This is a genomic window from Elongatibacter sediminis (assembly GCF_037892215.1).
In the GTDB taxonomy this organism is placed as follows: Bacteria; Pseudomonadota; Gammaproteobacteria; order Xanthomonadales; family SZUA-36; genus Elongatibacter; species Elongatibacter sediminis.
The window spans coordinates 117,752-230,422 of the sequence record NZ_JAZHOG010000009.1; the positions used below are offsets into that span (position 1 = coordinate 117,752).

109 protein-coding genes and 1 pseudogene (1 of these 110 running past the window's edge) are annotated in these 112,671 nt (G+C 64.0%); 55 read left to right on the top strand and 55 right to left on the bottom strand.

Annotated elements, in window-relative coordinates:
- The first annotated feature begins 258 nt into the window (after window positions 1-258).
- Window positions 259-1,782: a M20/M25/M40 family metallo-hydrolase gene (locus V3330_RS13795; protein WP_354696019.1), complete on the top strand. Its 1,524-nt coding sequence runs from the start codon at window positions 259-261 to the stop codon at window positions 1,780-1,782.
- A gap of 686 nt (window positions 1,783-2,468) precedes the next feature.
- On the opposite strand, the gene V3330_RS13800 is transcribed toward V3330_RS13795, so the two are convergent.
- Complete coding sequence (locus tag V3330_RS13800) at window positions 2,469-3,737, bottom strand: aminotransferase class V-fold PLP-dependent enzyme (protein ID WP_354696020.1); 1,269 nt, start codon at window positions 3,735-3,737, stop codon at window positions 2,469-2,471.
- An 8-nt stretch (window positions 3,738-3,745) separates the two neighbouring features.
- Complete coding sequence (locus V3330_RS13805; protein WP_354696021.1) at window positions 3,746-5,230, bottom strand: NAD-dependent succinate-semialdehyde dehydrogenase; 1,485 nt, start codon at window positions 5,228-5,230, stop codon at window positions 3,746-3,748.
- Between the two features lie 219 nt (window positions 5,231-5,449).
- Here V3330_RS13805 and V3330_RS13810 point away from each other — a divergent pair, with 219 nt between their 5' ends.
- The 5 genes from V3330_RS13810 to V3330_RS13830 all read left to right on the top strand — a co-directional run bounded on the left by V3330_RS13810 (window position 5,450) and on the right by V3330_RS13830 (window position 12,497).
- Entirely contained in the window at window positions 5,450-7,192 is a 1,743-nt protein-coding gene (locus tag V3330_RS13810) for an aminotransferase class V-fold PLP-dependent enzyme (RefSeq protein WP_354696022.1), read from the top strand.
- Window positions 7,193-7,222: 30 nt separating this feature from the next.
- Window positions 7,223-7,489: a sulfurtransferase TusA family protein gene (locus V3330_RS13815; protein WP_354696023.1), complete on the top strand. Its 267-nt coding sequence runs from the start codon at window positions 7,223-7,225 to the stop codon at window positions 7,487-7,489.
- A gap of 107 nt (window positions 7,490-7,596) precedes the next feature.
- Window positions 7,597-7,995 (top strand): rhodanese-like domain-containing protein, encoded by a 399-nt coding sequence (locus V3330_RS13820; protein WP_354696024.1) that lies wholly within the window; start codon window positions 7,597-7,599, stop codon window positions 7,993-7,995.
- A 23-nt stretch (window positions 7,996-8,018) separates the two neighbouring features.
- Window positions 8,019-11,432 carry an efflux RND transporter permease subunit gene (locus V3330_RS13825; RefSeq protein WP_354696025.1) on the top strand — a complete coding sequence of 1,138 codons (3,414 nt, stop codon included), beginning with the start codon at window positions 8,019-8,021 and terminating at the stop codon, window positions 11,430-11,432.
- A 3-nt stretch (window positions 11,433-11,435) separates the two neighbouring features.
- Complete coding sequence (locus tag V3330_RS13830; protein WP_354696026.1) at window positions 11,436-12,497, top strand: efflux RND transporter periplasmic adaptor subunit; 1,062 nt, start codon at window positions 11,436-11,438, stop codon at window positions 12,495-12,497.
- Between the two features lie 25 nt (window positions 12,498-12,522).
- Here the strand turns inward: V3330_RS13830 and V3330_RS13835 are convergent, their stop codons facing one another.
- Window positions 12,523-13,413 (bottom strand): MBL fold metallo-hydrolase, encoded by an 891-nt coding sequence (locus V3330_RS13835; RefSeq protein WP_354696027.1) that lies wholly within the window; start codon window positions 13,411-13,413, stop codon window positions 12,523-12,525.
- A gap of 120 nt (window positions 13,414-13,533) precedes the next feature.
- Here V3330_RS13835 and V3330_RS13840 point away from each other — a divergent pair, with 120 nt between their 5' ends.
- The gene (locus V3330_RS13840; RefSeq protein ID WP_354696028.1) at window positions 13,534-13,860 is read left to right on the top strand and encodes a metalloregulator ArsR/SmtB family transcription factor; all 327 of its coding nucleotides are present in this window, start codon (window positions 13,534-13,536) and stop codon (window positions 13,858-13,860) included.
- Here the strand turns inward: V3330_RS13840 and V3330_RS13845 are convergent.
- The 5 genes from V3330_RS13845 to rpmH form a co-directional block, all read right to left on the bottom strand.
- A complete protein-coding gene (locus V3330_RS13845; protein WP_354696029.1) occupies window positions 13,848-14,612 on the bottom strand; it encodes a hypothetical protein in 765 nt (254 codons plus the stop codon). The genes V3330_RS13840 and V3330_RS13845 overlap by 13 nt on opposite strands.
- A 4-nt stretch (window positions 14,613-14,616) precedes the next feature.
- Window positions 14,617-16,038, bottom strand: a complete 1,422-nt coding sequence (gene mnmE, locus V3330_RS13850; RefSeq protein ID WP_354696030.1) for a tRNA uridine-5-carboxymethylaminomethyl(34) synthesis GTPase MnmE — start codon at window positions 16,036-16,038, stop codon at window positions 14,617-14,619.
- 93 nt (window positions 16,039-16,131) lie between these two features.
- Window positions 16,132-17,868 (bottom strand): membrane protein insertase YidC, encoded by a 1,737-nt coding sequence (gene yidC, locus V3330_RS13855; protein ID WP_354696031.1) that lies wholly within the window; start codon window positions 17,866-17,868, stop codon window positions 16,132-16,134.
- Window positions 17,869-17,893: 25 nt separating this feature from the next.
- A complete protein-coding gene (gene rnpA, locus V3330_RS13860; RefSeq protein WP_354696032.1) occupies window positions 17,894-18,247 on the bottom strand; it encodes a ribonuclease P protein component in 354 nt (117 codons plus the stop codon).
- An 81-nt stretch (window positions 18,248-18,328) separates the two neighbouring features.
- Complete coding sequence (gene rpmH / locus V3330_RS13865) at window positions 18,329-18,463, bottom strand: 50S ribosomal protein L34 (protein ID WP_354696033.1); 135 nt, start codon at window positions 18,461-18,463, stop codon at window positions 18,329-18,331.
- Window positions 18,464-18,747: 284 nt separating this feature from the next.
- On the opposite strand from rpmH, the gene dnaA reads away from it, so the two are divergent.
- The 4 genes from dnaA (at window position 18,748) to gyrB (ending at window position 25,055) form a co-directional block, all read left to right on the top strand.
- Window positions 18,748-20,061, top strand: coding sequence for a chromosomal replication initiator protein DnaA (gene dnaA, locus V3330_RS13870; RefSeq protein ID WP_354696034.1), 1,314 nt, complete (start codon window positions 18,748-18,750; stop codon window positions 20,059-20,061).
- 281 nt (window positions 20,062-20,342) lie between these two features.
- Window positions 20,343-21,446, top strand: coding sequence for a DNA polymerase III subunit beta (gene dnaN, locus V3330_RS13875; protein WP_354696035.1), 1,104 nt, complete (start codon window positions 20,343-20,345; stop codon window positions 21,444-21,446).
- A gap of 26 nt (window positions 21,447-21,472) precedes the next feature.
- Window positions 21,473-22,531 carry a DNA replication/repair protein RecF gene (gene recF, locus V3330_RS13880; protein WP_354696036.1) on the top strand — a complete coding sequence of 353 codons (1,059 nt, stop codon included), beginning with the start codon at window positions 21,473-21,475 and terminating at the stop codon, window positions 22,529-22,531.
- 121 nt (window positions 22,532-22,652) lie between these two features.
- Entirely contained in the window at window positions 22,653-25,055 is a 2,403-nt protein-coding gene (gene gyrB, locus V3330_RS13885) for a DNA topoisomerase (ATP-hydrolyzing) subunit B (protein WP_354696037.1), read from the top strand.
- A 25-nt stretch (window positions 25,056-25,080) separates the two neighbouring features.
- On the opposite strand, the gene V3330_RS13890 is transcribed toward gyrB, so the two are convergent.
- The 3 genes from V3330_RS13890 to glyQ are packed head-to-tail and all read right to left on the bottom strand — an operon-like array spanning window position 25,081 to window position 28,546.
- Window positions 25,081-25,563: a hypothetical protein gene (locus V3330_RS13890; RefSeq protein ID WP_354696038.1), complete on the bottom strand. Its 483-nt coding sequence runs from the start codon at window positions 25,561-25,563 to the stop codon at window positions 25,081-25,083.
- A 3-nt stretch (window positions 25,564-25,566) separates the two neighbouring features.
- Window positions 25,567-27,660: a glycine--tRNA ligase subunit beta gene (gene glyS, locus V3330_RS13895; RefSeq protein ID WP_354696039.1), complete on the bottom strand. Its 2,094-nt coding sequence runs from the start codon at window positions 27,658-27,660 to the stop codon at window positions 25,567-25,569.
- Window positions 27,653-28,546: a glycine--tRNA ligase subunit alpha gene (gene glyQ, locus V3330_RS13900; protein WP_354696040.1), complete on the bottom strand. Its 894-nt coding sequence runs from the start codon at window positions 28,544-28,546 to the stop codon at window positions 27,653-27,655. The genes glyS and glyQ overlap by 8 nt, the downstream gene beginning before the upstream one ends.
- A 183-nt stretch (window positions 28,547-28,729) precedes the next feature.
- Here glyQ and cmoA point away from each other — a divergent pair, with 183 nt between their 5' ends.
- Window positions 28,730-29,458 (top strand): carboxy-S-adenosyl-L-methionine synthase CmoA, encoded by a 729-nt coding sequence (cmoA, locus tag V3330_RS13905; RefSeq protein ID WP_354696041.1) that lies wholly within the window; start codon window positions 28,730-28,732, stop codon window positions 29,456-29,458.
- Window positions 29,459-29,468: 10 nt separating this feature from the next.
- Entirely contained in the window at window positions 29,469-30,452 is a 984-nt protein-coding gene (gene cmoB, locus V3330_RS13910) for a tRNA 5-methoxyuridine(34)/uridine 5-oxyacetic acid(34) synthase CmoB (RefSeq protein ID WP_354696042.1), read from the top strand.
- 46 nt (window positions 30,453-30,498) lie between these two features.
- Here cmoB and V3330_RS13915 read toward each other — a convergent pair whose 3' ends face one another.
- Window positions 30,499-30,933: a hypothetical protein gene (locus V3330_RS13915; RefSeq protein ID WP_354696043.1), complete on the bottom strand. Its 435-nt coding sequence runs from the start codon at window positions 30,931-30,933 to the stop codon at window positions 30,499-30,501.
- Window positions 30,934-31,162: 229 nt separating this feature from the next.
- Between V3330_RS13915 and V3330_RS13920 the strand changes: the two genes are divergently transcribed.
- Window positions 31,163-32,587 (top strand): ATP-binding protein, encoded by a 1,425-nt coding sequence (locus tag V3330_RS13920; protein WP_354696044.1) that lies wholly within the window; start codon window positions 31,163-31,165, stop codon window positions 32,585-32,587.
- Window positions 32,588-32,590: 3 nt separating this feature from the next.
- Window positions 32,591-33,286, top strand: a complete 696-nt coding sequence (locus tag V3330_RS13925; protein ID WP_354696045.1) for a response regulator — start codon at window positions 32,591-32,593, stop codon at window positions 33,284-33,286.
- A 34-nt stretch (window positions 33,287-33,320) separates the two neighbouring features.
- Here V3330_RS13925 and V3330_RS13930 read toward each other — a convergent pair whose 3' ends face one another.
- The 3 genes from V3330_RS13930 to V3330_RS13940 form a co-directional block, all read right to left on the bottom strand.
- Window positions 33,321-34,043, bottom strand: coding sequence for a hypothetical protein (locus V3330_RS13930; RefSeq protein ID WP_354696046.1), 723 nt, complete (start codon window positions 34,041-34,043; stop codon window positions 33,321-33,323).
- Between the two features lie 4 nt (window positions 34,044-34,047).
- The gene (locus V3330_RS13935) at window positions 34,048-34,461 is read right to left on the bottom strand and encodes an MAPEG family protein (RefSeq protein WP_354696047.1); all 414 of its coding nucleotides are present in this window, start codon (window positions 34,459-34,461) and stop codon (window positions 34,048-34,050) included.
- 76 nt (window positions 34,462-34,537) lie between these two features.
- Window positions 34,538-35,083, bottom strand: coding sequence for a hypothetical protein (locus V3330_RS13940; RefSeq protein ID WP_354696048.1), 546 nt, complete (start codon window positions 35,081-35,083; stop codon window positions 34,538-34,540).
- Window positions 35,084-35,261: 178 nt separating this feature from the next.
- Between V3330_RS13940 and V3330_RS13945 the strand changes: the two genes are divergently transcribed.
- Window positions 35,262-35,579 carry a DUF2845 domain-containing protein gene (locus tag V3330_RS13945; RefSeq protein ID WP_354696049.1) on the top strand — a complete coding sequence of 106 codons (318 nt, stop codon included), beginning with the start codon at window positions 35,262-35,264 and terminating at the stop codon, window positions 35,577-35,579.
- A 64-nt stretch (window positions 35,580-35,643) separates the two neighbouring features.
- On the opposite strand, the gene V3330_RS13950 is transcribed toward V3330_RS13945, so the two are convergent.
- From V3330_RS13950 to V3330_RS13970, 5 genes are all read right to left on the bottom strand, one after another.
- On the bottom strand, window positions 35,644-36,216 hold the full coding sequence (locus V3330_RS13950) for an N-acetylmuramoyl-L-alanine amidase (RefSeq protein WP_354696050.1): 573 nt from the start codon (window positions 36,214-36,216) through the stop codon (window positions 35,644-35,646).
- Window positions 36,217-36,224: 8 nt separating this feature from the next.
- Window positions 36,225-36,491: a hypothetical protein gene (locus tag V3330_RS13955; RefSeq protein WP_354696051.1), complete on the bottom strand. Its 267-nt coding sequence runs from the start codon at window positions 36,489-36,491 to the stop codon at window positions 36,225-36,227.
- Window positions 36,492-36,585: 94 nt separating this feature from the next.
- Window positions 36,586-37,596, bottom strand: a complete 1,011-nt coding sequence (locus V3330_RS13960) for a DUF2333 family protein (protein ID WP_354696052.1) — start codon at window positions 37,594-37,596, stop codon at window positions 36,586-36,588.
- A gap of 118 nt (window positions 37,597-37,714) precedes the next feature.
- The gene (locus V3330_RS13965) at window positions 37,715-38,419 is read right to left on the bottom strand and encodes a DUF3379 family protein (RefSeq protein WP_354696053.1); all 705 of its coding nucleotides are present in this window, start codon (window positions 38,417-38,419) and stop codon (window positions 37,715-37,717) included.
- Window positions 38,406-38,933, bottom strand: coding sequence for a sigma-70 family RNA polymerase sigma factor (locus V3330_RS13970; protein WP_354696054.1), 528 nt, complete (start codon window positions 38,931-38,933; stop codon window positions 38,406-38,408). Before V3330_RS13970 ends, V3330_RS13965 begins: the two co-directional genes overlap by 14 nt.
- Window positions 38,934-39,300: 367 nt before the next feature.
- Between V3330_RS13970 and V3330_RS13975 the strand changes: the two genes are divergently transcribed.
- A complete protein-coding gene (locus tag V3330_RS13975) occupies window positions 39,301-39,954 on the top strand; it encodes a protein-L-isoaspartate O-methyltransferase family protein (protein ID WP_354696055.1) in 654 nt (217 codons plus the stop codon).
- 75 nt (window positions 39,955-40,029) lie between these two features.
- The gene (locus tag V3330_RS13980) at window positions 40,030-41,391 is read left to right on the top strand and encodes a TolC family outer membrane protein (RefSeq protein WP_354696056.1); all 1,362 of its coding nucleotides are present in this window, start codon (window positions 40,030-40,032) and stop codon (window positions 41,389-41,391) included.
- A gap of 25 nt (window positions 41,392-41,416) precedes the next feature.
- Here V3330_RS13980 and waaA read toward each other — a convergent pair whose 3' ends face one another.
- On the bottom strand, window positions 41,417-42,682 hold the full coding sequence (gene waaA / locus V3330_RS13985) for a lipid IV(A) 3-deoxy-D-manno-octulosonic acid transferase (RefSeq protein WP_354696057.1): 1,266 nt from the start codon (window positions 42,680-42,682) through the stop codon (window positions 41,417-41,419).
- Window positions 42,683-42,768: 86 nt separating this feature from the next.
- Here waaA and V3330_RS13990 point away from each other — a divergent pair, with 86 nt between their 5' ends.
- Window positions 42,769-43,683, top strand: coding sequence for an LpxL/LpxP family acyltransferase (locus V3330_RS13990; RefSeq protein ID WP_354696128.1), 915 nt, complete (start codon window positions 42,769-42,771; stop codon window positions 43,681-43,683).
- A 140-nt stretch (window positions 43,684-43,823) separates the two neighbouring features.
- Here V3330_RS13990 and V3330_RS13995 read toward each other — a convergent pair whose 3' ends face one another.
- From V3330_RS13995 to V3330_RS14010, 4 genes are read right to left on the bottom strand one after another with little or no spacing between them, the layout of a single operon-like run.
- Entirely contained in the window at window positions 43,824-44,609 is a 786-nt protein-coding gene (locus V3330_RS13995) for a glycosyltransferase family 2 protein (protein ID WP_354696058.1), read from the bottom strand.
- On the bottom strand, window positions 44,606-45,877 hold the full coding sequence (locus V3330_RS14000) for an O-antigen ligase family protein (protein ID WP_354696059.1): 1,272 nt from the start codon (window positions 45,875-45,877) through the stop codon (window positions 44,606-44,608). Before V3330_RS14000 ends, V3330_RS13995 begins: the two co-directional genes overlap by 4 nt.
- Window positions 45,874-46,998, bottom strand: a complete 1,125-nt coding sequence (locus tag V3330_RS14005) for a glycosyltransferase (RefSeq protein ID WP_354696060.1) — start codon at window positions 46,996-46,998, stop codon at window positions 45,874-45,876. Before V3330_RS14005 ends, V3330_RS14000 begins: the two co-directional genes overlap by 4 nt.
- Window positions 46,999-47,027: 29 nt before the next feature.
- Window positions 47,028-47,204 carry a zinc-finger domain-containing protein gene (locus tag V3330_RS14010; RefSeq protein WP_435791831.1) on the bottom strand — a complete coding sequence of 59 codons (177 nt, stop codon included), beginning with the start codon at window positions 47,202-47,204 and terminating at the stop codon, window positions 47,028-47,030.
- 116 nt (window positions 47,205-47,320) lie between these two features.
- Between V3330_RS14010 and V3330_RS14015 the strand changes: the two genes are divergently transcribed.
- Entirely contained in the window at window positions 47,321-48,340 is a 1,020-nt protein-coding gene (locus tag V3330_RS14015; protein WP_354696062.1) for a mitochondrial fission ELM1 family protein, read from the top strand.
- Here the strand turns inward: V3330_RS14015 and glnE are convergent.
- Complete coding sequence (glnE, locus tag V3330_RS14020) at window positions 48,296-51,139, bottom strand: bifunctional [glutamate--ammonia ligase]-adenylyl-L-tyrosine phosphorylase/[glutamate--ammonia-ligase] adenylyltransferase (RefSeq protein ID WP_354696063.1); 2,844 nt, start codon at window positions 51,137-51,139, stop codon at window positions 48,296-48,298. The genes V3330_RS14015 and glnE overlap by 45 nt on opposite strands.
- A gap of 116 nt (window positions 51,140-51,255) precedes the next feature.
- Here glnE and V3330_RS14025 point away from each other — a divergent pair, with 116 nt between their 5' ends.
- The gene (locus V3330_RS14025) at window positions 51,256-53,328 is read left to right on the top strand and encodes a M1 family metallopeptidase (protein ID WP_354696064.1); all 2,073 of its coding nucleotides are present in this window, start codon (window positions 51,256-51,258) and stop codon (window positions 53,326-53,328) included.
- A 64-nt stretch (window positions 53,329-53,392) separates the two neighbouring features.
- Window positions 53,393-53,554, top strand: a complete 162-nt coding sequence (locus V3330_RS14030; RefSeq protein ID WP_354696065.1) for a hypothetical protein — start codon at window positions 53,393-53,395, stop codon at window positions 53,552-53,554.
- Between the two features lie 69 nt (window positions 53,555-53,623).
- Here V3330_RS14030 and V3330_RS14035 read toward each other — a convergent pair whose 3' ends face one another.
- From V3330_RS14035 to V3330_RS14050, 4 genes are all read right to left on the bottom strand, one after another.
- A complete protein-coding gene (locus V3330_RS14035; protein ID WP_354696066.1) occupies window positions 53,624-54,439 on the bottom strand; it encodes a hypothetical protein in 816 nt (271 codons plus the stop codon).
- A 197-nt stretch (window positions 54,440-54,636) separates the two neighbouring features.
- Window positions 54,637-57,153: a TonB-dependent receptor gene (locus V3330_RS14040; RefSeq protein WP_354696067.1), complete on the bottom strand. Its 2,517-nt coding sequence runs from the start codon at window positions 57,151-57,153 to the stop codon at window positions 54,637-54,639.
- Between the two features lie 142 nt (window positions 57,154-57,295).
- Complete coding sequence (locus V3330_RS14045) at window positions 57,296-58,327, bottom strand: FecR domain-containing protein (RefSeq protein WP_354696068.1); 1,032 nt, start codon at window positions 58,325-58,327, stop codon at window positions 57,296-57,298.
- Window positions 58,324-58,950 carry an RNA polymerase sigma factor gene (locus V3330_RS14050; RefSeq protein ID WP_354696069.1) on the bottom strand — a complete coding sequence of 209 codons (627 nt, stop codon included), beginning with the start codon at window positions 58,948-58,950 and terminating at the stop codon, window positions 58,324-58,326. The genes V3330_RS14045 and V3330_RS14050 overlap by 4 nt, the downstream gene beginning before the upstream one ends.
- Window positions 58,951-59,102: 152 nt before the next feature.
- On the opposite strand from V3330_RS14050, the gene V3330_RS14055 reads away from it, so the two are divergent.
- Window positions 59,103-59,672 carry a peroxiredoxin gene (locus tag V3330_RS14055; RefSeq protein ID WP_354696070.1) on the top strand — a complete coding sequence of 190 codons (570 nt, stop codon included), beginning with the start codon at window positions 59,103-59,105 and terminating at the stop codon, window positions 59,670-59,672.
- A gap of 141 nt (window positions 59,673-59,813) precedes the next feature.
- On the opposite strand, the gene V3330_RS14060 is transcribed toward V3330_RS14055, so the two are convergent.
- Window positions 59,814-62,840, bottom strand: coding sequence for a choice-of-anchor P family protein (locus V3330_RS14060; protein ID WP_354696071.1), 3,027 nt, complete (start codon window positions 62,838-62,840; stop codon window positions 59,814-59,816).
- Window positions 62,841-63,479: 639 nt separating this feature from the next.
- Between V3330_RS14060 and V3330_RS14065 the strand changes: the two genes are divergently transcribed.
- The gene (locus V3330_RS14065) at window positions 63,480-64,493 is read left to right on the top strand and encodes a hypothetical protein (RefSeq protein ID WP_354696072.1); all 1,014 of its coding nucleotides are present in this window, start codon (window positions 63,480-63,482) and stop codon (window positions 64,491-64,493) included.
- 274 nt (window positions 64,494-64,767) lie between these two features.
- On the opposite strand, the gene V3330_RS14070 is transcribed toward V3330_RS14065, so the two are convergent.
- Both V3330_RS14070 and V3330_RS14075 read right to left on the bottom strand, forming a co-directional pair.
- Complete coding sequence (locus tag V3330_RS14070) at window positions 64,768-66,705, bottom strand: vWA domain-containing protein (protein ID WP_354696073.1); 1,938 nt, start codon at window positions 66,703-66,705, stop codon at window positions 64,768-64,770.
- Window positions 66,706-66,818: 113 nt separating this feature from the next.
- The gene (locus V3330_RS14075) at window positions 66,819-66,962 is read right to left on the bottom strand and encodes a hypothetical protein (RefSeq protein WP_354696074.1); all 144 of its coding nucleotides are present in this window, start codon (window positions 66,960-66,962) and stop codon (window positions 66,819-66,821) included.
- Window positions 66,963-67,070: 108 nt separating this feature from the next.
- Here V3330_RS14075 and V3330_RS14080 point away from each other — a divergent pair, with 108 nt between their 5' ends.
- A complete protein-coding gene (locus V3330_RS14080) occupies window positions 67,071-69,287 on the top strand; it encodes a S9 family peptidase (protein ID WP_354696075.1) in 2,217 nt (738 codons plus the stop codon).
- 510 nt (window positions 69,288-69,797) lie between these two features.
- Here V3330_RS14080 and groL read toward each other — a convergent pair.
- Together groL and groES are read right to left on the bottom strand one after the other, a co-directional pair.
- The gene (gene groL / locus V3330_RS14085; RefSeq protein ID WP_354696076.1) at window positions 69,798-71,441 is read right to left on the bottom strand and encodes a chaperonin GroEL; all 1,644 of its coding nucleotides are present in this window, start codon (window positions 71,439-71,441) and stop codon (window positions 69,798-69,800) included.
- 63 nt (window positions 71,442-71,504) lie between these two features.
- Entirely contained in the window at window positions 71,505-71,795 is a 291-nt protein-coding gene (groES, locus tag V3330_RS14090) for a co-chaperone GroES (RefSeq protein WP_354696077.1), read from the bottom strand.
- 256 nt (window positions 71,796-72,051) lie between these two features.
- Between groES and V3330_RS14095 the strand changes: the two genes are divergently transcribed.
- The 3 genes from V3330_RS14095 to V3330_RS14105 are packed head-to-tail and all read left to right on the top strand — an operon-like array spanning window position 72,052 to window position 73,696.
- Window positions 72,052-72,540, top strand: coding sequence for a GFO_1088 family ECF-type sigma factor (locus V3330_RS14095; protein WP_354696078.1), 489 nt, complete (start codon window positions 72,052-72,054; stop codon window positions 72,538-72,540).
- Window positions 72,537-73,088 (top strand): hypothetical protein, encoded by a 552-nt coding sequence (locus tag V3330_RS14100; protein ID WP_354696079.1) that lies wholly within the window; start codon window positions 72,537-72,539, stop codon window positions 73,086-73,088. Before V3330_RS14095 ends, V3330_RS14100 begins: the two co-directional genes overlap by 4 nt.
- Entirely contained in the window at window positions 73,085-73,696 is a 612-nt protein-coding gene (locus tag V3330_RS14105) for a DUF4252 domain-containing protein (protein WP_354696080.1), read from the top strand. The genes V3330_RS14100 and V3330_RS14105 overlap by 4 nt, the downstream gene beginning before the upstream one ends.
- 82 nt (window positions 73,697-73,778) lie before the next feature.
- Here the strand turns inward: V3330_RS14105 and V3330_RS14110 are convergent, their stop codons facing one another.
- Window positions 73,779-74,060, bottom strand: a complete 282-nt coding sequence (locus V3330_RS14110) for a nickel-binding protein (RefSeq protein ID WP_354696081.1) — start codon at window positions 74,058-74,060, stop codon at window positions 73,779-73,781.
- A 128-nt stretch (window positions 74,061-74,188) separates the two neighbouring features.
- Here V3330_RS14110 and V3330_RS14115 point away from each other — a divergent pair, with 128 nt between their 5' ends.
- The 3 genes from V3330_RS14115 (at window position 74,189) to V3330_RS14125 (ending at window position 76,148) form a co-directional block, all read left to right on the top strand.
- Window positions 74,189-74,620, top strand: coding sequence for a DUF192 domain-containing protein (locus V3330_RS14115; RefSeq protein ID WP_354696082.1), 432 nt, complete (start codon window positions 74,189-74,191; stop codon window positions 74,618-74,620).
- Between the two features lie 345 nt (window positions 74,621-74,965).
- Entirely contained in the window at window positions 74,966-75,298 is a 333-nt protein-coding gene (locus tag V3330_RS14120; RefSeq protein ID WP_354696083.1) for a YegP family protein, read from the top strand.
- Between the two features lie 88 nt (window positions 75,299-75,386).
- Window positions 75,387-76,148: a metallophosphoesterase gene (locus tag V3330_RS14125; RefSeq protein ID WP_354696084.1), complete on the top strand. Its 762-nt coding sequence runs from the start codon at window positions 75,387-75,389 to the stop codon at window positions 76,146-76,148.
- A 12-nt stretch (window positions 76,149-76,160) separates the two neighbouring features.
- Here V3330_RS14125 and V3330_RS14130 read toward each other — a convergent pair whose 3' ends face one another.
- From V3330_RS14130 to V3330_RS14140, 3 genes are read right to left on the bottom strand one after another with little or no spacing between them, the layout of a single operon-like run.
- Window positions 76,161-76,355 (bottom strand): PspC domain-containing protein, encoded by a 195-nt coding sequence (locus V3330_RS14130; protein WP_354696085.1) that lies wholly within the window; start codon window positions 76,353-76,355, stop codon window positions 76,161-76,163.
- A 33-nt stretch (window positions 76,356-76,388) separates the two neighbouring features.
- Window positions 76,389-76,541 (bottom strand): rubredoxin, encoded by a 153-nt coding sequence (locus V3330_RS14135; protein WP_354696129.1) that lies wholly within the window; start codon window positions 76,539-76,541, stop codon window positions 76,389-76,391.
- A 23-nt stretch (window positions 76,542-76,564) separates the two neighbouring features.
- Window positions 76,565-76,729, bottom strand: a complete 165-nt coding sequence (locus V3330_RS14140; protein ID WP_354696086.1) for a hypothetical protein — start codon at window positions 76,727-76,729, stop codon at window positions 76,565-76,567.
- Here V3330_RS14140 and hemL point away from each other — a divergent pair.
- On the top strand, window positions 76,728-78,032 hold the full coding sequence (gene hemL / locus V3330_RS14145) for a glutamate-1-semialdehyde 2,1-aminomutase (RefSeq protein WP_354696087.1): 1,305 nt from the start codon (window positions 76,728-76,730) through the stop codon (window positions 78,030-78,032). The genes V3330_RS14140 and hemL overlap by 2 nt on opposite strands.
- A 538-nt stretch (window positions 78,033-78,570) precedes the next feature.
- On the opposite strand, the gene V3330_RS14150 is transcribed toward hemL, so the two are convergent.
- Window positions 78,571-79,428, bottom strand: coding sequence for an SDR family oxidoreductase (locus V3330_RS14150; protein WP_354696088.1), 858 nt, complete (start codon window positions 79,426-79,428; stop codon window positions 78,571-78,573).
- Window positions 79,429-79,492: 64 nt separating this feature from the next.
- Window positions 79,493-81,376: an LTA synthase family protein gene (locus tag V3330_RS14155; RefSeq protein WP_354696089.1), complete on the bottom strand. Its 1,884-nt coding sequence runs from the start codon at window positions 81,374-81,376 to the stop codon at window positions 79,493-79,495.
- Between the two features lie 110 nt (window positions 81,377-81,486).
- On the opposite strand from V3330_RS14155, the gene V3330_RS14160 reads away from it, so the two are divergent.
- Window positions 81,487-83,475, top strand: a complete 1,989-nt coding sequence (locus tag V3330_RS14160; protein WP_354696090.1) for a VTT domain-containing protein — start codon at window positions 81,487-81,489, stop codon at window positions 83,473-83,475.
- A 37-nt stretch (window positions 83,476-83,512) separates the two neighbouring features.
- Here the strand turns inward: V3330_RS14160 and V3330_RS14165 are convergent, their stop codons facing one another.
- From V3330_RS14165 to V3330_RS14180, 4 genes are read right to left on the bottom strand one after another with little or no spacing between them, the layout of a single operon-like run.
- Window positions 83,513-84,097, bottom strand: a complete 585-nt coding sequence (locus tag V3330_RS14165) for an LON peptidase substrate-binding domain-containing protein (protein WP_354696091.1) — start codon at window positions 84,095-84,097, stop codon at window positions 83,513-83,515.
- On the bottom strand, window positions 84,094-85,461 hold the full coding sequence (gene mpl, locus V3330_RS14170) for a UDP-N-acetylmuramate:L-alanyl-gamma-D-glutamyl-meso-diaminopimelate ligase (RefSeq protein WP_354696092.1): 1,368 nt from the start codon (window positions 85,459-85,461) through the stop codon (window positions 84,094-84,096). Before mpl ends, V3330_RS14165 begins: the two co-directional genes overlap by 4 nt.
- A gap of 7 nt (window positions 85,462-85,468) precedes the next feature.
- Complete coding sequence (locus V3330_RS14175) at window positions 85,469-85,978, bottom strand: hypothetical protein (RefSeq protein WP_354696093.1); 510 nt, start codon at window positions 85,976-85,978, stop codon at window positions 85,469-85,471.
- Window positions 85,979-86,015: 37 nt separating this feature from the next.
- Window positions 86,016-86,606, bottom strand: coding sequence for an adenylate kinase (locus V3330_RS14180; RefSeq protein ID WP_354696094.1), 591 nt, complete (start codon window positions 86,604-86,606; stop codon window positions 86,016-86,018).
- Window positions 86,607-86,702: 96 nt separating this feature from the next.
- Between V3330_RS14180 and V3330_RS14185 the strand changes: the two genes are divergently transcribed.
- Window positions 86,703-87,962 carry a 6-phosphofructokinase gene (locus V3330_RS14185; RefSeq protein WP_354696095.1) on the top strand — a complete coding sequence of 420 codons (1,260 nt, stop codon included), beginning with the start codon at window positions 86,703-86,705 and terminating at the stop codon, window positions 87,960-87,962.
- 222 nt (window positions 87,963-88,184) lie between these two features.
- Window positions 88,185-90,200, top strand: coding sequence for a sodium-translocating pyrophosphatase (locus tag V3330_RS14190; RefSeq protein ID WP_354696096.1), 2,016 nt, complete (start codon window positions 88,185-88,187; stop codon window positions 90,198-90,200).
- Window positions 90,201-90,259: 59 nt separating this feature from the next.
- Here V3330_RS14190 and V3330_RS14195 read toward each other — a convergent pair whose 3' ends face one another.
- Window positions 90,260-90,679, bottom strand: coding sequence for a hypothetical protein (locus V3330_RS14195; RefSeq protein ID WP_354696097.1), 420 nt, complete (start codon window positions 90,677-90,679; stop codon window positions 90,260-90,262).
- 112 nt (window positions 90,680-90,791) lie between these two features.
- Between V3330_RS14195 and cutA the strand changes: the two genes are divergently transcribed.
- From cutA to V3330_RS14210, 3 genes are read left to right on the top strand one after another with little or no spacing between them, the layout of a single operon-like run.
- The gene (gene cutA / locus V3330_RS14200) at window positions 90,792-91,145 is read left to right on the top strand and encodes a divalent-cation tolerance protein CutA (RefSeq protein ID WP_354696098.1); all 354 of its coding nucleotides are present in this window, start codon (window positions 90,792-90,794) and stop codon (window positions 91,143-91,145) included.
- Window positions 91,146-91,197: 52 nt separating this feature from the next.
- Window positions 91,198-93,588 (top strand): protein-disulfide reductase DsbD, encoded by a 2,391-nt coding sequence (locus V3330_RS14205; RefSeq protein ID WP_354696099.1) that lies wholly within the window; start codon window positions 91,198-91,200, stop codon window positions 93,586-93,588.
- A gap of 48 nt (window positions 93,589-93,636) precedes the next feature.
- Window positions 93,637-94,233, top strand: coding sequence for a TlpA family protein disulfide reductase (locus V3330_RS14210; RefSeq protein WP_354696100.1), 597 nt, complete (start codon window positions 93,637-93,639; stop codon window positions 94,231-94,233).
- Window positions 94,234-94,264: 31 nt separating this feature from the next.
- Here the strand turns inward: V3330_RS14210 and V3330_RS14215 are convergent, their stop codons facing one another.
- Window positions 94,265-94,888 (bottom strand): sterol desaturase family protein, encoded by a 624-nt coding sequence (locus V3330_RS14215; RefSeq protein WP_354696101.1) that lies wholly within the window; start codon window positions 94,886-94,888, stop codon window positions 94,265-94,267.
- A 182-nt stretch (window positions 94,889-95,070) separates the two neighbouring features.
- On the opposite strand from V3330_RS14215, the gene aroQ reads away from it, so the two are divergent.
- The 13 genes and pseudogenes from aroQ (at window position 95,071) to V3330_RS14280 (ending at window position 103,504) form a co-directional block, all read left to right on the top strand.
- Window positions 95,071-95,511 carry a type II 3-dehydroquinate dehydratase gene (gene aroQ / locus V3330_RS14220; protein ID WP_354696102.1) on the top strand — a complete coding sequence of 147 codons (441 nt, stop codon included), beginning with the start codon at window positions 95,071-95,073 and terminating at the stop codon, window positions 95,509-95,511.
- A gap of 46 nt (window positions 95,512-95,557) precedes the next feature.
- Window positions 95,558-96,034: an acetyl-CoA carboxylase biotin carboxyl carrier protein gene (accB, locus tag V3330_RS14225; protein ID WP_354696103.1), complete on the top strand. Its 477-nt coding sequence runs from the start codon at window positions 95,558-95,560 to the stop codon at window positions 96,032-96,034.
- 7 nt (window positions 96,035-96,041) lie between these two features.
- Entirely contained in the window at window positions 96,042-97,400 is a 1,359-nt protein-coding gene (accC, locus tag V3330_RS14230) for an acetyl-CoA carboxylase biotin carboxylase subunit (protein WP_354696104.1), read from the top strand.
- A gap of 21 nt (window positions 97,401-97,421) precedes the next feature.
- Window positions 97,422-98,324, top strand: a complete 903-nt coding sequence (gene prmA / locus V3330_RS14235) for a 50S ribosomal protein L11 methyltransferase (protein WP_354696105.1) — start codon at window positions 97,422-97,424, stop codon at window positions 98,322-98,324.
- Entirely contained in the window at window positions 98,321-98,884 is a 564-nt protein-coding gene (locus V3330_RS14240) for a class I SAM-dependent methyltransferase (protein ID WP_354696106.1), read from the top strand. Before prmA ends, V3330_RS14240 begins: the two co-directional genes overlap by 4 nt.
- Before the next feature lie 96 nt (window positions 98,885-98,980).
- Window positions 98,981-99,244 (top strand): hypothetical protein, encoded by a 264-nt coding sequence (locus V3330_RS14245; protein ID WP_354696107.1) that lies wholly within the window; start codon window positions 98,981-98,983, stop codon window positions 99,242-99,244.
- Window positions 99,241-99,846, top strand: coding sequence for an RHS repeat domain-containing protein (locus V3330_RS14250; RefSeq protein ID WP_354696108.1), 606 nt, complete (start codon window positions 99,241-99,243; stop codon window positions 99,844-99,846). The genes V3330_RS14245 and V3330_RS14250 overlap by 4 nt, the downstream gene beginning before the upstream one ends.
- A gap of 212 nt (window positions 99,847-100,058) precedes the next feature.
- A protein-coding gene (locus tag V3330_RS14255; RefSeq protein WP_354696109.1) for an IS5 family transposase occupies window positions 100,059-100,801 on the top strand; the annotation gives its coding sequence in 2 pieces (ribosomal slippage) (window positions 100,059-100,374 and window positions 100,374-100,801; 744 coding nt in all).
- Between the two features lie 277 nt (window positions 100,802-101,078).
- A complete protein-coding gene (locus V3330_RS14260) occupies window positions 101,079-101,318 on the top strand; it encodes a hypothetical protein (RefSeq protein ID WP_354696110.1) in 240 nt (79 codons plus the stop codon).
- 64 nt (window positions 101,319-101,382) lie between these two features.
- Window positions 101,383-102,150 (top strand): hypothetical protein, encoded by a 768-nt coding sequence (locus tag V3330_RS14265; RefSeq protein ID WP_354696111.1) that lies wholly within the window; start codon window positions 101,383-101,385, stop codon window positions 102,148-102,150.
- A gap of 134 nt (window positions 102,151-102,284) precedes the next feature.
- Window positions 102,285-102,566, top strand: a pseudogene (locus tag V3330_RS14270) (transposase); the annotation flags it as partial.
- 391 nt (window positions 102,567-102,957) lie between these two features.
- Window positions 102,958-103,203, top strand: coding sequence for a type II toxin-antitoxin system ParD family antitoxin (locus V3330_RS14275; RefSeq protein ID WP_354696112.1), 246 nt, complete (start codon window positions 102,958-102,960; stop codon window positions 103,201-103,203).
- A complete protein-coding gene (locus V3330_RS14280; RefSeq protein WP_354696113.1) occupies window positions 103,196-103,504 on the top strand; it encodes a type II toxin-antitoxin system RelE/ParE family toxin in 309 nt (102 codons plus the stop codon). The genes V3330_RS14275 and V3330_RS14280 overlap by 8 nt, the downstream gene beginning before the upstream one ends.
- 144 nt (window positions 103,505-103,648) lie before the next feature.
- Here V3330_RS14280 and V3330_RS14285 read toward each other — a convergent pair whose 3' ends face one another.
- From V3330_RS14285 to ppa, 3 genes are read right to left on the bottom strand one after another with little or no spacing between them, the layout of a single operon-like run.
- A complete protein-coding gene (locus tag V3330_RS14285) occupies window positions 103,649-104,452 on the bottom strand; it encodes a polysaccharide deacetylase family protein (protein WP_354696114.1) in 804 nt (267 codons plus the stop codon).
- Between the two features lie 32 nt (window positions 104,453-104,484).
- On the bottom strand, window positions 104,485-105,408 hold the full coding sequence (locus tag V3330_RS14290; RefSeq protein WP_354696115.1) for a class I SAM-dependent methyltransferase: 924 nt from the start codon (window positions 105,406-105,408) through the stop codon (window positions 104,485-104,487).
- 13 nt (window positions 105,409-105,421) lie between these two features.
- Complete coding sequence (gene ppa, locus V3330_RS14295; RefSeq protein ID WP_354696116.1) at window positions 105,422-105,970, bottom strand: inorganic diphosphatase; 549 nt, start codon at window positions 105,968-105,970, stop codon at window positions 105,422-105,424.
- 160 nt (window positions 105,971-106,130) lie between these two features.
- Between ppa and V3330_RS14300 the strand changes: the two genes are divergently transcribed.
- On the top strand, window positions 106,131-106,790 hold the full coding sequence (locus tag V3330_RS14300; protein ID WP_354696117.1) for a thymidine kinase: 660 nt from the start codon (window positions 106,131-106,133) through the stop codon (window positions 106,788-106,790).
- A gap of 67 nt (window positions 106,791-106,857) precedes the next feature.
- Complete coding sequence (locus V3330_RS14305; protein ID WP_354696118.1) at window positions 106,858-107,061, top strand: hypothetical protein; 204 nt, start codon at window positions 106,858-106,860, stop codon at window positions 107,059-107,061.
- A 63-nt stretch (window positions 107,062-107,124) separates the two neighbouring features.
- Here the strand turns inward: V3330_RS14305 and V3330_RS14310 are convergent, their stop codons facing one another.
- From V3330_RS14310 to radC, 5 genes are all read right to left on the bottom strand, one after another.
- On the bottom strand, window positions 107,125-108,258 hold the full coding sequence (locus tag V3330_RS14310; RefSeq protein ID WP_354696119.1) for a trans-sulfuration enzyme family protein: 1,134 nt from the start codon (window positions 108,256-108,258) through the stop codon (window positions 107,125-107,127).
- Window positions 108,259-108,318: 60 nt separating this feature from the next.
- Window positions 108,319-109,131 carry a bifunctional DNA-formamidopyrimidine glycosylase/DNA-(apurinic or apyrimidinic site) lyase gene (mutM, locus tag V3330_RS14315; protein WP_354696120.1) on the bottom strand — a complete coding sequence of 271 codons (813 nt, stop codon included), beginning with the start codon at window positions 109,129-109,131 and terminating at the stop codon, window positions 108,319-108,321.
- A 79-nt stretch (window positions 109,132-109,210) separates the two neighbouring features.
- The gene (gene rpmG, locus V3330_RS14320; protein ID WP_354696121.1) at window positions 109,211-109,378 is read right to left on the bottom strand and encodes a 50S ribosomal protein L33; all 168 of its coding nucleotides are present in this window, start codon (window positions 109,376-109,378) and stop codon (window positions 109,211-109,213) included.
- A gap of 10 nt (window positions 109,379-109,388) precedes the next feature.
- Entirely contained in the window at window positions 109,389-109,625 is a 237-nt protein-coding gene (rpmB, locus tag V3330_RS14325; protein ID WP_354696122.1) for a 50S ribosomal protein L28, read from the bottom strand.
- A gap of 88 nt (window positions 109,626-109,713) precedes the next feature.
- Window positions 109,714-110,385: a RadC family protein gene (gene radC, locus V3330_RS14330; protein WP_354696123.1), complete on the bottom strand. Its 672-nt coding sequence runs from the start codon at window positions 110,383-110,385 to the stop codon at window positions 109,714-109,716.
- Window positions 110,386-110,564: 179 nt separating this feature from the next.
- On the opposite strand from radC, the gene dut reads away from it, so the two are divergent.
- Together dut and V3330_RS14340 are read left to right on the top strand one after the other, a co-directional pair.
- A complete protein-coding gene (gene dut, locus V3330_RS14335) occupies window positions 110,565-111,020 on the top strand; it encodes a dUTP diphosphatase (RefSeq protein WP_354696124.1) in 456 nt (151 codons plus the stop codon).
- A gap of 58 nt (window positions 111,021-111,078) precedes the next feature.
- Window positions 111,079-112,671 carry the 5' portion of a phosphomannomutase/phosphoglucomutase gene (locus tag V3330_RS14340; RefSeq protein WP_354696125.1) on the top strand. Its footprint extends 900 nt past the window's final position, so 1,593 of the gene's 2,493 nt are visible here — the first part of the coding sequence; it begins with the start codon at window positions 111,079-111,081; its stop codon lies off the right edge, out of view.

Consider the following 112,671-nt stretch of genomic DNA (forward strand, 5'->3'; position numbering starts at 1 on the left):
CACCACCTTGTGGTAGTAATCCGGATGCGACGTATCCGTGCGTTTCATTTCCTGAGCTGGCCCTGCCGCGCGTCGCGCAAACCGTAAATTCGCCGCAAGGATAACCTTTTTATCACGCATTTGTAACCGTTTGAGTGCTCAAATTATCCCGAGAGCGCAGTTTTTTCGGGTCAGCGCCCCACGCAGGGGACTGCCGGGCGGTTACGGGCCGGTACAATGAGCCCTCTGAGACCATTGCCATCGACAGGAGTCCCCGCCATGCGCCTCGCCCGCAATCTGCCGTTCATCCTTGCCCTGCTGCTGACCTCCGCAGCGACGCCCACCGCGGCCAGCGAAGACGCGGTCACCATCGCCCGGGAGTGGCGCAAGTCGCATGAACAGGCCATTGTCCAGGATTTCGTCACCCTGCTGTCGATCCCCAATGTCGCCAGTGACACCCCAAACATCCGCCGTAACGCCGAGCACATTCTGAGCCTGTTGCCGTCACGCGGATTCGAGGCCCGCCTGTTGGAAGCGGACGGCGGACCGCCAGCGGTCTTCGCCGAACGGACGACCCCCGGCGCGGAGACCACACTGCTCATTTACGCCCATTACGACGGCCAGCCGGTAAATGCGGCGGATTGGGCCTCCGACCCGTGGACGCCGGTGCTGCGCGACGGCCCGGTGGAGCTGGGCGGTGAGCCCGTGCCGCTGGAAGCGCCCTTCGATCCCGAGGCCCGCCTGTTCGCGCGCTCGGCGGGTGACGACAAGGCCCCGGTCATCGCGCTGCTCACCGCCCTGGACGCACTCGATGCGGCGGGCACGCCGCTGTCGGTAAACCTCAAAATACTGTTCGACGGCGAAGAGGAGGCAGGCTCGCCCCATCTGCCGGCCATCCTGGAGCGCCACCGTGATCTCGTCGCCGCGGACCTGTGGCTGTTCTGCGACGGCCCTATGCACCAGAGCCGGCGCCCGCAGATCAATTACGGCGTGCGCGGCGCGTGGGGCTTCGGGCTCACGGTCTACGGCGCCAATCGCCCGCTGCACAGCGGCCACTACGGCAACTGGGCGCCCAATCCCATCATGCGTCTGATCGAACTCATCTCGTCGATGCGCGATGGCGAAGGCAATATTCTGGTCGCCGGCTACGGCGATGAGGTCGTACAGCCCTCCCTGAGCGAACTCGAAGCCGTCAACGCCGCGCCCCCGGTGGACGAGGGCCTGGTGCGCGAACTGGGCATCGGAGCACCCGAAACCGATGATCGCGTCGAACTGGCCATCATGCGGCCGGCCATGAACCTGCGCGGCATCCGCTCCGGCGATGTGGGCGAGGCCGCGCGCAACAGCATCCAGACCGAAGCCACCGCTTCCATCGGTTTGCGGCTGGTACCGAACCAGACACCGCAATACCTGCGCGAGGTGATCGAACGGCACATCCGCGGGCAGGGCTATCACATCGTGTATACGCCACCGACAGCCGCCGAGCGGGCGGAGCACGACCGCATCGCGCTGCTGGACTGGACCGAGGCCGGCTATCCGGCCTACCGGGCACCGATGGATCTGCCGATTGCACAACGAGTCGCGGCCATCGTCGACGCGGTGGCGGACGGTCAACTGGTGCACCTGCCCACGATGGGCGGCAGCCTGCCGCTCAAACTGGTGTACGAAGCGGTGGAGACGCCGATCCTGATTCTGCCGATCGCCAACCACGACAATAATCAGCACGGCGCCAACGAGAATCTGCGCCTGCAGAATCTCTGGGACGCCATCGAGGTCTATGCGGCGGTGATCACGGAACTCTGACACCGGGCTCTTTGGTTTGATCGCTGTTTGGGTAGTATTTCAGTCCTGACATTGATGCTGCAATGGGGGCTGCCGCGGCTAGTGAAGGTGTTCATCACTCGGAAGTCCGCGGCCCCGGTTCTGGCGAACCGGGGCTTCCCTCGCCACTGAGCGGTCTTGACGGGGTCGGCCGTACAGGCCATCCCTGGCCTGGACGGCCTCAATTGGGCTTCCTGCCCAATTGACCCCTGACCACTCAGTGACTCGGCGCTCCCACTCGCGATGAACACCTTCACTAGCCCCAGCAGCCTTTGATTGCTGAATTGGTCCGACGTGCTTTTCTTACCTTTTGCTCCTGCCAGCCCTGCTGGCTTGTCCAGACCAATATGCCCAAGCTGGACTCCTTCACCTGAGCGCCCCCCTTAAACCCGGTACTGCACAGGGGACGGGTGGGTGCATGCTGTTCGGGCGTGAGTGGGAGCGCCGAGTGGAGCAACCGCCCGGGGACGATTGGGCGGGAGGCCCAATCGAGCCCATCCGGGCCAGGGAGGGCCCGTATGGGCGGCCCCGATCAGGCGGTTGCGGAGCGAGGGAAGTTTCGGTTCGAAAGAACCGGAACCGCGGACTTCCGAACGACCGGGCGGTGTGCACTCGCCCGTCCCCGGTAATCCAGGTGAGCGTTGCGCTCTTAATGAGTGCGGAACCGCTCAGGCAGTGACAAGTTCATCCAGGGCGGAGATCAGGCGGGAAACCTCGTCCTCTGAGGTGTAATGCACCAGCGAGGCGCGCACCGCACCGTCCTTCGGATCGATGCCCAGCGCCTCGACCAGCCGGTACGCGTAGAAATCCCCCACGCCCACCCCAAGTCCGCGGTCGGCCAGCGCCTGCCCCAGCCAGGAAGAGGGCATGCCCTCGACCGTGAAGGAAACGGTGGGCGCCCGTTCCCGGGCGTCGGCACGGCCAATGAGACGAATTCGCTCATGGCTGGCCACGTAATCGAGCAGGGGCTGAACACGTTCGATCTCCCGGGCGCGCAATCGATTGCGGATGTCAATGGCCTGCTCGGCTGGCTCGGCTGATTCGCCGCCATGATGCCGGTAGAGCGCTTCGAAGTAATCGATCACCCCGTTGACCGCGGCAATCTGCGCATGGTCCGGGCCGGCCGGAGTGAACCGCGCGGTGGGGTTTTTGGCGTTGAAGAAATGGCCCTGGTTGGGGAGTTCGGCATTGAGATCACCGGCCAGGTACATCACCCCCAGGTGCGGGCCGTAAACCTTGTACAGGGAGAACAGGTAGACGTCGGCGCCGAGTGCCCGCAGATCGGGCAGGCCGTGCGGGGCGTAGGAGACGCCGTCGACGATGGCCATCGCCCCGGCCTGCTGGATCCGCCGCACCCAGTCACGCGCCGGATTGATGGTGGCCACCAGATTGGAGCAATGAGTAAAGGCGACGGCGCGGGTGCGGTCGGTCAGGACGGCCTCGAGACCCGCCAGGTCGAGTTCGCCGGTTTGTGGATCGACGGACCATTCACGTACCACGAAACCCTCGTCCTCCAGGCACCGCCAGGCGCCGATGTTGGCTTCGTGGTCCTGGTTGGTCACGACAATCTCGTCACCCGCCCGGAAATGCCGCCGCAACGCCTGCGCGAGCACATAGACGTTCTGCGTGGTCGACGGGCCGAAATGCACCTCATCGGAATCGACATTCATCCAGGCGGCCAGGCGCTGGCGTGCCGCGTCCATCTCCTCGCCGGCGGTGCGCGACGGCGCGAAGGCGTAGTAGGGCTGCACCTTGGTCTGGCGGTAATAGCGATTGAGCCGATCGATCACCGGTGCGCAGGCGTAGGAACCACCGGCGTTCTCGAAGTGGGCGAAATTCGCCAGGCTGTCCTCGGAGAACGCCGGAAAGCCAGCGCGCACGAACTCGTCATCGAGTGGCCACGCGGCGGTCCCGGCTGGCACGGTCTGGCTGCTCACGGGAGCGATCAGGCCTTCAGGCCGGCCAGGGTGACGTATTTGATTTCGACGTACTCGTCGATGCCGTATTTGGAGCCTTCGCGGCCCATGCCGGATTCCTTGACTCCGCCGAACGGCGCCACCTCGGTCGACAGAATGCCGTCGTTGATGCAGACCATGCCGTATTCCAACTCCTCGGCGACGCGCCAGACCCGGCCGAGGTCGCGGGCGTAGAAGTAGGCCGCCAGGCCGTATTCGGTCGCGTTGGCCAGTTCGACCGCCTCGTCCTCGGAGCCGAACTTGAACACCGGCGCGATCGGCCCGAAGATTTCCTCGCGGGCGAATTCCATGTCTGCGGTGGCGTCACGAACCACGGTAGGCTCGAAGAACAGGCCACCCAGTTCGTGGCGGCCACCACCCTCGGTGACCGTGCCGCCCTTGTCCAGTGCGTCCTTGAGCAGATCCTCGACCTTGTCGATCGCGCTGGGCGAAATCATCGGGCCCACGTTTACGCCTTCCTCCTCTCCGCGACCGATCTTCAGGTCGGCCACGGCCCGGGAGAATTTCTCGACGAATTCGTCGTACACGCCGTCCTGCACGTAAATCCGATTGGCGCACACGCAGGTCTGGCCGGCGTTGCGGTACTTGGAAATGATGGCGCCCTTGACTGCTTCGTCGATGTCGGCGTCATCGAACACGATGAACGGCGCATTGCCGCCCAGCTCCATCGAGACTTTCTTGACGGTGCTTGCGCACTGCTGGATCAGGGTCTTGCCGACCGCGGTCGAGCCGGTGAAGGAAAACTTGCGTACCAGCGGGCTCTCGGTCAGTTCCTTGCCCACATCGCGTGACCGGGTGGTCGTGACGATGTTGAACACACCCGCCGGAACACCGGCGCGACCGGCCAGTTCGGCCAGCGCCAACGCCGAAAGCGGCGTTTCCGAGGCCGGCTTGATCACCACCGGGCAGCCTGCCGCCATGGCCGGGGCCGCCTTGCGGGTAATCATGGCATTGGGGAAATTCCACGGCGTGACCGCCGCCACTACGCCAACCGACTGCTTGATCACGAGGATGCGCCGGTCGGGCAGGTGAGTTGGAATGACATCGCCGTAAATGCGCTTGCCTTCCTCGGCGAACCATTCGATGAACGAAGCGCCGTACAGGACTTCGCCAGCCGACTCGGCCAGGGGCTTGCCCTGTTCGGCCGTCATCAGGCGGGCCAGATCGTCCTTGTGCTCGACGATCAGGTCGAACCAGCGGCGCAGAATCGCGGCACGATCCTTGGCGGTGCGTTCCCGCCAGCCTTTCCAGGCGGCATTGGCGGCGTCGATCGCACGGCGGGTTTCGGCCACGCCCACATCCGCCACCTTGGCCAACAGGCCATCATCCGCCGGGTTGGTCACCTCGAATTCCGCACCGTCGTCGGCACCGATCCATTCACCGTTGACGTAGGCCTGGGTGCGCAGCAGGTCGGGGTCGTCGAGCTTCACAGAGGTCTTGATCCGGTCCAGCATGATGTATTCCTGTATTGGTTGGTCGGGTTGGTTCGCTTATGGCAAAACTGGCTGCGGCCCAGGTAAAAGTCAATAGCCGGGGCGGGCGAACATTTCTAATAACTCCCATGTGTCTGGTTCATCTTGGACCGACCCGGTAGCCGGGACGGCGTTACAATGGGGTCGAAGCGCCGCGGGCGCGGCAGCGTTCCGCGGCACGCACAAGCACACGGAAATCGGATGAGCAAGAAACTGAACCTGGATTTCGACACGTTGCGGGCGCAGATCGTCGGCTGCGACGCGCCCATCAGCACGCCCTTCGGCAAACGGCTGATGGTCTACGCCGACTACACGGCCTCCGGCCGGTGCCTGGGTTTCGTCGAACGCTACCTGCAGCAATTGCAGCGCATTTACGCTAACTCACACACCGAGGACGACATTTCCGGGCGGTCCATGACCCACCTGCTCGAAGAGTCTGAACAGTCCATCAAGCGCTCGGTGAATGCCGGCGACAGCGGCCGCATCGTGCCGGTCGGTTCCGGCGCCACCGGGGCCATCGACAAATTTCAGCAAATCGTCGGTGTGATGCTTCCGCCAGCCACCCGGCAGAATCTTTGTCACCTGATGGACGAAGCCATCGGCAGCGAGCGGCGCGAGGCTTTCGAGGCCTTCGTTGCGGAACACCAGCCGGTGGTTTTCGTCGGCCCCTACGAACACCATTCCAACGAGGTGTCCTGGCGCCAGGGCCTGTCCACCGTGGTCGAGGCGCCGCTGGCCGATGACGGCGGCATCGACATCGCGGCGCTGGAGGAGCTGTTGCGTGACCCCCGTTACCAGGGCCGGATGCGTATCGGTTCCTTCTCCGCGGCCTCCAACGTGACCGGGATGATATCGCCGGTGCACGAGATCGCGGCGCTGTTGCATCGACACGACGCTGTCGCCTGCTTTGATTACGCGGCCAGCGCACCGTACGTGAAAATCGACATGAATCCACCGCAGGACCAGTATGACGGCGATGCCTCACTGGACGCGGTGTTCATCTCGCCGCACAAGTTCCTCGGCGGACCGGGCTCCTCCGGCATACTCGTTTTCAATGAGCGGCTGTACCGCTCCGACCTGCCGCCGACGGTGGGCGCGGGCGGCACGGTCGATTACGTGGGCCCCACCAGCCAGGACTTCATTCGCGACATCGAAGAACGCGAGAAGGCCGGTACGCCCGGCGTGTTGCAGATCCTCAAGGCGGGGCTGGCGTTTCAGATCAAGGACGCGATGGGCGTGGAAGCCATCGAGCAGCGCGAGTACGCGCTGATCGGGCGCCTGTTTCAACGCTGGCAGGATCACCCGCAGATCGAGATCCTCGGCAACCCCGACCCGGATCGGCGCATCGGCATCATTTCCTTCAACCTGCGCGATCATGCCGGCAAGTACCTGCATCCGAAGTTCGTGACCACCCTGCTCAACGATCTGTTCGGCATTCAGTCGCGCGCCGGCTGTTCCTGCGCCGGCCCTTATGGGCACCGGCTGCTCGGCATCGACAACGACACCTCCGAGCGCTACCGCAAGTGGATCCGGCAGGGCTATTCGGGGATCAAACCCGGCTGGTGCCGCATCAGCCTGCACTACACCATGGACGACAACGAGGTCGAGTTCATCACCGAAGCGATCGAGTTCGTCGCCGAACGGGGACATCTGTTTCTGCCCCTGTACCATTTCGACCTGGCGACCGGCGCCTGGACCCATAAAGAGGGTGAGGTGGTCCTTGAGCCGTTTTCGCTGGATGCCGCGCTGGATTGCTGCGGCCCGACACCAACCTCGCTGGACGCGGCCGAACGGGCGATGCGCTACGCGGATTACATGCTCGAAGCCCAGCGCATTGCCGCGAGCCTGGCGCGTGACGCTGAAGGGCCGGAACTGAAGCTGGATGAAGAACTCGAGCAGTTGCGCTTCTTTTCCATTCCCAGCGCCTGTTCCCGGGAGTCGTGAGCGGTTGCGGACGTCCTCGGCAATGAGCCCTTGCCACCACGCGTCGTGAATACCAGCGGGACGAGGCCTGCGCCCGACCGGCGCCTGGACGCCCGCGATCTCGACTGCCCGCAGCCGGTGATCGAGACGCGCAAGGCCATGCGTGATCTCCAGGCCGGGCAGGTGCTGGAGGTGCTTAGCACCGATCCGGCCTCGGAACTGGATTTCGAGGCCTATTGCCGCATGGCGGGGCACGCCTTGATCGAATTCGAGGAGCGGGACGGAGTTTTTCGCTTCCTGCTGCGTCACTCAGGATGAGGGTGTCTCCCCGCCAAACGCGTAATATGCGCCGGCCCTGTTATATTAGAAGAAATTACATTAGAATTTATTTATCTAGCACTGCATCCGATACCGGAGCCCATACCATGATCCCAAGCAACCCGACGCCGGCCCCTGTTTCCTCCCGCCTGTGCCTGCTTTTGATTCTCACCCTGTTGACCGTCACGGCTTGCGCGATCAACAACCCGCCGCCGGAACGCGGTACGTGGATCGATGTGCGCACCGCGGCCGAGTACGATGACGGACATGTCTCTTTCGCGCACCATATTCCGCATCAGGACATCCTGGCCGGCGTTCGCGAGCTCGGACTGGCCCGGGACGAACCCATTCTCGTTTACTGCGGCAGCGGCCGCCGGGCCGGTCTCGCACGCGATACGCTGCTTGCGGCCGGATACACGGACGTCGAGAATCTCGGTGGCATCGATGATGCACTGGAGCGCGCCGGTGAGGACACCGCGCAAGCCGGTGAATCCGCCGGCGACTGAAGCCGGGCGGCATCGGCACAGCCATGGCTGATCCGGCACCGGCCAACCGCGCGGACGAGAATTTCTTCGACCGCCTTGTCGCCTACGCGCTGCGTGGCGGCACACCCCTGACGATTTTCATCATCGCGCTGCTGGCCGGCGCCGCGGCCCTGTATCTGACGCCGCGCGAGGAAGAACCGCAGATCGTCGTGCCCATGGTCGACGTACTGGTTACGGCACCCGGGCTCAGCGCCGATCAGGTGGAACGCCAGGTTTCCGTTCCGATAGAAAAGCTGCTGACCCAGATTCCCGGGGTCGAGCACATCTATTCCACCAGCCTGACCGGGCGTTCCTCGGTCACCTTGCGCTTCCACGTCGGCGAGGATCGCGAAAAATCCATACTCAATACCTACACGAAACTCTATTCCAATCAGGACGAAGTCCCCGAGGTGGTGACGGATTGGGTGGTGCAACCGGTCGAGGTGGACGATGTGCCGATCCTGCTGCTGGCGCTGTGGAGCGAGGACGCGGAACGTTACGATGCGTACGAACTGCGCCGGCTGGCCGATGAGCTTTCGACATCGCTGAAGCAGATCGACCAGAGCAGCGAGGTCCGGGTCACGGGAGGACGGCCGCGCACGGTGCGCATTCTGCTCGACCCGGAGAGCATGGCCGCGCGCAAGACGACCGCGCTGGAAGTCGCCCAGGCGCTGCAGTTGTCCAACCAGCTCCTCAGCGCCGGCGACTGGACCTTCGGTGACCAGTCACTGGTACTCGAGTCCGGCGATTTCATTCGCGGTGTCGAGGAGCTGCGGAACCTGGTCGTCAACGTGATTGACGGCACGCCGGTCATCCTGCGCGATATCGCAACCGTGGTGGACGGGCCGGCGGAAGTGGATCAGTACACCTGGATCGATTTCGCCGAGGATGCGGCCGAGGGCGGGACCGATGCCGGACGCCCACGCAGCCGACTGCCGATGGTGGCCATCAGCATTGCCAAGCATCGCGGCAGCAATGCGGTACGGGTGGCCCGCGATGTGCACCGGCACCTGGACGGGTTGCGGCGTGAGGTGCTGCCGCCGGAGATTCATATCGAGGTGCTGCGCGATTACGGCGACACCGCCAACGAAAAGGTCAACAACCTAGCCGCCAGCCTCGGCTTCGCCATCATCACCGTGGTGGTATTCATCGGTGTTTTCCTCGGTCTGCGACCGGCCCTGGTGGTGGGCCTGGCCGTTCCCATCTGTTATGGCGTCACCCTCGCCCTGGACCTGGCCTTCGGTTACACCATCAACCGGGTCACCCTGTTCGCGCTGATTCTGTCACTGGGCCTGCTGGTCGACGACCCGATCACCGGCGTCGACAACATCGAACGCTTTCTGCACCGTGCCGGCGGCAGCCTCAAGCGGCGCATCGTCGACGCGGTGGCCGAAATCCGCACGCCACTGCTGATGTCCACCCTGACCATTGTGCTGGCCTTCGTCCCGCTGGCTTTCATCACCGGCATGATGGGTCCTTACATGGCGCCGATGGCGTTCAACGTACCGGTCAGCGTGGGCGTCTCCACGGCAGTGGCCTTCCTGGTCACCCCCTGGCTGGCCAGTCGGCTGTTGCGAGTCGACTCGAGGACCGGCGGCGATGCCGCGGCGGCCCACGCCGGGCCCGATCCCACTCGAATGAAGGTCTACCGCGCCGTGGTCGGCCCGCTGCTGGAACGGCGGGCGCGGGCGCGCTGGGTATTGTGGGGCGTGCTGGCGTTGTTCCTGGCGGCAGCCGTGCTGCCCGCCCTGCGCCTGGTGCCCTTGAAGCTGTTGCCGTATGACAACAAGAACGAGGTGCAGATCGTCATCGACATGCCGGAGAGCAGCAGCCTGGAGCGCACCGCGGCCCTGGCCGGGCAGGTGGCCGATCGCGCCCTGAAGCTGCCGGAAGTACAGGCGGCGGCCGCTTTCGTCGGCCTCGCCTCACCAATGGACTTCAATGGCATGGTGCGGCGCTACTACCAGCGCACCGGTGCGCATGTCGCCGACCTGCGTTTGAAGCTGATCGACAAGGCCGACCGCGAACACCAGTCACACGCGGTGGTGCTGCGCCTGCGCGAGCTGCTGGAGCCGCTGAACCGCGACGGAGCCTCGATCAAGGTGGTCGAGGTGCCGCCCGGCCCGCCGGTGCTCAGCACCCTGGTGGCCGAAGTGTACGGCGGGGATCTGGTGCCCTATGAACGCCAGCGCGCGGCGGCGGCAGAAGTGATGGATCGTTTGCGCGCCGAGCCGCTGGTGGTCGAGGTGGACTCGACGGTGGAGCATCCGCGGGAGCGCCGCCGTTTCGTCACCGACAAGGAGAAAGCTGCCTTGTCCGGTATTGCCACCGAGGACATCAACCAGACCCTGTCGATGGCGAATGCGGGACTGGTCGTCAGTTACCTGCAACTGCCGCACGAGGCCGCCCCCCTGCCGATCGAGCTGCGCCTGCCGGTCGCCGATCGGGCCGATCCGGGTGATTTTCTGCGTTTGAGCATCAAGGGACGGGCCGGCATCGTGCAGGAAAGCACCGACGCCGGACTGGACAGCGGACCGCAGCCGCTGGTGCCGCTGGGCGAGCTGGGGCGTTTCGAAAGCCTGCCCGCCGACCAGGCCATCCACCGCAAGGATCTGCGGCGGGTGGTTTACGTCACCGCCGAGTTGAACGGCCGCACGCCGGGTGAGGTGATCACCGATCTGCAGGCGGATTTCGTCGACGGGGCGGAACCGGCAGCAGAGGAATCCGGCGGCCAGCGGGCCTGGGACCAGCGCAGCTATCTGCGGCCGGGCGGCGGGCTCGACTGGACGGTGCCTGAGGGTACCCGCGTGTCATGGTCCGGCGAGGGTGAGTGGCGCATCACCATCCGGGTGTTCCGTGACATGGGCCTGGCTTTCCTGTTCGCGTTGAGCGCGATCCTCGTGGTGCTGCGCCTGCAGACCGGATCCACCGCGCTGGCCCTGATCATCATGTCTTCCATTCCGCTGACCATCATCGGCATCATGCCGGGCTTCTGGCTGATGAACGGCTTTGGCGAGCGGGTGGTGGCCAATGCACCCGACCCGGTACTGTTCACGGCCACCGCGATGATCGGCATGATCGCTCTGGCCGGCATCGTCGTGCGCAATTCGCTGATCCTGGTGGAATTCATCACCCAGGCCCGGAGTGGCGGTCTGCCCTTGCGCGAGGCGCTGCTGCAGGCCGGATCGGTGCGCATGCGACCGGTACTCCTGACCGCGGGCACCACCCTGCTGGGCAACCTGATCATTACCCTGGATCCGGTGTTCAGCGGGCTGGCGCTGGCCATTATTTTCGGCATCGTGGCCTCCACGGCATTTACCCTGCTGGTGGTCCCCGTGGTCTATCTGCTGGTGTTCGAGGCGACCGACGACGCCGAATCACCCGCGAGTGTCACCGCACCTGGAGATTCGAGGGTCTGAACCATGCGTACACGAACCATCCGAATAGTGCTCCCGATTGCCGCCGTGGCCGCCTTGCTGCTGGTGGTCGCATGGATGGCGGGAGTTTTCCGCGACAAGGTGGAGCCCGGCTCCGGGTCCGCGACCACCGGCGCGCCGCCGGCCGGCTCGATTGAAGTGAGCGAGGTGGAAACGGCCCTGACCGAACCGGTGCCGGCGACCATCAGCGCGCGCCAGGCCACGACGATATCCTCGCGCATCATCGCCCGCATCACGCGCATTCACGTGCGCGCCGGTGACACCGTGGAAGAAGGCCAGTTGCTGCTCGAACTGGAGCGTTCCGACCTGGAATCGCGCTTGTCGCAGGCCGAGGAGCGGGTCCGATCGGTGTCCGCCCGCCTCACCGAGGCCCGTCTCAGCCTGGAACGGGCGGAAAGTCTGCAGGCACAGGGCCTGGTTTCCCGTGCCGCGCTGGACGAGGCCCGTGCCACCCACGACAGCCTCAATGCGGAACTCGCCACCGCCCGGCGCACCGTCGATGAGGCGCAGGTGGCCATCAGCTATACCCGAATCCGCTCACCCATCGACGGCCGCGTCATCGATCGTTTCGCGGAACCCGGAGATACCGCGTCACCGGGTACCCGCCTGCTGTCCCTGTACAATCCCTTGTCACTGCGCATCGAGGCGGCGGTTCGCGAGAGCCTCGCGCTGCCACTCGTCCTCGGCCAGGAAATCGAAGTGGAAATCCCCGCGCTGCAGCAGCGGCTCACCTCGCGCATCGAAGAACTCGTTCCCGCAGCCGACCCCGGATCGCGCAGTTTTCTGGTCAAGGCGCAGTTGCCATACCGGGACGACCTGCTGCCGGGCATGTACGCCCGGCTGATGATTCCCGCCGGCACGGTCCAGCGTATTCTGGTGCCGGCCGACTTCGCCGTCGCCTACGGGCAATTGAACATGGTCTGGGTGTGGACGGACGGTGCGGCGGAGCGGCGCTTCGTGCGCCTGGGCCAGGCCGACGGTAGCGGCCGGGTGGAGGTGCAGTCCGGACTGCGGCCGGGCGAAGTGCTGGCGCCGCCGCCGAATTGATCCCGGGCGAGTCCGGCGCAGTAGGCTAGTCCGCCTCGGGGCCGGTGCCCGCGACGAGCTCCGCCAGGCTGCGGTTGAATGGCGTGCGCAGGTAAGCGGTGCCGTTGGGGCCGGGTGGAGGCGGCGCGCCGGCGCGAATGTTCACCTGCACCGACGGCAGGATCAGGCGTGGCAGGTCGAGACCGGCATCCCGCTCGTTGCGCATGGCCACGTAATCGTCGCGGTGGGTATCCGCGGAAATGTGGATGTTGGACCGGCGTGATTCCGCGACCGTCACCCTGCATTGCGGTTGATGGCCTTCACCGGGATAGTCATGGCACAGGAACAGCCGGGTGTCGTCGGGCAGGGCGTGCAGGCGGACGATGGAATCGTAGAGTGTTCCGGCGTCGCCACCGGGAAAATCACAGCGCGCGGTGCCGTAATTCGGAGCGAACAGGGTGTCGCCGACAAAGGCGGCATCGGCGACCCGGTAAGTGACACTGTCGCTGGTGTGGCCGGGCGTTTCCATGACGGCTATCTCTTGACTACCCAGCCGGATGACATCGCCTTCGTCGACCAGGCGGTCGAACTGGCGCCCGTCGGTGCTCAGGTCGGTGAAGTCGAAGACCCGTTGAAAGGTTCGCTGCACCGCGCGGATACCGCGGCCGATGACCACCCGGGCACCATGCTTGCGGCGAACGTAATCGGCGGCCGTCAGGTGGTCGGCATGCGCGTGGGTTTCCAGCACCCATTGAATCCGTGCGCCGCGCTCATCCGCGGCATTGAGAATGGCGTCAACGAACGACGTGTCGGTCAAGCCGGACACGGGGTCGAATTCCAGTACCGGATCGACCAGCGCGGCGGCATGTTCGCCGGGGTCCACGAGCAGGTAACTCCAGGTGCCGGTTTGCGGTTCGTAGAAGGGCAGGATATCCATTCGGTCTTGTTTCCCGGGTCGACAACCCCATCGGTCACAGGCCCCATCGTGAGGATCTGTCAGCCCATCGAGGTATTTAAGATGATTGTAATTTAGCGGACCTGGAAATAAAATTCACCCATGAAAGCCGCCGCTCCCGCACCCCTCGCCGACCTCGATTTCGAGACCATGCAGCGGCATGCCTCCGAGGCGGTTTCCCTGCTCAAGGGACTGGCCAATGAAAGCCGCCTGATGATCATGTGCGTGCTGAGCGAAGGCGAGCAGTCGGTCGGCGAGCTCAACCAACGCATCCACCTCAGCCAGTCCGCCCTGTCGCAGCACCTGGGTGTTCTGCGCGAACAGGGTCTGGTGCAGACCCGCCGCGAAAGCCAGACCATCCACTACCGCCTGGCCAACACCCCGGCCCTGGGCATCGTTCGGGAACTGCACCGAATCTACTGCCGCTGACCCCGTTGCGGCCGGTCCGGTTCTGATCGTCCCGGCCTCGTCGGCGACAAGCGGCCGTCCAGGCGATATCCGGTGCGGCGCATCATCTGGCCCAGCACCAGGAAACCGAGCGACAACGCCAGCGCAAAGCCCCATTCGATGCTGTTTTCGATGCGATCCATGCGGGCTGGATCGGTGACCAGCAGTCGCTTGGCGACCGAGGCCAGTCCCCCCAGCCACTGCAAAGTGACCAGCGCCAGCAACCCGGCCACGGCGGAGCCCGGAAGGGGTGATTGAGGCAGTTTGCGCAGCGGCCACAGCGCGTGGACCAGCAGCAACTGGGCCAGGGCCGTCAGGCCGAAGTAGACCGTCACCCCATAGCGGCGCAACCAGCCGTACCACGGACCTTCGGTACCAAGCCAACCCACGTACAGCACCAGGAACAGAGCGCCGATGAAACCGGTCCAACCCACGCGGCGTGCCGCCGCACCGGCCGCGCCGTTCAACTGGCGCAACCAGTGACTCGTCAGCAGCCAGGTCAGCGCCAGCAGCGCCGCGAGCGGCAACATCATCGCCCGGAACAGCGCCAGCCCGGGACCGGAGCGAACCGCCCGGCTGACCGAAACGCACCCGTCCCAGTACGGGAAGCAGCGGTATTCGGCGGCCAACGGCTCCGCGCCGGCGAACCAGTTGAGGACGTAAGCGAGGTGGGCGGCGAGTATCGGCAGCAGTCCGCAGAGAAAGGCCAGGATGTGTGGCCGCCACGCCTTCACGGCTTCACTTGCCGATACAGAAACTGGCGAAGATCGCTCCCAGCAGATCATCGGGCATCATCTCGCCGGTAAGTTCGCCCAGCGCCTGCTGGGCCAGCCGCAATTCCTCGGCCAGCAATTCGGCGGCACCTTCATCGACCAGCCGGGCCCGGCCCTGGGCGACATGCCGTTCGGCCCGCCGCAGGGCATCCACATGGCGCTGGCGGGCGGAGAACCCCCCTTCGGTCTGCTCCCCCGCACCGACGGACTCGCGAATGGCGGCCTTCAGCGAATCCAGGCCGGCGCCGGTTCGGGCCGAAACCACCGTGGCGGGCACGGCGGTCGCCGGCACGGTCTGGTCGCGCGTCATGCGGTCGGACTTGTTGAAAACCACCCGGGCGCGTTCCAGGTCGGGAAACTCGTCCAGCAGCGCCAGCTGCGGGTCGGGTGCCTCGGTAAGATCCACGACCAGCAGGGCCAGGTCGGCGCCGGCCAGAACCGCGCGGGCGCGCCGCACCCCTTCCGCTTCGACCCGGTCGCCGGTTTCACGCAGTCCCGCGGTATCCGCCAGGTGCACCGGAATGCCGTCGAGGTCGATCCATTCGCGCAGAACATCCCGGGTGGTGCCGGGAATTTCGGTGACGATGGCCCGGTCGGCGCCGGCCAGGGCATTGAGCAGGCTGGACTTGCCGGCGTTGGGCTGCCCCACGATGGCCAGTTCGATGCCGTCCCGCAGGATTCGGCCCTGCCGGGCTTCCGCCAACAGTGCGTGGATGGCTCCGGCGGTTGCTTCGAGACGCTCCACCACGTCGCTGTCTGCCAGGAAGTCGATTTCCTCGTCCGGAAAATCAATGGAGGCCTCGACGAACACGCGCAGAGCGGTCAATCGTTCCTGTACCTCGTCAACCCGCTGCGAGAACACGCCCGACAGCGACCGCTGCGCCGCGCGGGCCGCGGCCTCGGTTCCGGACGCCACCAGGTCCGCGATGGCCTCGGCCTGCACCAGGTCGAGCTTGTCGTTCAGGTAGGCCCGTTCGGAGAACTCGCCGGGCCGCGCGGGACGGGCGCCGAGCTCAACCAATCGCCGCATCATTCCCGCCAGCACCACGGGTCCCCCGTGCCCCTGGAGTTCGAGCACGTCTTCACCGGTAAAGGAATGCGGGGCGGGGAAGTACAACGCGAGGCCGGTGTCGATGGGCGTCCCGCCGGCATCGGCAAAGCTCGTGTACACGGCATGGCGCGGCGCCGGCAGGCGGCCGCAAACGGCCCGTGCGATGGCGGCGGTGGCGGGACCGCTGACCCGAACCACGCCGATGCCGCCCATGCCCGGCGGAGTGGCGACGGCGCAGATGGTTTCACGGTCGGCTGGCTCCGGCGACGGTGCGGCCGGCTGTCGAGCGGGCTGGTCACCAGGTTGACCGGGGGAATTGAAGCCGTTTGCGCTCATGCCATCAGCTTACTGGAACGCCCGCGGCCGAAGCCAACGCCGCGAATATCCAGCACCGCGAACTCCGGTGTCAGGCGTGTGCTTGCGCGGTTCTCAGTTGTCCGCGGCGGCGATTTTGCGCGTGATGTAGAGCTGTTGGGCCAGCGACAATCCGGCGTTGGTCGCCCAGTACAGCACCAGGCCGGCCGGGAAGAACGCGAACATCACCGCGAACACGACAGGCATCAGATTCATCATCTTGCGCTGGAGCGGGTCCATGCCGGCCATCGGCGTCAGGCGCTGGGTCGCGATCATGAAGCCCGCATTCAGTGCCGGCAGGATGAAGTAGGGATCACGCACGGACAGGTTCTGGATCCAACCCACGAACGGCGCCTGGCGCAACTCGACCGATTCCAGCAAAACCCAGTACAGCGCGATGAAGATCGGAATCTGCACCAGTATCGGCAGACAGCCACCAAGCGGGTTCACTTTCTCCTTCTTGTACAGCTCCATCATGGCCTGGCTCATGCGCTGGCGGTCATCGCCGTAGCGCTCTTTGAGCTGCTCGATGCGCGGCTGCAGTTTGCGCATGCGCGCCATGGAACGGTACTGGGCTTCGGTCAGCTTGAAGAACGCCGCCTTGATCAACACGGTCAGCAGCACGATGGCCCAGCCCCAGTTGCCGACCAGCGCGTGGATGTGCGACAGCAGCCAGAACAGCGGCTTGGAAAACACCGTGAAAATGCCGTAGTTGACCGTGTGTTCCAGCCCCGGGGCGACTTCCTCGAGTTCTTCCTGCAGCTTGGGCCCGAGATAGAGCCGGCTGACGAATTCTCCGCGTGCGCCGGGCTGGATGGTTTGCGCCGGTGCGACCGCGCGCGCGAGGTAGCGCGGCCAGCCGTCGGGCGCGATCTCCTGGGTCGAGTAGGCCACCGTAACATCGGCTGGCGGAATCCAGGCGGCGAAGAAATAATGCTGGATCATCGACAGCCAGCCGCCACTGAAGGTCTTGTTGAAAGGGTCGTCGGCGACGTCGTCGAACGCGACTTTTTCGAATTTGTCCTCGGGACTGTAGAACGCGATCCCGGTAAAGGAATAGGTGCCCGGATTGGTGTACGTACGCTCGGTGTCCTCGTCGGTGATCGAACGCTGCAACTGGTCGTATCGGCTGCCCGTCCACGGCGTGGCTGACTGGTTCTCCACCTGGTCGTGCACGGCCAGTTCGTACGCGCCGCGGCGCAGCACGAAGGTTCGTGTCACCCGGATCCCGTCGCCGGAAGTCCAGCTCAGGGGTATGCGCAGTTCGTCGGCACCGTCGGCCAGCACGTATTCCCGTTGCTCGGCCTGGTAGGTCGTCGTGTGGTTGGGTGCGGGTCTTTCGGACAACAGTCCCGATTGCGCAATGAACAGGTGGGGTCCCGCGCGCCGCAACAGCTGCACCTTGTTTTCCGGCTGTTCCAGGGTCACCGGGTAGTTCAGTAACTGCGCGCTGACCACGGAACCGCCGACCAGGTCGATCTCCATGGCCAGCACATCGGTACGCACGGTCACCACCGGGCTGGGTGACGTTCCGCTGGCGGGTCTCGATGCCGACATTCCGTCAGCCGTCTGGCTGGCCGCTTCATCGCCGGGAACCACCGGAGCGGCGTCCGGCGGCGGCAGGTCGGATGCGCCCCCGGGAACGGAAGGCAGACCGTCGGCCGAGACCGTGGCGCTACCCGTGGCCGCCGGTGCTTCCGGGGCGGCCTGTTGCGCGCCGAACTGCGGTCCGTAATCTTTCTGCCACTCTACCCACAGCATGCCACCGAGAACCAGCAGTCCAATGAGTAATACGGGTCGGAGATTTGCCATGTTCAGGGCCTGTTAACGCTTGCGGTTAGCCGAGTCGGCGGTCGATTCGCGCCCAGTGGCGCTCCAGGTGTTCGCGCAAAATCTGATTCGATATGGTGACCGCCGCGCGGCGGGGCAAGACCACGAAGTCGGCCGGCTGAGGGTCCGGTCCGGTCGTATAGTGCCGGCGGAAACTCTCCCGGATGATGCGCTTGAGCCGATTACGCTGGACCGCCCGGGGATCGACCTTGCGGGACACCGCCAGACCGAGCCGGGAGCACGAACTCTCATTGACGCGCGCGAGCACCTTGAAGCACCCGTCCGCCGAAACCACCGGCCGGCGGAATACCTGACTGAACTGGCTGGCTGAAGTCAGCCGGGACCGGCGGGGCAGGGTCATGCGGGTTGCCGTCCCTCACGCAGGGCGATCGTATCAGGCGCTTGCCGCTGCGTGCTTTGACTTACCGGACTTACCGGATCGTCAGGCACTCAGCCGCTTGCGGCCTTTGGCGCGGCGTGCGGCGATGATGGCGCGACCGCTGCGGGTTGCCATGCGGGCGCGAAATCCGTGACGCCGGGCCCGTTTGAGTCGGCTGGGTTGAAAGGTACGTTTCATGTCGGCTTGTCCTCTGGTTCCTTCTTGCCTTCCAAGGCGCCGCCCGGAAAAGTCGTTCCGGCCACAGCGCCCGTCCCGGCGTGCGCAACAGCGCTTCGCAAGACGTTCGGCACAAGAGGCGAATTGTAACTGCCCGCGCGGTCTGCGACAAGTTCAGCGGGTACACCGGGCCACCGTCTGGCGAAGTTATCCACAGCGCGCTAGACTTGTCGCCCCCCGGCGTGTTTGTGGTACCTGTTGACCCATGCAATCGACCGAACCGACCTGCTGTTTCGCCTGAACCGATGGCGCAGAATCATTGGCAAACCTGCATGGCGCACCTGGAGCGCGAGCTCCCCGCCGAAGACTTCAATACCTGGATCCGGCCCCTGCAACCCCGTTCATCGAAGGGGCAGACCGTTCTGTTCGCACCCAATGGCTATGTCCGTGACTACATCGCCCTGAATCACCTCGAACGAATCCGCGACATTTTCGAGCATCTGGGTGCTTCACGCGACTCCGTGGCGGTGGAGGTGTTGAGCAGCCGCGATCCCGACACCCGGAAAACCGGCGGGCCCGTGCCGCCTCGCCGGGCGTTCGATACCGGTCTCGACAGCCGCTATCGCTTCGACAACTTCGTCCAGGGCAAATCCAACGAGCTGGGTTACGCCGCCGCGCAACAGGTGGCGCAGAAGCCCGGCCTGGCTTACAACCCGCTGCTGCTCTACGGCGGCACCGGCCTGGGCAAGACCCACCTGCTGCACGCCGCCGGCAACCTGATTCACGAGCACAACCCCGAAGCCAAGGTGTTGTACCTGCACTCGGAGCGCTTCGTCAGCGAGATGATCCAGGCCCTGCGCCGCAACAGCATCGAGGATTTCAAACAACACTACCGCTCGGCGGCCGCGTTGTTGATCGACGATATCCAGTTTTTCGCCGGCAAGGATCGCACCCAGGAAGAATTCTTCCATACCTTCAACGCGTTGCTCGACAGTCAGCAGCAGATCATCCTGACCTGTGACCGCTACCCCAAGGAAGTCGACGGGCTGGAAGCCCGGCTGCGTTCACGCTTCGGCTGGGGTTTGACGGTATCCATCGAGCCGCCGGATTTCGAGACGCGGGTGGCCATCCTGCTGAACAAGGCCCAGGAGCGGGGCGTGGCGCTCGACGAGGCAGTGGCCTCGCTGATCGCCCGGCGCATCCGGTCCAATGTGCGCGACCTGGAAGGCGCGTTAAACACTTTGTGCGCCAACGCCCGCTTCACCGGCAGGCCGATCAACGAATCGTTTGCCCAGGAAGTGCTGCGCGACCTGCTGCTGGTGCACGATCGCCTGATCACCATCGAGAATACGCAGAAAACCGTGGCGGAATACTACAACCTGCGGGTCGCGGACCTGTTGTCGCCGCGCAAAACGCGGAACATCGCGCGGCCGCGCCAGATGGCAATGGCTTTGAGCAAGGAACTGACCGAGCACAGCCTGCCGGAAATTGGCGAGGCCTTCGGCGGCCGCGACCATACCACGGTCTTGCACGCATGTCGTAGAATTGAGGAACTGTGCTCCACGGACGGAAGAATTCGTGAAGACAAGGCCAAGCTGGTTCGCCTGCTGACCGCATGAGCCGGCCCGCCATTCGAGGGTGAACATCAGTCCGGGCGAAGCCGGGGACAAATGGGTGATATAAGTCTGTAAGAGCTGTGGATAACTCGGGTATGAAATTCGTTCACCGATTCATCCACAGGTGATCCACAGGATGGCGGACTGGTTACGGACAGGGTTTATAATTATATAATCCATTGAAAAATAAGAGCTTTTAGGGATTTCTCGAGTTATCCACTGCGCTTATTACTACTACTGTTTTATAGATCTAAAACCTTAATAATCACAGACGGGAATCGTCCATGAAATTCAGCATCAAGCGAGAAACCTTCCTGCATCCCCTGAGCCAGGTGATCGGTGTGGTCGAGCGCCGGCAAACGCTGCCTGTGCTGGCCAACTTCCTGATCCAGGCGAAGTCGGAAGGTCAACTGGCTGTGACCGGAACGGATATGGAGGTCGAACTGATTGCGAACGGTGAAGCCGAAGTCGCCCAGGAAGGCGAGGTCACGGTTCCCGCGCGGAAGTTGCTGGATATTGTCCGCATGCTGCCGGATGGGGTGGCCATCAATGTTTCGCTCGACGGTGACAAGTTGATGCTGTCGTCCGGGCGCAGCCGCTTCACGCTGGCCACCTTGCCGGCGACGGAGTTCCCGGCGACCGACCAGGTGGAAAGCCTGGAATCGGTCGAGTTGGAGGAGAAGGCACTCAAACGGCTGTTGGACAAAACTTCGTTCGCGATGGCTAACCAGGACGTTCGGTATTACCTCAATGGTTTGCTGTTTGAATTCAAGGACGGTCAGTTGCGAACGGTCGCCACGGACGGGCATCGGCTGGCGGTCTGCGACCTCGATGGCAAAGTCGAAGTGAGTCAGGATCGGCAGATGATCGTGCCCCGCAAGGGGGTACTGGAATTGGCCCGGATGCTGACCGATACCAGCGACCCGGTCAGTCTCGGGCTGGGCAAGAATCATGTCCGCCTGGTCAAAGCGGGGCTGGTGTTGACATCCAAGCTGATCGACGGTCGTTTTCCGGACTATCAGGCGGTGGTTCCGGTGGGTACCGAGCGCAATATGACGGTTGATCGTGGAGATCTGATTCACGCCCTGCAGCGAGCGTCGATTCTGTCCAACGAAAAATACAAGGGTGTGCGTCTGGAAGCGGGTGGGGATGTGATCAAAATCATCGCCCACAATCCCCAGCACGAAGAAGCGGAAGAGGTACTGGAAGCGGAACTGGATTTCGAGCAGATGGCGGTGGGCTTCAATGTGACCTATCTGCTGGACGCGTTGAATGCCCTGGAGTCGGAACGGGTCGCGCTGGACATGCGTGATGCCAACAGTTCCTGTCTGATCACAGCGCTGGGTGAAAGCCTGGATCGGCATGTGGTCATGCCGCTGAAATTGTAGGCGCCAGCGGTCGGGTTTCATTCTAGTTGCATATCACTCACCTGCGGATCACCAATTTCCGCAATATCGCGGATGCGGATATTGAACCGCATCCGCGTGTCAATGTATTTCACGGTGCGAACGGAGCGGGAAAGACCAGCGTCCTGGAAGCCGTTTTTATGGTTTCACGGGGAAAGTCTTTTCGAACGGTTCGGTCCGAGGAACTGATCGGCCCTGAATCGGGGGTTTTTCGAATTTTTTTGGGGCTTGACCGGGACGGGGAATCACACCGACTGGGGCTGGAGCGGGACGGACGGCAGTGGAAAGCCCGCCGCGACGGTCAGGATGTGACGGTTCTGAGCGAGTTGTCGCGTGGCTTTCCGGTGGTACTCATGGAGCCGAACAGCCACGAACTGGTTTCCGGCTCTCCCGACGCGCGGCGCCGGTTTCTGGATTGGGGTGTGTTCCACGTGGAACCCGAGTACCTGGAATGGTGGCGCCGGTATGCGCGGGCGCTCAAACAACGCAATGCGGCACTGCGGGGGAACGATGAACGCCTGCTGGACGGCCTGGACGAATTGGTGGCTGCCGCGGGATCGGCCCTGAGTGAAATGCGCGCGCGGTATGTGGGTCGCCTCGATGCGCTGGTGGGTGATTCTCTGCAAGACGATCGGGCGGCTCTGACGGACATTGCCTTGAGCTATGAGGCCGGATGGCGTGAGGATTCCCTGCTGGAGGCGCTGCGCAGGACACGCCAGCGGGACCGGGAGCAGGGCAGCACCAGCCAGGGTCCGCATCGTGCCGAGGTGGCCATCCTGCGTGACGGTCAACGGGTGCGGACGGTATTGTCCCGCGGCGAACAGAAGGCCCTGGCGGCGGCCCTGTTGCTCAGCCAGGCTCGCTTGCTGGCGGAAGAGGGACAGGCACCGGTCATTCTGCTGGATGACCTGGCCTCGGAGTTCGATGGTCCGCATCTGGAGAACGTGCTGGAAACCGCGGTGCGCTACGCGCCCCAGGTCTGGGTCACCGGGGTCGAACCGCTGGCCGTGGCACATCCGCATACGGTGTTCCACGTGGAACACGGTGCCCTCCGGAAAATGGTATAATTCCGGCTGGTTCGAAACCTCGCTTCCACACCCGTACGACCGGCATTGGCCTGACTCGGCGAAGTCCCGGCCCGCCTGCCTGAAAACAGCCACGGAGCGCCCTCCAGGGGCCAGAAGACATATGACCCGATCCGACTACGATTCCAGGAATATCAAGGTTTTAAAAGGCCTTGACGCCGTCCGTAAACGGCCCGGCATGTACATCGGCGATACCGATGACGGCACCGGTTTGCATCACATGGTGTTTGAGGTGGTCGACAATTCCATCGACGAAGCTCTGGCCGGACATTGCGATCACATCTGGGTCACCATTCATGCTGACGATGCGATCAGCGTGGAAGATAACGGACGCGGCATTCCGGTCGACATCCACGAGGAAGAGGGTCGCTCGGCTGCCGAAGTCATCATGACGGTGCTTCACGCCGGCGGTAAGTTCGACGACAACTCCTACAAAGTCTCTGGTGGTCTGCACGGCGTGGGTGTGTCAGTGGTCAACGCCCTGTCCGAAGAACTTCAGTTACGCATCCGGCGTGAAGGCAGTGTGTGGCGTCAGACTTATCATCTGGGTGTTCCCGAGGCACCGCTGACGGAAACCGGCACCAGCGACATGACCGGGACCAAGATCTGGTTTCGTCCCAGCACCTCGATTTTCAGCAATACCGTATTTCACTACGAAATACTGGCCAAACGCCTGCGTGAGCTCAGTTTCCTGAATTCCGGCGTGCGCATCGAGTTGACCGACGAGCGCAGCGGAAAATCCGATATTTTCGAATACAAGGGCGGAATACGTTCGTTCGTCGAGCATCTGGCCCGCAACAAAAACCCGCTGCACCCCACGGTGATGCATTTCCAGGCCGAAAACAACGGCATCACCGTGGAAGTTTCCATGCAATGGACCGATGCCTACCAGGAAACGGTGTTCTGCTTCACCAACAACATTCCGCAGAAGGACGGTGGCGCCCACCTCGCGGGGTTCCGGGCCGGATTGACCCGAACCATCAATCACTACATCGAAGACAGTGGCGCAGCCAAGAAAGACAAGGTGTCGACGTCGGGTGACGACACGCGGGAAGGCCTGATTGCGGTGCTGTCGGTGAAGGTCCCCGATCCGAAATTCTCCTCGCAGACCAAGGACAAACTGGTGTCTTCCGAGGTGAAACCGGTGGTGGAATCGGTCGTTTCCACCAGCCTCAAGGATTTTCTGCTCGAGAATCCGGCCGAAGCCAAGACCATTACAGCCAAGGTCGTTGAAGCGGCACGCGCGCGCGAAGCGGCGCGCAAAGCCCGTGAGATGACGCGCCGGAAAGGCGTACTGGACGTGGCGGGGCTGCCTGGAAAGCTGGCGGACTGCCAGGAGAAGGATCCCGCGCAATCGGAGATCTTCCTGGTCGAGGGTGATTCCGCCGGAGGTTCCGCCAAGCAGGGCCGGAATCGCAAGTACCAGGCCATCCTGCCGCTGAAAGGCAAGATTCTCAATGTCGAAAAAGCCCGTTTCGACAAGATGCTGTCCTCAGCCGAGGTCGGAACCCTGATCACGGCGCTGGGTTGTGGTATCGGCCGGGACGAGTTCGACCCGGACAAGCTTCGCTACCACCGCATCATCATCATGACGGACGCCGATGTGGATGGCTCGCACATCCGCACCCTGTTGCTGACGTTCTTCTATCGCCAAATGCCTGAATTGATCGAGCGTGGCCACATCTATATCGGCCAGCCGCCGTTGTACAAGATCAAACAGGGCAAGCAGGAGCATTATCTCAAGGACGATGGTGAGCTCAACGATTACCTGTTGGCCCGGGCTCTGGATGGTGCCGCGCTGTACTTCGAGCCGGAAACACCCCCCTTGCAGGGTGAAGCGCTGGAACAACTGCTGCGCGATTTCATGGCCGTTAATCAGGCCAATACCCGTCTGGCGCAACGTTACGATCCCAATTTCCTGGAACAAATCATTGATTCTGAAAGGTTTTCTCCGGAATGGGCCGCGGACAAGCTGACCGATTGGGCGCAGGGACTGACCGACCGGTTGAACTCACAGAGTCCGGCCAGCGTGCGCTATGAAATCCGGGTTATTGGCGGCGAGGAAGGTTGTGACCTGCAGATCGACAAGCACACCCACGGTGTCACGAAGTCACAGCGGGTACCGCGGGAGTTTTTCCTGGGACCGGAATACCGGCTGATCGGACGCCTGGCTGACGTGCTCTACGGCCTGATCCAGGATGGCGCCCGCATCGTCCGTGGCAACGCCGAGCACGACATTGCGCGATTCCGCCAGGCTTACGAGTGGCTGATGGCGGAAAGCCGCAAGGGCCGCACCATCCAGCGCTTCAAGGGCCTGGGTGAAATGAATCCGGATCAGCTTTGGGAAACCACGGTGAACCCCGAAACGCGCCGTCTGTTGCAGGTCACCATTGAAGACGCTGTCGCGGCTGATCAGATTTTCACCACCCTGATGGGTGATGAAGTGGAGCCGCGGCGCAATTTCATCGAAGAGAATGCGCTCGACGTCGCCAATCTCGACGTCTGAGCCGGCACCCGGCACTCACCCGGGCTCATGAATCCCGGGTCGGGTTGTCCGGTTCTTCACCAAATCCCGCCAGCGCTTCCAGCAGCCGGAGATCGCGGCTCAGTTGAATGCCGTTGATACCCATTTCGATGGCGGTCTGCATGTATTTCCGCTTGGAACTCAATAACGTACAGTTGCCTGGACTGGCACCGTAGCGTTCCAGCATGTCGTTCAGGGCATCTTGCCGGTTGCGCTTCTGGGTCAGCAGGGACCGGCGCACGTAGTACACCCCGTCGAGCTTACCGCCCACATCCAGGAGCCGTTTTCGGATACTGTCCGGCCCCAGCAGTGCATCGTCCGGGCTGCCGTGTTCCCCGCTCCACTTTTCCGGTTGCGGGGCCGTCGCCAGCAGGTGGAACCCCTGGCGGGTCAGCCCGGCCAGACGGCGAAACAGCGGTTCGGCCTCACCGCGTTCCACATCCCGAAGGATGTCGTCGCGGCTGATCAGCAAGAGGCGAACGGCGGGCATGGATCAACCCAGGACCGAGAGGTCGGCAATGCGATCGAACTGTCCTTTGAGGCGGGCCAGTAACGCCAGCCGGTTGCGCCGCAGAGCAGGGTCTTCGTCCATGACCATGACGGCATCGAAGAAGTGATCCACAACGGGTCGCAGAAGCGCCAACTGGCCCAGTGCGGCCCCGTAATCGCGGCCTTCGAGGAGGGGGTCAACGGCTTGCTCGGCCAGCACGATTTGCTCGTAGAGTTCCTTTTCCTCCGCTAACATGAGGATATCTTCGTCTATCTTGCCATTATCTTCTGAATCGGACTTTTTCAGGATGTTGCTGATCCGCTTGTTGGCGGCTGCCAGGCTTTGCGCTGCGTCCTCGTCCATGAACCGGGCCAGTGCCTCGAGGCGGGCCTCGAGATCGCCGAGGGTGGTCCAGTTCGAGGCCAGTACCGCCTGGATGCGCTCGGCCGGGTGTCCGGCATCGCGGAAATGCTGCCGGGCCCGTTCAATGATGAAGTCGCGCACGTCGGCCAGAAGCCCGGGCGCAACCTCGACGCCCTGTGCGCTGATGCCGTTCGCGGCCAGCGCCAGCAGGCGATCGAGCGCCAGTGGCATGCGGGCCTCGAGAAGAATCCGAACCAGTCCCAGGGCGCTGCGCCGCAGGGCGAAGGGGTCCTTGTTGCCGGTCGGTCGCAGGCCGGCGGCGAAAATGGCGACCAGGGTGTCAGCCCGATCGGCCAGGGCGACAACCCGACCGGTCGCCGACGAAGGGATGCGATCGCCGGCGAAACGCGGGAGGTAGTGATCGGCGATGGCATCGGCGACGGCCTGCGGCTCGCCGGCCAGTAGCGCGTAGTGGCGTCCCATGATGCCCTGGAGCTCCGGAAACTCGCCGACCATCTGCGACATGAGGTCGCACTTGGCGAGCCTGGCGCCGCGTTCGGCGGCTGCCGCATCCACGTCTAATTTTCCCGCTAAAATCTTGGAAATTTCACTAATACGCCTCGATTTGTCGCCAATAGTGCCTATTTTCTTCTGAAATACGACTTTGTCGAGCGCCGGCGCCAGGGCGTCGAGTGGGTGTTTGGAGTCCTGCTCCAGGAAGAAGCGCGCATCGGCCAGCCGGGGCCGAATCACCCGCTCGAATCCCGCCCGGACTTCTGCCGGCTCGGTCGATTCCAGGTTGGCGATGGCCACGAAACGGTGGGTGACGGCGTCGGGATTTTCCGCGTCGGCCACCGGAAAGAACTTCTGATGGTCCTGCATGCTGGCGACCAGGGCGGCGTGCGGCACGGCCAGAAAGTCGGCGTCGAAGGTACAGGCGATGGCGACCGGCCACTCGACCAGGTTGCAGACCTCGTCCAGCAGCGCCGGTTCGATGCGCGTGGCAGGGTCGGCGGCGAGCAGTTGATCGCGGATGCGTTCACGGCGTTCGTCCGGGTCGGCCAGCACTCGGGCGTCGCGCAGGGTGTCGAGATACGCGCCAGCCTCGGGAACCGGGTGCGGACCGGGTGCATGAATGCGGTGGCCACGGGTGCGGGCACCGGCTACCTGGCCGAGCAGTTGGCCGGGAACGACGCTCGAGCCGTGCAGGACCACCAGCCAGTGAACGGGCCGCACGAAGCTGAAATCGTGGTCGCCCCAGCGCATCGGCCGCGGGACGGGCAGGCGGCGCAGCGCTTGCTCCAGAACCGGATAAAGCACTTCGGCCAGCGGCTTGCCGGCCTGGTGCGTGCGCGCCACCAGCCAGGCACCCTTGTCGGTCTCGAGCCGTTCGAGATCGCTTACCGCCACACCGGCCGAGCGGGCGAAACCTTCGGCGGCCGCGGTGGGCCTGCCGTCGTCGTCGAAGGCCGCGGTGACTGCCGGACCGCGTTTTTCGAGGTCCTGGTCGGGCTGTGCGGCAGATACCGAGCCCAGCAGCACGGCAAGGCGCCGAGGCGAGGCGTACGCGTGACTGGACGGACGATCGAAGGTGATGCGTTCATTCGCCAACCCCTCGCAGACCCCGCTGAACAGAGCGTCCTTCAGCGCGTCGAGCGCGCCGGGCGGAAGTTCTTCGCAACCGATTTCGATCAGCAGGTCCGCGCTCGCGGTGGCGCTTGTGGATTCAGGCACCGGCGGCCTCCTTCAGCGCCGGAAAGCCCAGGGACTCACGGCTGGCGTAGTAGGCTTCGGCGACCTGACGGGCGAGATCACGCACCCGCAGGATGTAGCGCTGACGCTCGGTTACCGAAATGGCGCGCCGGGCGTCGAGCAGATTGAAGGTGTGCGAAGCCTTGAGCACCTGCTCGTAGGCCGGCAGGGGCAGGTTGAGCTCCACCAGCTTGCGGGCCTCGCTCTCACAGGTGTCGAACCAGCCGAACAGGGACGGAACATCGGCGTGCTCGAAGTTGTAGTGGGACTGTTCCACCTCGTTCTGCAGGAACACCTCGCCGTAGGTGACCACCCGGCCGCCCGCATCGGTCCAGACCAGGTCGTAGACGCTGTCAACGCCCTGGAGATACATCGCGAGGCGTTCGGTGCCGTAGGTGATCTCCCCCAGAACCGGGCGGCATTCGAGCCCGCCGGCCTGCTGAAAGTAGGTGAACTGGGTCACTTCCATGCCATTCAGCCAGACTTCCCAGCCGAGGCCCCAGGCCCCGAGCGTGGGCGACTCCCAATTGTCCTCGACGAAGCGGATGTCGTGGATCGAGGGGTCGATGCCCACGGCCGACAGGGAACCCAGATAGAGCTCCTGGATGTTGTCCGGTGACGGTTTGAGCGCCACCTGGTACTGGTAGTAGTGCTGCAGGCGGTTGGGGTTCTCGCCGTAGCGGCCGTCGGTGGGCCGGCGGCAGGGCTGCACGTAGGCCGCGCTCCACGGTTCGGGACCGATCGAACGCAGAAACGTCGCGGGGTGAAAGGTACCCGCTCCGACCTCGGTGTCGAGCGGCTGCACCAGCACGCAACCCTGGCTGGACCAGTAGGCGTCCAGCTGCTTGATGAACTCCTGAAACGTCATGGGGATCCACAGCTTCGTGAAGCCGCCTAGTATAGACAATGGCCTGCGCCGACAGAAGGTGCGAACACGATCGGGTACCATGGCGCCCATGCGCGCCGCAGCACTCCGAATTTCAGCTTTCATTCCGTCCACCCGCCGGTTTCCGCGGACCGGCCGGGTCGAACCGAACCGGCGGTGCCGGGCATGAGCGATCGCGATCGCCTGTTCGACGGCCCGGGGGCTCCAGCCGGCGACTTCGTCTTCGATGACCGGGTCGTGCGGGTGTTTCCCGACATGATCGAACGCTCCGTGCCCGGCTACGGTTTGATGCTTCAGTTGACGGCCCTGCTGGCTCACCGGCACGCGGCCGCGGGCAGCCGGGTTTACGACCTGGGCTGTTCACTGGGCGGCGCGACCCGTGCGATGCGGGCGGCGGTGGGGGATCGCGACGTTCATTTTGTGGCGGCCGACAGCTCCGCCGACATGGTGGCGCGCTGCCGCAGCCTGCTGGACGAAGATGGCGGCAGCAGCCCGGTCGACGTGGTGCAGGGCGACATCTGCGATCTGCCCGTCGAGGATGCCTCCATGAGTGTGCTGAACTACACCCTGCAGTTCCTGGAGCCGGGTCTCAGGGCCGGCTTGCTCGCCCGCATCGCCTCCGGCACCCGTGCCGGGGGAATCCTGTTGCTGACTGAAAAAATCCGTTTCGACGATTCCGGGGAACACCGGCAGCAGGTGGAATGGCACCATGATTTCAAACGCGCCCGCGGCTATTCCGAGCTGGAAATCGCGCGCAAGCGGGATGCGTTGGAGCGGGTGTTGCGGCCGGATACCGGCTCCCGGCACATCGAACGCCTGCTGGAGAACGGCTGGTCCCGGGCGTACCGGTGTTTCCAGGCCTTCAATTTCGCCGCTTACGTTGCTTTCCGCTGAAACCAGACCGGTGGCCGCATTCGCCGACGCCCTGGCCCATCTGCGGCGGGAAGGTGATGGTGACGCCTGGGTGAACGAGTTAGCCGATCGGGCGCAGGCAGCATGGGCCGGATGCCGCCACGGCGATCGCGCCCGCTGGGTGCAGGCGTTGGCAGCGCTGCCGGAGACCGAACCGGCGGCCGCGCCGGATCGACCGGCGCCGCGACTGGGCACGCCCGTGGCCGATCCACAGGCGCTGCGCGGCACTCTGATGGAGCTGCATCCGTGGCGGAAGGGTCCGCTGGAACTCGGTGGTGTGCCGGTCGACTGCGAGTGGCGCTCGGACTGGAAATGGGACCGGGTCCGTGCCCACGTCGATCTGACGGACAGCCGGGTGCTGGATATCGGCTGCGGCAACGGCTACTTCGGTTGGCGCATGCTGGGCGCCGGGGCGAGGCAGGTGGTTGGCATCGATCCGACCTGGGTATACGTCATGCAGTGGCTGGCCTGCCGGCATTTCGCGGGTGTGCTCCCGAATTATGTTCTGCCACTGAAAGTGGAGGACCTTCCGTCCGGACAGGCGGGCTTCGATGCGGTGTTCTCCATGGGCGTGTTGTACCACCGGCGAGATCCGGCGGAGCATCTGCGGCGGCTGCGGGCCTTGTTGCGGCCGGGTGGCAGGCTCGTACTGGAAACCCTGGTATTGCCCGGTGATCAGCCGGATGGACTGCTGGTTCCTGAAGGCCGGTATGCGCGGATGCGCAACGTGTGGGCGGTCCCGGGGGTCGGGCGGCTGGCCCGGTGGGTCGCGGAGGCGGGCTTCGCCGACGTGGACGTGGCGGATGTGACCGCTACCACGCCCGCTGAGCAGCGCTCGACGGAATGGATGCGCTTCCAGTCCCTTTCCGATGCGCTGGAGAAGCCGCCTCAAACAGGCCGGCCCGGGGTCGGGCCGGTGCGGACCGTGGAGGGGCATCCGGGTCCGATTCGGGCGCTGGTAACGGCCTGGCGTTAAGGACCCGGCCCCGCAGGGCCGGGTGAGTGGGTTGAAAAGGTTCCGGTCAGTCCTCGCATTCCAGCCAGGGCGGTCCCGGTCGGCCGCGGCGTTCGGCCCGTTTCTCGGCCCGTTTCTCGGCGCGTTCCGCGCGGCGTTCCAGGTGTTCCTCCATCTGGGCGATCTGCTCGGCGTTGAGCACCGAACGGATTTCCTCCGCGGTCTGGGCGCGCAGTGCGCAGATGTCCGGCTTGAACGATTCTTCCATGTTGGCGCGGAGCTCTTCTCGTTCGATCTCGGCGTGCTGCAGGATCACGAGCAGCTCGGCGGACTGAGCATCGTCGAGATCCAGGGCCTCGCTCATGCGGGCGACCTGTTGTTCGGCACTGGGCGGAAAGCCGCGGTGACCGTCGCCATGCGGCCGCGCGGAGGCCGTTCCAGCGGCCACCAGGGCCAGGGTGAACAGGCACAGGGTCAGTGAAAGTCGGGTCAATCGTGTCATCATCCATCTCCTTGCTGGTAAGCATCAAACCGTGCGGTGGTGGACATTGCCGCCACCGGTTGCAACTGCCTCTCGCCGGTATCCGCGGATGCGGTGTTTGGCGGGAAGTCGGGAGCTATTCTGGGTTCGTGATGCGGAGGGAATGTGTAGAAAATCGGAAGATTGGGCCAATCACGGCAAAGCTCCTTGATCGCGGCGCCTGCGGACGTGCACGATAGCGCCGACAATCATGAAAACCCTGCGCGCCAAAATCCTGCTGGCCTTGTTCGTCAGCACCGTACTCGCCCTCATCGCCAGCAGCGTGCTGTCGCGCGTGGCGCTGCAGCGTGGATTCCTGCATTTTCTCGAGCAACAGGAATCCCGGCAATTGGAGTTGCTGGCGCCGGAGCTGGCTCGCCTGTACCGGCAACAGGGCGACTGGGGCTCACTGCGGCGGGATCCGCGACGCTGGATGCGCCTGCTGGCGCGACAGCGCCCGGAGGGCGTCATGCCGCCGGAACGCGGGGAACCCGAAACCGGAGACCGGCCCTTTCCGCCGCCGGCGCGCGCAGCGTCTCCTGACACCGTGCGTCACCTGTGGCGGCGCCTGTTCGTGCTCGATGCCCAGAGTCAATGGGTGGCGGGTGCGCGGTATGGCGATCTGGAGGAGGCCCGCACGGCCCCGATCACCGTTGATGGCCAAACCGTCGGTTGGGTCGGTTTTCGGCCCACCGGACGGGTCATGACCCCTGAGGGCCGGCAGTTCCTGGATTTTCAACGCCGCGCCCTGCTGGCGTCCCTGGCCGTCGCGCTGTTGCTGGCCACCGGACTGGGTTTCTGGCTGGCGCGCAACCTCGCACGGCCGGTCGGACGGGTGGGTGAGTCGGTCAGTGCTCTGACCGACGGAGATTTCGCCGCTCGCACCGGGGTGCGGCGCAAGGATGAAATCGGGGCTCTGGCACGTGATGTCGACCGGCTGGCGGAAACCCTGGAACGCAATCGCACGGCTCGCCGGCGGTGGACTGCGGACGTCGCCCACGAATTGCGCACGCCGGTGGCCATTCTGCGTGGCGAGCTCGATGCCATGCGGGACGGTGTGCGCACCCCCGATCCGGCCGGTCTGGAGTCATTGCACGAGGAAGTCGCGCACCTGGGCCGGCTGGTGGAGGATTTGCAGACGCTGGCGCTGGCCGATGCCGGCGCCCTGGAATTCCGCTTTCAATCCACCGATGTCGCGGGGCTGTTGCGGCAGGTTCTGGACAGCTTCGAGGAGCGGTTGCGGGCGGCTGGTTTGACCCTGGAATCCTGTGTTCCCGACCGGTTGGAGGCGCGCTGTGACCGGCAGCGCCTGCGGCAGGTGCTGCAAAACCTCCTGGAGAATGCCTGCCGTTACACCGGCGTCGGCGGGATCGTCCGCGTGCGGTTGATCCAGCAGGAGGATGGATATTCGCTGGAAGTGGAGGACTCGCCGCCGGGACTCAGCCCATCCCAACGCGAACAGCTTTTCAATCGGTTTTACCGGGCCGAGCCCAGCCGTGGTCGGTCGGGTGGTGGAAGCGGCCTCGGGCTGGCGATCTGCCGCGAGATCGTGGCCGCCCACGGTGGGTCGATCGAGACCGATGACAGCGAATTGGGCGGATTGCTGATCCGCGTTCAGTTACCCCTGGAGGCCTGAGGCATGACTTCAGCCGATACGAACCCGATGATTCTGGTGGTCGAAGACGAGCCGAAGATCGCCCGTTTGCTCGTGGACTACCTGCAGTCGCTGGGCGGCTACCGCAGCCATGTGATCGACCGCGGTGACGAGGTGCTGGCGTGGCAGGAGGCCCATCGGGCCGACCTGATTCTGCTCGACCTGATGCTGCCCGGAATGGACGGCATCGAGGTCTGCAAGGCGCTGCGTGCCGACAGCGACGTGCCCATCATCATGGTGACGGCGCGGGTCGAGGAAATCGACCGTCTGCTGGGCCTGGAACTCGGTGCGGATGATTACATTTGCAAGCCGTTTTCACCCCGCGAAGTGGTGGCGCGGGTGCGAGCGGTGCTGCGGCGCCACCGAATGCCGGCGGCCGCCATGCCGGAAGGCCTGGAAATCGACGTGGACCGCTTCGAAGCGCGGCTGAACGGGGTCCGCCTGCAGCTCACCCCGGTTGAATTCGCACTGTTGCGTACCCTGTCCGATCAGCCGGGCCGGGTTTTCTCGCGCGATCAACTGATGGATGCCATGTACAGCGATTACCGGGTGGTATCGGATCGCGCGGTGGACACCCACGTCAAGAATCTGCGCCGAAAACTGGCCGAAGCAGCACCCGGGGGGGAAGTGATCGAATCGGTTTACGGAGTCGGCTACCGGATGCATTTGCCGGAAGCTTGAATCGCACGGCCGATCGGGCTTGCCGTCGTACGGCTCAAGCGCCCATTTGCGCCGGAACCACATCGAACCAGGTGCTGGCGGCCCAGGCCAGCGGTTTGCCCGTGGCCGAGTAGAGCGCCGATCCGCAGTGGTGTTTGCGGCCGTCGTCGCCGATGGTCCAGCCGACGATTATGTAGTCCTCACCAGAATGAAGTGTCCCGTCGATGTGTACGGCGAATTCGCCCAGCACCGCAACCCGGTCGCCGCCGCTAATCCAGGCCCAACCCCCGGGGCAATCCAGGGCCGCCCAGACGAAGGGCGCAAGCACCTGTCCGTGGTCATCGCACAGCGATGCGTCAGGCACCCAGGTGCAGGCGACCCGTCCGTCGTCCCCCGGTCCGGGAAAAATGCGCAGGCCGTCGCCGACCGCCCGGTCGGGACCGCAGACGAAACACGTTCCAAACGCATGTCGCGACAGGCCCGGGTAGTGACGGCTGCGGGACACCGCTTCCTCGAACTCCGGGGCGGCTGGCGGTGTCAGGTCGAGGGTGTGTGGCTGGGCTCGGGCGATGAGGTCGGGGCCGTCCATGAGCGTGACGCCGTCCGCGTCGGTATGCACCACCAGATCACGCTCGAGCGGGGGGGGTCGCAGTAGCCGGACCCGGCAGTCGCCCGTGACGAAGGCGGCCAGGCTGCCACTGACGTAACCGCCGTTGCCCGACTGTGGCGGGCCGCAAAAGCGCGACGCGATGTGCAGGATGGCCGCCTCGCCGCTCATGGCTTCAACGGGTCACCAGACCCGCCAGCAGCACGACCCACAACAGGGTCAGAACCATGACGCTGAAGGCGAAAACACGGAACCGCCACAACACGACGTTGGAGCCGAGATGGATGACGGTGTGCACGATACGCAAAGCCGCGTAGGTCCAGGCCAGCCCCAGAATCACCCCGCCTGTGAGACCGGTGACGTAGGCGATCAGGCAGGCGATGTAGAACAGCACCGGCATTTCCATCAGGTTGATCAGGTGGCGGGAAACGATTCGCACCGCGGGCGGTTCACCCTCCCCCTGGTAGGCCTGGTAATACTCGACCTTGACTTCACGCCGGCTCACCGCCCGCCAGCGCAGGAAACCGAGGCGCATGGCGACGGCGAGGGTGAGCAGAGCAAGCACGAAGATCGGATAAAGCACGTTCATTGCAGGGCTCCTGAGAACTCAAGCGGTGATGTCGGCACGCGACGGTCAGCGGGCCGCCTGGCGCGGCGAGCAGCGCTCATGCCGGTGTTTCCCCGGCTGAGAACAGGCGCATCTCGTCGAGTCCGGAGTCGGCCGAATGGCGCGCGACCTTGTCACGGAAGGCCGGCGGGCCGAAACCGAAACGCTTGAGGCCGGTGTAACGGCCGTCGGTGCGGATTCGTTCATAGAATACCAGCGGCCGGCGGTGCTGGCGCGCGTAGTCCTTCAGCCAGGTGAGGGTGCGGTCCGGGATGGTAGGGCCGACGGGCACGGCGGAGATGACGTACTCATCGTCCCAGCGCATCGACAGCAGCACGATGGCGCCGCATGAATCGGGGCGCATCCAGTCCGGCAGGGGACTGTCGTCGACCAGCCAGGAACAGATGAACGTGCGGCACGGAACCTGCGGCCGCTCGCTATAGATACCGCAACCTTCGGGTTTGCTGTGCGGGCAGGGGTGTCCGGCCCGCATGTGGTGGCCCAGGACGTCGGCGCTCAGCCAGCCCTGGCAGCAGGCCGTGCAGGGCAGGCACTGTCGCCCGCGGGCCCGCGGAGCGTCTTGTGTTGAGTTCGGGCGTTTCATGCGCACACACTTTACCGCCCGTTACCGGTTCCGTCAGCGCCCGCGGTGATTTCCCACGCAAATCCGGGGTGATTTCCGCTTTCCGCCGGTCCGCGTGCCGGCCACCATGGACGTCATGCGTGGATTCGTGAAAAAGCCGGGGATGAGGCGCGCGCCGGGCTCGCTCGTCGGAAGACTGATGGCCAGGCCGAGTTCCGTGTTTCTGACGGTGTTACTGGTGATGGCGGCCCCGCCGCTTTCCTGGTCGGACAGCTTCCGTTGTGGCCGCAAGGTGGTGCGCGACGGTGACAGCGCAGCCGACGTACTGTCGCGTTGCGGCGAACCGGGGAGACGCGAAAGCGGCCAGGCTTCGATCTGGCTGCCGCAGGGCCGCAAGCAGGTCCGGGTCGAGCGCTGGTATTACCTCAATGGTCCGCGGCGGCTGGAACGCATCGTCCTGCTGTATCGGGGGCGGGTCGTGGGCGTCGAGTCGGGCCGCCGCGGCGGGGGCTCCTGACCGGCAGGCGTGCCTGAACCCGCTTCGGGACGGGTTACCGGGTGGTTCGGGTTCGGGCTCAGTCTCAATCCCGGTCCGGTGACAGGCGCTGCAGGGGCACGGCGTCGAGCAGCCGCGCCCATGGGAACCGTGGCCCGGGGTCGCGTTTGCGACGAACCGTCTGGTGTGGATCGTTCGATGCCGGTACCCGTTCGGTATCCAGGTCTTCGTGGCCGGCGACCCGGGTCAGACCGGGGAATTGTTCGCACAGGTACCGCGCCAGTTCGATCAGGGCGTTGATCTGCGCGTCGGGATAGGGTTCGTCCGGGTTCTGTTGATCGGTGTGCAGCCATTCCGGAAAGCGCCCCCGATTGACCAGTTCGATGCCGATACTGCGCGCATTGAATCCGCGCACGTGATGAGCCACCCGGTCGGGGTCTACCCAGGCTTCGATGCGCCCGTCGCGATCGATGTAAAAGTGCCCGGCGTTACCCGTCTGGCTCTCCGGATAGTGAATGGTTTCGCCGTAGCTTCGGGCGGTTACCAGATCGGGCAGTTCGGTGCAGTGGATGACGAGCAGGTCGACCGCGGCTGCTCGCCGCCGTTCCAGCCGATGCTGATAAGGCAGCGGCCGGCGATACAGCGGGGGCGCAGGCATGGTGCCCGTCAATCCGCCGACGCGGCGTCTTTTTCGTCGTCCACGGGGCAGGGCCCGGGGGAGTCGCCGTGATTGAGGTGCACGAAACTGTCGGCATTGGAAACCGCCAGGGTTTTCGATTCCTTGTGGCACACGATCTGCTGACCGGCGCGGCGATCGTCGATGCCGTCACCGGCGCAGCCGGACAGAATCAGAAGCGCCAGGGCAGCGATGGCAGCGGAAATTACCGGGTGGAACGCCGGGCGGAAGGCGGCGGTTGGTACTGCGCGGGTCATCGAGGGTCCTCGTTCATTCATGGAGGGCAGACTATAACGCCCGGCGCCGGGGATTTCGCGGCCGACGCCCAGAGCCCCCGGCCTGCGCTGGCGGTTATCCGTCCTGCAGCAGGTTGCGCAGGTCGATGATGGCCGCGTTGGCGCGTGCGATGTAATTGGCCGTGACCAGCGAATGATTGGCGAAAAATCCGAATTTGTCGCCGTTCAGAACCATGGGCGCGTGCAACGGGGCGAGGGCGGACTCGAGTTCACGGATGATCTGGCGAAAGCTGATCAGCGCATTTTTCTTGCGCAGTACCTCGTCGAAATCGTGTTCCATGGCATGCAGGAACATCACCAGCGCCCAGGCGGTGCCGCGAGTCTCGTAGAACACGTCGTCGATTTGGGTCCAGGGCGTTTTCACCCGCACCGCTGCTGCGCCTTCGGTGGACTGCCGGGCACCCGTGTCGCCGGCGAGATCCGTGTTCAGGCGTACCTGGCCGACACTGGCGGACAGGCGTTGCGACAGGGAACCCAGCCGTTTTTCAACCACCGCGAGCCAGTCGGTCAGGTTATCGGCCCGGGCATAGAACTGCGCTTGCGCCTCGGTGGTCGAGGACAGGCGGGTCAGGTAGCTCTCCAGTGCGGCCATGGCTTTGCGGTACCGGCCCTCGGTGTCTGGCGGCACCCAGCGGCCATTGTCATAGTGCATCAGCGGATCTGCTTCGGCCAGATCCGGATCCTCGGTGGACTGGGTCTGCGAGCGACTGAGGTCATTGCGCAACGCGCGGGCGAGGTCGCGTGACTGGGTGAGTACGCCGAACTCCCAGTTGGGAACGTTATCGAGAAACACCCATGGCGGCATGATGTCGTTGGAAACATAACCGCCGCGCTTGTTCAGCAGGACTTCGATCACGTCGATCAGGGTGGCGGTGGTCGTGTAGCCCACCACCCGCGCATGACCGTGAGCCTGGGCATGTTCGGTGCTGCGTTTGAGTGGATCGAACAGCGGAGGTTCGTGGTTCAGCCAGAACATGGCGATGCCGCACAGAACCAGAAGCGCCGACGGGATGGCGACCAGCAGAGTGCGCGTGGTACGGGCATTGGGACGGGTCAGGGCAATCATGATCCTGAAAAGATAGCAGATTGCACCGCACCCATGCGGCCACCCCGCCGCTTATGCGGACCCGCCAGGCGGGGCGAATCGCCTTGGAACCTTTCCGGGCCGCGGCCCGGGGTGTTCGTCAGGACCCCAATTCGGCCGGCACGATGGACTGCTGGACGAATGCATCCATCCCCGCCAACAGTCCGGATTGTGGTGCGATGATGGCGGCCGAGCCCCGATCCAGTGCGATCAGTTCGGCGTGCATGCCATTGAACGCGAAATGCTCACCGCCACTCACCGCTGTTTCCGGCATGACGATCACCGTCACCGGCCCGTTCTCGGTGTGCACCATGAAATGCACCCCGACGCCTTCCGGGGTCGGGCACAGCATCATGTAGCCGACCTTGCCGGCCGCTTCCGCATCCATGGTCAGATCGAACGAGGCCAGCAGTTCCTGCACGTTGTCGGCCACCTGACCTTCGCCGCGCTGCAAGACGATCGAGCCGTCGTGGTTGAAATGGTTGGCCACGTATTCCTCGATGGGCACGGGGCCGGTATCCACCCGCCACACCGCGATGGCGGCGAGTGCGGCCAGCAACACGCTGGCGGCCAGGGCGAAGTAGCGCAGCGGAGGATGCTCCCTGCGCTGTGGAGTCTGCTTGATTTCGTCGATCAGGCCGGCCGGTACCGGCAGGTCGAGTGCGCGTTTGAGTTGCGCTTCGAGCCGGTCGGATTCGGCCGCGGCCTCGGCGAATTCAGGCGACGACTCGCGGGCACGCAGGAACTCGGGGTCCCTGTTGCCGGGTTCAGCACCCAGCAGTCGCTTGAATTCAGAAAAGTTCATGGACATTACCCGTTACCCCGTCTCTCTGTAAACGCTGCGTCAATTGCTCGCGTGCGCGGAAAAGCTGTGTCATCACCGCGCTCTTGGTGATGCCGAGCTCGTCGGCAATTTCCTTGCAGCTATACCCCATTACCACCTGCAGCAGCAGGGGTTCGCGGTACTTTGGCGCCAGTTTTTGTATGCTGCGCCGCAAAATCTGTATTTCGACCCGGTCATCCGGTTCCGGCTCCGTGTCTTCGGGAACCTCGACCTGGTCCACGTCGGTGAATTTCGGCACCTTGCGCTCGAAGGTCCGTGCGTACTCGCGGCGCAGGATGGTAATCAACCAACTCTTGGCCGCGCCCGGATCCTTCAGTTTGTCCAACGCCTTCCAGGCGCGAAGGTAGGTTTCCTGAACCAGATCCTTGGCCAGTGCGTCGTTACCGCAAATCCACATCGCGTAGCGGTAAAGGTCCGTACCATACGCCTCAGCCAACTCGTTGAAACGCGCATGACGATTGGCTTCACTGCTCATGACCGGTATTCCGGCAGGTATCTTGCAGTCAATTTGAAATACATCCTTCCTCGGCCTTTCGACTCCGGCCGGACTGATCCTGTTTCGGTAGTCACGTCAGTATTTGCCTGTATCGCGAGCTCATGCATCAGCCCTATGTGCGGATTGCCGGCCGTCGGGACAAGCCCCGGTTGGGAGCATGATAGCGGCGCAGCGCCATATGCACCAATGTGCCGAGGCATAACCCGGTTCTGCGGAGTCGTGTGACTTATGGCACTTAAGCCACGGTGATACAGCCTGCACTCTTGCTGGCTGCACCCTCAGCGCTTAACCTTAACCGTTTGTATCAGGCGCCCTGAGCGCCCAGCCGGAGACAGGAACGGTGAATATGGATTTTGAACGCGCCCGCTTCAACATGGTCGAACAGCAGGTGCGAACCTGGGAGGTGCTCGACACCCGGGTTTTGGACGTGCTCGAAGCCGTGCATCGTGAGGATTTCGTGCCGGTCCGCTACCGCAAGCTGGCGTTTGCGGACCTGTCGATTCCGCTTCCGCACGACCAGTGCATGATGCGGCCGAATGTCGAGGGGCGCATGCTGCAGGCGCTGGAAGTGGATGCCGACGAGACGGTGCTGGAAATCGGCACGGGCAGCGGATTCATCACGGCCTGCCTCGCCCGCCTGGCGCGAGCCGTATGCAGTGTCGAACTTTACGACGACCTGCATGAAGAGGCTGCGGCCCGCCTGCGCGACAAGCACATCGACAACGTGGAGTTGTTCGTCGGGGATGCGCTGGCCGGGTGGCAGCCGGAACAGGCTCATGACCTGGTCGTCGTGACCGGTTCGGTCCCGGACGTGCCCGACGTGTTTCGAGGTTGGGTCAATCCGGGAGGGCGAATGTTCATCGTGACCGGATCCTCGCCGGCCATGGAAGCCAGGCTGTTGACGCGGGTGGGGGTCAGTGAATGGCAGGACGAAAGCCTGTTCGAAACCGATTTGCCGCGGCTGGTCAATGCGGAACCTCCGCCGGCATTCGAGTTCTGACTGACCGCAACGACCCGGACGATCGACCGGTGAAACGCAAAAAACCAGGGCGCAGTAAGCCATTAGGAGTGGGAAATGTCTGAGAATACCAAGCGGGGCTGGTTGGCCCTGGCCTGTGCGCTGACGACCGTTTCGGCCGCAGGGCCTGTCGGCGCCGTAGACCTGGTCGGCGTGCACGACCTGGCATTGAAGAACGATCCGCGCCTGCGGGCGGCCGAATACCGCCGCGAGGCTGCCGGTGAGAGCAAGAAACAGGCCTGGGCGAATCTGTTGCCCGACCTGAGCGCCACCGGAACGATGACGCGGGGTGACTCGAAAACCAGCATCAGCGGCATTGAAGTATCCGATACCGACACCGACACCGAGAGTTATTCCATTACCCTGCGCCAGAGCCTTTACCGGCAGGCAAACTACGAGAGCCTGGACATCGCGCGCGCCCAGATCGACCAGGCCGAAGCCGTCTACCAGCTCGAATTCCAGGATTTCCTGCTGCGGGTGGCGGATAGCTACTTTACCGTGCTGACCCTGATCGACGGCGTCATTTTCGCCGAAGCCGAGGAAAAGGCGTTCCAGCGCCAGTTCGAGCAGGCCGAACAGCGCTTCGAGGTCGGTCTCACCGCGGTTACCGACGTTCACGAAGCCAAAGCCAGCTACGACAACGCCCGGGCGCGGGCGATCGTTTCCCGCAACAACCTGGCGGATGCCAAGGAAGCGCTGCGCGAGTTGACCGGTCAATACTTCGAGGAATACGACGTGTTGCAGGAGACCCTGCCGTTGGTCGAGCCGGACCCGGCCGATGCGAATGGCTGGGTGGAAATGGCGCTGCGCAGCAACCCGCTGGTGCTCTCCGCGCTGGCCGGTGTGGACATCGCCGATGCCACCATGCGGCTGGAGCGGTCCGGGCATTACCCGACCCTGGACCTGGTCGCCAGTTACCAGGATTTCACCAACAACGAGTTCCTGATCCGGGATGACTTCCAGCAACCCATCGGCACGACTTCGCTGGGCGTGGAGGATACGCAGATTCAACTCGTTCTGAGTGTGCCGCTGTACCAGGGCGGCCGGGTCAGCTCGCGGACCCGCCAGTCGCGCTACCTGCTCGATGCGACCAGCGAGGACCTGGACGAAACGCAGCGCGCCGCGGTTCGTCTCACGCGGAATGCCTATCGTGGCGTGCTCGCCGGCATCCAGCAGGTTCAGGCCTTCGGCCAGGCCGTGGTGTCCGCCGAGAGCGCGCTGCAGGCGACCCAGGCGGGTTTCGAGGTGGGTACCCGCACCATCGTGGACGTGTTGATCGCCGAACAGCGCTATTACCAGGCGCAACGGGACAACTCGGTGGCGCGTCACGCCTACATCGTCGACCACCTGCGCCTGAAGAATTCAGCCGGTCTGTTGTCGTCCGAGGATCTGCGGGTGGTCAACGAGTTGCTGGACTAAAGCTCGCGGCGCGGCGCCTTGCGCTTCAGCGTTCCAGCAGTTCGGAGGCGATATCCAGGGTGCGCGCAAGGGTACCCTGGCGCCGGTGAACCAGCGCCATTCCGGCTTCCCCCATCTGCGCCCGCAGCGCCGCATCGCCGAGCAGCCGGATCGAGGCCTCCGCGAGTTCACCGGCATCGGCGACTCGCCGGGCACCCCCGCTGCTGATCAGTTGTTCGGTGATTTCCTCGAAATTGAACGTGTGCGGTCCCACCAGTACCGGTTTTCCCATCGCGGCCGGTTCGAGCACGTTATGCCCCCCCACGGGTTCGAAGCTGCCACCGACGAAGGCCACGTCGCAGGCCGCGTAGTAACGCATCAGTTCGCCCATGGCGTCCACCACGAAACACTGGGTTGACGGGTCGATGTCGGAACCCTCGCTGAGCTGACGGGTTTCCAGTCCGGCATGGCGAGCGGCCTGGGTGGCCCGGCCGAAGCGCTCGTTGTGGCGCGGTACCAGAACCAGCAATGCGCGTGGCAGGGATTCGAGCACCTGCCGAAAGGCCTCGAGTACCGGACTTTCGTCGTGCTCGTGGGTGCTGCCGGCCAGCAATACGGGCCGCTCGAGGCCCCAGCGCTCGCGAACCGACTGTCCCTGGGCCTCCAGGCCCGCCGGCAGATTCATGTCGAATTTCAGGTTGCCGATCACTTCCACGGTGTGCGGGTCGGCGCCGATGTCGGCCAGCCGCGCGGCGTCCTGGTCGCTTTGCGCGGCAATCAGCGCCACCTGGGCCAGGGCCGCCCGGGTCACAGGTCGGATGCGCCGGTACCCCTTGACCGAGGTCGCCGAAATACGGGCGTTGGCGATCAGAACGGGCACGTCGCGGGCCGCCGCCGAAATGAACAGGTTGGGCCAGATCTCGGTTTCCATGATCACGATGAGCCGGGGCCGTACATGATCCAGAAAGCGCCGGACAGCCCCCGGCAGATCCAGTGGCGCATAGGCGTGATGCACCCGGTCCCCGAACAGGGAACGGACGCGGTCCGAGCCGGTCGGGGTGAAACAGGTGACCGTCATGGAGCGATCGGGAAAGCGTTCCGCCAGAGCGCGGATCAACGGGGCGGCGGCGTTGACTTCGCCGACCGAAACGGCGTGCACCACGATGCCGCCGGGCGACACCGGCATGGGAAAGAAACCGAATCGTTCCCGCCAGCGGCGCAGATAATCCCGGTTGCGCACGCCGCGGATGACGAAGTGCAACAGGACGAAAGGCGTCAGAAGGTAGACGGCAAGAGAGTAGAGCGCGCGCACGTTTCGGGTCCGTTGGGCCCTGGGAATCCGCGAATGCGCGAAAGTATACCACCCGCCCGGGGCGTATCCGTACAATACGCCGGATGATGACCGAGGCCGGCAAGCGCCCATCTTTCAGGCCCGGGAACTGGCCCGGATGGCTGGCCGTGGGACTGATCGGACTGGTCGGACGTCTGCCGCGGCGGCTCGCCCTGGTCCTGTCCCGGCCGCTGGCGGGGCTCATCCACTTCGGCATGAAGCGCCGGCGTGGCATTGCCGAACGCAATATCCGGCGCTGTTATCCGGACTGGTCCCCGGCGCAGCGCGAGACACTGGTGCGGGAGAATTTCAGGGCCCTGGCACGGGCCGTCTTCGAAATCGCCTGGTCCTGGACGTGGTCCGATCGGCGCTTTGCCGGGCTCGGCCGGGTTGAAGGTGGCGGCGCGGTGGCGACGATACTGGAACAGGGGCGCGGTGTGCTGATGGTGACCGCGCACCTGTCGTGCCTGGAAATCGGCGGACGTCTGCTGGCGCGGGAGTTGCCCGCCGCCGGCATCTACCGGCCGCTGCGCAGCGAGGTTCTGGAGTGGTTCCAGAATCGCTCCCGCCTGGCCTACGGCAAGGCCATGATCAGCAAGCGCTCCATGCGCGACGCGATCCGCTACCTGCGTCGTGGCGGACTGGTGTGGTACGCGCCGGACCAGGATTTCGGGCCCGAGCAGAGTGTCTTTGCACCGTTTTTCGGCATTCCGACGGCGACCCTGGTGGCGACCCACAGGCTGGCCCGCCTGACCGGCTGTGCCGTGGTGCCGATGTTTCCGGCGTATGATGAACGCAGCCGGACCTACACGGTGCGCATTCTTCCGGAGCTGGACGGGTTCGCCGACCAGAGCCCGGAGGCGGCGCTGGGCCGACTCAATGCGATCATGGAGGCCCATGTCCGCACGGTACCGGAGCAATACTGGTGGATTCACCGCCGCTTCAAAAGCCGGCCGGCCGGTGAGGCCCCGTTTTACGAATGACCCGCGATCGGGGCGATCGGCCATGGCAGGCGTCGAGGCCGCGCGATAGGAGTGAGGGGATGGACAATCTGATCAGAAACCTGCTCCGCATCCTGTTTCTGGTGACGGTGGTGCTGATGACCATCGCGGTGCTGCGGTCGTCATTCTGAGCCGGATTTCGGGGTCCGCCGCTTTCCCTCGAGCCGGCGGGCGTGGCGCAGAAATGCGTGCGTCGCGGCCAATCGTGCGGCGATATAGCCGGCCCAGCCGTTCAGAAACTGCCGTCGCCACACGTATTCCCGCAGAAAGGCCACGGGCGGCGCCAGAATCATGCGCAGTCCTTCCAGCCACGCCGGTCCGGCCCGCCAATGCGCCGCGCCCGAGGTGTAGACGTCGATGCGTCGCAACTGGCCGCCGATGTCCGCGTGGCCGTGATGTCGCAGCCGGCCGCGCAACAGGCGGGTCGGCCGATCGGTACGGGGGGCGGCATGCACCGGGTGGTCGCTCATCCGCACCGTGCGGCGATCGAACAGGCGCAGGTGGTCGGTGAGCCGGGTGCCCGCCCGCGGCCAGCGCCAGTACAGCCATTCCTCCCGGCGCAGCCGGCAGGGCGGGAGCTCCGTTGCGGCCTGCAGCAAAGTGTTGATCTCCGCCGCCAGTTCATCGGACAAGGCCTCGTCGGCATCGAGCAACAGCACCTGATCATGCCGGGCGAGCCCGATGGCCCGCTGTTTCTGCGGGCCGAAGCCGCGAAAGGCTTCGCGAACCACGCGGGCGCCCAGGGATTCGGCCAGCGAATCGGTGCCGTCGGTGCTGAGCGAGTCCAGCACCAGCACCTCGTCGGCGAACGGAACGCTCCTCACGCACCGCTCCAGCGTCGCCCGGTTGTCGCGGGTCGTGATCACCAGCGACAGCGGCAGGCGCGGGGATGCGGCTTCAGGGTTCACCGGCCGGCCGTGGCGGAGGCTCCCGGCAGCACGCTGGGCCGGATCGTCGCGGCCCACAACCCGACCAGGAACCAGATCAGCGAGGACGTATAGGTGCCGTAAATCGCAAAATGTGAGTTGAGCGGAAACAGCACGAGCACCAGGGCCAGGACCGCCGGGAAGGCGTCCTGCCGCCGTGCCGGAGGGGCACGCAACCAGGACCGGGCCGCGATGATCGCGCCCAGCAACAGGCCGATCAGGCCGATCGTACCGGTATCGGCCATCACTTCCAGCACCACGTTGTGGGCATGGGTCGCGCCCGACACGCCACCGGACTTTTGAATGTGGATGTCGTCCTCATCGGCGTAGATCATGTAGGCGACCGGGAAGGCCCGCACGCCGACTCCGTTGACGGGATGATTGCGGTACATGCGCCACGCGGTGGTGAAAATGGGCAGGCGTTCGGACGAGGCGTAGTCAATGGCCTCGCCGGTGCCTTCGGCGACCGCCCGGGTCAGCTCGAGGCGTTCCTGGAACAAGGGCGAGGCGAGGTAGCTCAGGGTCAGGATGAGAACGGCCAGGGCCGGCACCGTCAGCATGGTCCGGCGCAATTCCCGGTTTTCGCGCTGAAACATCAGCAGCACGTAGGTGACCAGCACGATGGCCATGCTCAGCCACCCCGAGCGCATGCCGGAAATCATCACCGCACCCAAAATCAGCGTGAAGGACAGGGACCAGGCCCAGGCCGGCCATTCGCGGCGCGCGTATTCAAGCAGCAGCGGCGACAGCATGGCCAGGGTCGGACCGTAGAACTGGTACTTGTCCACGAACAGGGCATTGAGCCGGTCGGGATGCATGGTGATGCCGAACAGGTCATTGCCGAACAGCAACTGCACGAAGCCGTCGAGCGCCCAGAACACCAGCAGGAAGGCGGTCCAGCGCAGCACCCTCCAGCGCGCCGACGGGGCATGCAGCAGCACGGCCATGGACAGGGCCGCCGCCGGAAAGCGCAGGGCCGCCAGGCTCTGGCTCCAGCTCTTGCCGGGATTCATGGAGTCGGTCGCGGAAGCCAGCATCGGTAGCCAGAAGCAGGCGAACAGGGCGAGGACCAAGGGCGCGGCCCGGCGCAGATTCCGGCGATGATCCGCCGAGCGGGCCACGAAGGGCAGTGACAGCGCGAACAACGACAGCGGAATCTCGGACAGGCGGCCAAAAGGCAGCAAGGCGATAAAGGCGACCGCGGCCCAGCTTGGCCACTCGGTGCTCAATCGGCGCAGCAGAAGTTTCATCGTGGGGCCTCATCGTTCGGATCGGGGCGCAGGGCACGGTAAACCGCGCAGGTGCGCCGCATGGATTCATCCAGTCCGAAGGCGTCGCTGGGCGGAACCGGGGGCGGATCGCGCAGGAAGGCGCGCGTGCGGTCGAGCAGGGCCGCGGGATCGTCCGGGGGCACGGCGCCCTCGGGAAACATGCCGGCCAGCACTTCCTGTACTCCGCCATGATCCCAGCCAATCACGCGCACGCCCAGGTGCAGGGCCTCGGGGACGGTACGTCCAAAGGCTTCCGGCGGGTCGCTGCACAGGCTGTAGACGATTTCGCTGGCGGCCAGCCAGTCGCGCATGTCCAGGCGCGCGCCGGTGAAGGTGACCCGGTCCAGAACGCCCAGCCGCCCGGCCAGGCCTTCGAGCTCACTGCGGTAGCGCGAGCCCGGGCGGGCCTTGCCGACGACCACGCCGTGGATGTCCGGAAATTCGCCGGCCAGGGCGGCTACGAGCTCGATGAAATCGGCGTGGCCCTTGTAGCGCGACAGGCGGCCCGGCAGACAGATGATGCGTTTGCCTTCCAGTTCCGGAAACTCGCCCAGGGTTTGTGCCCACCAGACCGCGTCTGGACGGTGACCGTATGGAAACTGCGCGGCGCTGGTGCCGCCGTGGACGGTGATGACATCGGCGGCCCGTGCCATCGGGTAGTTGCGCAGGGTGTACTCCCGGATGTGGTCGGAGACCGCGATCACCCGGTCGCCGCGTGCCATCACCGCGCTGTAGCGGTTCACGGAGTAATGGCCGTGCATGCTGGTGACGAAGGCCGGTCGCCGCTCCGGGCTCAACCGGCGCAGGGCCAGCAGGCAGATCCAGGCGGGCAGGCGGGAGTGAACGTGCAGCACATCGGGCTGTTCGGCGTTCAGCCATTCCGCCAGTCGCCGCACATAGGCCAGGGTAGCCAGCCGCTTGCGGCCGATGGGCCAGTCGAGGTGCGCGGCCCCGGCGGCCGACACGCGCGGCGCCAGCGGGCCGTTCGCGGCAATCACCGTGACCCGGTGACCCGTGGCCGCCAGATACTCCGTGAGCTCGGTTGCGACCAGTTCGGATCCACCCAGATTCAGCGAAACCAGGGCCTGGACGACATGCATGGCGAAGGATCAGCGGTGCGCGGGCGGAATCAGTCGATCAGCTCGTAGCGGGCACTGCAGTAGGGGCAGATCGCCGATCCGGTCTTCTCGATCGGCAGGTATACCCGGGGGTGGGCATTCCACAGTTTCTGGTCGGGCATCGGGCAGGACAACGGCAGGTCCTCGCGGCTCACCCGGTAGATTTTCTCGGTGTTGGCGGCCTCCAGTGAGGGGTCCGCGGCATCCGTGGCATGTGTCACAATGTTTTCTCCCGTCGTCCGGCCAGGCAGGATTTCGCCCATGCGGTCTGTAACCGCCTATTTTACGGCACACCACGCCGCCCATGTCAGGAAATTCTGAGGGCGATTCCGGGGCACGGCTGCTGTTGCTGGACGACGGCAGGCCGGGCCACTGGCGGCAGGTGAGTGCCCTGGCGGCCCAGCTCGACTTGAGCGCCCGCCGCATCGAGCTGCGGCTGCTGCCTCCGTGGCGGTGGTTGGCGCCTCGGCGATTGCCGCTGGGGCTGGCCGTGCACGGCGCTCTGCGCCGATCCCTGCCGGTCGAGCCTCCGCGGGCCGTCATTTCCTGTGGACGCCGCTCGGCGCTGGTGCTGCGCTGGCTCGCGGATTACTGGCCGGAGCGTCCGCTCACGGTGCAGATTCTGCATTGCGGAATCGATCCACGGCACTTCGACTGGCTGATCACGCCCCGCCACGACGCGGTCAGCGCTCCCAATGTCATCCGCACCCTGGGCAGCCTCAATCCGGTCGATGAAAAATGGCTGTCGTGCACGCCGGAGGACCCGGTGCGAACCGGTCCGGAACCGCACGTGGTGCTGCTGCTGGGAGGCCGGTCACGGCATTTCGACCTGTCACCCGCCTGGTTGGAGGAGCATCTGGCGCCGTTGGCCGGAACGGTTCACCGGGCCGGGGGCAGCCTGGAGGCGGTTGCATCGCCGCGCACGCCCGGCTGGGCGCGCGACGAATTCACGAAGCTGACCGTACCGCCGGTCCGGCGATTCACCGGCTGGCGGGCCGACGAAACCGGTGCCGGAAGCTATCGAGCCGCGCTGTCCCGGGCGACGCACTTCGTGGTAACCGCCGACAGCGTCAATCTGCTGAGCGAGGCCTGTGCCACGGGGCGGCCGGTCTGTGTGCTGGGTGCCGAACGGGTGCGCGGACGGATCGCCGATTTCGTGCGGACCCTGCTCGCCGATGGTTATGCGCACCCGGCTGAGGAGTTAGCCGGGGTGCTGGCGGGGCAACGCGCGTGCCGCCGGCTGCGGGAAACTCCGGCCGTGGCCGTCCGGCTGCGCCGCTCAGGTGGGCTCGGCCAGGGGACCCACGCGGGCCTCGAAAATTGACCGTACGACATCCGGGTCCACGGCTTCGCCGTGCGGGTTTTCGGGATCGTCTCCGGTCACGGCTCGCCACATGCGGGACTGGCGAAGGCCACGCGCCGCCCGTTCCAGGCTGGCCGCTTCTTCGGCACCGATCCAGCCGCATTCGACCAGGCTGTGAAGCTGCTCCAGGGACGCGGTCGAGCGCAGCACTTCCGGGTGATCGCAGGCCGATTCGAGCACGCCCCGCTGGATGATGAATTCGATGTCGATCAGCCCGCCACGGGCCAGCTTGGCGCGCCCGCTGGTGTCCTGTCCCTCGCCATGCTCGCGCTGGATGCGTGCGCGCATCTCCGTCAGATCGGTCTGCAGCTTGTCGGCATCGCGTGGCTGGCTCAGCACCCGCTTGCGAATGGCTTCGAACGCCGCGCCGGTCGACGGATTGCCGGCGATGGCCCGGGCCCGGGTCAGGGCCTGCAATTCCCAGGTCCAGGCCTCTTTCTCCTGGTACTCGGAGAAGGCTTCCACCGAGCTGACCAGCGATCCGGCGCGGCCGTTGGGGCGCAGGCGGGTGTCCACCGCGTACAAGCGGCCCGAAGGGGTCATCGCGGTCAGAAAACTGAGGGTGCGCTGGGCCAGTCGGGCGTAATAGCGCTCCGCGGGCAGGCTGCGGGCGCCCCCGGATGGCGGGTCGCCCGAACGAAACAGGAACACGATGTCGAGATCGGAATCGAATCCGGGTTCGAAGGCACCCAGGCTGCCGTAGGCGATGATGGCCAGGCTGTTGCCGGTGCCTTCCGGCTCCGGTGTGTCGATGCGGCCATGCCGCTGTTCGATTTCGCCGGCGGCGAGTTCCAGCACGCCGCGCAGCACGGCGGCCGCGAGTCCGGCCAGGCCGGTCTGCGCACCTTCGCCGCGCAGATTATCCTGCAGCAGGGCCACGGCGATGCGCAGGGTAATGGCCAGGCGCAGGTAGTTCAGGCCGTCCAGTACGGCCTCGGCACCCTGACCGGCGGCCAGCAGCCGGTTGACGCTCTGGCCCAATTCCTCCTCGGTCGGGATCTGGCGTCCCAGCGACGGGTCGATCAGTTCATCGAGCAGGGCCGGGAAGCGGGTCACTTTTTCCGCGATCCACGCGCTGCGCGCGAACAGGTCGATCATGCGATTGAGCGCGGCCGGATTCTGTACCAGTAACACCAGGTAGGCGCTGCGCTGCGAGATGGCGAGTATCAGGTCGTAGATCCGGTTCAGGGTGGCTTCGTCCAGGGACCGTTCGGCCAGGCGGCGCAGCAACAGGGGCATCAGGCGGTCGAGCCGGCGCCGGGCGCGTTGGCTGAGCGCGCGGCGGCTCAGAGCCCGCAGGAAGGCCTGCAGCGACGGGTCGCCCTCGCTGGCGTCGGCGGCGGCCTCGTCGCCGAACTGCATGGCGCGCCAGCGTTCCGACCAGTCGGAGTCCGGTTCGGCCTCGGGCCGGTGCGGGAATATCCCCCGAAAGCGCTCCTCGACGCGTTGCCGGACCTCGGCGGTACGGCGCTCCAGGTGTTCCGTATCGGCGCAACCCATGGCGCGGGCCAGCCGGCCGCGGTCGTCGCCGTGCGGCATCCGGTGTTCCTGTTGGTCGTGCAGTGCCTGAATGCGATTCTCGAGTTGGCGCAGAAATACGTAATCCGCTCGCAATGCGTCCAATTGCCCGGGCTCCAGCAGTTCCAGCTCTCCGATGGCGTCCAGCGTTGCGGCCAGCGACGGGGTCTGCAACACGGGTTCGCGCCCGCCGCGCAGAATCTGGAAGCACTGGGCCAGAAACTCGATTTCGCGGATGCCGCCGGGACCGCGCTTGATGTCGTCCAGGCGCTCCTTGCGGCGGGCGTCCTCGCGCACGCTGGCATGCATGTTCTGCAGGGCCTCGATGGCGCTGAAATCGATGTAGCGCCGGTAGACGAAGGGGCGGATCAGTTGCATCAGCTCCTTCCCCAGCTCGTGGTCGCCGGCCACCGGCCGGGCCTTGATCAGTGCATAACGCTCCCAATCGCGCCCCTCGCGCTGGTAGTACTGCTCCAGCGCGGCGAGCGGGGTACACAGCGGACTGGCGTCGCCGTAGGGGCGCAGCCGGGTGTCGACCCGAAAGCAGAACCCCTCGGCCGTGACATCGGACAGGCTGGCGATCACGCCGCGTGCCTGGCGGATGAAGAACGCGTCGTTGGCGAGCGGGCGGCCGCTGCCGCCGGCGGTTTCGCCGCCCCCACCGGGAATGCAGAAAATGATGTCGATGTCCGAGGACAGGTTGAGTTCGCCGCCACCGAACTTTCCCAGTCCGATTACGGTGAGCCGCTGCGATTCACCGTCCGGACCCAGCGGTTCGCCGTGTTTGCCGACCAGGCGTTCGAAGTGGGCATCGAGCGCGGCATCCAGACACAGTTCGGCGAGGCGGGTGAGGGCCGCAAAGGTCTCGTCCAGATCCGAGAGTCCGCACAGGTCGCGCCAGATGATACGGGCCATCTGGTGGTTGCGGAATTCGCGCAGACCCCGGTTCAGCCGGTCGATGGTGTGGTCTTCGGAATCCGGCCCTGCCGCGGCGATAGCGGATCGCAGGTCTTCCGCCGTGGGCGCGATGCGGTCATCGAGGCCGTCCAGCCAAGCCGGATGGCGGTCCAGCAGGCCGGCGACAAAGGGACTGCAGGCGCGCACGTGGTCGGCACGCCGGTCCGCCGGCAGCGGCTCCGGGGGTGCGCCGCCCCAGGGCGTCGCCTCAGCGGCCGCCGCGCCGGGGCGGGCCGGGGCGGCGGGCGTGTGGCCCGGGTGGTCAGGCGGAACGGCGGTGCTCATGCGGCGATTATACGGTGGCGTGCACGGCCTGCGACCCGCCGGCCGCCGCCGCGCAGGTGAACTGAAACGGGGCGTCCTCTACCATGTGGCCCATGAAAAACTCAGTGAATGAAGCAATGGGCAGGATCGGGGCTTTCCTTCTGCTGGCCGGCGTGCTGCTGGCCGGGTGCGAGGCCGATCCCGGAGCGGACACCGGCAGCGGAGCCGCCGTGAAACAGGATGCGGTCGAGCGGACCGGGGAGGCGCCCGTCACGGCCGAAGCGTACGACCCCGCCCGGGACTACTTTTCCTTTGCCAACCGCGACGGCATGACCGTGCGGCACATCGAACTCGATCTGGATGTCGACTTCGAGCGGCAGGTGCTGCGCGGATACGCGATTTTGCACGTCGGTTTGACCGATCCGGCGAAGCTTGCCTGGTTGCAGGAGGCGGAGTCCGGGGGGCCGGATGACGCGGGACGCACGACGACCGGGGACGCACTCCGGCCTGTGTACTCACTGACGCTCGACAGTCGGGGATTGCAGATCGAACGTGCGTCCCTGCTCGATGAAACCGGCGGAGCGCGGTCGTTGACCGTCAGCCGGCCGGACGCGGCACCGGACCCGGTCCGAGGACATGCCGTGCGCATCGACCTGCCGGTGGATTTCGAGCTCGCGGGTGTTTTTCGGATTCGCATCGATTATCAGACCGGCCCCGGCGCCTCGGCCATTATGTGGCTGCCGCCGGAACTGACGGCGGGCGGCGAGCATCCGTTCATGTTCACGCAGTCGCAGTCCATCCACGCGCGCAGCTGGATTCCGCTGCAGGACACGCCGGCCGTGCGTTTCACCTACGACGCGGTGATCCGCACCCCGCCAGGCCTGCTGGCGGTGATGAGCGCGGACAACGATCCGCAGGCGCAGCACGACGGCGAGTATCACTTTTCGATGCCGCAGCCGATCCCCTCCTACCTGATGGCGCTGGCGGTGGGGCATCTCGATTTCGCGCCGTTCGGCGACCGCACGGGGGTTTACGCGGAGCCGGAAATCCTGCCGGCCGCGGCGGCCGAGTTCGCCGATACCCAGGCGATGCTGGAAGCCGCGGAAGCCCTGTGGGGACCCTATGAATGGGGCCGCTACGACCTGCTGATCCTGCCGCCGAGTTTCCCTTACGGCGGCATGGAAAATCCGCGCCTGAGCTTTCTCACGCCCAGCCTGATCGCCGGTGACGGCAGCCTGGTTTCGGTGGTGGCGCATGAACTGGCGCATTCGTGGTCCGGTAACCTGGTCAGCAACGCGACCTGGCGCGACATCTGGCTCAACGAGGGCATGACCAACTACCTCGAAGGCCGGCTGATGGAGGTGATCTACGACCGCGAGCGGGCCGACGAGGAGCGCACCCTCAATTACCACGATCTCCTCGATCTGCTCGGCACCGTGCCGGAGAACATGCAGGCACTGGCGCCGCGCTTCGACGAGGGCGATCCGGATGTGGGCCAGGACGGGGTCGAATACCGCAAGGGCCAGTTGCTGCTGGACACCCTGGAACACCACTTCACGCGGCCGGTGTTCGATGCCTTCCTCAGGGGCTACTTCGAAAACTTCGCCTGGCAGGCGATCACCACCGAGCAGTTTCTCGAATACACCGACCAAAATCTGCTCGCGGCCCACCCCGGAGTGTTTCCGCGCGAGCGGCTCGAGGCCTGGCTGTACCGGCCCGGCATCCCCGACGAGGCCGTGGTGCCGTCATCGGCCAGTCTGGAACGCGCCGGGGCCGCCGCGGCCGCGTTCGCCGGCGGTATGAGCCCGCCCGACGAAATCCCCGCCGGTCGATGGAGTCCGCTGGCGACGGTGCATTTCCTGCAGTCCTTGCCTGCCGACCTCGCACCCGAGCGCATCGCGGCACTGGATTCGGCGCTGGGATTGACCGGCACCGGCAATGCCGAAATCGCTCGCACCTGGTACACGCGGGCGGCGGAGTGGCGATTCCGTCCGGCTTACCCGGCCATGCGCGATTACCTGCGGCACTACGGGCGGATTCGCCTGTTGCGGCCGGTCTACGAGGCGCTGGCCCGCAATGGCGAGGATCTGGACTGGGCCCGCGAGGTGTTTGCCGACGCCCGGGCCAACTACCATCCGTTGACCGTTGCCGCGATCGAACCGATTCTGGCGGTCGAGTCACCGCCCACCGTGGCCGCGGCCGGGCATTGAGTTCCGCGGCGGACCGGCCCGCGTGGCCGGCAACCGCATTCCGTTTCAACCGGAGGGAATATTCATGAGAGGAGTCATCGTCAATCAAGTCGGCTGGCACGGCGTGAGTTTCGGCTCCGCGCTGGCCATGGCCATCTCGTTCAACGTCAACCAGTCGATCGGCTGGGCGATTCTGCACGGCCTGTTTTCCTGGTTCTACGTGATTTACTACGCGATATTTCGCTGATCGCGGAGGAGACAAGCCGAACCGGCGTGAGCGCACGCCGGTTCGGGAGACGGTCTGTGCGGGTTTGATTCAGCACTCGGGAATCGCGCTCGGCGGGGCCGCCGGTGCCGGTGGCGCCGCCACGTCGTAGTCGATCGGCTCGACGATGACGGTCTGCCCCTTGAGTTGCTCGATCCGCGCCAGCGCGCCCACCTCGCCGTCGCTGCAGTAGAACTTGTGCTCGACGTTGCCGGGCTCGAGCGGCGTCCACTCCTTGGTCTTCATGCAAATCAGTCCGTCCATCTCGACGAAGTTCAGCACCTTGCCCCAGTCTTCGGCCTCGTCTTCGAGGTGCTCCTGCTGATAGCGGTCGCCTTTCGCGGGCTCTCCGAGCACCACGATCCCGGCCTCGGCGCCGTCGCAACCTGCGACGAATGAACCGTCGTCGCTGCCCTCGTCATCGATCGTGTCCTCGCCCATGTACCAGATGTTGCCGAGCGTGTCCTGGGCGTACCAGTCGTAGGTGATTTCAGCCACATCGGCATTGGCCCATACCTCGGCGAAGGTGTCGTACTCGCATTCCTCATCCACCCATTCCCGGTCGAGCACGATGCGGGCCGACGTGCCGGCATAAGGGCCGACGAAGGCATCGGTGGTCAAGGGCAGGGTCTCGACCAGGTTCCAGGCGCACTCGTCGCCTTCCTCGGCGAAGTACAGCACGTTGGTGCCGGCCGGCAGGGTCCACCAGTGGTTGGTGATATCGGCCGAGTCGGCTGCGAAGGTTGCGTCGAGGAAGGCGTCGAGGTCCGTCTCGATCAGCCCGCCGGCGGTTGCGGGCAAGGCCGGCAGCAGCAGGCACAACGCGGCGAGGAGGCGGGTTGGCTTGCGTGTTTTCAGACTATTCATGATGGGCTCCCGTGCTGGTTGTCGAAAGGTACTGCTCGCTGTGCCCTTGCACCCCGGCGGGGCTTTGGATTGGCGCGAACCGTCTGGGCCGGTTAACCGGCTCCGGTTGGCGTGAGTGTCTGTGGCACTCACCCGGTTAGACGGGTGTCAACGGAAAAACCGGTCGGCAAGGGCGAGGCTTGTTTGCCGCGGGTCGTTCAGAAAACCCACAACAGGCCGATGGCGGGGAGGATGGGCAGCCAGTGGTCTTCGGTACGATCGAGAAAAACCTGGCCTTCGTCGTCCTCGTCGATATCGAAATCGACGCAGCAGGCGTTCTTCCGGTTGGTGGCGTTGGAGACCTCCAGAAAAGCCGTCAGGCTGCCGCGGCGAAGCCGGAATTCGCGAGCGATGCGGAAGTCCAGGGTCGCGTAGGTGCCCAGTCGTTCCGCGTTGCGTGGTCCGGGCACGGGAAAATAGGCATCGGTGTCCGGGTCCAGGCCCAGTGACATGCCGGTTGTCGGCCAACCGCTGTGCACGCTCACCGCCAGGCCGACCTCCCAGGGATTACGGTCCCAGGCCAGCCCGGCCTGGAGCGCATGACGCTGGTCCCAGCTGCGCGGCTCCCGGCGCCCATCGAAGGTGTCACTGACCCGCGACCAGGTCCACGAGGCCCAACCATTGAGGGGGCCGTCGCCGCGGTATTCCAGGGTCAGTTCCACGCCGCGGGCGCGCGCGGAGGCGGGATCCAGCCGCACCCGGTCGGGCTCGAGCTCCGGGATCAGGGCCAGATCGTCGTACAGGTTTTCGAAGCGTGGCTTGAGCCGCTCATAATCCTTGAAAAAAGCCTCCAGCCGCAGGCGGTAGCCGTTCGGCCAGCGTCGCTGCAGCCCGGCGATCCAGTGATCGGATCGCTGTGGTGCGAAGAACCGGGTGATCCCGTCCTCGATCTGCAGGTTCTGGATCGGCTGCGCCTGGTGATAGCGTCCCCACGACAGCCGCAGGTCGAGGCCATTGGGAAATTCATGCCGCATCGCCAGGCGGGGACTGAGCTGGCTGCCGTCCGCGGATCCGGTGTAGGTTTGCCGGTCCCAGCGCAAGCCGGGCTCCACGGTGGTGTTCGGAGCCAGGCGCCAGCGCAGCGAGGCGAACGCCCCGAAAGCGTGGCCGGACGGATCCGCCCGCAGGGCCGCCGTGCGCGGGTTGGTGATGCCCGGCCAGGCAGCGAAGAATTCGAAGTAGCTGGCCTCGGATCGGTAGTCATAACGTGCGCTCATGCGCTCCATTTCGAGACCCGCGTTGAATTCAAGTCCGCCCGGCAATACCAGCCGCCAGTCCTGGCGCAGGGCGGCCAGGGAGGCGCTGCGCTCGTCGAGGACGGCACCGACCAGTTGCTCGGGGTCATTGACCTCGGCTTCGCGCCGGTTTTCGAGCCGGCTGACGGACAGGACCGTCGCGCTGGACAGGGTCGGCGACCAGTCGGTCTCGGCCAGCAGCCACACGTGACGGTTGCGGGTGCGGCTGTCGGACCGTTCCAGTTCTTCCGGGTCGCTCTCGGTGATCACGGTGACGCGATCGTCGGCGTACAGGCCGTTGATCGAAAGCCGGGTCTGCGCGCTGACATTCCAACCCGCAGCGGCGAAGCTGTCGAAATAGTCGGGTTTTCCCAGATCGTCGGAAAGCACCAGGTCGAGATTGCTGCGCCGTGCGCTCAGTAGCCAGTCGACGGTTTCGTTCTCGCTGTATCCACTGACCAGAGCCGAGGTGTTGTAAACGCTCAGACCGAGTTCGGTGTGCCGCGGTTCGTCCGGCTGTTGGGATTGAAGCAGGAGGACGCCACTCATGCTGTCGCCGTAGCGGGCGGGAAATCCACCGGTCCACGCCTCGATGCCGGCGATGGCGCGAGCGTCGATGGTGCTGAAGATGCTGTGGTAGTCGCGAATGTGGAAGGGGTCGAGCAGGTGCAGGCCATTGAGGTAAATCGCGGTTTCGTCTTCCGCGCCGCCGCGGAAATGCGAACGGGAGGACAGACCGCCGGCGGCCGTGCCCGGCAGGCGTTGCACCGAGCGCAGCGGATCCTCGCCCAGGTCCGGCAGCGACTGGATGGCCCGCTGGTCAATGAAGAACGGTGAACTGGAAAACAGAACGTAGCGGCTGGCGGAGACGTCGAGTGTCGCGAGTTCGGCGGGGGCTGTGTTGATTTCGACGCGCCAAACGTGGGTCAGGCCGCCCCCGAGATTCACGGCATGTTCGGCGGTGAGGTATCCGGTGGCTCGTACCTCCAGGCGGTAGCGTCCCGGCGCCAGGGCATCGAATGCGTAAATTCCGGTGCTGACCTTTCTCGCCGCGGGACTCCGGGGACCATCCCGGATCTGCACAAGCAGATCGCCGGGTGGCGAGCCGGGCCTCTCAAGAATAACGAACACCTGGGCCTGCGGTGGGCGCTGTTCGCCGGCCGGGGCCGTTCGTGTCACCACGAACAGGCCGTCAACCGGTTCCAGCGCGAGGCCGTGGGGTGCCAGAATCTCCGCCACGCGGAGCGCCGGTTCCCGTGCCACGGGCTCGTGCTCGATCCGCAGATCCGGTGACACCAGCCGGGTGCTGTAAACCACGGGAAAACCCGATGCCCGCACGGTGTCGAGTACCTCGGCCACCGACCGGCCCCGCCAGTCGGCATCGGCAATCTGCTGGGCCCGGGCGGCGGCTGGCCACGCGGCTATCAGGATCAGAAACATTGCGGTCCGGACGGCGCGGGCGGCTGGATTGGCGGCGTGGAAACCCATAACGGCCAATAAATCCGTCCCCGGCTGGTGAGATTTCAGATTATAGCGCCAGGCCGGAACCCGAATAGGCCAACCGGGCGGGGCCGCCTGGGATTCAGCGCGGGGAAACGTCCACCCTCAACTCACCTTCATCGATGTGGGTTTGCAGTCCGGAACTTGCCGCGGCGACCTGCAGCGCGCGCAGCGGCTCGAGATCGATCGAACCGTGCAGCAGGTTGTCGGCGGCCGCCCGGCGGGCCTGGGGCGAGGCGTAGCGCACGGTGCGGCCGGTCTCGGCGGCGACCCAGTCGAACAGTGCCGCGAGACTGCGGCCGTCCGCGTCGAACACCGGAGAGAGCCGTTCGGCCCAACTCCAGTCCGGACCCCAGGTGGCGACGGGCTCGATGCGGGGCGCCGCCGCACCGGTGGCCGTCAGTCGCTGGCTCGATCGTGCCAGGGCCGGTTCCGTGCCCGCATCGACCGGGCTGCCGAAGCGGACGGCGCCAGCGCGAACGCTGACGATGGTGGCATTCGCGGTGACCCGGGTCATGTACCGGGTTCCAACGGGTTCAACCCGGCCATGGGCGGTCTCGATGATCAACGGTTCCGCTCCGGCGGCTGCCGCCCCGGACTCGACATAGACCGCCCCGGTCCGCAGCCGGACCGAGTGGGTGGATGTCACGATCAACTCGGTGCTCTCGTCCAGCCGCATCCTCGTGTCCGAGGCCCAGCGCAAGGCCAGCAGCGCGCCCGCGGTGGTTCTGACGACGGAGCCCGGCACCAGTTCGAGTCCGGCAGCGATCGTCTGGCTTCTGGCCCCGGCGGATCCGTCCGGGGTATCCGCGAACGCGGATCCGATGACCCGTTCCACCTGCACCGGGAAAGCGGGCCCATCCGCCGGCCGCTGGCCGCTGGCCAGAAAGCCGATGGCAAGCAGAACCGAAGCGGCGGCACCGATGGCGAACAGGCGTTTTCTGCGCTGCCTGCCCACCGCCTGCTGCCAGGCCTGGCGGACCTCCGCGCGGATGGCGTCTTCGACCTCTGCCGGCGGTTTTTCCCGGACTCGAGCCTCGCTGAAGAGTGACTCGAGCAGGGCCTCGGGGTCCTTGCTCCGCGCCTTATCGTGTGTGGAATGGTCTGGTTTCATGAGTGTGCCTGTTTCGTCGTGTCGCCGGTTCCGAATGCCGGCCCGACCAGTTCAGCGTAGATGTCCTGGAAGGCGCGTCGGGCGCGGGCCAGCAGGGACTGCGTGGCTTCGGCGCTGATGGCCAGCCGGCCGGCGATCTCCTTCACCGAGCGGCCTTCGATGTACTTCCATTCCAGCGCGTCGCCATAGCGCGGTGGCAGGCGGTCCAGCGCCACCTGGATGAGCCGGGCCGCTTCGGTCCGCTGCTGCGTCCGTTGCGGCCCCGCGTCGTCGGGTGCGTGAAGCGACTCCACGGCGGCACGGACCTCGGGATGATCCTCCGACAGCACCACGTGATTCCGGTAGCGTGCGTGCCGCCGGTGCCAATCCGCGATTTCATTGCGGCAGATCGAACACAGCCAGGTAAACAGCGCCGCCTCGCCGCGGTATTTTCGGATGTGGCGCATGGCCTTGGTCAGGCTGGCCTGCACCACCTCGGCCGTGGCGTCGTGGTCGTCCGGCAGACGGGCGTGCGCGAAGCGGTACAGGCGTGCGAAGTAATCATGAAAAAATCGGTCGAACGCGCGCGTGTCGCCGCGGCGCAGGCGTTTGGCAAGCTGCCTGTCTTCCAGATGTACCGGCACACGGGTTTCCTTATGTCCGCCTTACTTCATGTTAGACGGGACGCGGTACAAAAACCGGTCGCTGGCGTTTGTTCAGGCGTGGCCCTTGTTTCGGACAAAGTCGATACCAGATAGACGTACGTACCCGTTATTCATGTCAAAAGGAGACATTCATGATCAACAATCGAGTACCCAATGTTGTGTTCAAAACCCGCGTTCGGGACGAGTCCGTGGAAGGCGACAACCCGTATCGCTGGGAAGACAAGACCACACAGGATATTTTCGGGGGCAAGAAGGTCGTGGTATTTTCGCTGCCCGGCGCATTCACGCCGACCTGCTCGTCCAACCACCTGCCGCGCTATGACGAACTCTACGAGGAGTTCAAGGCCCAGGGCATCGACGAGATCATCTGCGTGTCGGTGAACGATGCGTTCGTGATGTTCCAGTGGGGCAAGCACATCGGCAACAAGAATATCTTCCTGCTGCCGGATGGCGCGGGCGAATTCACGCGCAAGATGGGCATGCTGGTGGACAAGTCGAACCTCGGTTTCGGCATGCGGTCGTGGCGCTACTCCATGCTGGTCAACGACGGCACCATCGAGAAGATGTTCGTCGAGCCGGAGTTCAGCGACAACTGCCCGACCGACCCGTTCGAGGTGTCCGACGCCGACACCATGCTGGCGTACCTGAAGGGCACGAAGTCCGAGGGCGTCGCCGAACCCCGGGTGGCCTTCCAGGGCTGATCCGTCGCCAGGCGGCCGCGCGCTGGCCGCAAGACGACCGGACAATCTACCCACCCAAAGAAAACCCCGCGGACGCGGGGTTTTCTGTCTTCGATCCCGGGTGGCGGGTCAGCGCTTCATGCGGACCCGCACACCGGCTGCTCAGCTGCTCAGGCGCCTGACACCGACACTGCCGAAGATCAGCAGGGTCAGGATCAATACCGCGAGCCCGCGCTTGTCCAGGGTCGGAACCCCTTCGAAGAACACCGAATTGGTGATCACGCAGGAATCGCCCTGTCCGGCACTGACCGTAAGCTCGCCGCAACCGTTGTCCACTTCGACCGACGGGTCGTAGAGGATCTCTTCGACCCAGCACGAGGTCGACGGGTAAGCGGGAACGACCTGGGCGTTGAACACCTCCGAGCCGTTGCCGTAGAAGCTTTGGCAGGAGTATTCACCAACGTCGATGTCTCCCAGGATTTTTTCCGGGCCGCAGTACTTACTGCCGCCGACGATTTCGCCGTTGCAGTGCAGTACCAGTTCGAAGTCGGTATCGATGCCGCTGGCGTTGCCTTCGAACACCCATTCCTTGGTGATTTCGACGTCCACGGGACCCGGGGTGTTGACGATATCGCAGGTGAAGTCCGGATTGCCCTCGATGTCTTCGAACACGCAGGATGTATCGCTATTGGTCGCGCCGTCGAAGTAATCCGGAATGTAGCCGGCCGGTACGTCTTCGGTGATTTCGCAATCCATCTCGCCGGAGTCGAACTCGGTGACGATGAAGGTCACCCCTTCCTCCTCGGTAATGGCCTTGGATTGCTCCAGCGGCAGACCGGTGTTGCAACTGATGGTCACCACCACTTCGGCCGGGTTGTCGTCGGTGAAGTCCTTGGTAACCGCGAACGTCGCCCGCCCGGTGTCGACATCGGTGTCTTCGTTCACATCGTTGTCGTCCGGGTTGGGGTCGTCGATCTGCGAGTCGACCACGGCGTTGTTGGTGAGCATGCCCGTTTCCGTGGGAGTGACTTCGATCACGATGGTCGCATCCTGGCCGCTGGCGACGGTGCCCAGCGCGCAGGTGACGGTGCCCGCGCTTTCATCGCAGCTGCCTTGGCTGGGCAGCGCGGAGCCGTACTCCAGGCTTGCGGGCAGGGTGTCGATCACTTCCGTTAGCGTGGCGTCGTCCGGACCCGCATTGCTGACGGTGATCGTGTACTGGAACGGCACGTCGACCGTGGCCGGCTCGACCGAGCTCACCTTGGTGATGGTCAGGTCGGCTTCGCCCGGATCCACCGTGGTGTCCTCGGTGTCCGAATTGTTGTCCGGTGACGGATCGTCGATGTCGGAGGAGACCACCGCAGTATTGGATATCTGGCCGGCCGATTGCGGAATCACCACGATTTCGACCGTGGCCCCGGCGCTGTTGGTGATTGCGCCCAGGTAGCAGACCACGTCGGGGTCGGTGAAATCGCAACTGCCCTGGGACGGCGTGGCGCTCTGAAAGTCGACGCTGGCCGGAAGCGTATCGGTCACGACCACGCTGCCTGTGTCATCAGGTCCGGCATTGCTGATGTCCAGGGTGTAGGTCAGAGGCTGGCCCACCACCACGGGATCGGCATCGTCGGTTTTGCTGAGGCTCAGATCGGCGCTGGCGTTGGGCACGACCTCGACGAGGCTACTTTCGTTGTCGGCATTGTTGTCGGGCGTCGGATCGGCTACCGCGGAGCTGACCGTGGCCTCGTGATCCAGGGTGCCCGGAAGGGTCGGCGTCATCACCACGACGATGTCCGGCGTGCCGCCATTGGGGACCGAGCCCAGATCGCAGGTGATGGTCGTCGGTCCGACGTCGCACGTGCCCTGTGACGGCGTGACGCTGGTGATGGGCACTCCGGGCGGCGGCGTGTAGACCACCACCGTATCGGTGGCTTCATCCGGGCCGTCGTTGGTCACATCGAGGGTCACCGTCAGCGGATTCCCGGCCGTGACCGGGTCCGGTGAATCGGTGATCGTAATGGAGAGGTCGGCCGATCCGGGCGCGGCTTCCACGGTGGAAGCTTCGCTGTCGGCGTTGTTCGACGGGTCCGGGTCGTGCGCGTCCGCGCTGACCGATACCGAACTGTCGAGCGCGCCGGGCGCGTTCGGGGTCACGGTCACGGTGATCGATGTGCTGTCACCGTTGGCCAGGTTGCCGAGGTCACAGCTCACGGTACCGCCGGACTCATTGCACGAACCCTGGTCCGGGGTCGCGGAACCAAGAGTCACGCCGGGCGGCAGAACGTGGTCGAGCTGGATGTTGTTGGCGCTGTCGGGACCGGCGTTGCTGACGTCGATGGTGTAGGTCAGCACGTTGCCGGCGGTGATCGGGTCCGGGCTGTCGGACAGGGTCACCGAGAGATCGGCTTCGGCGCAGGTCACCGAGGCCTTCGACTGGGAAATGATGACCTCGCCGGTCAGATCCGTGATGATCGCCGCCAGCGGCAGGTTGTCGATGGTGATGTGGATGGCGTTGACGGTGATGCCGGCGCTGGTGGTGCCGTCGCCGGTGGTGATCTGCTCGTTCAGCACGATGCGGATGTGTCCGCCCAGCAGGTTGAGGTCCAGCAGCACGTAGTTCGCCGGCGGGCTGGCGAGCAGGGCGCCTTCGATTCCGGCCAGTTCGGCCAGGTCGCTGGCGAGGCTGGCATTGACCAGCGAGGTGGTGCCCGATGCGCTCAGACCGGCGCCGCAGGAGCCGGATGCCCTGGCCGTGGAGACGACTTCGTCGGCCGTGATTCCGAGTACCAGCGGGAGGAGCACATCGCCGAGCAGACCGAGATCGACGTCGGCCACACTGGCGCTGGAGTCGGACTGTGGGGAATCATCGCCAGTGGTGGAGACATTGAGGATGCCGGTCTCCAGCACGCCCACGGCGGTGGCCGGCAGGATATCGGAAATCAGCTTGATATTGGCGTCGATATCGACCCCGAGCAATGAATCGGAGGTGTTGTAGGGCGGCGGCGTGCCGTCACTGACATAAGGAATCGGCCCGCTCGTGGCCTCAACCGTGACCAGGCTGAATGCCGAATCGATGGACAGATCCACGGATTCGCCAAAGGCGGACCCGGCTGAATCCTGGGCGAACGCCGTCAGCGGCGCTGAAAACAGGAATAAACATGCACACACGCGTGCGATACGAGACGCAAACATTTCCGTACTCCCTCTAATACCAGTCTTTCGTTATCCGCCAGCAAACAGGCTGGTGGCCGTCAAAACCTGTGGTGACGTCGCGTATCCATGTGAGCGGACACACGCGTCACCCATGCGAAACCGGGTTCCGCAGGGACGTACGGTGGGAGTGGACGAGAAGGGCGGTGTGTTGCGTGTGTGTGGGATGGGCCTGCGAGTCGGCCGTTAGCGGCCAATTCGCCATCGTCCTTGATTTTATCCGTACTATCCTTGAGCCTCCCTGGCTTGCTAACTCAATGTGGCGATTCCGTGCCAATGAGGCAAAGTATAGGCATGTTTCGGGGCGAAAGTCACGCCTTGACAGGAACGGCCACTTTGGCGTGGTTGAGCCGTTTCCGGGTGACAAACGTGGATAATCTCACCTTCGAGACCAAATTTGCCGGCCAGAAAAGCCCGCCATGGGGTTGATTCCAGGGCCCTTCGGATCGGAATATCACTCAGATCATACTGCCTGTGTTGTCACTGTCCGGGACCAGGATTTGTTCGACGGCCCCACGAGTGGCGTGCAGGGCATCATCGTGATTTTCCGGGTATCTCGACGGGGTGATATGCTGGTTTGCCAGGGTTGGGATCCGTTTTATCAACGTCTTGAGCAAGCCCGTGAACCAGCAAACATTGCAATCAGCGTCCCGAAACTTCGGGGTCGTTGCCGCCCTGTTGCTGTGCGCAACGCAACTCCTCGCGGCAGAAGTTTCCGAGACGTCCCATTTCAGCTTTCACTCGGATCCCTGGGTCAACCTGCACCACTTCCTCTATCACGAAGCACGCAACACCGTGCTCCGAGAGAAGATGCTTGGAGGCCGGGTGCGAACGTACCCCGCTGACCGTGATGTCGGATTGACTGATGGCGACCGGTTGATCTTTGAGAACGTGCTGTCCGTTTACGCCCGATACGGTGAGGGTGATCTGCTCTTCGATCGCACACTTTTCGATATTGGCGCCACCGTTGTCTACGGACCGGATTCATTTCCACGTGATCCCGGCGCGGAACCGGCATATGCCGCGCTCGAGCGCATGATGCCGCTCTATCTCAAGTACTGGTGGCCGCGCCACGATGTGACCAATCGCACGCGTATCCGTGAACTCGTCAGGTACCTCGAGCAGTATGAAAAAGGCATGGCTGATTTTGTCGCGACGAGTTACGGAGTGGCCTGGCCGGAAACGATCCGCGTGGATGTCAGTGTTTATTCGGGACGTCACGGTGCCTATGCCACCAACCGGCCCAATCACATTGTGCTCGCGTCCCCTGAGAACTGGTTTCCCGGGCTGCTCGCGCTCGATTTGCTGTTCCACGAATCAGGCCACACCCGCCCATTCCAGGATCAGGTCCACGAACGTTCCAGAAAAGCAGCCGCAGCCGCGGGTGTCGACGAGGGTGATGTGTGGCACGCTTTCCTGTTCTACATCCCATCACAGGCCGCCCGGAAGGTGTTGCCCGAAAGCCATACGCCCTACGCCTACCAGGAAGACGGCCCGCTTGCGCGCGGGCGCATGTCGCGCAGTGAATTCCATATCCGCCAGGCGCTGGAGCAAACCCGAGATCTGGACGAGGTTTTTCGCCTCATCCATGAGTCACGGGCCGCCGATCATTCCGACGAGAGTTCGAGGCAGTAATCGCGACAGACGGCAGGTGGTACAACGTTTTTTCTGTAATTTTCTGATGGCGGTCAGAAGTGCCGAGCCATCCGGTTCTCCTTTTGAAAGCGATTTGACCAATGCAGACAAGAGGGCACGCGAGATGGCTCAGCACGATGAGGATAAGCCGATTGGTGAGGCAGTGGACCTGCTGCAGACAAATGGCTTTGATGCGTGGGCTGAAGCCGTGGTCTTGCTATTGAACACGGCGATGGTGGCCCAGCGCATCAGCTTCCTTGATGCCGCGTGTTTCCTAGAACGATACTCGGGTCAGTTCTCCGGGCTTGATTTCCACGTTTTCGATTACCTCGGGCGAGGCTCCCACGGTCTCGATTCGATAGGTTCCGGCGGGTAGCACGATGTCGGCACCTCCGATTACGCCTTGACCTGCGACCTGGTCTTGCGCATCGAATACCTTGAAGGGTCCCGAGATGACAGTGCGTAATGATCGGCTCAATTCCTCGGCCGAATCGGCATCGAAATAACTTCCACCGCCCAGTTGCGCCCAGGACTCGAAAGTGGCCTTGAGGTCCGCGTCGTCGATGGCGAAACCGACGATGGATATCTGCACGTCCAGACCCTGACCGCGCAAGATCTCGATCACCCGGGACGGATCGCCGTCACAGGTTTCTTCGCCGTCGGTGATCAGAATCACGGTCTTCGGGCCGCTGGCGCCGGCCAGATCCGACGGTACTTGGGCCAGGGAATCGGCAATGGGCGTTTTGGCCAGGTTTTTCGCGTTGACGCCGGCTATGATTTGCGCCGCCGCCTGCGGATCAATCGGTCCCAGCGGCACTTCCAGATCGGTGCGGCATTTGTCCGCCTCTTTGTGGCCGAATACCCGCATCGCAAAGGGCTGGTCTTCCTGCAGATAATTGCGGACGAATTCATCGAGCACTTCACGCGCGATTTCAATGCGGCGCTTATTGTTCGAGTCGCGCTGCAGCATGCTGCCCGAGGCATCGAGGATCAACTCCACAGCCCCGGTACCATCGGCATGACCGCCGGTCACTTCTTCGCCCTCACGATCGAACATCACCGCCAGGCGTCCGGCCGGCTCGATGACAATGGCTTTGCGCGCGAGCACCTGTTTTGTCTGGGCCGTGCGGTAACGCAATTCGTATTCGCCTTCCACATCCGGTAACTCGATGGGCAGTGGATTGCGCTCGTTCAAGATCGCAGAGCCAGCCACCGCCTCGGCGGAGTCTGCGGCATCGGGCTCCCATAACCCAATCGTGTCGTAATTGTTGCCGGGGCCAACCCAGCCGACATGGAGTGTGGTGTCGGCGGTGGCACGTTCGGGCGCATCCAGCGAAGTCTCCACCGCGCCCACGGTGACGGGTTCGGTGGCGATCACCCGGTCCGTCTGGCGCAACGCGTAACGCAGTTCATAGTCCCCGGGTTGTTCGGGCATTTTGAAAGAGACCGGACTCTTGTGCAGCAGACTGGCGCTCCTCACCGGTTTGGCATCTTCGGCTGCGCCCACGGGATGTAGTTCGATACGATCGTAGCTATTGCCCGGTCCGGTCCAGGCAATCTGGATTTCCTCTCCCAATTCCACCTGGTCCGGTGCGTCGAGGGTCGCTGCGGTCTCGGTGACGGTGACCGGCCGGCGTGCCAGCACGCGACCGGACTGAACGGTGACATAGCGGATCTCGTAATCCCCTGGCGTTTCCGGCACCACCAGGTTGATCGGAGTCACGCGCCCGGTGATGGAATGCCCGACCATCGCCTTGGCGTCGTCTGCGGCGCCGCGCGTGTGCAACTCGATACGATCATACGTGGTGCCCGGCCCGGTCCAGGAAACCGCGATCTGTTGGCCGATGCCGGCGCTGTCCGCCGCTTCCAGCGAGGCAGGCACATCGACAATTTCAATCGCTCGGCGCCCGAGCACGGCCTTTTCCCGGGAGCCGTAGTAGCGCAGTTCGTAGTGCCCGGGCGTATCGGGCACACGCACCTGCACCGCTCCCTTATTGCTCAGTATGCTCGTGGCCGTGGCCAGAGCTGCGGCGCTGTCGGGTGCTGCCGGATCCGCCACGTAAATACTGTCGTAGGTGTACCGGGGACCGGTCCAGTTCACCTGGATATCCGAGCCAATGTCCGCGGTAGCCGGGGCTTCCAGACTGCCGGTCTGGGCCCATGCCGTGGCCGAGTACAGGCAGAACATGCCTATCAGCGTGAGTTTCACCATAGCGAGCCCCTTAAATCTTGTAGCGAAGTGCAAGTTTAGCGGTTTACGCCAGCAAGAGAGTGGAACAATGGCCTCAAGCTCATGTGTTGCCACCATCTGGATCAGTAGTGGGATCATTCCTGTTGCGCCGCCTCGCAGTCGGCGACGTTATCGTCCATGATCCGCTGGACAGGCACAACGCCCATGAGGCCCGGCGTCGGAATGTCGTAGTGCAGGAATCCCTGCGCACAGCTCGTCACCGTTCGGCAGGCGCTCAAGAAAAGTTCCGCGAGTTGCTCTCGGTTTTCACTGTCCCTTTACTGTGACCGCATCATTTCACGGTATGCTGAATACCCGAGTCCCCTGAAAGCACGCCCGGAGGCGTCATGCCTGCCAAAATCAAAAGCTGGTCATCAATCATCCTGCTCGCACTGGTTCAGCAGATCACCTCGCTGCAGGCAGCCGAAGGCGGAAAGGCCCTGACCATCGACGCCATCTTCGCCAGTGGCGAATTCAGCAACGACCTGTTGAGCGACATCCAGTGGATCGACGAAGGCGCCGCGTTCACTTTTTCCCGCCGGAATGCGGAGAGCGGACTGCTCGACATTCACCGCTACGATGTGTCGACCGGAGAATCCGGGTTGCTCGTTGCCGGATCACAGCTCACGGTCGACGGCAAGCCCGTACTGATGAGTGCTTATCGTTGGAGCGACGATCAGGTATACCTGCTGATCATCGGGCCGGTGAATCTCACCTGGGACAGCGTCCGGGAAGCACCCTACTACATGCATCATCGGCCGAGTGGTACAACCTGGGCGTTGGCGGACGGGGATCCGACCCTGCGCAACGTCTACCTGTCGCCTGACAGCCGCAAGGTCGGCTACGTGCTGAACAACGACCTCTACGTGACCGACCTCGAGACCCGTTCGACGCAGGCCGTCACCACGGACGGCAGCGCGGACATCTTCAACGGCATCTTCGATTACTCCAGTGGCTTTTTCCGCCGCGACGCCTGGCACTGGTCCCCGGACGGAAAGAAGATCGCGTTCTGGCGGCTCGACGCCACCGACGTCAACGTGTTCCATATCGTCGACGAACTTCCCCGCTATAACATCGTTCGCGAACTGAAGTACGCCAACACCGGAGATCCCCATGCGATCTATCGAATTGGCATCTACGACGTCGAACGGCAAACGACACTGTGGATGGAAACCCGGCACGAAGAACAGGACTACATTCCCCGGGTGGCCTGGATTGACAAAGACCGGCTGGCGTTGCAGCGCCTCTACCAGAGCCACAAGACGCTGGAACTGATGCTGGGTGACGCCACGACCGGCGAAACCCGCACTATAGTCACCGATTCGGACCCGGCGTGGATCGGCATCACCGACGACCTGTTCTTTTTCGAAGATGAGGACCGCTTTGTGTGGACGTCCGAGAAAAGTGGCTACCGCCACGCCTATCTGTACGACCACCAGGGCAACGAAACACAACTGACCGATGGTGACTGGGAAATCAGCTCCCTGATCGCGCTGGACGAGGCTGAGAGCTGGCTGTATTTCTACGCCAAGAAAGACTCCTACATTGACCAGCACGTATATCGGGTCGGCCTGGACGGCTCACCCGTCGAAAAGCTGACCGGCGAGCCAGGCTGGTACCAGTGGGCGTTCTCGCCCGGCCATCGCTACGTGATCCAGACGTACTCAAATGCCAACACGCCGCCGGCCCAGACCCTGCTCCACTCCGACGGCGAGCCGGTACGGGTGGTGAAGCAGAATCGGATCGCAGCCATGAAGGACTATGTCATGCCGCGCACGGAGTTCATCCGGGTGGAACTCGAAGACGGCATCGAGATCGACGGATTCCTGATCCGACCGACGGATTTCGACCCGTCCAGCACCTACCCGGCGATCGGTTACGGCTACGGCAACGCCGGCTCGCAGGTCGTGGTCAATCGGTGGGGAACCCAGCGCGGCGCGAAGCAGGATCTGTGGCACCGTTACATGGCCGAACAGGGCTATGTCATCTTCGCCTTCGACAACCGCACCACCGCCGGCCGGGGCAAGCTGGCCAAGAACCTGACCTACGGGCACTACGCGAAGTACGCCATCCAGGATTTTCTGGAAGGCGTCAAACACCTTAAGGCGCAACCCTATATCGACGCCGGGCGTGTTGGATTCTGGGGCTGGAGCGGCGGTGGTTATCTGGCCGCCGCGTTGATGACCAAAGGCGCGCCGCACATCCACACCGGTGTCAGCGTCGCGCCGGTGATAAACCTCGACCGCTACCAGGCCATTGGCCTGCAGCGCTGGATGGGGCCACTGGACGAGAACGCCGAAGGCTACCGGAAGACCAATTTGCTGAACTACGCAGATCGTCTGCAGGGCAATCTGCTGCTGATTCACGGTACCGGCGACGAAAACGTCAAGTATGCATTCACGCTGCAGTTTGCCAACGCGCTGATCGAAGCCGGCAAGCAGTTCGACATGATGCTGTACCCGAACCAGCACCATGGCATCAACGATTACCAGCAGCACGTGTTCACGAAGATCGCGAACTACTTCGAGAAAAACCTCAAACGGGCCTGTCCCTGCCCCGAATAGGCCAGTAGTGGGGTCAGAGTAAAGGGACAGAGTAGAGGAAGGGGTGCGCAGGTCAGCTTCGCAGTGGATTTGCTTTTTTTCCAGAAGCCATCATGGAAAGGAGGCGGATCTCTTCCTGAACGAATTCCGAATCAGCTTTTCGGCGAGCGCATTCAGGCGCCCGGGCACAGATACGAACTGCCCGAACGCCGTTGTGACGGCCAGGGCCCCGCGCCGTTGGACGGTTGATCAGCATCGATAAGCCGGGGTCGCCGCGGGACGACGTGGTGGCAGAGGTTATCAAGCAGGCGAGTGAGTTCATCGCCAGTGGGTCGGCGGCTGCGTTGGAAGATCATCCACTTGCTGCGAAAGGCGTAGGACCCGTCCACAAACGACACTGGGTCATACTTCCGGGTGTGTTGCCAACAAGAACGCACCCGCAAAAAGAAACCCCGCCATGAAGGCGGGGTTTCGGAGGTATGGGGTCAGATCCATGAACCTGACCCCGGGTCTTGCTGTGGCAGGGCCGGCTTACATCATGCCGCCCATTCCACCCATGCCGCCCATGTCACCACCGGCCGGCATCGGGGCTTCTTCCTTCGGAAGCTCCGCCACCATGGCCTCGGTGGTGATCATCAGACCGGCGATGGATGCCGCGTTCTGCAGCGCCGTGCGCACGACCTTGGTCGGATCCAGGATGCCGGCTTCGATCATGTCGGTGTACTCGCCGTTGCCGGCGTTGTAACCGAACGTGCCTTCTCCCTCGGAGACCTTGTTCAGAACCACCGAAGATTCCTCACCGGCGTTGGTGACGATCTGGCGCAGCGGCTCGGTCATTGCGCGGCGCGCAATGGCGATGCCCACGTTCTGGTCTTCGTTGATGCCCTTGAGATCGGCAATCTTGCTCACGGCACGCACCAGGGCCACGCCACCGCCAGGAACCACGCCTTCTTCGACGGCCGCACGGGTTGCGTGCAGAGCGTCTTCGACGCGGGCCTTCTTCTCTTTCATCTCGACCTCGGTGGCAGCGCCAACCTTGATCACAGCCACACCGCCGGCCAGCTTGGCCACGCGTTCCTGCAGCTTCTCGCGGTCGTAGTCCGAGGTGGATTCCTCGATCTGGGCGCGAATCTGGTTGACCCGGCCTTCGATGCCCTTGGGATCGCCAGCGCCGTCGATGACGGTGGTGTTTTCCTTGGTGATGGAGATCTTCTTGGCCGAACCCAGGTTGTCCAGGCTGGTCTTCTCCAGGCTGAGGCCGACTTCCTCGGAAATCACCGTGCCGCCGGTCAGGACCGCGATGTCTTCCAGCATGGCCTTGCGGCGGTCACCGAAGCCGGGCGCCTTGACGGCGGCGACCTTGACGATGCCGCGGATGGTGTTGACCACCAGCGTGGCCAGGGCTTCGCCTTCGACGTCCTCGGCGATGATCAGCAGCGGACGACCGGCCTTGGCAACTGCTTCCAGGGTCGGCAGCAGGTCACGTACGTTGCTGATTTTCTTGTCGTGCAGCAGCACGTACGGGTTTTCCAGCTCGACGCTCATGCTCTGCTGGTCGTTGATGAAGTACGGCGACAGGTAGCCGCGGTCGAACTGCATGCCTTCGACAACATCCAGTTCGTTGGCCAGGCCCGAACCGTCTTCGACGGTGATCACGCCTTCCTTGCCCACTTTCTCCATCGCCTCGGCGATGATCTTGCCGATTTCCTCGTCGGAGTTGGCGGAGATGGTGCCGACCTGCGCGATGGCGCTGTTGTCGGTGCACGGGGTGGACTGGGTCTTCAGGGCTTCGACAGCCTCGGCGACGGCGCGATCGATGCCGCGCTTGAGGTCCATCGGGTTCATGCCCGCGGCTACGGCCTTGAGGCCTTCGCGCAGCATGGCCTGGGCGAGCACCGTAGCGGTCGTGGTGCCGTCACCGGCCACGTCGGAGGTCTTGGAAGCGACTTCCTTGACCATCTGCGCGCCCATGTTCTCGAACTTGCCTTCGAGCTCGATTTCCTTGGCCACGGAAACGCCGTCCTTGGTGACGGTCGGCGCGCCGAAGCTCTTGTCGAGCACGACATTACGGCCCTTGGGGCCCAGGGTGACCTTGACCGCATTGGCCAGGGTATTGACGCCGTTCAGCATTTTTGCCCGGGCGTCTTCACCGAATTTCACGTCTTTTGCACTCATTTCGAATTCCTCAGATGTACTTCAGTGTTTGTTCAGGGATGGGTGAATGGAGATCCGTGCGGATCAGCCCTCGATGACGGCCATGATGTCGTCTTCGCGCATGACGAGCAGTTCCTCGCCATCCACCTTGACCTCGGTGCCGGAATATTTTCCGAACAGCACCGTGTCGCCGGCCTTGACGTCCAGGCCGCGCTGTTCTCCGTTGTCCAGGATCTTGCCGTTACCCACGGCGAGAACCTCGCCACGGATGGGTTTCTCGGCCGCGTTGTCCGGAATCACGATGCCGCCCGCGGATACCTTTTCTTCCTCGACGCGCTTAACGATTACGCGGTCGTGCAAAGGACGAAGTTTCATGTCGAAATCTCCCAACTGTGTAGTGTTCAAACCAGCTTGATTATCGTTCCGGTAGTCCTATCCCACCGGATGCATGCATGTCTGCGGTGCCAATTCACAATTACCGCAGCCTGTTGCGGCAAATGGGGTTGTATTTCTGGCGTTTCAAGGGACAACCGTAATCGGTGGTGTGTCCGGAGGCTTGCAGGCCGGGGTGGCGGGGGGAACCGGCGCCGGGAATGTAACCTAATTGGGCCGGATCGCGTTTAATGATCACATGAGCAGACGTTTCCGCATCTGGGTGGACGAGTACCAGGATCACGCGTGGACCCTGGCGCGTTACCTGTTGAAGGATCCGTCCGAAGCGGAGGACGCCTGCCAGGAAGCCTTCGTCAAACTGTGGCACCACCGTGACGAGATCGACCCCGACAAGGTGAAGGCCTGGTTGATGAAGGTGACGCGCAATGGTTGCCTGGACCGCCTGCGAAGGCGCCGGCCGACCGAAGAGCTCACCGAGCAGAACGCGGAATCCCAGGTTGCCGAACCCGCCGCCGATGCGCGGCGCCGGGAACTGGGCCAATGGCTGGAGCGCGCCATCGCGGCGTTGCACGAGCCTTACCGCTCGCTCGTCGTGCTGCGCGACGTGCACCAGAACTCGTATGAGGAAGTGGCGGAGGCGCTCGAGCTCAGCCTCAGCCAGGTCAAGGTGTATCTGCACCGGGCCCGCAAGCAGTTGCGCAAACAATTGGCGGAGGTCAGACCATGAACAGCGATACCCCGGGTAACCGGGTGGACCATGAAGCGGCGATCAATGCCCTGATCGACGGCGAGCTGGATGAGGCCGGAATCGAACGGCTCAGGGCGGCGGCCGCGGACGACCGGGCGCTGGCGCAGGCCATCGTGGATGCCTGGCGCCTGCAGAAAAGCCTCGACGATCTGCAGCTGGAACGCGCGCCGTCGCGCCTGAGCCGGAAACTGCGGCGCATTCCGCGGGAGCAGCGCCGGGCGCGTGTGGCGTGGCCGCGGCGTGTGGCGGCCGGAGCCTTCGCATCTGCGGTGCTGGCCGCGTTCGCCATGATGATGACGGTCGGAGATCCTTCCGGGGAGGACGCCCTGGATACCGAACAGCAGGCACGGGCGGCCAGCGCGGCCAGGGATCTCGCCATTGCCTTCCATTACCTGGACAAGGTCGGTCTTCGGGCCGGCAACCGCATCCAGTCGGTCCTGGCCGACGAAGTCGCCGAACCCGTTACCCGTAACTTTTCCCGGCATCTGCCGTATACCGAACAAGCTCGCAAGGAGAAACATTCATGAACAGTTCAGCCAACTCGATTCCGGGCCGCACGCGGTGCTCGGCTCTGCGAAGGTCCTTGAAACGCCTGTCGCTGCAGGCCCTGATCGTGGTTGCCATTGTTTTTTCAGCCGGACCGGCCCTGGCGCAGGAAGATGCGCTGAAGGACCTGCCGGGTTATGTCGATTTCGGCGAACTCGGCGCCCTGTTCGGCGAACCCACGGTGCAGATCTCGGTGGGCGAATCCCTGCTCAACCTGGTCGGGCTGGTCAGCGCCAGCGAGGATCCGGAGGTGGCGTCGCTGTTCAAACGCCTCAAGGGCGTTCGCGTGAATGTGTTCGAAACCAGCCGGATGCCCGACGGCGCCGTGCCTTTCGTGCGTGACGTCTCGTCCCGCCTGAGCGCGGGTGGCTGGGAATCGGTGGTGACCGTGAATTCGGCCGAAGAGCAGGTGCGCATTTTCATGAAAATTACCGGTGGCACCGTCGAGGGCATCACCGTCATGGCGGTGGAAGAGGACGAAGCCGCCTTTATCAATGTCATCGGCAACATCAATCCCGCGGACCTGGAACGGGTGATGGACAACTTCGACGTGGATCTGGGCAACGGTGTGGCGCCGGATGAAGGTTGAGACGGCCGCGCGGCGGACCGCCCGCCTCGTGGCGGTTCTCGCCGGTGTTGCCAACTGAACGACACGGCCCGGAGGCCGGACCTCAGGAATCTTCTCGAACGATCACGGTATCGACGACCGGCAGCACCTCGTCCGCAGGCAAGTCCGCCCGCTGGGCGTGGTCGAGTACCGCGGCTTCATCCTCGGCTTCGTAAATGCACACGGTGCCCAGAGTGCCGTCTTCCTCCTCGATGACGTACGAACGAATCCAGCGCACGCGATCGTCCATTTCCTCATCCGCGACGCGGGTGGACTCCGCCGCCGATGCCTCCAGCGCCGTGGCGTCTTCCCAGGCGCCGCGGCGCAGTATCACGTAGGTAGGCATGATCGACTCTCCGCTTCGGTGGTACCTGAAGAATAGGGGAGATTTCGAGCTCGTGCCCCGGTTCGACGGAACGACCGGTACAGGTTACGATTCGCCCGTTGCCAATATCGCCGGGGATTCCAGAATCGATGCACCATATACTCAAGGTCGCCATGCTGGCAGCGCTGATGCTCATGGCCAGCGCCTGCAGGTCCGAACCCACCGTGATGCTCGGAGGCGAACGGTTCTCGGTGGAGTTGGCCACGACTTCCGATGAACACGCTCTTGGACTGATGTTTCGGGAGAGCATGCCGGACGATCACGGCATGCTGTTCATTTTTCCCACCGAGGTGACCCGCAGTTTCTGGATGAAGAACACCCGTATCCCCCTCGACATCTTCTATTTCGACCGGGATCTGCGCCTGGTCAGTGTTGCCGAGAATGCGCGGCCCTGCCGGGTGCCGCGCTGTCCGTCCTACCCCAGCGACGGTCCGGCCCGGTATGTGCTGGAGCTGAACGCAGGCAAGGCGGAAGAACTCGGGGTATCGGCGGGTGACCGGCTGGAACTGGATATCGACTGACCGTCGAGCTCGGCACGCCCGGTTTCCTGCAGGCGCGCCCCGCGCGGCAGACTGCTCAGCGGAATCGCACCCGGCGAGTACGGGACCGGCAGATCCACGCCGTCCAGCTGGTCGAGCATGTCATCGGTCAGCGGTACAAAAACTTTCATCGCGGTGTTCCCGGAGTGGTGGTGTTGATCTCGATCATACGCCGGTCGATTGCCGCACAGAATGACGAATTCGGGCATTCTTCGGGCATCCACAAATCCGGGCGTCTAATGTTAAAGTTAATGGAACAGTTGTGCCGATAGACGCGATCACGGCTGTTGTGAATCTGACATTAGCTATCAGGAGAGGGCTCAACGCATGGCAGGAAAATTCGTAGTTACCAAAGGTAAGGACGGTCAGGACTATTTCGTGCTCAAGGCGAGCAACGGGCAGGTCATTCTGCAAAGCGAGGGCTACAAGACCCGGAAATCCTGCGCCAACGGAATCGAGTCCGTACGCAAAAACGCCGGCGTGGAAAGCCGCTTTGAATGCCGTACCGCCAAGAACGGCAAGGCGTACTTCGTCCTGAAGGCTTCCAACGGCCAGGAAATCGGCCGCAGCCAGATGTACAAGTCGGACAGCGGTTGCCGCAATGGCATGAAATCGGTTGCCGCGAACGCGGCTGGCGCCACGGTTGAACTGCCCGACTGAACGGACCGGGCCGGCGATTCGGAAAAAGCGGGCCTCGGCCCGCTTTTTTGCCTGATGGCGACCCCACTCGATTCCTGGAGCTGACCCGATGCCCACCGCGGCGACCACCGCACCGGTCCGACTGGTGCAGATCAGCGACTGCCATCTGCCCGCCCGTCCCGGGACTCCCTACCGCGGCGGGAACGCGGACGATGGCTTGCTCTCGTTGGTGTCGAAGGTGGCCGGCCGGACTCCCGATGCGTTGCTGCTGACCGGGGATCTCAGCGAGGATTCCAGCGCCGAGGCCTATCGCCGCCTGCGTGCTGCGCTGGATCCGCTCGAATTGCCGCTGCTGGCCCTGCCGGGCAACCACGACCGGCCCTCCGATGTCGAGGCTTATTTCGCCAACGGCCCGTGGAACGGGCCGTTGGCGCAGGCACTGGGCGGGTGGCGGATCGTGATGCTCGATTCCACGCTGGAAGGCCGGGTGGAAGGGCGCCTGACGGACGACACGATGGTGAACCTGGAAGCCGAACTGGCGCGGAATGAGAATTCGTGGGTGCTGCTGGCCTTGCACCATCAGCCGGTGCCCGTGGGTTCCCGCTGGATCGACCGCTACCGCCTGCTCGACCCCGAACCGCTGCTGGATCTGATCGAAGACCATCCGCGGGTGCGCTGTGTGGTGTGGGGACACGTGCACCAGGCGTTCGAAAGCCGTCACGGCCAGGCGCGTTTGCTGGCCTGCCCGTCCACGGCGGCCAACAGTCTGCCGGGACAGGAGCGGTTTACCCCGGATCCGGCCGGACCGGCCTGCCGCTGGCTGGAGCTTCACTCGGACGGTTCGGTTCGAACCGGTCTGCTCCGGGCCTGATGGAAATCCGGCTCAGCGCCGCGGCAGCACCAGCCACAGGATGATGTAAACGAGGATGCCCGGAAAGGCCGCCGACAGGATCGAGAGGAGCACGTAGGCCACCCGCGTTCCGGTGACCGACCAGCCAAAATGCTCGGCGATGCCGGCGCAAACACCCGCGATCATGGCATTGTCCGTGGATCGATGGATGCGGGTATCTGAAGCCATGCCGTGCGCCCTCCTGGTTCCCGGGTGAGCCGATCAGACCTCGACGAGTTCGAAGTCGTCCTTGGACGCTCCGCAGTCGGGGCATATCCAGTCGTCGGGAATGTCCTCCCAACGTGTTCCCGGCGGCAAACCCTCCTCGGGAGCGCCCTGCGCCTCGTCGTAGGTCCAGCCGCAGATGATACACATCCAGGTTCGATAGCCGTTGTCGCTCACACTCGGTTCCCGTGCATTTTCGTCAAAGCCGCGTAGTGTGCCATGCGGCGCCATTGCATGGTAGCACCCCGGGTGAGCGGTTCCGGGGCCGGCTTGCGGTTGGCCGGCGCACGCACCAGAATGGCCGCTTCCCCGACCACCGAACCCGGAACTTCCGTCATGAGCAACACCCCGATCCGTGAGCCAAATCTCTTCGACCGCGCCCGGGCGCACATCCCCGGCGGCGTCAATTCGCCGGTGCGCGCCTTCAATGGAGTCGGTGGCGATCCGGTGTTTTTCACCCGCGCCGAAGGGGCCTGCCTGTATGACACCGACGGACGCAGCTACATCGATTACGTGGGCTCGTGGGGGCCGATGATCGCCGGCCATGCGCATCCCCACGTGGTGGCGGCGGTGCAGCATGCGGCGGCCCAGGGCCTCAGCTTCGGCGCACCGTGCCCGGCGGAGGTGACGATGGCGGAGCGCCTGTGCCAACTCGTGCCGGCCATGGACATGGTACGAATGGTCAATTCGGGTACCGAGGCCACCATGAGCGCGATCCGCCTGGCGCGCGCGGCGACCGGGCGCGATGCCATCATCAAGTTCGAAGGCTGCTACCACGGACACGCCGACAGCTTCCTGGTCAAAGCCGGCAGCGGCGCGCTCACGCTCGGTGTGCCCAATTCACCGGGTGTTCCCGGCCCGCTCGCGGACCTGACCCTGACTCTCCCCTTCAATGACCTGGCGGCAGTGGCTGACTGCCTGGAAGCGCACGGCACGAAAGTCGCGGCCATTATCGTCGAACCTGTTGCCGGCAACATGAACTGCATTCCTCCCGTCGAGGGCTATCTCGAAGGACTGCGCTCGCTGTGCGACACGCACGGTTGCCTGCTGATTTTCGACGAGGTGATGACGGGTTTCCGGGTGGCGCTGGGCGGCGCTCAGGGGCTTTACGGCATCACGCCGGACCTGTCGACTTTCGGCAAGGTCATCGGCGGCGGCATGCCGGTCGGCGCGTTCGGTGGCAAGCGCGAGTACATGGAACAGATCGCCCCCAGCGGCCCCGTCTACCAGGCCGGCACCCTGTCCGGCAATCCGGTCGCGATGGCGGCGGGTCTGGCCAATCTCGATCTGATCACCGCCGAGGGCTTCTACGAGCATCTGGAAGAATCCACCCGGACTCTGGTCGAGGGCATCGCCCGGGAAGCCAATCGCCACGGCGTGCCCTTTCGGACGACTCAGGTTGGCGCGATGTTCGGTTTGTTCTTCACCGACGCCGGGCGAGTGATCAATTTCGAGCAATCCGGAGCCTGTGACATCGAGGCCTTCCGGCGTTTCTTCCACCTCATGCTCGATCGCGGCGTCTACCTCGCCCCGTCCGCCTACGAAGCCGGCTTCGTTTCCTCGGCCCATACCGAAGAGCACCTCGAAGCCACCATCACCGCGGCTGGCGAGTCCTTCCGCGAGCTCAGCCGCGCGCCGTGACCTGCCCCCGCCAGGGGACACAGGCTTTGGCTTGGCTCCCCTTCTGGTTTCGCCCGGGAGTGAACCTTCGCCTTTTGAAAATCAGGGCTGGGTGCCACTGAGGTCCGCCGCGCGCTGTGACATGCCCCTTCCAGGACCCGGCATAAACCCGTCCCTGGGGCCTTGATCGAAAACGTCCTGTTTTCGACAGTCCTGGAAGGGGCATGTCACATCACCCGGCTGGGCTGCAGTGACGTTGGCGGGCGGAACACAAAGGCAGAAGTGAATTTGAGCGCTGAAGCAGTGGTACGGGATTGAGGATTTGCCACCGTAAGTATTCACTTCTGCCCAGGCAGGTGATGCGGCGCGTTCCCCTCAGGGGTCTCGCCGCCAGGACGGCGGCGCGAAGGCCCCAGGGAAGGGTCCACGCCGTCCCCTGAGGGGAATGTGCCGTAGCACCTGCCTGCTCGAGGGCACATTTTCCACGAGCTCATCAGATCAGCCGAATTGAACGAACGAGAAATCTCCAAGGCCTCCTGGCTATCGCATCAGCAAACCGTCAATCCAGAAACAGGTCCTTGAGCAGAGGTTGTCCGGGTGCTACCTGGTAAGAATCGAAGTCGCGGACCCCTTCCGAGCGGAGGAGATCCTCGTCGATGAAGAAATTCCCGGTGCACTCGCGGGCATCGCGGGTCAGCACCGCATGCGCCGCATCGGCCATGATTTCGGGCGTGCGGCAGTGTTCCGGGGACACTGACGGAAGCAGATTGATGGCCGCGGTGGCGATGACCGTTCGTGGCCACAGGGCATTGAAGGCGATGCCGCGGTCGCGAAACTCTTCCGCCATCCCCAGCACGCACATGCTCATCCCGTACTTGGCCATGGTGTAGGCGACGTGATCCTTGAACCACTGGGGATCGAGGTTCAGCGGCGGTGACAGATTCAGCACATGGGCGTTGGGGGACTTCAGCAGCCACGGCACGCAGGCGCGCGACATCGTATAGGTGCCGCGAACATTGACATCGAACATCAGGTCGTAACGTTTCATCGCCAGTTCCTCCACGCCCTGAAGGAGAATGGCGCTGGCGTTGTTGACCAGGATGTCGATGCCGCCGAAATGGTCCGCCGCCCGGGCGACCGCGTCGTCGACCGCGGCATCGTCGCGCACGTCCAGGCGCAGCGCGAGTCCGTGGCCGCCGGCCGCTTCGATTTCCTCGACCGTCGTGTGAATCGTGCCTTCCAGCTTTGGGTGCCGCCGGTCGGTCTTGGCCGCGACGACGATGTTCGCGCCATCACGGGCCGCGCGCACGGCGATGGCCTTGCCAATGCCGCGCGATGCGCCGGTGATGAACAGGGTGCGGCCCGTCAGGGAAGCTTCGGAGGCGGGAGGCGAGGAGGTCGATGTCGGATGGGTCATGACGGTGTGTGCCTGTTGTCTCGGAGCCGTCAGCGCACGACGGATCCACGGATTCTAACCGGTTCTACTCGCGCGCCGGCTCCGGTTCGGGCGAGCGGGTGTGGTTCAGGTGGCGCTCCAGGCCCTGCAGGCGCAGCAGCGCGAGGGTGTCCAGCACGCCGGAACGGGTGTCCGCGTCCAGTCCCTGTGATCCCACGAACTCCGTTCGATCGCCGTCGAGCCGGACCTGGCCATGACCGGTGCCGCAATGCACGTCCACGCGGCCACGTTGATCCATGCGGCCGTGGAAGGCGCAGCGCGGCCGGTCGTCGGGCCGTGAAGCTGCGACGTTCGAGGCTGCACCGAACATCACAGCCTGGTGGGCCTCCAGGTCGGTCGCGCCGCCGAGCCACAACTCGAATGATGGCACAAGATCGGCCTGGGAATGAACCGCCGTGCCGCGGCTGCCCGCCTCAAAGCCCGGGCCGATGATGAATGCCGGCACCCGCGACAGCGCGGCCGCGCCCCAGGCGCTCAGTTCACGCGCCGGTACCGGGGTCATGGAGCGGTGATCGCTGGCGACGACAAGGACGCCGCGGTCGAAAAACCGGCGGCGGTCGAGGTCGGCCAGGAATTCACCGAAGGCGCGGTCGGCGAACTGCATCGCGCCTTTGAGGGAACGCTCCCCCGTGGTGGGGTCGGTGTAGGGCTGGTGGGTGGTGACGGTTTCCAGAACCAGCAGATAGGGTGCGGAAGCCCCGTCCATCCAGGCGGCGGCCCGGCGGTACAGGGCGTCGTCCGACGCGGCTCCGAATGCGTAGCGGGGTTCGGATTCGTAAAACGCATGCTCGTTGCCCTCCACTTCGTCAAATCCCAGGTCGGCCAGCCATTCGCCCTTGCGATACAGGGTCAGGGGTCCGCTGGTCAGGAAGGCCGTGTGGTAGCCGTGGGGGGTGAAGGCGCGCGGCAGGCTGCGCTCGACGCCCCACATGGAATGGAATGGCGGGGTCTCGAACAGGTGCAGAAAGGGTTCCCAGAGTTGTTGCCCGGCGAGGATGCCGACCAGGCCCCGGTCGGTCGAAAACCCGATGGCGTGAAAATTGGTGTAGCTCCTGCCGCGCTTCGCCGCCGCATCGAGCTGTGGCGTCCACGCCTCGTAGCCGCCCCAGGCCTCGCTGTGCCAGGCCGACCAGGATTCAAGCATGAGCACGATGACATTCAGGCCATCGCTCCGTGTGGCATCGCTGTTCAGGGTCGTTGGCGGTACGATCCCGGGGGCCGGCCCGTTCAGGCGCCAGGGCCGTGGTTGGCGGGCCCGAACCTCGTCGGCATGATCTTCGCTGTACGGCGTATGCGCGCTGGTGGACAGGTTCGCCACCAGCACGTTGTCCACCGCCCAGTCGTTGACGTACACACCCCCGCGGGTGATCGCGGCGGCGATCAGCGATACCGACAGAACGGCGGCCAGCAGGATGCGTTGCCTCCGTCCGCGGGCCGGTGGTGTCCAGGCGAGCCAGACGAGCAGGGCCAGCGCGCCCAGCAGGACGGCCGCGCCGGGCAGTACCCCGCCCAGGCCCGAGCTGAGCTGATTCCAGGTCGCGGCGGGTTCGACCAGGAACAGGCGAATGTCGGACAGGAAAAGCCGTGCATTGAACAAGCGAAAGACGATGAGGTCCGTTGCATAGACCACGACCAGCACGCCGGCGCCCACCTGGACCGCTCGCCCCAGCCACAGGGGACGCAGCACGCCCGCGAGCAGCAGCACACCGGCCAGGGCCGCCAGGAACGAGGTGTCGGCGGCCAGCACCATCGTATCGAAACACCCCGGGCAGGCCAGGTAGGTGCCGAGATTCCGGTCGACCAGGTGCACGCGGACCGCGATCAGAATGGCCAGCAGTGCGAGCAGGAGCAGGGGCGTGAAGCGGGCGGCGGTCTGCAGCGGCGTCCGAGGTTGTTCGGTCTGTGGCATGAATTCGGGCTTGTCGTTCGATGATTCGATGCGTGCGGTAACGCTGCCGCCGCGTCCATCCCTTATCATAACCGCCTTCCCGTAAGGCGTTATCAGGACGGACGAAAAGCGTGGGCGCGGAAAGCTGGACACAGGACTTGCTGGCATGGGTCAATGCCAACCCCGCATGGGGTGCGCTGATCGTGTTCGGCGTCGCCTTTTTCGAGTCGCTGGTCCTGGTCGGCATCATTCTGCCGGGGGTCATGATCCTGTTCGGCATGGGTACCCTGATCGGGCTGGGTGTGATCGACCTGGTTTCGGTCTGGCTGGCCGCGTCCCTGGGAGCGCTGCTGGGGGATTCCCTCAGCTACCTGCTGGGGTTCCGCAACCGCGAACATCTGCTCGAAGTGTGGCCGTTCTCTCGCTATCCCGGGATGATGGACCGTGGCATTCGATTCTTCCGGGTGCACGGATCGAAAGGCGTGGTCGCGGGGCGGTTTATCGGGCCGCTGCGTCCGGTCGTCCCCGCCGTGGCCGGCATCATGGGCATGCGGCCCACGAAATTCTTCACCGTGGACGTGGCCGCATGCATCGCGTGGGCGCCTTCGTTTCTGCTGCCCGGCATCCTGTTCGGCGCTTCCCTGGAAGTCGCTTCCGAGTACACCGGCCGTCTCACCATGGTGCTGGTGGTCGGGCTCGGCGCGCTGTGGCTGACCTGGTGGCTCATGCGGCTGATTTACGAACCCCTGGCCAGCCGCTCGGCCCGCTGGATGCGGCATGCCATCCGCTGGACCCGCCGGCACCCGGTTCTGGGCCGGGTGTCCGGGCCGTTGCTGGACCCGGCCCAGCCCGAAGTGCTGTCGGTCTCGATGCTGGGCGCATTGCTGGTCGTCATTTTCTGGGGTCTGGGCATGCTGATGCTGATGGAGCCGTTTTCGGCGCAGCCGAAGGCTCTCGATCAGGGCGTGCAGGCCCTGGCGTTGTCCCTGCATAACCATCTGGCCGATCCGGCCCTGGTGGCCATCAGCCAGTTGTCCAAATGGCCGGTGATGCTGTTCTCCAGTGCTGCGGTACTGTTCTGGCTCATCGGGGCCCGCCGCCACGTTGCCGCCCTGCACTGGCTTGCCGCGATCGGTGGCGGTTGGCTGCTGCAGTTGTTACTGGACTGGAGCCTGCGCTCGACACCACCCATCATCGAGATGTCGGGAGAGTGGGTGCGTGTACCCAGTTCGCCCATGGTCCTGATCACGGTGGTCTTCAGCTTTTTCGCGGTGATGGTCGCGCGCGAAGTCCGGCGTAAACACCGCCAGTGGCCCTACCTGGTCGCCGCTCTGGTGCTGACCCTGCAGGTGCTGGCGCGTCTGTACCTGGGGCTGGAGTGGTTCAGCGGCGTGCTGATGGGGCTGCTGCTCGGCCTGGCCTGGACCCTGATCGTGGGCATTGCCTATCGGCAGCGTGCGATGCGGCCGTTTTCGGGTGCGGTCGCCGGTCTGATTTTCTACGGCTCGCTGTTCGGTCTGTTCGTGTGGCAGGCGAACGAGCACACCGCCGAAGAGGTGGCCGCCCTGCAGACACCGCCACCGCTGCAGGTCGTTTCCGCCGATGAATGGTGGGTGTCCGGGTGGCGGGAGTTGCCGGTGTACCGTACCGGCGCTTTCACGCGCACGACGCGCCGCTTCAATGCGCAGGTGGCCGGTGCGGCGGATCAGCTCGAGGAGCGTCTGGCACGTCAGGGCTGGGCGCGGGTGCCGGATACCGACTGGCGCTGGATCCTGCAGGCGCTCAATCCGCGGCCCGACGAGGCGTCCCTGCCGCTGCTGGGCCGGGCGTTCGAGGGCCGCTCGGAAACCCTGTTGCTGCGCCGTCACGACCACCGCACCGGCGAGCTGCAGACGGTGCGCCTGTGGGATTCGGGTTACCGCCTGCGCCCGGGCGACGCGGCGATTTACCTGGCGCAGATTTCCAACGAGCACCTGGTACAGCGCTTCGGGTTTTTCAGTTACTGGCGCTCGGTGCCGTTGCCGCCGCAACGCCTGGAGGCACTGCTCGCGCTTCCGGCGGAGCTGGAATACCGCCAGGTGACCGAAAACCTGGTGCTGTTGCGTTCCGCGACGGACTGAATATGACTTCCGGCCGCCGGCTCTTCGCCGGGCCGGGCTATTCCGATTGGAAGCGCGGGAGGGTCTCGACCAGATTCTGCAGGCGTTCCAGCGGATCGCTGAGTTCCAGCAGGTGTTGCTTCTCCACCGCGGCCAGGGGAAGGAGTTCGGCCAGGCGATAGCCCACCCAGACCGCGTCGTCGAGTTGCTCTTCGCTGAACGAGGGGTAGCGTTCGCCCACTTTTTCCATGAATCGCCCCAGGACCTGGCTAAGCACGGAATAGGGCTCGGGAACGGCGATGGGCGAAGGTTCGGGCAGCCAGGTGACCGAGCCGACCAGCAAGCCGTCTTCGCGCCGCTCCGCCTGCTGGAGCACGAATCGGCTGGTGCCGACGGCTGACACGCCCAGCAGGCCGTCGTCCAGGGTGTACCAGTCGATGATCTGGGCCAGCGTTCCCACCTGGGCCGGCTTGACCGGCGCAATGGCCTCTTCGCCCTCGAGGATCAGGCAAACACCGAATCCCGTGTCGGTGCGTGCGCATTCGCGCACCATGTCCAGATACCGCTGTTCAAAAATCCGCAACGGAAGATAGCCATCCGGAAACAGCACCGTCCGCAGCGGAAACAGCGGAATTTCGGTCACGGCCCGGGGTCGGTCAACATTCTGCAGAAGCGCCGCGGTGCGGCGTCGAAACCGCCATTGCTCATGAATACGACATGATCGCCTTCCCGGACCGCCTCGCCCATCTGCTGCAGCATGTCCTGGGTACGAGTGACGATGCGGCCCTGGCCCTCCAGCGAGGACAGCGCTTCCTGTGGATCCCAGTCGATGCCGTCGCCGGCTTTCAGCCAGACCCGGTCGGCGGCGACCAGGGCGGGTCCGAGCTCGTTGACGTGGATGCCGGCGCGCATGGTATTGCTGCGCGGCTCCAGTGCGACCAGCAGGCGCGCGTTGCCGATGTTCCGGCGCAGGCCTTCGAGGGTCAGGCGGATGGCGGTGGGGTGATGCGCGAAGTCGTCATAGACGCGGATGCCATCGACCTCGGAGATCAATTCCATGCGGCGTTTGACGCCGGCGAACCGGTGCATCGCTTCCAGCGCGGTGGCGGGGTCGACGCCGGCCGCCGTGACCGCCGCCAGGGCCGCGCAGGCGTTCATGGCGTTGTGTCGGCCCTGTTGGTTCCAGCTCAGGGTGCCGACGGGTTTGCCGCCATGGAAGAATGCGAGTTCGCTGCCGCCGGGTTTGACCAGTTGTACCTGCCAGTCGGCCTCGTCCTCGCCCAGCGAAAACCGCTCCAGACGGCTCCAGCATCCCTTCTCCAGCACCGCCTCGAGATGGGTGTCACGCGCATTGCTGATGATGGTTCCGCTGCCGGGGATGGTGCGCACCAGGTGGTGGAACTGCGTCTGGATCGACTGGATATCCGGATAGATATCGGCGTGGTCGAATTCCAGGTTGTTGAGAATGGCGATGGCCGGCCGGTAATGGACGAACTTGGCGCGTTTGTCGAAGAACGCCGTGTCGTATTCATCGGCCTCGACCACGAAGTGCTGCTGGCCGTCACGTGCCGAAAAGCCGAAGTCCTTGGGGACTCCGCCGATGAGGAATCCCGGATTGAGGCCGGCGTGCTCCAGAATCCACGCGACCAGGCTGGCGGTGGAGGTCTTGCCGTGGGTGCCGGCGACCGCGATGACGTTCTTGCCGCGCAGGTAATTTTCCCCCAGCCAGCGTGGCCCGGAGGTGTAGTTCATGCCCTCGTTGAGCACGTGTTCCACGGCGGGATTGCCGCGACTCAGCGCGTTGCCAATGATGACCAGGTCGGGAACCGGATCGAGGTGCGCGGCCTCGTAGCCCTCGTAAAGCTCGATGCCTTCGGCTTCGAGCTGCGTGCTCATCGGCGGATAGGTGTGCTGGTCCGAGCCCGACACACGGTGACCGGCACGTTTTGCCAGCAGCGCGACGCCGCCCATGAATGTTCCGCAGGCTCCGAGAATATGAATGTGCATGTCGTTCCTAACCGCTACCGGCTGGTGCCGGAAACAGCGCTTCGATGACCAGGAAATTGAGCGCGAACACCGTTACTGCCACCAGCACGCCCAGGCTCATTGTAATGGACAGGGCGTGACGGTAGATATGGGCATCGACGAACAGACTCCAGAGAAAGATCCCCAGCCAGATCAGGCCCAGCCCTTGCGGAAACCCCTGGGGCGTGACCTGCAGCAACAGCAGGATGGTGATGAAGCCGAATACGATGCCGGTGCCGGCCAGGGCACTGATGGTTTGCGGCAGCCGGCTCGGCACCCGGCGCAGCCACAGCAGGGCGGCGCCGGCGCACACCTGCACCATCAGCGAGAACAAGCTGCGGGGCGCGGCCTCCGCGCCATCCAGCATGCGATCGGTCACCGCGCCCATAAGGCCGTAAATGACCATGAAGATGACTGCGAAGCCCCAGCCTCCCGGCAGATCCTGTGGGCCGGCGCGAAAGCGCATGATGTCGATCAGGCGCAGCAGCAGACGGCTCATCCGGCCCTGCTCCGGGCCCGGCGGCGGTAGCCGCCGGTCACGCGGGTGTGGACGCGCCGGATTCCCGGGCTTTGAGGGCGCCCATGATGCGCTGAAAGACTTCGTCGACACTGCCTTCGCCGAGGATGCGCGTCAACACGCCCTTGGCCGCATAGAAATCGACGACCGGCGCGGTTTGCTCGGTATACACGCGGAGCCGGTTGCGAACGACATCCTCGGAGTCGTCGCTGCGGCCTTCCTCGGCCGCGCGGCCGGCGATGCGGTGTACCACTTCTTCTTCGTTGACGTCGATGAGGAGGGCATCCTGGACCGGTTGCTCCAGCCGTTCGAGCAACTCATCGAGCGCGCGGGCCTGGGTCAGGTTGCGGGGATAGCCGTCGAGAATGAAGCCAGCGCGCACATCGTCCTCGCCCAGACGTTCCTCGATGAGACCCAGCATGATGTCGTCAGAGACCAGTTCACCGCGGTCCATGACCGCTTTCGCGGCCCGGCCGAGGTCCGAGCCGGCCTCGACGGCCGCGCGCAACAACACACCGGTGGAAATATGCGGCAGCTCCAAAGCCTCGACCAGCCTGGCTGCCTGGGTGCCCTTGCCCGATCCGGGGGGGCCCAGTAAAACGATTCGCATAACGCGATTCCCGTCCTCTAGAATAAGCCGCTAACGCTAACCTCTGACCCCAGGCAAGTCAATGCGATTCGCCCCGCAGAAAACAGGTCTTTTCCCATGAAAAAAAACATTCTTTACGCCCAGTCCGGGGGCGTCACCCCGGTCATCAACGCCACGGCCTGCGGGGTTATTGAAACCGCGCGGCAGAACCGCGACCGTATCGGCAAGGTGCTGGCCGGCCGGGACGGAATCATCGGGGTTCTGCGTGAGGAATTGATTGACACCACCCGCGAGCGCAAAGCGGACATCGCCGGCCTGCGGCACACGCCCGGCGGTGCATTCGGCTCCTGCCGGTACAAGCTCAGAAGCATCGAGGAGAGCCGGCGCGAGTACGAGCGCCTGATCGAAGTGCTCAAGGCCCACAACGTGGGTTACTTTTTCTACAACGGAGGCGGAGATTCGGCCGACACCGCATACAAGGTGTCGCAGATCGGCAAAAAGCTCGGGTTTCCGGTGCAGTGCATCGGTGTGCCGAAGACCATCGACAACGATTTGCCGGTGACCGACAACTGTCCGGGTTTCGGTTCGGTGGCCAAGTACGTGGCCGTGTCCATCCTGGAAGCCAGCCTGGACGTCGCCTCGATGGCGTCGAGCTCGACCAAGGTATTCATTCTCGAAGTCATGGGCCGGCATGCCGGCTGGATCGCGGCGGCTGGCGCCCTGGCGCAGCGCGAGGACGGTGATCCGCCGCACGTGATCCTGTTTCCGGAGATTCCGTTCGATCGCAAGGCCTTCCTCGCCCGGGTCAAACAGGCCGTGGAAACCCACGGGTATTGTTCCATCGTGGTCTCCGAAGGCGTGCGCGGCCCGGACGGGCGCTTCCTGGCCGAAGCCGGTACCCGCGATGCGTTCGGCCACGCCCAGCTCGGTGGCGCGGCTCCGGTGGTCGCGGAAATCGTCAAGGACGGACTGGGTTACAAGTACCACTGGGCCGTGTCCGATTACCTGCAGCGGTCCGCCCGGCACATCGCCTCGGAAACCGATGTCGAGCAGGCCTGGGCGGTGGGAGCCGCCGCCGTGAAACTGGCGCTGGAAGGCAAGTCCGGCGTGATGCCCGTGATCAAGCGGGTATCGAACGATCCCTACCGCTGGAAAATCGCGGAGACCCGCCTGAGCCGGGTCGCCAACCGCGAGAAGAAGATGCCACGCAGCTACATCACCAAAAATGGTTTTGGCATCACGCCCTCGGCGCGCCGGTATCTCGAACCACTGATCCGGGGTGAAGCCTATCCCCCTTACGACAAACACGGGCTGCCCAAATACGTGCGGCTCAAGAAAGCCATGGTGAAAAAAGTCCTGCCGGAATTCGAAGTGTGAAATCCGGGAGGCCGGTTTCCCGGCTCGCCCCGGCCCCGCGCAGTGGCGCCCGGGGGAGTGCCCGGCGGAGTGCCCGGCGGGCTGGATCGCCTGCGGACACGGGTTTCGGGGATTTGTTACCATGGCTCGATTTTTAGTGGCCGGCCGGGCTGATTTGACCGTGCGGCAAAGGCTGGAGATATCGAAAGAAACTATTGATTCCGCGTTTTGAGGGAGGTTCAGATGAGCAATGACATGGCGCTTTGGCTGGCGCTCGGTGCTTCTGTACTGGCCGTGATCTACGGTCTGTTCATGACGTCCTGGGTGATCGGCCGACCGGCGGGTAATGAAAAGATGCAGAGCATCGCGGCCGCCGTGCAGGAAGGTGCGAAAGCCTATATGAACCGGCAGTACACGACCATCGGCATCGTCGGTGTCGTGCTGTTCGTCGTGGTCGGCCTGACACTGGGCTGGGCCACCGCCGGCGGCTTCGCCATCGGCGCCATCTTCTCCGCGCTGGCCGGTTACATCGGCATGTTCGTCTCGGTGCGGGCGAATGTGCGCACCGCCGAGGCCGCGCGCACCGGGGTCAACCCGGCGCTCAACATTGCCTTCCGTGGCGGGGCCATCACCGGATTGCTGGTGGTCGGGCTCGGCCTGATGGGCGTGGCTGGCTACTACATGTTGCTCAAGGGATCCGGAGCCTCGGAAGCCGATGCGCTGCACGCGCTGGTCGGACTGGCTTTCGGCGGTTCGCTGATTTCCATCTTCGCGCGACTGGGCGGCGGCATTTTCACCAAGGGTGCCGATGTGGGTGCTGATCTGGTGGGCAAGGTCGAAGCCGGCATTCCCGAAGACGATCCGCGCAACCCCGCCGTGATTGCCGACAACGTGGGCGACAACGTCGGCGATTGTGCCGGCATGGCGGCCGACCTGTTCGAAACCTACGCGGTGACCCTGGTCGCCACCATGCTGCTGGGCAGCCTGATGATCGAGACGGTTGGCGCCAACGCGGTGCTGTACCCGATGGTGCTCGGCGGCCTCAGCATCGTGGCCTCGGTAATCGGCACCTTCTTCGTGAGAACGAAGGAAGGCGGCAAGATCATGGGCGCCCTGTACAAGGGCGTGATCGTCTCGGGCGTACTCGCCGCGGTCGCGTTCTACCCGGTGACCACGTCGATCATGGGCGAGGGCAGCAGCAACCTGTATTTCGCCGCGCTGATCGGCCTGGCGCTGACGGCGGCCATGGTGGTCATTACCGAGTACTACACCGGCACCGAGTTCGGCCCGGTGAAGAAGGTGGCCGAAGCGTCCACCACCGGGCATGCGACCAACATCATCGCCGGGCTCGGTGTTTCGATGAAGTCCACCGCGCTGCCGGTGATTGCCGTGTGTGCGTCGATCTGGGGTTCGTTCGAACTGGCGGGCCTCTACGGCATCGCCATCGCCGCGACGACAATGCTGTCGATGACCGGCATGATCGTGGCGCTCGATGCCTTCGGCCCCATTACCGACAACGCCGGGGGCATAGCCGAGATGGCCGAACTGCCGGCCGAGGTGCGCAATACGACTGACGCGCTGGATGCGGTGGGCAACACCACCAAGGCGGTAACCAAGGGCTATGCCATCGGTTCCGCCGGTCTCGCGGCCCTGGTTCTGTTCGCCGATTACACGCACAGTCTCGAGAAAGCCGGTCTCGCCGGATTGACCTTCGACCTGTCGGATCACCGGGTCATCATCGGCCTGTTCATCGGTGGCCTGGTGCCGTATCTGTTCGGCGCCATGGCGATGGAAGCGGTGGGCCGGGCGGCCGGTTCGGTGGTCAACGAAGTCCGCCGCCAGTTCCGCGAGATTCCCGGCATCATGGAAGGCACGACCAAGCCCGACTACTCGCGCGCGGTCGACCTGCTGACCAAATCGGCCATCAAGGAAATGATCATCCCGTCGCTGCTGCCGCTGCTGGTGCCGATCATCGTCGGCAAGCTGCTGGGCGCTCAGGCCCTGGGTGGCCTGCTGGTGGGCACCATCGTGACCGGCCTGTTCGTGGCCATCTCCATGACCACGGGCGGCGGCGCCTGGGACAACGCCAAGAAATACATCGAGGATGGCAACTTCGGCGGCAAGGGTACCGAAGCCCATGCGGCGGCCGTGACCGGTGACACCGTGGGCGACCCCTACAAGGACACCGCGGGCCCGGCCATCAACCCGCTGATCAAGATCATCAACATCGTGGCGCTGCTGATCGTTCCGCTGCTCTGATCAGCACCTGCAGTCAGCTATCGAAAACGCCGGGTTCGCCCGGCGTTTTTTTTGGGGCATCACAAAGAGCGCAGGCGGATGCCCGTGACGGCGGCGATTCGGCCGCCTGCCAGGGCGGCCGCCGCCACCCCGATGACGGCCGAGACCGAAAACCACGTCGGGTGCGGAATGGCGGCCAGGTTCAGGGCGGTGGCGGTGAGCATGACCGCGCCGATGATGGCGGCAATGAGCCAGGTGCGGTCGCGGGCAATCCAGCAGGCCAGCCAGGCGCCGGCGAGCGTGCCCAGCACCCACGCCCCGAGCACCCAGAGCAGGGCGCTCAGCGGCAACCCGTTGATGAAGCTTGCGAGCTGCTCCGGATCGCGGAAGTCGATGCCGGGTGGCGGCGGGTAAATCCGGTGGCTGATCGACTCGATCAGGGCCACCAGCGCAACGGCTGTGAACAGTCCGGCCATCACGGCGATCACTTTTCTGAGCATGTTTTCCTCCGGTCGCGCCGACCCCTCGTTCGTTTGCGCACGAGCATAGCAGCACACCGGGCGCGCGTGCGCGCCACCGCCCGGCGGACACGAATCCGATAGAATCCCCAGCATGCCCGAGACCCGCCCGTCCGTGACCGATCCTGCCGATTGCCGCGTGGTGCTGTGCACCTGCCCGGATTCCGCCTGCGCGGCCCGCCTGGCAGGCGGGCTGGTGGAGCACGGCCTGGCTGCCTGCGTGAACGTCATCGACGGAATCCGGTCTATCTATCGCTGGCAGGGCGAAGTGAGCGATGAGGCCGAGACCCTGATGATCATCAAGACCACCGGTTCGCGTTACCCGGAGTTGCAGCGATGGCTGGAGCGCCATCATCCGTACGACGTGCCGGAGGTGATCGCCCTCGATGTGTCTGAAGGCGCCCCGTCTTATCTGGAATGGGTCGCTTCCCAGACACGGCCGGCCTGAACCCGAAAAAGCGAATGAATGCACACAAGGTCAAAGCCGGTCTGAAACACCCATGAACATCAAACACAGATCTATTGTCATGCTCCGCACGCTGCTCCTGTTGACGGCGTTCGCCCTTCCGGCCGTTCCGGCCGCCGCCATCTCGCCCGACGAAGTGCGGGATTACGGCGAAGTCTTCGTGATCTCCGGGCATGCGCCGTCCCGGGACCGGATCGAAGTGAGTTGGGACATCGCCGAGGAGTACTACCTCTACAACAATCGTTTTCTGGGCTTTACCGCCAGAACGGACGGTGTGCGACTGGGGACGCCGCAGTTGCCCGCCGGCAAAGTCGAGTTCGACGATCTGCTGGGTGAGGAAGTCGAGAAATGGACCGGCCGCATCACGGTCTCGATACCGCTGGATTCCGTGCCCGCCGGGCTGAGTGGATTTCAGCTCAGTGTTCGCTCCCAGGGCTGCCTGGTGGACGTCCTGTGTTACCCCCCGACCGAACAGGTCGTGCTGATCGGTCTGCCCGCGGCGGCGGAGTCGACCGCCGCCAATGCCGATGCCGCCGAAGAAGTCCTGCCGGCGGCCCCGTTGGCCGGGCTGGCCGATTCGCCGCTGAGCGGACTGGCGGCCGACCCGCTGGCCGGGCTGGGTCAGCAGGATGCCGACCCCGCGCTACCGCCGGAAGAGGCTTTCGTCTACGAATCCATCGGTCTCGATCCGTCCACCGCTCTGGTCCGGTTCACGGCGCAACCGGGTTATTACCTGTACCGCGACAAGTTCGAATTCCGGGTGATGGACGACAGCGGTTTCCGCATCACCGCCGTCGAGTTGCCGGATGGCGTGATCAAGGACGACCCCGAATTTGGCGAGGTGCCCGTGATTTACGGGCTGGTCGAGATTCCGGTGCGCTTCAGCCGGCCGGCTGGCCCGGCCCGCACGGTTTCGCTGCAAGCGGATTTCCAGGGGTGTCGCGATGGCGACATCTGCTATCCGCCGCAAAGCCAGGTGGTCGAGTTCGTCATGCCGGCGGCGGCGACGGCCGTTGGTGGCGAACCGTCGGATCGGGCGCCGGTCGCCGCGGCCGGGAATGTAACACCGGCCGCGGACCGTCCGGACAATAAGGCGGCACCGGCGCCGCCGGTCAGCGAGCAGGACCGGCTGGCCCGCCTGTTGACTGAAAACCCCGGCCGCGCTCTGGTCGCGTTCTTCATCGCCGGCATCCTGCTCGCTTTCACGCCCTGCGTGTTTCCGATGGTGCCGATCCTGTCGGGCATCATCGCCGGCCAGGGCGACCGGCTGACCACGATGCGGGCGTTCTGGCTGTCCCTGGTGTATGTGCTCGCGATGGCGGTGACCTACACCGTCGCCGGCGTGCTGGCCGGGCTGTTTGGACAAAATTTGCAGGCCGTGTTCCAGAATCCGTGGATTCTCAGCGCCTTTGTCGCGATTTTCATCGCGCTGGCCTTCAGCATGTTCGGATTCTTCGAGCTGCAACTGCCTGGCCGGCTGCAGACCCGCCTGTCCGAAGCCAGCGGCCGCCAGCAGGGTGGGCAGATTGGCGGTGTGGCGATAATGGGCTTCCTGTCGGCGCTGATCGTCGGCCCTTGCGTCGCGCCTCCGTTGATGGCCGCGCTGATCGTCATCGGTGCGTCCGGGGACGCGGTGCTCGGGGGCAGCGCGCTGTTCGCCCTGTCCATGGGCATGGGACTGCCGCTGATTCTGTTCGGCGTGTCCGCCGGCAAGATGGTGCCCAGGGCCGGGCCGTGGATGGAGGCCATCAAGCAGGTCTTCGGTGTCGGACTGCTGGCGCTGGCGATCTGGATGCTGGAACGCATCCTGCCGGGCGGGATCATCATGCTGCTGTGGGGTGTGCTGGCCCTGGCCTGCGGCGTTTACCTGGGCGCGCTCGAGCGCATCCCTGAGGGCGCGTCGGGCTGGAAGCGGTTGTGGAAATCGCTGGGTGTGGTGTTGCTGCTGGTGGGCGCGCTGGAAATCATCGGTGCGGCGGCCGGCGGGGACTACTGGCTGCGGCCGTTGGAGTCGCTGCGCGGTGGTTCGGCGGCCGGAACGGAGGCCGATGCGCATGTGGAGTTCCAGCGCATCAAGTCGCTCGACGATCTGGAGTCGGCGGTGGCTGGCGCCAATTCGGCCGGCAAGGGCGCCATGCTGGATTTCTACGCCGACTGGTGCGTGGAATGCATCCGCATGGAGCGGAACACCTTTCCCGAGCCGGAAATCCAGGCCTTGCTGGGCCGTCTGCAACCGTTGCAGGCCGATGTGACCCCACACGACGAAACCGATCAGGCCCTGATGCGGGAATTCGGCATCATCGGCCCGCCGGCCATCCTGTTTTTCGATCGCAACGGGAACGAAATGCGCGAGTGGCGGCTGGTCGGGTATTTTTCACCGAAGGAATTCGCCCGGCACCTCGAAGGCGTGCTGGCGGCGCAGTAAGAGGATGTTTCGAATGCCGGGACCGGGAAATCAGGAGCGCTCGCGATCATGAACCCGCGTGTGTATGTGTTCGTCTTGCTGGTGGCGGTGCTCGCCGGCTTCGGCGGCGCGGCCGCGTACCGGATGATCACCCTGCCGGACCGGGATTTCAGTGCCCCTCCCGCTGACGGTGCAGGACGCGCCGTGGCGGACCCGGCGCGGGCCGCCGCGGGAATGGTGGGCGAGCCGCGCCCCGATTACACCCTGGCCGATCGCGACGGTCAGTTCGTCAACGCCGCCGATTTCGACGGCGGGGTCGTGCTGGTCAATTTCTGGGCCACCTGGTGCAAGCCCTGCCGCGAGGAAATGCCGATGCTGGCGGAGCTGTACCGGACGCGGGCGGACCAGGGACTGGAAATTGTCGGCATCGCGCTCGACGATGTGGCCGCGGCGCGTGATTTCGCCGCGGAACTGGGCATCGAGTACCCGATTCTGATCGGGTCCACCGACGTGATGGCCGTGGTCCGCCTGTACGGCAATGTCAGCGGCGCCCTGCCGTACAGTGTGCTGATCGATCGGGATGGATTGATTCGCTGGACGTACGCCGGTGAACTGGACGAAGCGGAACTCGTACGCCGCGTGGATGCGCTGCTAGAAGCGGGTTAGGGCGCGTTTCGCGTTACCGGTGCGGGTGGGGTCAGGTGCGAAACACGCGGTCCCAGACCGGGGTGGAAACGCCGAATCCCCGCCGGGTATCCCGAAAATGGTGTGCGAGGTGGTGCCGGCGGACGGTGCGAAAGAGCGGGTGCCGGACGTTCTCGGCGTGGTGGATGGCGTAATGCATCATGTCGTAGCCCAGGTAGCCGGCCGCGAATCCCGCAAAAAACCCCCAGCCCGATGTGTCCAGAACGGCCAGAAACCCCCACAGGAACAGCGCGGCGAGCGGGATGCTGACGGTCACCGGCATGACCAGGCGGTCGCGGTCGTTCGGGTACTGGTGATGTACCCCGTGCAGAATGAATTGCAGGCGCTCCTGGAACGGGCCGTGTGGATCGAAGTGAAAAACGAAGCGGTGGAACACGTATTCAAACAGGGACCAGAACAGCGCCCCGGCCGCGAACAGCAGCGCGGTCTCACCCACGCCGGTCCCGTGCCGGATCGACAGGGCCGCGGACGCCACGATGACCGGCCCGAATACCGCCGCCACCGTGACCGGGCTGATGCGGCTGAGCCGTTCCAGCAGGCGGTTGTCCTCGAACATCACCAGCTCGCCCTGGCGCGGAGCGAGATGAGGCGGAATGGCAGGACCGGTGGCGTTCATGGTGGCTGTATTCTAGCGCTCGCAAGCCGTGGGTACACGGCCCCGGATGAAATGTCTTTGCGGAACGGCCCGTGGGCCCACATACCAGAAAGTGCGGTCATCGTCGCCAATACGGCTTCGAACTGTGGACATGTCACCCGCGTTGATGCAGACTTGCGTTCCCCTAGGGCAAGAGTGACATCGTGGCTAAAATCCTTGTGATCAATGGACCCAACCTGAACCTGCTGGGCAGCCGGGAGCCGCAGCAGTACGGGCACAGGACCCTGCAGGAGATCATGGAGGACCTCGAACGATTCGCCGGTGCCTGCGGTCATGAACTCACCCATACGCAGAACAACAGCGAGGGTGGGCTGGTGGACACGGTACACCGCGCCGCCAGCGAGGGGATCGATTACATCATACTCAATCCGGCCGGGTACACGCATACCAGCATCGTGCTGCGCGATGCGATGATCGCGGTTGGCATTCCGTTCGTCGAGGTGCACCTGTCACTGGTTCACGCGCGCGAACCCTTCCGGCAAAAATCGTATTTTTCGGACGTCGCCATCGGCGTCATCACCGGTTTCCAGGGCGAAGGCTACATGTTGGCCCTGCAGGCGATCGTCAACCGCATCGAACCCTGAACACCCGCTGAGCCGCCAACGCCCGCGAGGCAGGAGCTGACTACGCATGGATATCAGAAAAGTAAAAAAACTCATCGAGCTGCTCGAGGACTCCAACCTCACGGAAATCGAAATCGTGGAGGGCGAGGAATCGGTTCGCCTGACCCGCGGGGGTCCGGCCGTGGCGGCGCCCCAGGCCGTGGCGATGCCGGCCGCGGCTCCGGCCTATCCGCCGGCCGCACCCGCGGCCGTTCCGGCACCGGCGGCTCCACAGGGGTCTGCGGGCAGTGAAGAGCAGGAGATCCCGGAAGGCGAGGTGATCCGCTCGCCCATGGTCGGCACGTACTACGCATCACCCAGCCCCGAGGCCGACCCGTTCGTGACCATGGGACAGAAGGTGACGGAGGGCGAGACCCTGTGCATCATCGAAGCGATGAAAATGTTCAACCAGATCGAGGCGGAAGCCACTGGCACCATCGTGGCCATCCTGGCCGAGAACGGGCAGCCGGTGGAGTTCGACCAGCCCCTGTTCGTCATCCGCTGAGCCTGCCATGGCTGTCCTCGACAAGATCGTCATCGCCAATCGCGGTGAAATCGCGCTGCGTATCCTGCGGGCCTGTCACGCCCTGGGCATCAAGACGGTGGCGGTGCATTCAACCGTCGACCGGAACCTCAAACACGTGGCCATGGCCGACGAGTCGGTTTGCATCGGTCCGGCACCGGCGACCGAGAGTTACCTCAATGTTCCGGCCATCATTGCCGCCACCGAAGTGACGGACGCCGTGGCCGTGCATCCCGGTTACGGATTCCTGGCCGAGAACGCGGACTTCGCCGAACGCGTGGAGGAAAGCGGTTTCACTTTTATCGGCCCGCGGCCGGAAACGATTCGCCTGATGGGCGACAAGGTGTCGGCCATCAAGGCCATGAAGGAAGCCGGCGTGCCCTGCGTGCCCGGCTCCGACGGCCCGCTGCCGGCCGATGCCCGGGAATGTCTCGATATCGCGCGCAAGGTGGGTTATCCGGTAATCATCAAGGCAGCGGCCGGTGGCGGCGGACGCGGCATGCGCGTGGTGCACACCGAGGCCCACCTCAGCAACGCCTTGCAACTGACGCGGCAGGAAGCGCAGACGGCGTTCGGGGACGCCACGGTATACCTCGAGAAATTCCTCGAGAATCCGCGCCACATCGAAATCCAGGTCATGGCCGATCAGCACGGCAATGCGGTGCATTTCGGCGAACGCGACTGCTCCACCCAGCGGCGCCACCAGAAAGTCATCGAGGAGGCGCCGGCACCGGGCATTACCCCCGAGCAGAGGGCCGAAATCGGCGGTGTCTGCGTGGAGGCCTGCAAGCGTATCGGTTACCGCGGTGCCGGCACCTTCGAGTTTCTGTACGACAGCGGGAGCTTCTACTTCATCGAGATGAATACCCGTATCCAGGTCGAGCATCCCGTGACCGAGCGCATCACCGGCGCCGATCTGGTGCGGGAACAGATACTGGCCGCGGCGGGCGAGAAGCTGTCGTACCGGCAGGAGGACATCGAATTCCGGGGTCATGCGATCGAATGCCGCATCAATGCCGAGGATCCGGAAACCTTCATGCCGAGTCCGGGGCTGATCAAGGGATTTCACGCTCCGGGTGGCCCGGGCGTGCGCGTGGAATCGCACATCTACGACGGCTACCGCGTACCGCCCAACTACGACTCGATGATCTGCAAGCTGATCTCGCACGGCCCCGACCGCGATATCGCCATCGCGCGCATGCGCGTCGCGCTGGACGAGATCGTCATCAATGGCATTGAGACCAATGTGCCGCTCCACCGGTGGCTGTTGCGCGATCCGGGGTTTCTCGAAGGCGGATTCAACATCCACTATCTGGAAAAACGCCTGGCCGAAAAAGCCGGGTCCTGACGGGCGGACCGAGGCCGGAACATGCCCTGGGCCGAGATCAGCCTGACAGTCGATCGCGAGCACGTGCCGCAGGCGGAGGAACTTCTGGAAAACCATGGCGCGCTGGCTGTGACCCTGCTCGATCCCGTCGATGACCCGGTTCTCGAACCGCCCGTGGGTGAGACACCGCTGTGGCCCGTGGTGGAACTGCGCGCGCTGTTTCCCGAACACGCCGATCGGGACGGCGTGCTGGATGCGGTACTCGGCCTGCCCGGGGTGAGCCGTCCGGATGCGGCGGCCTGGACCCGGGTCGAGGATCAGGACTGGGAGCGGGCCTGGCTGGACCGTTTCCGCCCCATGCGTTTCGGTGAAAACCTGTGGATCGTGCCCACCGGCATGGAGGTCCCGGCCGATGCCGGACAGGTGTTGCGCCTGGATCCCGGCCTGGCCTTCGGTACCGGCACCCATGCGACCACCGCGCTGTGCCTGGACTGGATCGACTCACAGGCCTTCGCCGGCTGCCGGGTACTGGATTACGGCTGCGGGTCGGGTGTGCTTGGCATTGCCGCGGCGCTCAAGGGCGCGGCGCTCGTGCTCGGTATCGACAACGACCCGCAGGCCCTGGCCGCGACTGCAGACAATGCGGGCCGCAATGGTGTGTGCGACCGGGTTCGCTGCCAATTGCCCGATCCTTTCGAGCCGGACTCTTTCGACTTTGTGCTGGCCAACATACTCGCCGCGCCGCTCATCGACCTCGCGCCCCGGCTCGGCGGCTGCCTCGCTCCGGGCGGGAAAATCGTGCTGTCCGGCATTCTCGCGGCCGGCCAGGCGGATGCGGTCGCCGAGGCCTATGCGCCTTACGTGGAGCATATCGAACGGGCCGAGCGCGACGGTTGGGTCCGGTTGACGGGTATCGCCCCGGGCCGGTCCGGAGACGGCACATGAGCGAAGGCGTGCGCATCAACCTGGGTTCGGGCCACTGGAAACTGCCGGGCTGGGTAAACGTGGATCTCGATCGCGACAGCCGCCCTGATGTGTGCGCTGATCTGTCGGCGGGACTGCCGTTCCGCGATCGCTGCGCGGACTACATGCACACCGAGGATTTCATCGATCAACTGGACCTCGAGCACGCCCGCCGTTTCCTGCGTGAATGCCATCGGATTCTGCGGCCGGGCGGGGTGATTCGGGTCCTGACGCCGGATGTGGAGCAACTGGCGCGCATGTATCTCGATGACCCGGACGGGCTGAAAGCCTTGTGGCGGGATCACGTGGGCGTGCCGCTGCGTTACGAAACGCCCGCCGAAATTCTCAATGTCGGCATGCGCTTCGCCGGTCACACCTTCCTGTACGACGCTGAAACGTTTGCGGAACTGGCAACGGACTGCGGCTTTCGGGCCGAGCGGGTCGGGTTCAACCAGAGCGGTCGTGAGCCGTTGCGCGGTCTGGATCTGCGCAGTCCGGACAATGCCATCAGCCTGTATCACGACTGCTATAGGCTGGACTGAACGGCCAGCCGCGTTACAGAGACGCGGCAGATTCTGGGCAACGGCCTCACCAACGCCTACGACCGCCTGCACCGGCTCAACGGCACCAGCCGCTATATGAGCTGGGAGCCGGCCTCCGGCAGCCTGCTGGCCGAGGTGGACTACCGCTACGACGCGCTGGGCAACCTGACGCAGAAGGAAGACTTCGCGTCGAGCTACACCTACGGCCAGAACGCCGGTCCGCACGCGGTCACGTCGGTCAGCCTGGCCGGAGGCGGCACGGTCAACTACAGCTACGACCCCAACGGCAACCTGACCGGGGCGACCGGCGCTCACAGCACCGCCATCACCTACGATGGGTTCAATAAGCCACTGAGGTGACGAAGAACGGGGCCGTCATTACCTTCGACTACGACCCTAACGGCCAGCGCTACCGCCAGACGGGTAGCCGCACGACCCTGTACCTCGACAAGCTGTACGAGGGTGACGGATCCAACCGCCACCAGCTGTACCTGGGCGATTACGGGGTCTATAACCTGGGCGGCCCGTCGGAGTCGGCGGGTCTGAAGTACCTGCACACCGACCGGCTGGGCTCGGTGGTGGCGGTCTCGGATGTGTCCGGCAACCTGGAGGTGACGGCGGGGCGGCACTTCGATCCGTTCGGCAAGCCGCGGGCGGACACGCTGGAGGACAGCGCGGGGCTGAATGGCGCTGACCTCACCACGCGGGGGTTCACGGCTCACGAGCACCTGAACGCGGTCGAGCTCATTCACATGAACGGGCGGGTGTATGACTACCACCTGGGGAGGTTCCTGAGTGTGGATCCGGTGATTCAGTTTCCGGCCAACAGCCAGAGCCTGAACCCGTACAGCTATCTGATGAACAACCCGATGGCGGGGACGGATCCGACGGGGTACACCTGTTCCAGCGACAGCGAGATTGGAACCAGGGTCGGGCCAATATTTTCCAATATAATCTGCTGATTTTACGAGAAATTGTATTTGAATTTTTGCCATGCTTAGAGCTTAAAACTACTATTTCAGTCCAATAATCGCTTCTCTAATCCTTCTGAATAGAAAATTGCGAAAGACTTCTCTTAAATCACTCATTCTTGCCCCAAAATTAGTGCTTTAAGCACCTATGATCTGCCAAAAAACTAGGGCCTGTTAACACTAATTGATGTATACTGAGATGCATGGAAATTACAACATCGCAGTATGAAAAAATCTCGCCATTGCTGCCCAGACAACGGGGTAACGTCTCGTTGAGCAACCTGGATGTCCTTAACGCTATCCTTTACGTTGCGGAACACGGCTGCAAGTGGCGAGGTTTGCCAAAGCGTTTCGGTAATTGGCATACCATCTATACCCGCATGAACCGTTGGGCCAAGAGTGGTGTTCTGGATCGGGTGTTCAGTGAACTTCAGCATCAGGACATCATTCGCGTAAAAGTCGAGGCGGTATCGCTCGATAGCACGATAGTCAAAGTGCATCCCGATGGTACGGGTGCGTTAAAAAAAACGGACCCCAAGCCATCGGCAAGTCGCGAGGTGGATGGACCACCAAAATTCATCTGGTTGCCGCGGATGCTCGTACGGCAGTGAATTTCTCGCTGTCGCCTGGCAACACTCATGATGCCGCGCCAGGGCGGGAACTATTGAAGACCAGCAATCTGTCGGCCAACTTTGTGATCATGGACCGTGCATATGAAGGTAACGAAACGCGCCAACTGGTGCTGGATCTGGGCATGACACCGGTAGTGCCGCCCTGGGAGTACAATCGTGAGTTATACAAGAAGCGTAACGAAGTAGAGCGACTGTTTCGTAGGCTCAAGGGCTTTCGGCGAATCTTCTCTCGTTTCGACAAACTGGATGTGGTTTTCACCTTCTTCATTCACTTCGCTCTTGTCATTGATGCCATTAGTGTTAACAGGCCCTAGTTCAACTACCTAATATTTCTGAGCCTTGTGAAGGCCCGACCCGACCTCGAATGGATGTCGAATTGGCGAATGACAATCGGGTTGCGTTCGCTGTGCAACTAGACCGCGCGTGAAAGTCAATCGACAAAAACGTCGGACTCGCAAAAAGTTAATGCTGAGGTGAGAGAATTTTTACGCATCCTGTACTTTAAGGGAAGTTACGTGCCGTCTCGTTCGTCCGCAAGCGAGCTCACGTAGCTCATTTTGCCTTTCCAAATGAAATTAAGGAGTGCGGAGAATGAAAGAATCGAGCATTGGAAAAGTAGCGAGCGTTATTGCAGCCATTGTCGTGTTGGGGGTTCTCGGTGTATCAGGCGTTGCCCTTGCGGTGGATTCGGTCGTAGTAGGGGATACCAAGTACACCTGTCAAAATCAGTGTGTTGTCGACTCAAATGGCTATGTCTCAGACTCCGGTGGTGGCTGGATTTTCGCTGAGCCCCATGACCCTAACCAGCCGCGACCTGACCCAGACGACTAATCACCAAGGGTAAAGTGGCCGAAGCGATTCGGCCGCTTTACATAGCGCAACGATGGAGAGAAAAGTGAAAATCTTAGGCTTGTTTGTTGGAGTGATGGCTTTAGTGGGTCTCGCTGTCTTTATCTGGCCCAGCAATTCTCCACAGAAAGTCACCATTGATTTTGGCGTCCCAGCGGACGGCACTAGTGTCGTGGACACGGGTGAACTGTCCACCGCGTCCAATGATTCTGTGAATCATCATGATGAAGTGCCTTCAGGAGTGAACGCGCCTAAAGTTGAGAAGAGGAATTCTCACATGACGGAAAGGTACGTTCTCGGTTACAACGACGGTGTTCTTGAAGCAGATAGAGTCAATGGCATTCTCTCTTCGCCAAGCTTTCACGATGTTGTCGAAAGGTTCAAGGATGAGCAACTGGAAAATCCTGCAGCGACGGCTCTCACCGAGGCCTATAGAGAGCTGTTCGACGTGTATCACGAGATTGACGGGTCGGCTGATTTCGCATTGAATGAATTGAGCTGTGGTGAATCGTTATGTATTGGCAGCTTAGAGACGTACGATTCTGGAGAGACGTGGCGACGCTTGGTTACAGAGCATCTTGGCAAGAATGGCGACGCCAAATTCGGCTCAATGATCAGTTACCCCGTCCCAATTGACGATACTACGACTGAACAGCGGTTTGCTTTTACGACTGACCCACAACAGAACGTAATTTTCGACCCCTTGGAAAGCGGTGACCTAATTTACTTTCCACGTGAAGATGGTAATGGCTCTGGCACAGGTGGTGGTTCGGGCGACGAGCCTAACCCGGGCGGTGAAGCAGGAAGCGAGTAAGCCGGTAGATTGCAGCTGAGTAATTGGTGAATTGTTCAAACCTGCTCATGCGTATTTGATTGCCTCACCGGTTGTCTTGGGAGTGTTAGAAATTCTGTGTCAATCCTTTAATCTAGGCAATAGAGGATTGAACCATGACAGAGAAATTCGATTTTGAACAGGCTCTGGCCGATCTCAAGGCGGGCAAGCCGATCACCGGCAAAGACAGTGTACTGGGCCCTTTGGTCAAGCAGCTGACCGAGGCTGCGCTCAAGGCAGAAATAGACTCACACCTGGCCCAGGAAGTTGCGCCTAACCGCAAGAACGGCAAGTCCCGTAAGACCATGAAGAGCACTTCCGGTGAGTTTGAACTGGAGACGCCCCGCGACCGTGCCGGCACTTTCGAGCCCAAGCTGGTCAAAAAGCACCAGACCCAGAACCAGGGTCGGGCCAATATTATCCATTATAATCTACTGATTTTACGAGAAATTGTATTTGAATTTTTGCCATGCTTAGAGCTTAGAACTACTATTTCAGTCCAAAAATCGCTTCTCTAATCCTTCTGAATAAAAAATTGCGGGAGATTTCTCTTAAGTCACTCATTCTTGCCCCAAAATTAGTGCTTTAAGCAACTATGCTCTGCCAAAAAACTGATTCAACTACCTAACATTTCTGAGCCTTGTGCAGGTCCGACCCGACCTTGGACCCAGGTCCGACCCGACCTTGGCACTAACATTTCTGAGCCTTGTGCAGGTCCGACCCGACCTTGGCAGGTCGCCGACCTTGGTATGCTATACTGCATCAATCGTATGATGTTGAGATGAAGTTATGGCTACCGTTCGTAAGACCATTACCCTGACTGACGCTCAAGACGACTGGATCAAAGCGCAGGTCGCCAACGGCGACTTCACCAACGACAGCGAGTATTTCCGGGACCTCATCCGTCGCGACCAGCAAAAGGAACGTGTCCTGAAGGCCGCTATTGATGAAGGAATAGCAAGCGGCCCGAGTACTCACGGCATTGACGATATCTGGGCAGAGGCTGAAGCGCGCTACCTGGCGTCGAATGGCTGATTACCTTCTCTCTCGTCGCGCGGCAACAGATCTTGAGGCCATTGCCGAATTTACGATAAAGCGTTTTGGGATCGAACAGGCACGACGATATCGCGATGAGCTTAAGACCTGCCTGGAGAATCTGGCCAAGAATCCCAATATGGGTCGGCGGGTCGAACAACTTGCGAAAGGGCTGCGTCGATTCGAGCACGGGTCGCACATCATTTTCTATCTCGCTGGCGGTGATACTGTCCTCATTGTTCGCTTGCTGCACTACCGAATGGATGTGGGAAAACACCTTTATGGACTGCTCGGAAGTTAGCGGTTCATAAGTTCTGCAGATCGAGTAGCCCAGGCGCCGGCCGGGTTCACGCTGAACTGACAATCGGTGACGGTGAACGCCAGCCATGACGCACTTCTGACCCGCTTCGCTACGAGTACTGACGCAAAGTCCGGGCTAGTGTGGTTAGTTTTTGAGCAGGGCGATCAATTCGTCCGGCGTGGTCCAGTCGCGGCCGCAGACGTATCGCGGCAGGTCCCAGCGGTTTGACTTTGCCGTGACCGGACCGGGGTCGGTGCCCAGGGCCGCGCGGCATCCGTGTACCGCGGGGAATTCCGGAAAAAACGTTTCGCGAATGTAGCGGCTCGATTCTCCGAAGGGATAAGCGAAGTAACGCGGCCAGCGCCCGGTGCGCGCGGCAATTGTGCCGGCGGCGCGAACGACCTGTTCCAGGCATTGCTCATGGGTGTCGACTGCGTGAAAACTGCCGCGGTCGTCGCCTTCCAGGTCCGGGTGGTTGTGATCCCAACCGTGATTTTCTACCGCAATCAGCCCGCCGCGGTCGGTGGCTTCCCACCAGTCGTCGCTGATCCAGCCGTGGCCGAACAGGGAGCCCGCATCGATGGACTGGCGGGCTTCGCTGCTGGCGATGACGAAGGTGGTGGCATGCAGATCACGCGCGGGCGGCACGGCCTGCCGCACGCCCTTCAGAATCGCGGCGAACGCGCGCTGCATCCCGTGGCCGGGATAGTCGATGTCGCGCACGTCGAAATCGCAGCCGTCATCGAAGCTCAGCACCACCGCCCGTTTCAGTTCCCGCGGCGCCTTGCCGCGGTCCAGCGCATCGACCAGCCGATCCAGTGGAACGACCCGGAAGCCGGCCGCGTAAATGGCGGGCAGGTCGGTCGCCAACGCCGCGTGATCGTTGTCCGCGGTGGACTCGCCCTGAACGTTCTGGGAGTGGTAGGTAAGTATCGGTACCTTCAGCATGGCGGCTCGCACGACACCGGACCGGGCCCGTGTCAGGCCGGAGGCTCGCCCCAGAGCTCGGCGTTCTTGCGCCACAGTGCCAGCAGATAGGGCCGGAACAGATCGACCTCTTCGGCGGGTGCCGCCGCATCCACCTGTTCGAGCATCTGCCGGGCCGTGATCTTGCCGAAGATCACATCCACGAACAGTCCGAAGAACTCCGCGTACAGTGGTGAGTACGCGATGCGGGCCGCGTCGCGCTCCAGGCGAGCGTGCTCACTGGCCATGCGCTCTTCATCGAGATCGCGGCCGGCCACGATCTGCACCGACTGCGATTCCGCGTAGTTGGCCAGGGGCTGAAAGCCGGCCTTGCGGACGTAGAGCTCGAACTCCTCGGGGGTGCAGAACTGGTTGCGCGCAATGTCCTTGCGCTGCTTCTGGTCGGCGCCGTCCCAGACCAGCGGTTCGTATTCCCAGCGCCGCCAGCCGATCGGGTGCACCAGGTTCCAGGTTTCGACGAAAATCAGGCCGCCGGGGCGCACCACGCGGTGCAGGTCCTGCAGGTAGAGATACAGGTCCTCCTTGTCCATGTGGCAGAACACCGCGATCGAGTAAGCCTTGTCGATGCTGGCGTCCTCGAGCATTTCGAGTTTCGAGCGATTGAGCTGATGAAAATGGGCGTTCGGACGGTCGGCAAGGCGTTCCCGGGCGTGCCGCAGCATGTTCTCGGAGATATCCACGCCGGTCCACGAAGCGCAGCGGCCGGTGAGTTCGCGGCCGATGCGGCCGACGCCGCAGCCCAGTTCCAGGACCCGGTCTTCGGGTCCGATGTCCAGCGCGGCCTGGACCTGATCGGCGGTCCAGCGGCCGGTGTGCTGGACAATGGACTCGTCGGTGGAGCCATCGACCGCGGCCATGGCCGCTTCGGCGCTCAGTGCGCGGCTGTCCCAGGTGTCTTTGTAGCTGGTCGCATTCATCGGGCGTTGTCGCTCAGAAATTGGGCTGTTGGGGTGAAGACTTGTAGCGTGCCACGGCATCGATGATTTCGGTGCGGGCGGCGTCCAGGTTCTCCCAGCCGCTGACTTTGACCCATTTGCCGCGCTCGAGATCCTTGTAGTGGGAGAAGAAATGCTCGATCTGCATGCACAGCAGGGTGTCGATGTCTTCCACCGACTTGACGTCACGATACAGGCCGGTGATTTCCGTGACGGGCACCGCCAGGACCTTGGCATCGTCGCCGGCCTCGTCCTCCATGCGCAGCAGTCCCACCGGGCGGCAGCGCACGACCACGCCCGGCAGCAGCGGGTAAGGCATCACCACCAGCACGTCAACGGGGTCGCCGTCGCCGCAGATGGTGTGCGGCACGTAGCCGTAGTTGCACGGATAGTGCATGGCGGTTTTCAGCATGCGGTCCACGAAAATCGCCCCGGAACTCTTGTCGACCTCGTACTTGATGGCCGGGCTGTTCATCGGAATTTCGATAATGACATTGACGTCGTCGGGGACGTGGTTGCCTACGGGTACTTGATCCAAACTCATTCGGCGTATCTCACTTGCTTAAACATTGGCGGGGCCAGCCGGCCATTATAGTCGGGTGCCGGGGTTGGGGACACCTTGGCGGGGCTTTGGTGGGATTCGGGGTGGGGCGTCAGTAAAATGCGGGGCGTGCGGGCCCGGATGGGCGGTTTGCGAGGGCGGGATGGCCAAGCTGTACTTCTATTACTCGGCGATGAATGCCGGCAAGACGACGGTGTTGCTCCAGTCGGCGCACAATTACCGCGAACGCGGCATGGAGCCGTTACTGTTCACGCCGGCGCTGGATGATCGCCACGGTCGCGGAAGAATCCGTTCCAGGATCGGTCTGGAAGCCGAGGCTTTGACCTTCGGAACTTCCGATGATCTGCTCACGGCGGTCGAAGGGGAGCTCGCAAGCCGCAATATCCACTGTGTGCTCGTCGACGAGGCGCAGTTTCTCAGCCGTGACCAGGTCTTCCAGCTTTCCGAGGTGGTCGATCGCCGGGGCATTCCGGTGTTGTGTTTCGGCCTGCGCACGGATTTTCAGGGCGAGCTGTTCGAGGGCAGCCGCTACTTGCTGGCCTGGGCCGACCAGTTGGAGGAAATCAAAACCATCTGCCATACCGGCCGCAAGGCGACCATGGTGGTGCGGGTGGACGACGATGGCTACGCGATCCGGGAAGGCTCGCAGGTCGAGATCGGTGGCAACGAGCGCTACGTGTCGGTGAGCCGCAAGGTCTTCAAGGATGTGTTTTTCGGCGGCAAACGGGTGCGGTTGATCGATCCGCTGGAGCGCCGGCCCGCCGGTGACGGCCCGGCGGGGCAGGACGACCTGCTAGACTGAAGTTCCGGTGTGCCACGGTCCGGGGCGCCGGGCAAGGCGAATCCGGGCCGGCAGGAGGATCGCCGCCATGCGCTTTATGCTGATACTCATCATCGTGTTGCTGCTGGCCTACAAGTGGTGGCCGCGCGATGAACCCCCACCGGTCGAAGAGACCTTCATTGGCGACCAGATCCAGCCCCTGCGCAAGGCCGAACGATTCCAGGAAAAGGACTACAACGACGCGCTGGACCGGCACCGCGAAAAACTGGATGCCGCCACCGACGACGGTTGAGCGACGTGCCGCTGGCGGCGCGCGCTGCGCTCTCGCGGCGGCTCCGCCGGGTGCGCTGTTCCGTCAAGCGGCGGCCGCGAGCGCCTGTTCCAGATCGTCGATCAGGTCCTGAGGATCCTCGATGCCGGTCGACAGCCGGATCAGGGCATCGCGGATGCCCAGCCGTTCGCGTTCGGCGGCCGGCATCTTCTGGTGAGACGTCGCGACCGGCTGGCACACGGTGGTTTCCACACCGCCCAGGCTGACCGCGCAGGCAATCAGGCGCAAGGCCCTGAGGAAGCGAACGGGATCGACATCAGCGGCGAGATCGAAACTGAGCATGGCGCCAAAATCATCCATCTGGCCGGCCGCGATCTCGTGGCCCGGATGCGAGGCCAGTCCCGGGTAGTAGACCCGCTCGATACGGCCGTGGGCGTCCAGGGCCTCGGCGAGCGTCCGGGCATTGGCGCTCTGGCGCCGAACCCGGAGGTCGAGGGTTTTGAGGCTGCGTTCGAGCAGGGCGCAGTCCTGGGCGTTCAGGCTGCCCCCGTGCATCAACGCGTGGCCGCGCAGGCGCTCGATCAACTCCCCGGATCCCGTGATGGCGCCACAACACAGGTCGCTGTGGCCGCCCAGGTACTTGGTGCCGCTGTGCACGACGAGGTCGAAGCCATGGTCGACGGGGTTCTGCAGCACCGGCGTGGCGAAGGTGCCGTCGATGACCGACCAGGCGCCGTGTTCGGCGGCGATGCCGGCGATGGCCCGCAGGTCCAGCACGGTCAGCAACGGGTTGGTCGGCGATTCGATATACAGCATGCGTGTTTCCGGGCGCAGCGCCTTCCGGAAGTCTTCGGGGTCGGCGCCAACGAAACTGCAGGTCATGCCCAGCCGCTCGAGCTCCGTGGACACCATCGCATGGGTGCCCCCGTACAGCCCTTCCAGGAAAATCACGTGGTCTCCGGGCTGCAGCAGGCCGAGGATGACCGTGCTGATCGCCGCCATGCCGGAACTGGTCACGATTGCCGCCTCGGCGTGTTCGAGCGCGGCGATCTTCTCGGCCACGACCAGGCTGTTGTGGGTATTGAAGTAACGCGGATAGCGCACTTCGCTGTCATCGAGGTACTCGATGGCCGAGGACGTGAAAATCGGGGTATTGAGGCCGCCGAAATTCAGTTCCCTGCGGGTGCCGGCGTGGACGGCAAGCGTCGCTTTGTTCATTTGATGAATCCTCGATGGTGTGATGCGCCCGCTGCCTGCGGCGCTTCGTTCAAGCTGCCGTCAGCGTTGGCAGCGGATGCAGTAGAAGCTCGAGCGCTGGCCGATGACCCGGCGGCGAATCGCCGTGCCGCACTGGAAACACGCATGTCCCTCACGGTCGTAGACCAGCAGCTCCTGGGCAAAATAACCGGGCGTGCCCGAAGAGTCGAGAAAATCGCGCAGGGTCGTTCCACCGTGTTCCACGGCGCGTTGCAAAACGTCGCGGATGGCCGCGGCCAGGCCCTGGTAGCGTGCTCTGGAAATGCGCCCCGCGGGCCGGGTGGGGTGAATGCCCGCCATGAACAGGGCTTCGGATGCGTAGATGTTGCCCACCCCGACCACCACGTGGCCGTTCATGACGAAGTTCTTGACGGCACCCCGCAATCCCCGGGACCGCTGCCACAGGTGGTCGCCGGAAAAATCATCGCCCAGGGGCTCGGGGCCGAGATCACGCAGCAGCGGGTGGTCGCCCGCCGGCGTGTCCCACCACAGCAATGCGCCGAAGCGCCGCGGGTCGTGAAACCGGATGCAGTTCCCGGCGTCCGTGACGAGGTCGAAATGGTCGTGGGGGCGGGGCGGGTCGCCTTCGCGCACGATGCGCATGGAGCCTGACATGCCCAGATGGCACATCAGGCCGCCGCCGCCCATGTCGATCAGCAGGTACTTGGCGCGCCGCCGAAGCTCCCGTACCGTGCGTCCACAGGCCTGTTGCACCGTGTCCGGCACCGGCCAGCGCAGCGCGGGGTTACGGACGCGCACCTCGGTGATGATCCGCCCGTCCAGCGCCGGGCGGATGCCGCGCAGGGTGGTTTCGACTTCAGGCAACTCAGGCATCGGGACATTATCGGCGGCGGACGGGCGAAAAAAAACCCGCCACGAGGGCGGGTCTTTTCGACAGCGAAGGCTTTGTCGGTTATTTGATCTTGCCTTCCTTGTAGATAACGTGCTTGCGCACCACCGGATCGTACTTTTTGATTTCCATCTTTTCCGGCGTGTTCTTCTTGTTTTTGTCCGTGGTATAGAAGTGTCCCGTCCCGGCAGAGGACGTGAGGCGGATTTTTTCGCGGGCGCTTTTGGCCATGATGCTCTCCTTAAACCTTTTCGCCGCGGGCGCGCAGGTCTTTGAGCACCGATTCGATGCCTTTCTTGTCGATAATGCGCAGACCCTTGGTCGATACCCGCAGCTTCACCCAGCGGTTCTCGCTTTCCACCCAGAAACGGTGGTTGTGAAGGTTGGGCAGAAAACGCCGCTTGCTCTTGATATTGGAGTGCGACACGTTGTTACCGGTGATCGGACGCTTACCGGTTACCTGGCAAACTCTGGACATGGGAATACCCGCCAAACTGATTAGGTTAGTGACAAAAAAGTAGCCGCACTTTATACCCCAACACGGGCCCGGTTGCAACAAATGCCGGTCAGATCAATCCGCGGGAAGCCATGGATACCGGTGACCCTTCACCGATCACGAAATGATCGAGCAGGCGGATATCCAGCAGGGAAAGGGCTTCTTTGAGGCGCCGGGTGATGGCCTGGTCGGCCAGGCTCGGTTCGCACACGCCCGAAGGATGATTGTGGGCGACGATCAGGGCCGCGGCGCCGTGGCGCAGCGCTTTCTCGGCCACCACGCGTGGATACACCGTCGCTCCGTCGATGGTTCCGTGGAACAGCTCCTCGAACGCAATCACGCGGTGACGGGTGTCCAGGAAGAGGCAGGCGAAGACCTCGTGCGGATGATCGCGCAGCACCGACTTCAAATACCGCTCGGTGGCGCCCGGGCTCTCCAGGGCGGCACCGCGCACAAGCGATTCGCGCAGATATCGCCGGGACAGCTCCAGCACCGCGGCCAGTTGGGCGGACTTCGCCGGGCCCAGGCCGGGTTGTCGTTCCAGCGCGTCGGCTTCGGCGCACAGCAGGCCGCGCAAGCCGCCGAACCGTTCGATCAGGCGGCTGGCCAGGCGGCCTACCGGCAGCGACGCCGAACCCGAGCGCAGCAGGACGGCCAGCAGTTCGGTATCGGACAGGGCGGCCGGGCCGTGCCGGACCAGGCGTTCGCGCGGTTGCAGGTTGTCGGGGCCGGGCCGGGTCATCGGGTCATCGGGTCATCCACGGGCTTGTTTGTGCAGTGTGACCGGACCGAACCGATGGTGACAGGGCAAATCGTCCATCAAGACCGTAGGTTTTTAGCGCGGGCCCGCGACGGCAGCGCTTGCGCCTGAGGCTTGCTATCATTGCGGCGAACCTCAGCGGTAACAGGGATGAACAGACGTTGAAGCCCGTCCAGATCAAGGCCATCGACCCCCGATTGGGCAAGGAATTTCCACTGCCCGCGTACGCGACGGACGGCTCAGCCGGCATGGACCTGCGTGCCTGCCTGGACGACGCCCTGCCGGTTCCCCCGGGTGAAACCCGCCTGATTCCCACTGGTTTCGCCATGCATCTGGGCGATTCGGGGCTGGCCGCCGTGATCCTGCCGCGTTCGGGACTGGGCCACAAGCACGGCATCGTGCTGGGCAACCTGGTCGGCCTGATCGACAGTGATTATCAGGGTCAGGTATTCGTGTCGTGCTGGAACCGGTCGGACACGGCCTTCATCGTGGAGCCGGGTGCGCGCATCGCCCAACTCGTTTTTCTTCCGGTTGTCCGGGCGGATTGGGAACTGGTGGACGAATTCGAAGCCTCCAGCCGGGGAGAAGGCGGATTCGGGCATACGGGCAGACATTGAGCGCCACTGCTGGCGTCGGTACATCGGCGGTGAGTGCATATTCTGGAGTGAATGATCGATGATCGACCTCAGGGAGAAACTGCAGCAATTGCTCGATTCGATGGGCGGGCGCCGGGTCGACCTGAAATGGCTCATCCTGCTGGCCGTGGTCGGTGTCGCCCTGGTGGTGGTTCCCATCGCGCTCGAAATCTCGGACCAGACCCGTCGGGCGGCCATTGAACGCCTCGAATCGGAAGGCCATGCTGCCGCGGAGCGCCTGACCGAAGTCAGCGCCCAACTGCACACGTTGCTCACCGATGTCGAAGTGCAGAACCTGGCGCGCCGCGCGCTGGCCAATCCCGAAACCCTGCCGGATTTGAGGCAGTACGTTGACGGCCGCATCCCGGAAGTCCGAGATGTTCGGGTGTTCGACGCCGACCTGGCCGATTACGACCCCGTTGCAGCCGGGGCCAATGGTTTCGCCTTGCTGGACATGATGCTCATGGCCGAGGCCGGGCAGAATCCTCCGCAGCAGATTCACAGCAGCCTGGAAACACCACTGCTTTACGATGTCGCGGTGGTGAGCGACGGGGATGAAGCTGCCGGTTACCTGGCGGTCGGGGTCGAGCCGGCATTCATCGCCAGCCGTTTCGAGTCCGAGACGTTTTCCAGTGGCTACGCGGCGCTGACGCAGTACAACGGCCGCCAGCCAGCCACGGTGCTCGAGCGGGTGGGCAGTCTCGAGGGCGGCGACAGCCTCCCCCAGCGGCTGCCGGTGAGCGGAACCCTGTTGCGCATCGAGCAGCCGATGATGACCTATGTCGAGTACCTGCCGTTTTCGATGTTGCTGATTTTGCTGCTGGTCGGCGCGCTGACGCTGACGGCCACGGTGTTTCTGTACCGAAAGAACAAGGAATGGGCGGAGCAGAGGGCGGAGCGGGAACGCCGCAAGGGTGATGGGCCGGCCGAAGACGAAGTGCTCGAGGCCGACCCGGGAGATATCGTGCCGGCGGCGAAGCCGGCGCCGGCCGACGAAGGCGATCAGGAAGGGCTCGTCGCGGAAACGCCGGACGCAGATGGAGAGAAGGCGGCGGAGGAAAGCTCTGGAGCCGCCCCGCTGGAACCCGAGGCTCCGCCGATGCAATTGCGCTACAACGTCTCGGAACGCATCCGCAAAAAGAGAGAGCCCCTGCCGCCGGTGGACCTGAGGCCGGAAATCTTTCGCGCCTACGACATCCGCGGCATCGTCGGCAAAACACTCGATGCCGGCATCGCGCGCCAGGTAGGCCAGGTGCTGGGCACCCTGGCACTGGAAAAAGACGCCGGCCCGGTGGTCGTCGCCCGGGACGGGCGCCTGTCCGGACCCGACCTCGTCGACGGCATGATCGAAGGCATCACCGCCAGCGGCTGCGATGTACTCGACATCGGCGCCGTCCCGACCGGCGTGCTGTATTACGCCGCCTACGAGAGGGCCCGGGGCACCGGGGTCATGATTACCGGCAGCCACAATCCTCCCGATTACAACGGCTTCAAGATCATGCTGGCCGGCCATCCGTTGCACGGAGCGGCGATCCGGCGTATTCACGAACGCATCGTCGAAGGGGAGTTCCGGGTCGGTGAGGGCAGCGCCGAGCAAGCGGATGTGCTGGACGATTATCGGGAGCGAATCGCC

Excerpts from the sequence above, each read along its gene's own strand:
- gyrB (WP_354696037.1), top strand. The coding sequence starts at position 22,653 with ATGACCCGATCCGACTACGATTCCAGGAATATCAAGGTTTTAAAAGGC.
- V3330_RS13935 (WP_354696047.1), bottom strand. The coding sequence starts at position 34,461 with ATGAACGTGCTTTATCCGATCTTCGTGCTTGCTCTGCTCACCCTCGCC.
- V3330_RS14110 (WP_354696081.1), bottom strand. The coding sequence starts at position 74,060 with ATGCCTACCTACGTGATACTGCGCCGCGGCGCCTGGGAAGACGCCACG.
- V3330_RS13825 (WP_354696025.1), top strand. The coding sequence starts at position 8,019 with ATGGCTGATCCGGCACCGGCCAACCGCGCGGACGAGAATTTCTTCGAC.
- V3330_RS14005 (WP_354696060.1), bottom strand. The coding sequence starts at position 46,998 with ATGCATGTCGTCCAGGCCCTGGTTTCGCTGAATCTGGGTGGATCCGAA.
- V3330_RS13930 (WP_354696046.1), bottom strand. The coding sequence starts at position 34,043 with ATGAGCGGCGAGGCGGCCATCCTGCACATCGCGTCGCGCTTTTGCGGC.
- V3330_RS14040 (WP_354696067.1), bottom strand. The coding sequence starts at position 57,153 with ATGTTTCTGATCCTGATAGCCGCGTGGCCAGCCGCCGCCCGGGCCCAG.
- groL (WP_354696076.1), bottom strand. The coding sequence starts at position 71,441 with ATGAGTGCAAAAGACGTGAAATTCGGTGAAGACGCCCGGGCAAAAATG.
- mpl (WP_354696092.1), bottom strand. The coding sequence starts at position 85,461 with ATGCACATTCATATTCTCGGAGCCTGCGGAACATTCATGGGCGGCGTC.
- V3330_RS13820 (WP_354696024.1), top strand. The coding sequence starts at position 7,597 with ATGATCCCAAGCAACCCGACGCCGGCCCCTGTTTCCTCCCGCCTGTGC.
- dnaN (WP_354696035.1), top strand. The coding sequence starts at position 20,343 with ATGAAATTCAGCATCAAGCGAGAAACCTTCCTGCATCCCCTGAGCCAG.
- V3330_RS14080 (WP_354696075.1), top strand. The coding sequence starts at position 67,071 with ATGCCTGCCAAAATCAAAAGCTGGTCATCAATCATCCTGCTCGCACTG.
- V3330_RS13990 (WP_354696128.1), top strand. The coding sequence starts at position 42,769 with ATGACCGAGGCCGGCAAGCGCCCATCTTTCAGGCCCGGGAACTGGCCC.
- V3330_RS13915 (WP_354696043.1), bottom strand. The coding sequence starts at position 30,933 with ATGACACGATTGACCCGACTTTCACTGACCCTGTGCCTGTTCACCCTG.
- V3330_RS14300 (WP_354696117.1), top strand. The coding sequence starts at position 106,131 with ATGGCCAAGCTGTACTTCTATTACTCGGCGATGAATGCCGGCAAGACG.
- V3330_RS13835 (WP_354696027.1), bottom strand. The coding sequence starts at position 13,413 with ATGGATATCCTGCCCTTCTACGAACCGCAAACCGGCACCTGGAGTTAC.
- V3330_RS14150 (WP_354696088.1), bottom strand. The coding sequence starts at position 79,428 with ATGACCCATCCGACATCGACCTCCTCGCCTCCCGCCTCCGAAGCTTCC.
- V3330_RS13920 (WP_354696044.1), top strand. The coding sequence starts at position 31,163 with ATGAAAACCCTGCGCGCCAAAATCCTGCTGGCCTTGTTCGTCAGCACC.
- V3330_RS14015 (WP_354696062.1), top strand. The coding sequence starts at position 47,321 with ATGTCAGGAAATTCTGAGGGCGATTCCGGGGCACGGCTGCTGTTGCTG.
- V3330_RS14290 (WP_354696115.1), bottom strand. The coding sequence starts at position 105,408 with ATGAATGCGACCAGCTACAAAGACACCTGGGACAGCCGCGCACTGAGC.
- V3330_RS14215 (WP_354696101.1), bottom strand. The coding sequence starts at position 94,888 with ATGAACGCCACCGGTCCTGCCATTCCGCCTCATCTCGCTCCGCGCCAG.
- V3330_RS13950 (WP_354696050.1), bottom strand. The coding sequence starts at position 36,216 with ATGCCTGCGCCCCCGCTGTATCGCCGGCCGCTGCCTTATCAGCATCGG.
- yidC (WP_354696031.1), bottom strand. The coding sequence starts at position 17,868 with ATGGCAAATCTCCGACCCGTATTACTCATTGGACTGCTGGTTCTCGGT.
- V3330_RS14210 (WP_354696100.1), top strand. The coding sequence starts at position 93,637 with ATGAACCCGCGTGTGTATGTGTTCGTCTTGCTGGTGGCGGTGCTCGCC.
- V3330_RS14285 (WP_354696114.1), bottom strand. The coding sequence starts at position 104,452 with ATGCTGAAGGTACCGATACTTACCTACCACTCCCAGAACGTTCAGGGC.
- V3330_RS14000 (WP_354696059.1), bottom strand. The coding sequence starts at position 45,877 with ATGAAACTTCTGCTGCGCCGATTGAGCACCGAGTGGCCAAGCTGGGCC.
- V3330_RS13925 (WP_354696045.1), top strand. The coding sequence starts at position 32,591 with ATGACTTCAGCCGATACGAACCCGATGATTCTGGTGGTCGAAGACGAG.
- cutA (WP_354696098.1), top strand. The coding sequence starts at position 90,792 with ATGCCCGAGACCCGCCCGTCCGTGACCGATCCTGCCGATTGCCGCGTG.
- V3330_RS13945 (WP_354696049.1), top strand. The coding sequence starts at position 35,262 with ATGGCCAGGCCGAGTTCCGTGTTTCTGACGGTGTTACTGGTGATGGCG.
- V3330_RS14155 (WP_354696089.1), bottom strand. The coding sequence starts at position 81,376 with ATGCCACAGACCGAACAACCTCGGACGCCGCTGCAGACCGCCGCCCGC.
- V3330_RS14190 (WP_354696096.1), top strand. The coding sequence starts at position 88,185 with ATGAGCAATGACATGGCGCTTTGGCTGGCGCTCGGTGCTTCTGTACTG.
- V3330_RS14195 (WP_354696097.1), bottom strand. The coding sequence starts at position 90,679 with ATGCTCAGAAAAGTGATCGCCGTGATGGCCGGACTGTTCACAGCCGTT.
- V3330_RS14120 (WP_354696083.1), top strand. The coding sequence starts at position 74,966 with ATGGCAGGAAAATTCGTAGTTACCAAAGGTAAGGACGGTCAGGACTAT.
- V3330_RS14130 (WP_354696085.1), bottom strand. The coding sequence starts at position 76,355 with ATGGCTTCAGATACCCGCATCCATCGATCCACGGACAATGCCATGATC.
- V3330_RS14245 (WP_354696107.1), top strand. The coding sequence starts at position 98,981 with ATGAGCTGGGAGCCGGCCTCCGGCAGCCTGCTGGCCGAGGTGGACTAC.
- prmA (WP_354696105.1), top strand. The coding sequence starts at position 97,422 with ATGCCCTGGGCCGAGATCAGCCTGACAGTCGATCGCGAGCACGTGCCG.
- V3330_RS14045 (WP_354696068.1), bottom strand. The coding sequence starts at position 58,327 with ATGAAACCAGACCATTCCACACACGATAAGGCGCGGAGCAAGGACCCC.
- V3330_RS14260 (WP_354696110.1), top strand. The coding sequence starts at position 101,079 with ATGAAAGAATCGAGCATTGGAAAAGTAGCGAGCGTTATTGCAGCCATT.
- V3330_RS14135 (WP_354696129.1), bottom strand. The coding sequence starts at position 76,541 with ATGTGTATCATCTGCGGCTGGACCTACGACGAGGCGCAGGGCGCTCCC.
- V3330_RS14060 (WP_354696071.1), bottom strand. The coding sequence starts at position 62,840 with ATGTTTGCGTCTCGTATCGCACGCGTGTGTGCATGTTTATTCCTGTTT.
- rpmB (WP_354696122.1), bottom strand. The coding sequence starts at position 109,625 with ATGTCCAGAGTTTGCCAGGTAACCGGTAAGCGTCCGATCACCGGTAAC.
- rpmG (WP_354696121.1), bottom strand. The coding sequence starts at position 109,378 with ATGGCCAAAAGCGCCCGCGAAAAAATCCGCCTCACGTCCTCTGCCGGG.
- V3330_RS14185 (WP_354696095.1), top strand. The coding sequence starts at position 86,703 with ATGAAAAAAAACATTCTTTACGCCCAGTCCGGGGGCGTCACCCCGGTC.
- mutM (WP_354696120.1), bottom strand. The coding sequence starts at position 109,131 with ATGCCTGAGTTGCCTGAAGTCGAAACCACCCTGCGCGGCATCCGCCCG.
- V3330_RS14205 (WP_354696099.1), top strand. The coding sequence starts at position 91,198 with ATGAACATCAAACACAGATCTATTGTCATGCTCCGCACGCTGCTCCTG.
- V3330_RS13810 (WP_354696022.1), top strand. The coding sequence starts at position 5,450 with ATGAGCAAGAAACTGAACCTGGATTTCGACACGTTGCGGGCGCAGATC.
- groES (WP_354696077.1), bottom strand. The coding sequence starts at position 71,795 with ATGAAACTTCGTCCTTTGCACGACCGCGTAATCGTTAAGCGCGTCGAG.
- glnE (WP_354696063.1), bottom strand. The coding sequence starts at position 51,139 with ATGAGCACCGCCGTTCCGCCTGACCACCCGGGCCACACGCCCGCCGCC.
- V3330_RS14035 (WP_354696066.1), bottom strand. The coding sequence starts at position 54,439 with ATGAATAGTCTGAAAACACGCAAGCCAACCCGCCTCCTCGCCGCGTTG.
- V3330_RS13840 (WP_354696028.1), top strand. The coding sequence starts at position 13,534 with ATGAAAGCCGCCGCTCCCGCACCCCTCGCCGACCTCGATTTCGAGACC.
- V3330_RS14140 (WP_354696086.1), bottom strand. The coding sequence starts at position 76,729 with ATGACGGAAGTTCCGGGTTCGGTGGTCGGGGAAGCGGCCATTCTGGTG.
- cmoA (WP_354696041.1), top strand. The coding sequence starts at position 28,730 with ATGAGCGATCGCGATCGCCTGTTCGACGGCCCGGGGGCTCCAGCCGGC.
- mnmE (WP_354696030.1), bottom strand. The coding sequence starts at position 16,038 with ATGAGCGCAAACGGCTTCAATTCCCCCGGTCAACCTGGTGACCAGCCC.
- V3330_RS14180 (WP_354696094.1), bottom strand. The coding sequence starts at position 86,606 with ATGCGAATCGTTTTACTGGGCCCCCCCGGATCGGGCAAGGGCACCCAG.
- V3330_RS13805 (WP_354696021.1), bottom strand. The coding sequence starts at position 5,230 with ATGCTGGACCGGATCAAGACCTCTGTGAAGCTCGACGACCCCGACCTG.
- ppa (WP_354696116.1), bottom strand. The coding sequence starts at position 105,970 with ATGAGTTTGGATCAAGTACCCGTAGGCAACCACGTCCCCGACGACGTC.
- V3330_RS13955 (WP_354696051.1), bottom strand. The coding sequence starts at position 36,491 with ATGACCCGCGCAGTACCAACCGCCGCCTTCCGCCCGGCGTTCCACCCG.
- V3330_RS13965 (WP_354696053.1), bottom strand. The coding sequence starts at position 38,419 with ATGAACTTTTCTGAATTCAAGCGACTGCTGGGTGCTGAACCCGGCAAC.
- V3330_RS14030 (WP_354696065.1), top strand. The coding sequence starts at position 53,393 with ATGAGAGGAGTCATCGTCAATCAAGTCGGCTGGCACGGCGTGAGTTTC.
- V3330_RS14310 (WP_354696119.1), bottom strand. The coding sequence starts at position 108,258 with ATGAACAAAGCGACGCTTGCCGTCCACGCCGGCACCCGCAGGGAACTG.
- accB (WP_354696103.1), top strand. The coding sequence starts at position 95,558 with ATGGATATCAGAAAAGTAAAAAAACTCATCGAGCTGCTCGAGGACTCC.
- V3330_RS13890 (WP_354696038.1), bottom strand. The coding sequence starts at position 25,563 with ATGCCCGCCGTTCGCCTCTTGCTGATCAGCCGCGACGACATCCTTCGG.
- radC (WP_354696123.1), bottom strand. The coding sequence starts at position 110,385 with ATGACCCGGCCCGGCCCCGACAACCTGCAACCGCGCGAACGCCTGGTC.
- V3330_RS14105 (WP_354696080.1), top strand. The coding sequence starts at position 73,085 with ATGAACAGTTCAGCCAACTCGATTCCGGGCCGCACGCGGTGCTCGGCT.
- V3330_RS13960 (WP_354696052.1), bottom strand. The coding sequence starts at position 37,596 with ATGATTGCCCTGACCCGTCCCAATGCCCGTACCACGCGCACTCTGCTG.
- V3330_RS14240 (WP_354696106.1), top strand. The coding sequence starts at position 98,321 with ATGAGCGAAGGCGTGCGCATCAACCTGGGTTCGGGCCACTGGAAACTG.
- V3330_RS14055 (WP_354696070.1), top strand. The coding sequence starts at position 59,103 with ATGATCAACAATCGAGTACCCAATGTTGTGTTCAAAACCCGCGTTCGG.
- V3330_RS14125 (WP_354696084.1), top strand. The coding sequence starts at position 75,387 with ATGCCCACCGCGGCGACCACCGCACCGGTCCGACTGGTGCAGATCAGC.
- V3330_RS14115 (WP_354696082.1), top strand. The coding sequence starts at position 74,189 with ATGCACCATATACTCAAGGTCGCCATGCTGGCAGCGCTGATGCTCATG.
- V3330_RS14100 (WP_354696079.1), top strand. The coding sequence starts at position 72,537 with ATGAACAGCGATACCCCGGGTAACCGGGTGGACCATGAAGCGGCGATC.
- V3330_RS14095 (WP_354696078.1), top strand. The coding sequence starts at position 72,052 with ATGAGCAGACGTTTCCGCATCTGGGTGGACGAGTACCAGGATCACGCG.
- V3330_RS14070 (WP_354696073.1), bottom strand. The coding sequence starts at position 66,705 with ATGGTGAAACTCACGCTGATAGGCATGTTCTGCCTGTACTCGGCCACG.
- V3330_RS14175 (WP_354696093.1), bottom strand. The coding sequence starts at position 85,978 with ATGAGCCGTCTGCTGCTGCGCCTGATCGACATCATGCGCTTTCGCGCC.
- V3330_RS13970 (WP_354696054.1), bottom strand. The coding sequence starts at position 38,933 with ATGAGCAGTGAAGCCAATCGTCATGCGCGTTTCAACGAGTTGGCTGAG.
- V3330_RS14305 (WP_354696118.1), top strand. The coding sequence starts at position 106,858 with ATGCGCTTTATGCTGATACTCATCATCGTGTTGCTGCTGGCCTACAAG.
- V3330_RS13940 (WP_354696048.1), bottom strand. The coding sequence starts at position 35,083 with ATGAAACGCCCGAACTCAACACAAGACGCTCCGCGGGCCCGCGGGCGA.
- dnaA (WP_354696034.1), top strand. The coding sequence starts at position 18,748 with ATGGCGCAGAATCATTGGCAAACCTGCATGGCGCACCTGGAGCGCGAG.
- V3330_RS13975 (WP_354696055.1), top strand. The coding sequence starts at position 39,301 with ATGGATTTTGAACGCGCCCGCTTCAACATGGTCGAACAGCAGGTGCGA.
- rnpA (WP_354696032.1), bottom strand. The coding sequence starts at position 18,247 with ATGACCCTGCCCCGCCGGTCCCGGCTGACTTCAGCCAGCCAGTTCAGT.
- V3330_RS13795 (WP_354696019.1), top strand. The coding sequence starts at position 259 with ATGCGCCTCGCCCGCAATCTGCCGTTCATCCTTGCCCTGCTGCTGACC.
- V3330_RS13830 (WP_354696026.1), top strand. The coding sequence starts at position 11,436 with ATGCGTACACGAACCATCCGAATAGTGCTCCCGATTGCCGCCGTGGCC.
- V3330_RS13980 (WP_354696056.1), top strand. The coding sequence starts at position 40,030 with ATGTCTGAGAATACCAAGCGGGGCTGGTTGGCCCTGGCCTGTGCGCTG.
- glyQ (WP_354696040.1), bottom strand. The coding sequence starts at position 28,546 with ATGACGTTTCAGGAGTTCATCAAGCAGCTGGACGCCTACTGGTCCAGC.
- V3330_RS14275 (WP_354696112.1), top strand. The coding sequence starts at position 102,958 with ATGGCTACCGTTCGTAAGACCATTACCCTGACTGACGCTCAAGACGAC.
- hemL (WP_354696087.1), top strand. The coding sequence starts at position 76,728 with ATGAGCAACACCCCGATCCGTGAGCCAAATCTCTTCGACCGCGCCCGG.
- accC (WP_354696104.1), top strand. The coding sequence starts at position 96,042 with ATGGCTGTCCTCGACAAGATCGTCATCGCCAATCGCGGTGAAATCGCG.
- V3330_RS14280 (WP_354696113.1), top strand. The coding sequence starts at position 103,196 with ATGGCTGATTACCTTCTCTCTCGTCGCGCGGCAACAGATCTTGAGGCC.
- rpmH (WP_354696033.1), bottom strand. The coding sequence starts at position 18,463 with ATGAAACGTACCTTTCAACCCAGCCGACTCAAACGGGCCCGGCGTCAC.
- V3330_RS14025 (WP_354696064.1), top strand. The coding sequence starts at position 51,256 with ATGGGCAGGATCGGGGCTTTCCTTCTGCTGGCCGGCGTGCTGCTGGCC.